Source organism: Streptomyces coelicoflavus, from assembly GCF_003112555.1.
Classification (GTDB): Bacteria; Actinomycetota; Actinomycetes; order Streptomycetales; family Streptomycetaceae; genus Streptomyces; species Streptomyces coelicoflavus.
Genome location: NZ_BEWB01000021.1, coordinates 1 through 112844, shown reverse-complemented (window position 1 = coordinate 112844; position 112844 = coordinate 1). Strand labels below are relative to the sequence as shown.

The 112844-nt window shown below is 71.4% G+C and carries 102 protein-coding genes, 5 tRNA genes, 2 pseudogenes and 2 riboswitches; of the genes and pseudogenes, 34 read left to right on the top strand and 75 right to left on the bottom strand.

The window, feature by feature from the left end; genetic code table 11:
• Window positions 1–126: 126 nt before the first annotated feature.
• Window positions 127–312, top strand: a complete 186-nt coding sequence (gene rpmB / locus Sco07f_RS37580) for a 50S ribosomal protein L28 (protein WP_003993230.1) — start codon at window positions 127–129, stop codon at window positions 310–312.
• Between the two features lie 106 nt (window positions 313–418).
• On the opposite strand, the gene thiD is transcribed toward rpmB, so the two are convergent.
• Both thiD and Sco07f_RS37570 read right to left on the bottom strand, forming a co-directional pair.
• A complete protein-coding gene (gene thiD, locus Sco07f_RS37575) occupies window positions 419–1216 on the bottom strand; it encodes a bifunctional hydroxymethylpyrimidine kinase/phosphomethylpyrimidine kinase (RefSeq protein WP_108990541.1) in 798 nt (265 codons plus the stop codon).
• A complete protein-coding gene (locus tag Sco07f_RS37570; protein ID WP_007444886.1) occupies window positions 1213–2181 on the bottom strand; it encodes a thiamine-phosphate kinase in 969 nt (322 codons plus the stop codon). Before Sco07f_RS37570 ends, thiD begins: the two co-directional genes overlap by 4 nt.
• A gap of 245 nt (window positions 2182–2426) precedes the next feature.
• On the opposite strand from Sco07f_RS37570, the gene Sco07f_RS37565 reads away from it, so the two are divergent.
• Window positions 2427–2660, top strand: a complete 234-nt coding sequence (locus Sco07f_RS37565) for an Lrp/AsnC family transcriptional regulator (protein ID WP_003973433.1) — start codon at window positions 2427–2429, stop codon at window positions 2658–2660.
• Window positions 2661–2838: 178 nt separating this feature from the next.
• Here Sco07f_RS37565 and Sco07f_RS37560 read toward each other — a convergent pair whose 3' ends face one another.
• The 3 genes from Sco07f_RS37560 to Sco07f_RS37550 form a co-directional block, all read right to left on the bottom strand.
• Complete coding sequence (locus tag Sco07f_RS37560; RefSeq protein WP_108990540.1) at window positions 2839–4008, bottom strand: D-alanine--D-alanine ligase family protein; 1170 nt, start codon at window positions 4006–4008, stop codon at window positions 2839–2841.
• Between the two features lie 92 nt (window positions 4009–4100).
• Window positions 4101–5111, bottom strand: a complete 1011-nt coding sequence (locus tag Sco07f_RS37555; RefSeq protein WP_007444884.1) for an NAD(P)H-dependent glycerol-3-phosphate dehydrogenase — start codon at window positions 5109–5111, stop codon at window positions 4101–4103.
• Complete coding sequence (locus Sco07f_RS37550) at window positions 5108–5902, bottom strand: lysophospholipid acyltransferase family protein (RefSeq protein WP_007444883.1); 795 nt, start codon at window positions 5900–5902, stop codon at window positions 5108–5110. Before Sco07f_RS37550 ends, Sco07f_RS37555 begins: the two co-directional genes overlap by 4 nt.
• 143 nt (window positions 5903–6045) lie before the next feature.
• Here Sco07f_RS37550 and cofC point away from each other — a divergent pair, with 143 nt between their 5' ends.
• Together cofC and Sco07f_RS37540 are read left to right on the top strand one after the other, a co-directional pair.
• Window positions 6046–6684, top strand: a complete 639-nt coding sequence (cofC, locus tag Sco07f_RS37545) for a 2-phospho-L-lactate guanylyltransferase (protein ID WP_108990539.1) — start codon at window positions 6046–6048, stop codon at window positions 6682–6684.
• A 9-nt stretch (window positions 6685–6693) separates the two neighbouring features.
• Entirely contained in the window at window positions 6694–6909 is a 216-nt protein-coding gene (locus Sco07f_RS37540) for a hypothetical protein (protein WP_087789434.1), read from the top strand.
• Window positions 6910–7024: 115 nt separating this feature from the next.
• Here Sco07f_RS37540 and Sco07f_RS37535 read toward each other — a convergent pair whose 3' ends face one another.
• The 4 genes from Sco07f_RS37535 to leuC all read right to left on the bottom strand — a co-directional run bounded on the left by Sco07f_RS37535 (window position 7025) and on the right by leuC (window position 10375).
• Entirely contained in the window at window positions 7025–7681 is a 657-nt protein-coding gene (locus tag Sco07f_RS37535) for an HU family DNA-binding protein (RefSeq protein WP_054100823.1), read from the bottom strand.
• Between the two features lie 136 nt (window positions 7682–7817).
• Window positions 7818–8048, bottom strand: a complete 231-nt coding sequence (locus Sco07f_RS37530) for an SCO5555 family protein (RefSeq protein ID WP_007444881.1) — start codon at window positions 8046–8048, stop codon at window positions 7818–7820.
• 297 nt (window positions 8049–8345) lie between these two features.
• Complete coding sequence (gene leuD / locus Sco07f_RS37525; protein WP_108990538.1) at window positions 8346–8939, bottom strand: 3-isopropylmalate dehydratase small subunit; 594 nt, start codon at window positions 8937–8939, stop codon at window positions 8346–8348.
• A gap of 5 nt (window positions 8940–8944) precedes the next feature.
• The gene (gene leuC / locus Sco07f_RS37520; protein ID WP_108990537.1) at window positions 8945–10375 is read right to left on the bottom strand and encodes a 3-isopropylmalate dehydratase large subunit; all 1431 of its coding nucleotides are present in this window, start codon (window positions 10373–10375) and stop codon (window positions 8945–8947) included.
• Window positions 10376–10572: 197 nt separating this feature from the next.
• Between leuC and ndgR the strand changes: the two genes are divergently transcribed.
• Complete coding sequence (gene ndgR / locus Sco07f_RS37515; RefSeq protein ID WP_003973443.1) at window positions 10573–11289, top strand: IclR family transcriptional regulator NdgR; 717 nt, start codon at window positions 10573–10575, stop codon at window positions 11287–11289.
• Between the two features lie 66 nt (window positions 11290–11355).
• On the opposite strand, the gene Sco07f_RS37510 is transcribed toward ndgR, so the two are convergent.
• Window positions 11356–11931 carry a DUF4188 domain-containing protein gene (locus tag Sco07f_RS37510; protein WP_007444876.1) on the bottom strand — a complete coding sequence of 192 codons (576 nt, stop codon included), beginning with the start codon at window positions 11929–11931 and terminating at the stop codon, window positions 11356–11358.
• Between the two features lie 81 nt (window positions 11932–12012).
• On the opposite strand from Sco07f_RS37510, the gene Sco07f_RS37505 reads away from it, so the two are divergent.
• Window positions 12013–12657: a MerR family transcriptional regulator gene (locus Sco07f_RS37505; RefSeq protein WP_007444864.1), complete on the top strand. Its 645-nt coding sequence runs from the start codon at window positions 12013–12015 to the stop codon at window positions 12655–12657.
• A 62-nt stretch (window positions 12658–12719) separates the two neighbouring features.
• Here Sco07f_RS37505 and Sco07f_RS37500 read toward each other — a convergent pair.
• From Sco07f_RS37500 to Sco07f_RS37455, 10 genes are all read right to left on the bottom strand, one after another.
• A tRNA-Glu gene (locus tag Sco07f_RS37500) sits at window positions 12720–12792 on the bottom strand.
• A gap of 44 nt (window positions 12793–12836) precedes the next feature.
• Window positions 12837–12908, bottom strand: a tRNA-Gln gene (locus Sco07f_RS37495).
• 20 nt (window positions 12909–12928) lie between these two features.
• Window positions 12929–13001, bottom strand: a tRNA-Glu gene (locus Sco07f_RS37490).
• A gap of 62 nt (window positions 13002–13063) precedes the next feature.
• A tRNA-Glu gene (locus Sco07f_RS37485) sits at window positions 13064–13136 on the bottom strand.
• A gap of 39 nt (window positions 13137–13175) precedes the next feature.
• Window positions 13176–13247 (bottom strand) — tRNA-Gln (locus tag Sco07f_RS37480).
• Between the two features lie 92 nt (window positions 13248–13339).
• A complete protein-coding gene (locus Sco07f_RS37475; protein ID WP_007444875.1) occupies window positions 13340–14074 on the bottom strand; it encodes an HAD family hydrolase in 735 nt (244 codons plus the stop codon).
• 39 nt (window positions 14075–14113) lie between these two features.
• Window positions 14114–14509: a RidA family protein gene (locus tag Sco07f_RS37470; protein WP_007444874.1), complete on the bottom strand. Its 396-nt coding sequence runs from the start codon at window positions 14507–14509 to the stop codon at window positions 14114–14116.
• 109 nt (window positions 14510–14618) lie between these two features.
• A complete protein-coding gene (gltX, locus tag Sco07f_RS37465) occupies window positions 14619–16103 on the bottom strand; it encodes a glutamate--tRNA ligase (protein ID WP_087789439.1) in 1485 nt (494 codons plus the stop codon).
• Window positions 16096–16881 (bottom strand): fumarylacetoacetate hydrolase family protein, encoded by a 786-nt coding sequence (locus Sco07f_RS37460; protein WP_054100817.1) that lies wholly within the window; start codon window positions 16879–16881, stop codon window positions 16096–16098. Before Sco07f_RS37460 ends, gltX begins: the two co-directional genes overlap by 8 nt.
• 101 nt (window positions 16882–16982) lie before the next feature.
• The gene (locus Sco07f_RS37455) at window positions 16983–17171 is read right to left on the bottom strand and encodes a hypothetical protein (RefSeq protein WP_167468331.1); all 189 of its coding nucleotides are present in this window, start codon (window positions 17169–17171) and stop codon (window positions 16983–16985) included.
• Between the two features lie 602 nt (window positions 17172–17773).
• Here Sco07f_RS37455 and Sco07f_RS37450 point away from each other — a divergent pair.
• The 8 genes from Sco07f_RS37450 (at window position 17774) to Sco07f_RS37415 (ending at window position 28465) form a co-directional block, all read left to right on the top strand.
• Window positions 17774–21679 (top strand): nitrate- and nitrite sensing domain-containing protein, encoded by a 3906-nt coding sequence (locus tag Sco07f_RS37450; protein ID WP_108990535.1) that lies wholly within the window; start codon window positions 17774–17776, stop codon window positions 21677–21679.
• 9 nt (window positions 21680–21688) lie between these two features.
• Window positions 21689–22102 (top strand): roadblock/LC7 domain-containing protein, encoded by a 414-nt coding sequence (locus Sco07f_RS37445; protein WP_003973453.1) that lies wholly within the window; start codon window positions 21689–21691, stop codon window positions 22100–22102.
• 111 nt (window positions 22103–22213) lie between these two features.
• Window positions 22214–22612, top strand: coding sequence for a DUF742 domain-containing protein (locus Sco07f_RS37440; RefSeq protein ID WP_007387727.1), 399 nt, complete (start codon window positions 22214–22216; stop codon window positions 22610–22612).
• Window positions 22593–23168, top strand: coding sequence for a GTP-binding protein (locus tag Sco07f_RS37435; RefSeq protein WP_003973455.1), 576 nt, complete (start codon window positions 22593–22595; stop codon window positions 23166–23168). The genes Sco07f_RS37440 and Sco07f_RS37435 overlap by 20 nt, the downstream gene beginning before the upstream one ends.
• 401 nt (window positions 23169–23569) lie before the next feature.
• Complete coding sequence (locus Sco07f_RS37430; protein ID WP_108990534.1) at window positions 23570–26812, top strand: nitrate- and nitrite sensing domain-containing protein; 3243 nt, start codon at window positions 23570–23572, stop codon at window positions 26810–26812.
• A gap of 10 nt (window positions 26813–26822) precedes the next feature.
• The gene (locus tag Sco07f_RS37425) at window positions 26823–27236 is read left to right on the top strand and encodes a roadblock/LC7 domain-containing protein (protein WP_004983065.1); all 414 of its coding nucleotides are present in this window, start codon (window positions 26823–26825) and stop codon (window positions 27234–27236) included.
• 94 nt (window positions 27237–27330) lie between these two features.
• Window positions 27331–27903, top strand: a complete 573-nt coding sequence (locus Sco07f_RS37420; RefSeq protein ID WP_007387725.1) for a DUF742 domain-containing protein — start codon at window positions 27331–27333, stop codon at window positions 27901–27903.
• Window positions 27884–28465, top strand: coding sequence for a GTP-binding protein (locus tag Sco07f_RS37415; RefSeq protein ID WP_030216560.1), 582 nt, complete (start codon window positions 27884–27886; stop codon window positions 28463–28465). Before Sco07f_RS37420 ends, Sco07f_RS37415 begins: the two co-directional genes overlap by 20 nt.
• A gap of 309 nt (window positions 28466–28774) precedes the next feature.
• Here the strand turns inward: Sco07f_RS37415 and Sco07f_RS37410 are convergent, their stop codons facing one another.
• The 3 genes from Sco07f_RS37410 to Sco07f_RS37400 form a co-directional block, all read right to left on the bottom strand.
• Window positions 28775–28972 carry an acyl-CoA carboxylase epsilon subunit gene (locus tag Sco07f_RS37410; protein ID WP_007387733.1) on the bottom strand — a complete coding sequence of 66 codons (198 nt, stop codon included), beginning with the start codon at window positions 28970–28972 and terminating at the stop codon, window positions 28775–28777.
• A gap of 17 nt (window positions 28973–28989) precedes the next feature.
• Window positions 28990–30573, bottom strand: a complete 1584-nt coding sequence (locus tag Sco07f_RS37405) for an acyl-CoA carboxylase subunit beta (protein ID WP_007387732.1) — start codon at window positions 30571–30573, stop codon at window positions 28990–28992.
• Window positions 30574–30727: 154 nt separating this feature from the next.
• Window positions 30728–33085 carry a polysaccharide lyase 8 family protein gene (locus Sco07f_RS37400; RefSeq protein ID WP_108990533.1) on the bottom strand — a complete coding sequence of 786 codons (2358 nt, stop codon included), beginning with the start codon at window positions 33083–33085 and terminating at the stop codon, window positions 30728–30730.
• A gap of 149 nt (window positions 33086–33234) precedes the next feature.
• Here Sco07f_RS37400 and Sco07f_RS37395 point away from each other — a divergent pair, with 149 nt between their 5' ends.
• Window positions 33235–33792, top strand: a complete 558-nt coding sequence (locus Sco07f_RS37395) for a YceI family protein (protein WP_007387724.1) — start codon at window positions 33235–33237, stop codon at window positions 33790–33792.
• Between the two features lie 13 nt (window positions 33793–33805).
• Here Sco07f_RS37395 and Sco07f_RS37390 read toward each other — a convergent pair whose 3' ends face one another.
• The gene (locus Sco07f_RS37390; protein ID WP_108990532.1) at window positions 33806–34357 is read right to left on the bottom strand and encodes a cysteine hydrolase family protein; all 552 of its coding nucleotides are present in this window, start codon (window positions 34355–34357) and stop codon (window positions 33806–33808) included.
• 42 nt (window positions 34358–34399) lie between these two features.
• On the bottom strand, window positions 34400–35014 hold the full coding sequence (locus tag Sco07f_RS37385; protein ID WP_439959710.1) for a TetR/AcrR family transcriptional regulator: 615 nt from the start codon (window positions 35012–35014) through the stop codon (window positions 34400–34402).
• A 76-nt stretch (window positions 35015–35090) separates the two neighbouring features.
• Between Sco07f_RS37385 and Sco07f_RS37380 the strand changes: the two genes are divergently transcribed.
• Window positions 35091–36065: a DMT family transporter gene (locus Sco07f_RS37380; RefSeq protein WP_108990530.1), complete on the top strand. Its 975-nt coding sequence runs from the start codon at window positions 35091–35093 to the stop codon at window positions 36063–36065.
• Window positions 36066–36082: 17 nt separating this feature from the next.
• On the opposite strand, the gene Sco07f_RS37375 is transcribed toward Sco07f_RS37380, so the two are convergent.
• The 6 genes from Sco07f_RS37375 to ureA all read right to left on the bottom strand — a co-directional run bounded on the left by Sco07f_RS37375 (window position 36083) and on the right by ureA (window position 43478).
• Window positions 36083–37444, bottom strand: coding sequence for a hypothetical protein (locus Sco07f_RS37375; RefSeq protein ID WP_054102010.1), 1362 nt, complete (start codon window positions 37442–37444; stop codon window positions 36083–36085).
• A gap of 80 nt (window positions 37445–37524) precedes the next feature.
• Entirely contained in the window at window positions 37525–39129 is a 1605-nt protein-coding gene (gene cimA, locus Sco07f_RS37370) for a citramalate synthase (RefSeq protein ID WP_054102011.1), read from the bottom strand.
• Between the two features lie 309 nt (window positions 39130–39438).
• Complete coding sequence (locus Sco07f_RS37365; RefSeq protein ID WP_007444780.1) at window positions 39439–40041, bottom strand: TetR/AcrR family transcriptional regulator; 603 nt, start codon at window positions 40039–40041, stop codon at window positions 39439–39441.
• 17 nt (window positions 40042–40058) lie between these two features.
• Complete coding sequence (locus Sco07f_RS37360; RefSeq protein ID WP_007444779.1) at window positions 40059–41078, bottom strand: agmatine deiminase family protein; 1020 nt, start codon at window positions 41076–41078, stop codon at window positions 40059–40061.
• A 37-nt stretch (window positions 41079–41115) separates the two neighbouring features.
• Entirely contained in the window at window positions 41116–42798 is a 1683-nt protein-coding gene (locus Sco07f_RS37355) for an urease subunit alpha (RefSeq protein ID WP_108990529.1), read from the bottom strand.
• Window positions 42795–43478: an urease subunit gamma gene (gene ureA, locus Sco07f_RS37350; protein WP_054102013.1), complete on the bottom strand. Its 684-nt coding sequence runs from the start codon at window positions 43476–43478 to the stop codon at window positions 42795–42797. Before ureA ends, Sco07f_RS37355 begins: the two co-directional genes overlap by 4 nt.
• Window positions 43479–43640: 162 nt before the next feature.
• Here ureA and Sco07f_RS37345 point away from each other — a divergent pair, with 162 nt between their 5' ends.
• Window positions 43641–45089, top strand: coding sequence for a cytosine permease (locus Sco07f_RS37345; RefSeq protein WP_108990528.1), 1449 nt, complete (start codon window positions 43641–43643; stop codon window positions 45087–45089).
• 54 nt (window positions 45090–45143) lie between these two features.
• Here Sco07f_RS37345 and Sco07f_RS37340 read toward each other — a convergent pair whose 3' ends face one another.
• The 5 genes from Sco07f_RS37340 to Sco07f_RS37320 all read right to left on the bottom strand — a co-directional run bounded on the left by Sco07f_RS37340 (window position 45144) and on the right by Sco07f_RS37320 (window position 50694).
• The gene (locus Sco07f_RS37340; RefSeq protein WP_108990527.1) at window positions 45144–46232 is read right to left on the bottom strand and encodes a branched-chain amino acid aminotransferase; all 1089 of its coding nucleotides are present in this window, start codon (window positions 46230–46232) and stop codon (window positions 45144–45146) included.
• Window positions 46233–46520: 288 nt separating this feature from the next.
• Window positions 46521–47564, bottom strand: a complete 1044-nt coding sequence (locus Sco07f_RS37335) for a 3-isopropylmalate dehydrogenase (protein WP_108990526.1) — start codon at window positions 47562–47564, stop codon at window positions 46521–46523.
• A gap of 75 nt (window positions 47565–47639) precedes the next feature.
• On the bottom strand, window positions 47640–47771 hold the full coding sequence (locus tag Sco07f_RS41180) for a hypothetical protein (RefSeq protein ID WP_007444772.1): 132 nt from the start codon (window positions 47769–47771) through the stop codon (window positions 47640–47642).
• A gap of 308 nt (window positions 47772–48079) precedes the next feature.
• A complete protein-coding gene (gene pruA / locus Sco07f_RS37325) occupies window positions 48080–49720 on the bottom strand; it encodes an L-glutamate gamma-semialdehyde dehydrogenase (RefSeq protein ID WP_087789451.1) in 1641 nt (546 codons plus the stop codon).
• A 47-nt stretch (window positions 49721–49767) separates the two neighbouring features.
• Window positions 49768–50694, bottom strand: coding sequence for a proline dehydrogenase family protein (locus Sco07f_RS37320; RefSeq protein ID WP_087789452.1), 927 nt, complete (start codon window positions 50692–50694; stop codon window positions 49768–49770).
• A 165-nt stretch (window positions 50695–50859) separates the two neighbouring features.
• On the opposite strand from Sco07f_RS37320, the gene Sco07f_RS37315 reads away from it, so the two are divergent.
• On the top strand, window positions 50860–52101 hold the full coding sequence (locus Sco07f_RS37315; RefSeq protein ID WP_054102016.1) for a PucR family transcriptional regulator: 1242 nt from the start codon (window positions 50860–50862) through the stop codon (window positions 52099–52101).
• Here Sco07f_RS37315 and Sco07f_RS37310 read toward each other — a convergent pair.
• A complete protein-coding gene (locus Sco07f_RS37310) occupies window positions 52082–52672 on the bottom strand; it encodes a TetR/AcrR family transcriptional regulator (protein ID WP_108990525.1) in 591 nt (196 codons plus the stop codon). The two genes, Sco07f_RS37315 and Sco07f_RS37310, sit on opposite strands and share 20 nt — an antisense overlap.
• 84 nt (window positions 52673–52756) lie before the next feature.
• Here Sco07f_RS37310 and Sco07f_RS37305 point away from each other — a divergent pair, with 84 nt between their 5' ends.
• Complete coding sequence (locus Sco07f_RS37305) at window positions 52757–54322, top strand: MFS transporter (RefSeq protein ID WP_174855476.1); 1566 nt, start codon at window positions 52757–52759, stop codon at window positions 54320–54322.
• A gap of 65 nt (window positions 54323–54387) precedes the next feature.
• Here the strand turns inward: Sco07f_RS37305 and serA are convergent, their stop codons facing one another.
• From serA to Sco07f_RS37275, 6 genes are all read right to left on the bottom strand, one after another.
• Window positions 54388–55977: a phosphoglycerate dehydrogenase gene (gene serA, locus Sco07f_RS37300; protein ID WP_007444764.1), complete on the bottom strand. Its 1590-nt coding sequence runs from the start codon at window positions 55975–55977 to the stop codon at window positions 54388–54390.
• 218 nt (window positions 55978–56195) lie between these two features.
• Window positions 56196–57194, bottom strand: coding sequence for a ketol-acid reductoisomerase (gene ilvC, locus Sco07f_RS37295; protein ID WP_007444763.1), 999 nt, complete (start codon window positions 57192–57194; stop codon window positions 56196–56198).
• 139 nt (window positions 57195–57333) lie between these two features.
• Complete coding sequence (ilvN, locus tag Sco07f_RS37290) at window positions 57334–57858, bottom strand: acetolactate synthase small subunit (RefSeq protein WP_003973483.1); 525 nt, start codon at window positions 57856–57858, stop codon at window positions 57334–57336.
• Between the two features lie 21 nt (window positions 57859–57879).
• Window positions 57880–59721 (bottom strand): acetolactate synthase large subunit, encoded by a 1842-nt coding sequence (locus Sco07f_RS37285; protein ID WP_007444762.1) that lies wholly within the window; start codon window positions 59719–59721, stop codon window positions 57880–57882.
• 241 nt (window positions 59722–59962) lie between these two features.
• Window positions 59963–63085, bottom strand: a complete 3123-nt coding sequence (locus Sco07f_RS37280; protein WP_167468333.1) for a putative bifunctional diguanylate cyclase/phosphodiesterase — start codon at window positions 63083–63085, stop codon at window positions 59963–59965.
• A gap of 404 nt (window positions 63086–63489) precedes the next feature.
• Window positions 63490–64434, bottom strand: a complete 945-nt coding sequence (locus tag Sco07f_RS37275; RefSeq protein ID WP_007444745.1) for a 2-hydroxyacid dehydrogenase — start codon at window positions 64432–64434, stop codon at window positions 63490–63492.
• Between the two features lie 74 nt (window positions 64435–64508).
• On the opposite strand from Sco07f_RS37275, the gene Sco07f_RS37270 reads away from it, so the two are divergent.
• Both Sco07f_RS37270 and Sco07f_RS37265 read left to right on the top strand, forming a co-directional pair.
• A complete protein-coding gene (locus Sco07f_RS37270) occupies window positions 64509–65507 on the top strand; it encodes an aldo/keto reductase (RefSeq protein ID WP_007444743.1) in 999 nt (332 codons plus the stop codon).
• Window positions 65508–65583: 76 nt separating this feature from the next.
• Window positions 65584–66798: a PQQ-dependent sugar dehydrogenase gene (locus Sco07f_RS37265; RefSeq protein WP_108990522.1), complete on the top strand. Its 1215-nt coding sequence runs from the start codon at window positions 65584–65586 to the stop codon at window positions 66796–66798.
• A gap of 8 nt (window positions 66799–66806) precedes the next feature.
• Here the strand turns inward: Sco07f_RS37265 and Sco07f_RS37260 are convergent, their stop codons facing one another.
• The 16 genes from Sco07f_RS37260 to Sco07f_RS37185 all read right to left on the bottom strand — a co-directional run bounded on the left by Sco07f_RS37260 (window position 66807) and on the right by Sco07f_RS37185 (window position 86054).
• Complete coding sequence (locus Sco07f_RS37260) at window positions 66807–67031, bottom strand: DUF6191 domain-containing protein (protein ID WP_108990521.1); 225 nt, start codon at window positions 67029–67031, stop codon at window positions 66807–66809.
• 38 nt (window positions 67032–67069) lie between these two features.
• On the bottom strand, window positions 67070–70225 hold the full coding sequence (locus Sco07f_RS37255) for a helix-turn-helix transcriptional regulator (protein ID WP_167468332.1): 3156 nt from the start codon (window positions 70223–70225) through the stop codon (window positions 67070–67072).
• 104 nt (window positions 70226–70329) lie between these two features.
• On the bottom strand, window positions 70330–70515 hold the full coding sequence (locus Sco07f_RS37250) for a hypothetical protein (RefSeq protein ID WP_054102023.1): 186 nt from the start codon (window positions 70513–70515) through the stop codon (window positions 70330–70332).
• Window positions 70516–70720: 205 nt separating this feature from the next.
• Entirely contained in the window at window positions 70721–71350 is a 630-nt protein-coding gene (locus Sco07f_RS37245) for a hypothetical protein (protein WP_108990519.1), read from the bottom strand.
• A gap of 35 nt (window positions 71351–71385) precedes the next feature.
• Window positions 71386–71970 (bottom strand): GNAT family N-acetyltransferase, encoded by a 585-nt coding sequence (locus tag Sco07f_RS37240; protein ID WP_054102025.1) that lies wholly within the window; start codon window positions 71968–71970, stop codon window positions 71386–71388.
• A complete protein-coding gene (locus Sco07f_RS37235) occupies window positions 71948–74194 on the bottom strand; it encodes an MMPL family transporter (RefSeq protein WP_087789461.1) in 2247 nt (748 codons plus the stop codon). The genes Sco07f_RS37240 and Sco07f_RS37235 overlap by 23 nt, the downstream gene beginning before the upstream one ends.
• Window positions 74195–74447: 253 nt before the next feature.
• Window positions 74448–75962 (bottom strand): Asp-tRNA(Asn)/Glu-tRNA(Gln) amidotransferase subunit GatB, encoded by a 1515-nt coding sequence (gene gatB / locus Sco07f_RS37230; RefSeq protein ID WP_007444752.1) that lies wholly within the window; start codon window positions 75960–75962, stop codon window positions 74448–74450.
• A 15-nt stretch (window positions 75963–75977) separates the two neighbouring features.
• Complete coding sequence (locus tag Sco07f_RS37225; protein ID WP_007444751.1) at window positions 75978–76217, bottom strand: hypothetical protein; 240 nt, start codon at window positions 76215–76217, stop codon at window positions 75978–75980.
• Window positions 76214–77707 (bottom strand): Asp-tRNA(Asn)/Glu-tRNA(Gln) amidotransferase subunit GatA, encoded by a 1494-nt coding sequence (gatA, locus tag Sco07f_RS37220; RefSeq protein ID WP_007444750.1) that lies wholly within the window; start codon window positions 77705–77707, stop codon window positions 76214–76216. Before gatA ends, Sco07f_RS37225 begins: the two co-directional genes overlap by 4 nt.
• A gap of 3 nt (window positions 77708–77710) precedes the next feature.
• Window positions 77711–78007 (bottom strand): Asp-tRNA(Asn)/Glu-tRNA(Gln) amidotransferase subunit GatC, encoded by a 297-nt coding sequence (gatC, locus tag Sco07f_RS37215; protein WP_003973500.1) that lies wholly within the window; start codon window positions 78005–78007, stop codon window positions 77711–77713.
• Window positions 78008–78125: 118 nt separating this feature from the next.
• Entirely contained in the window at window positions 78126–78647 is a 522-nt protein-coding gene (locus Sco07f_RS37210; RefSeq protein ID WP_087789462.1) for a cupin domain-containing protein, read from the bottom strand.
• Window positions 78648–79029: 382 nt separating this feature from the next.
• The gene (locus Sco07f_RS37205) at window positions 79030–81258 is read right to left on the bottom strand and encodes a putative bifunctional diguanylate cyclase/phosphodiesterase (protein WP_087789463.1); all 2229 of its coding nucleotides are present in this window, start codon (window positions 81256–81258) and stop codon (window positions 79030–79032) included.
• A 257-nt stretch (window positions 81259–81515) separates the two neighbouring features.
• A complete protein-coding gene (ligA, locus tag Sco07f_RS37200; RefSeq protein ID WP_087789464.1) occupies window positions 81516–83723 on the bottom strand; it encodes an NAD-dependent DNA ligase LigA in 2208 nt (735 codons plus the stop codon).
• 14 nt (window positions 83724–83737) lie between these two features.
• Window positions 83738–84733, bottom strand: coding sequence for a methionine synthase (locus Sco07f_RS37195; RefSeq protein ID WP_054102029.1), 996 nt, complete (start codon window positions 84731–84733; stop codon window positions 83738–83740).
• A 64-nt stretch (window positions 84734–84797) separates the two neighbouring features.
• The gene (locus Sco07f_RS37190; protein WP_007444829.1) at window positions 84798–85487 is read right to left on the bottom strand and encodes an SDR family oxidoreductase; all 690 of its coding nucleotides are present in this window, start codon (window positions 85485–85487) and stop codon (window positions 84798–84800) included.
• Window positions 85488–85514: 27 nt separating this feature from the next.
• Complete coding sequence (locus Sco07f_RS37185) at window positions 85515–86054, bottom strand: LOG family protein (RefSeq protein WP_054102030.1); 540 nt, start codon at window positions 86052–86054, stop codon at window positions 85515–85517.
• Between the two features lie 95 nt (window positions 86055–86149).
• On the opposite strand from Sco07f_RS37185, the gene Sco07f_RS37180 reads away from it, so the two are divergent.
• Complete coding sequence (locus tag Sco07f_RS37180) at window positions 86150–86482, top strand: DUF427 domain-containing protein (RefSeq protein WP_007444799.1); 333 nt, start codon at window positions 86150–86152, stop codon at window positions 86480–86482.
• A gap of 37 nt (window positions 86483–86519) precedes the next feature.
• Window positions 86520–87299, top strand: coding sequence for an alpha/beta fold hydrolase (locus Sco07f_RS37175; protein WP_108990518.1), 780 nt, complete (start codon window positions 86520–86522; stop codon window positions 87297–87299).
• Window positions 87300–87368: 69 nt separating this feature from the next.
• Here the strand turns inward: Sco07f_RS37175 and mnmA are convergent, their stop codons facing one another.
• On the bottom strand, window positions 87369–88499 hold the full coding sequence (gene mnmA / locus Sco07f_RS37170; RefSeq protein ID WP_087789466.1) for a tRNA 2-thiouridine(34) synthase MnmA: 1131 nt from the start codon (window positions 88497–88499) through the stop codon (window positions 87369–87371).
• Between the two features lie 61 nt (window positions 88500–88560).
• Here mnmA and Sco07f_RS37165 point away from each other — a divergent pair, with 61 nt between their 5' ends.
• On the top strand, window positions 88561–89274 hold the full coding sequence (locus Sco07f_RS37165; RefSeq protein WP_108990517.1) for an N-acetylmuramoyl-L-alanine amidase: 714 nt from the start codon (window positions 88561–88563) through the stop codon (window positions 89272–89274).
• 46 nt (window positions 89275–89320) lie between these two features.
• Here the strand turns inward: Sco07f_RS37165 and Sco07f_RS37160 are convergent, their stop codons facing one another.
• The 3 genes from Sco07f_RS37160 to Sco07f_RS37150 all read right to left on the bottom strand — a co-directional run bounded on the left by Sco07f_RS37160 (window position 89321) and on the right by Sco07f_RS37150 (window position 91075).
• Window positions 89321–90490, bottom strand: a complete 1170-nt coding sequence (locus Sco07f_RS37160) for a cysteine desulfurase family protein (protein ID WP_007444826.1) — start codon at window positions 90488–90490, stop codon at window positions 89321–89323.
• Window positions 90491–90570: 80 nt separating this feature from the next.
• A complete protein-coding gene (locus Sco07f_RS37155) occupies window positions 90571–90873 on the bottom strand; it encodes a hypothetical protein (protein WP_007444825.1) in 303 nt (100 codons plus the stop codon).
• A gap of 34 nt (window positions 90874–90907) precedes the next feature.
• Window positions 90908–91075 carry a hypothetical protein gene (locus Sco07f_RS37150; protein WP_007444824.1) on the bottom strand — a complete coding sequence of 56 codons (168 nt, stop codon included), beginning with the start codon at window positions 91073–91075 and terminating at the stop codon, window positions 90908–90910.
• Window positions 91076–91202: 127 nt separating this feature from the next.
• Here Sco07f_RS37150 and Sco07f_RS37145 point away from each other — a divergent pair, with 127 nt between their 5' ends.
• On the top strand, window positions 91203–91829 hold the full coding sequence (locus Sco07f_RS37145) for a TetR family transcriptional regulator (protein WP_108990516.1): 627 nt from the start codon (window positions 91203–91205) through the stop codon (window positions 91827–91829).
• A 92-nt stretch (window positions 91830–91921) separates the two neighbouring features.
• Here Sco07f_RS37145 and Sco07f_RS37140 read toward each other — a convergent pair whose 3' ends face one another.
• Window positions 91922–92782 (bottom strand): thioesterase family protein, encoded by an 861-nt coding sequence (locus Sco07f_RS37140; protein ID WP_108990515.1) that lies wholly within the window; start codon window positions 92780–92782, stop codon window positions 91922–91924.
• Window positions 92783–92873: 91 nt separating this feature from the next.
• Window positions 92874–93617 (bottom strand): TioE family transcriptional regulator, encoded by a 744-nt coding sequence (locus Sco07f_RS37135; protein ID WP_108990514.1) that lies wholly within the window; start codon window positions 93615–93617, stop codon window positions 92874–92876.
• Between the two features lie 58 nt (window positions 93618–93675).
• Here Sco07f_RS37135 and Sco07f_RS37130 point away from each other — a divergent pair, with 58 nt between their 5' ends.
• Window positions 93676–94878, top strand: coding sequence for an erythromycin esterase family protein (locus tag Sco07f_RS37130; protein WP_108990513.1), 1203 nt, complete (start codon window positions 93676–93678; stop codon window positions 94876–94878).
• Between the two features lie 10 nt (window positions 94879–94888).
• On the opposite strand, the gene Sco07f_RS37125 is transcribed toward Sco07f_RS37130, so the two are convergent.
• From Sco07f_RS37125 to Sco07f_RS37085, 9 genes are all read right to left on the bottom strand, one after another.
• Window positions 94889–95548, bottom strand: a complete 660-nt coding sequence (locus tag Sco07f_RS37125; RefSeq protein ID WP_087789472.1) for a trimeric intracellular cation channel family protein — start codon at window positions 95546–95548, stop codon at window positions 94889–94891.
• Window positions 95549–95625: 77 nt separating this feature from the next.
• Window positions 95626–97005: a dipeptide ABC transporter ATP-binding protein gene (locus Sco07f_RS37120; protein WP_167468334.1), complete on the bottom strand. Its 1380-nt coding sequence runs from the start codon at window positions 97003–97005 to the stop codon at window positions 95626–95628.
• A gap of 47 nt (window positions 97006–97052) precedes the next feature.
• A complete protein-coding gene (locus tag Sco07f_RS37115) occupies window positions 97053–98150 on the bottom strand; it encodes an ABC transporter ATP-binding protein (protein WP_007444819.1) in 1098 nt (365 codons plus the stop codon).
• Window positions 98147–99145: an ABC transporter permease gene (locus Sco07f_RS37110; RefSeq protein WP_007444817.1), complete on the bottom strand. Its 999-nt coding sequence runs from the start codon at window positions 99143–99145 to the stop codon at window positions 98147–98149. The genes Sco07f_RS37115 and Sco07f_RS37110 overlap by 4 nt, the downstream gene beginning before the upstream one ends.
• Window positions 99146–99285: 140 nt before the next feature.
• On the bottom strand, window positions 99286–101088 hold the full coding sequence (locus Sco07f_RS37105) for an ABC transporter substrate-binding protein (protein WP_007444816.1): 1803 nt from the start codon (window positions 101086–101088) through the stop codon (window positions 99286–99288).
• Between the two features lie 70 nt (window positions 101089–101158).
• Entirely contained in the window at window positions 101159–102166 is a 1008-nt protein-coding gene (locus tag Sco07f_RS37100) for an ABC transporter permease (protein ID WP_007444815.1), read from the bottom strand.
• Between the two features lie 312 nt (window positions 102167–102478).
• A complete protein-coding gene (locus Sco07f_RS37095) occupies window positions 102479–103276 on the bottom strand; it encodes an enhanced serine sensitivity protein SseB C-terminal domain-containing protein (RefSeq protein ID WP_087789474.1) in 798 nt (265 codons plus the stop codon).
• A gap of 192 nt (window positions 103277–103468) precedes the next feature.
• Window positions 103469–104236, bottom strand: coding sequence for an enhanced serine sensitivity protein SseB (locus Sco07f_RS37090; RefSeq protein ID WP_108990512.1), 768 nt, complete (start codon window positions 104234–104236; stop codon window positions 103469–103471).
• Window positions 104237–104337: 101 nt separating this feature from the next.
• A complete protein-coding gene (locus tag Sco07f_RS37085) occupies window positions 104338–105006 on the bottom strand; it encodes an AAA family ATPase (RefSeq protein ID WP_054102035.1) in 669 nt (222 codons plus the stop codon).
• 177 nt (window positions 105007–105183) lie between these two features.
• A riboswitch (glycine riboswitch) is annotated at window positions 105184–105277 on the top strand.
• Window positions 105278–105393, top strand: a riboswitch (glycine riboswitch). It abuts the riboswitch before it with no gap.
• Window positions 105394–105432: 39 nt separating this feature from the next.
• On the opposite strand from Sco07f_RS37085, the gene gcvT reads away from it, so the two are divergent.
• From gcvT to Sco07f_RS37050, 7 genes and pseudogenes are all read left to right on the top strand, one after another.
• A complete protein-coding gene (gene gcvT / locus Sco07f_RS37080; protein WP_108990511.1) occupies window positions 105433–106551 on the top strand; it encodes a glycine cleavage system aminomethyltransferase GcvT in 1119 nt (372 codons plus the stop codon).
• A 162-nt stretch (window positions 106552–106713) separates the two neighbouring features.
• Window positions 106714–107091, top strand: a complete 378-nt coding sequence (gene gcvH, locus Sco07f_RS37075) for a glycine cleavage system protein GcvH (protein ID WP_007444790.1) — start codon at window positions 106714–106716, stop codon at window positions 107089–107091.
• Window positions 107092–107105: 14 nt separating this feature from the next.
• A complete protein-coding gene (gene glyA / locus Sco07f_RS37070) occupies window positions 107106–108368 on the top strand; it encodes a serine hydroxymethyltransferase (protein ID WP_054102037.1) in 1263 nt (420 codons plus the stop codon).
• Between the two features lie 99 nt (window positions 108369–108467).
• Window positions 108468–109835 (top strand): L-serine ammonia-lyase, encoded by a 1368-nt coding sequence (locus tag Sco07f_RS37065; protein ID WP_108990510.1) that lies wholly within the window; start codon window positions 108468–108470, stop codon window positions 109833–109835.
• A gap of 198 nt (window positions 109836–110033) precedes the next feature.
• Window positions 110034–110531, top strand: coding sequence for an IS5 family transposase (locus Sco07f_RS37060; RefSeq protein WP_108990509.1), 498 nt, complete (start codon window positions 110034–110036; stop codon window positions 110529–110531).
• Window positions 110532–110534: 3 nt separating this feature from the next.
• Window positions 110535–111224, top strand: a pseudogene (locus tag Sco07f_RS37055) (SCO6881 family protein); the annotation flags it as partial.
• 362 nt (window positions 111225–111586) lie between these two features.
• Window positions 111587–111808, top strand: a complete 222-nt coding sequence (locus Sco07f_RS37050; RefSeq protein WP_063789656.1) for a hypothetical protein — start codon at window positions 111587–111589, stop codon at window positions 111806–111808.
• A gap of 14 nt (window positions 111809–111822) precedes the next feature.
• Here Sco07f_RS37050 and Sco07f_RS37045 read toward each other — a convergent pair.
• A pseudogene (locus Sco07f_RS37045) lies at window positions 111823–112686 on the bottom strand (IS5 family transposase).
• 42 nt (window positions 112687–112728) lie between these two features.
• Between Sco07f_RS37045 and Sco07f_RS41190 the strand changes: the two are divergent.
• Window positions 112729–112844: Rmf/CrpP family protein (locus tag Sco07f_RS41190; protein WP_305793848.1), on the top strand; the 116-nt coding region annotated here is incomplete at its 3' end.

Sequence of the window (112844 nt, the reverse complement as noted above, 5' to 3'; positions counted from 1 at the left end):
CCCGATCCCGATCGGGCCATCCCCCTGGCACCGCCACTCAGATCCCGGCCCGTTCGCGAGTCCGAGAGCTTGATCCCGGCATGCCGGGATCAACCGTAAGTGCATCTGAAGTCTTTGGAGTGACCCGTGGCTGCCAACTGCGACGTCTGTGGCAAGGGGCCGGGCTTCGGCAACAACATCTCGCACTCGCACCGCCGTACGTCCCGTCGCTGGAACCCGAACATCCAGCGTGTGCGTACCGTGGTGGGCGGGACGCCGAAGCGCGTGAACGCTTGCACCTCGTGCATCAAGGCCGGCAAGGTCTCGCGCTGACGCGTCTCAGCTGAGCGCGCGGCCACTGCCCGGTCCGCTGTAGGGAGCCGGTCCACCTCGTGTGGACCGGCTTTTTGCCGTGTCCCGGCGGCCACGGGCATCGAGCTCAGGGAGTGTCCGCTCCGAGCGCCCAGCCGTGGTCCACCGGGCCGATGCCGTCGCCCAGTGCGAAGCCTGCCGCGATCGCACCGGTGACGTACTCCTTGGCCGCCCTCACCGCCTCCGGCACCGGCTGCCCCTTCGCCAGTCCGCAGGCCACCGCCGAGGCGAGGGTGCACCCCGTGCCGTGCGTGTGGCGGTTGTCGAGGCGAGGGGCGCGCAGCCAGTGTTCCTCGGAGCCGTCGGTGAGCAGGTCGACGGCGTCACCGGCCAGGTGGCCGCCCTTGATCAGGGCCCAGCGCGGGCCGTACTCCAGCACGGCGGCCGCCGCCCGGCGCAGGTCAGTGTCGGACTCGACGCGTACGCCGGTGAGGTGGGCGACCTCGTCGAGGTTGGGGGTGGCGACGGTGGCGACCGGGAGGAGCCTGGTGCGCACCGATTCCAGTGCGGATGCGGCGAGCAGCGCGTCCCCGTGCTTGGAGACGCCGACCGGGTCCACGACGGCGGGGGCGTCGGTGCCGGCGAGCAAGTCGGCGACGGTCTCGACCAGTTCGGCGGAGGAGAGCATCCCGGTCTTGACCGCCTGGACGCCGATGTCGTCCACGACGCTGCGGTACTGGGCCCGCACCGCGTCCACGGGCAGCTCCCAGGCGCCCTGGACGCCGCGGGAGTTCTGGGCGGTGACCGCGGTGAGGACGCTCATGCCGTGGGTGCCGAGGGCGAGCATCGTCTTGAGGTCGGCCTGGATCCCGGCGCCGCCGCCGGAGTCGGAGCCGGCCACGGTGAGGACCAGCGGCGGCCTCACGACTCCACGTCCCCGGCGAAGTGGTCCCAGCCGCCCTTGGTGGTCCAGGGGGCGCCGTCGACCGTCACCTGGGGCAGCGCGGAGGGGTTGAGGACCTCGCCGATGACCTTCCAGCGGGCGGGCAGCTTCACGTCCGGCGGGAAGGTCGCCACGATGGCGTGGTCCTCGCCGCCGGTGAGCACCCACTGCATGGGGTCGACGCCGACGGCCTGCCCGATGTCGTTCATCTGGGACGGGATGTCGATCTGCCCGGAGCGCACGTCGATGCGGACCTTGCTGGCCTCCGCGATGTGCCCCAGGTCGGCGATCAGGCCGTCGCTCACGTCGCACATGGCGGTGGCGCCGAGCCCCGCGGCGGCCGGACCGGCGTGGTACGGCGGCTCGGGGCGGCGGTGGGCCTCGACGAAGGCGCGCGGCGAGCGGAAGCCGCGGGAGAGGACGGCGAACCCGGCGGCGGACCAGCCCAGCCAGCCGGTCACCGCGACGAGGTCGCCGGGCTGGGCGCCGGCCCGGGTGACGGGCTCCTGGTTGCGCAGGTCGCCGAGGGCGGTGATGGAGACGGTGATGGTGTCGCCGCCCACCACGTCGCCGCCGACCACGGAGGCGCCCGCGACCTGGCACTCGTCGCGCAGCCCGTCCATCAGCTCGGTCGGCCAGGTCACCGGCAGTTCGGCGGGCACGACCAGGCCGAGCAGCAGTGCGGTCGGCACGGCCCCCATGGCGGCGATGTCGGCCAGGTTCTGCGCCGCCGCCTTGCGGCCCACGTCGTACGCGGTGGACCAGTCCCGGCGGAAGTGCCGCCCCTCGACGAGGATGTCGGTGCTGGCCACCACCCTGCGGTCGGGCGCGGCGACCACCGCGGCGTCGTCGCCGGGTCCGACCCGGACCGCGGGGGTGGTGGTGAGACGGGAGGTGAGCTCCCTGATGAGCCCGAACTCCCCCAGCTCACCAACAGTGCCCTTCATCGCCTTGGCTCCCCTTCTGTCCCAGTCCCTGTCCGTGCCCGTGTCCGTGCCCGGTCGCGCGTCATCTCTGTCCTCGTTACGGTCGGAATGACCGTCGCCACGGTCGGCGTGATCGTCAACTCGTGTCCTACCGGCACCCCGACGCGCGAGGCCCGCGGCCCGCGGGTCTCCCCTCGGAGAGCGGCTACGCGATACCGTGGCGTTCCTTTTCCCCACATGATCCTCGTGGCCGCTCTGGAGGTTCCGTGGTACAGGCGTACATCCTGATCCAGACCGAGGTCGGCAAGGCGTCGACCGTCGCCGAGACGATCAGCAAGCTCCCTGGTGTGATCCAGGCCGAGGACGTGACAGGACCCTACGACGTCATCGTCCGCGCCCAGTCCGACACCGTCGACGAACTGGGTCGCATGGTGGTCGCCAAGGTCCAGCAGGTGGACGGCATCACCCGCACTCTGACCTGTCCGGTCGTCCATCTCTAGCTCCTGCCCCCTCACCGCCGCTCGGTCCCGTCCTGTTGATCGCCGCCGCGTGCTGTTCCTCAGCAGACGACGGCAAGCAGACGACGGTTCCCGGACCGGACAGGAAACCCGCTGATCATACTGCGAGAAGGCGACCCCCGAGGGAGTCGCCTTCTCTGTGGTCACGGCGCGAAACGCGTCAGCGCAGTCCCGTGGACCGCCGCAGCGCCGCCTGGACCAGCCGGTCCACCAGCTCCGGGTAGCTCACGCCGCTCGCCTGCCACATCTGCGGGTACATGGAGATCGGTGTGAAGCCGGGCATGGTGTTGATCTCGTTGATGACGAACTCGTCGTCATCGGTGAGGAAGAAGTCCGCGCGCACCAGCCCCTCGCAGGAGGCCGCGTCGAACGCCGCCACGGCCAGGCGCTGGACCTCGGCGGTCTCCTCGGCCGTCAGCGGGGCCGGCACGATGCCGGGCGTGGAGTCGATGTACTTGGCCTCGAAGTCGTAGTACGCGTGCTCCGAGGGCGGCGGGATCTCGGCCGGGACGGAGGCCCGGGGGCCGTCCTCGAACTCCAGCACCCCGCACTCGATCTCCCGGCCCCGCAGAGCCGCCTCGACCAGGATCTTCGGGTCGTGACGCCGGGCCTCCTCGATCGCCTCGTCGAGGCCGGAGAGGTCGTCGACCTTGGTGATGCCGATGGAGGAGCCCGCGCGGGCGGGCTTCACGAACAGCGGCCAGCCGTGCTCCCCGGCGAAGTCGACGATCTTCTTGCGGGCGCCGGAGCGGTCCTGCTCCCACTCGCGGGGCCGGATCACCGCGTACGGGCCGACCTTCAGCCCGTAGGAGGTGAAGACCGCCTTCATGTACTCCTTGTCCTGGCCGACGGCGGAGGCGAGGACGCCCGCGCCGACGTAGGGCACGCCGGACAGCTCCAGCAGGCCCTGGAGGGTGCCGTCCTCGCCGTAGGGGCCGTGCAGCACGGGGAAGACGACGTCGACCTCGCCGAGCGCCTTGGGCACCGAGCCCGGTTCGCTGTAGACGACCTCGCGGTTGGCGGGGTCGACGGGCAGCAGCACGCCGCCCTCGGTCGACTCGGCCAGTTCCTCGACGTCGGGCGTACGGCGTTCGGTGATCGCCATGCGTTCCGGTTCGTCGGCGGTGAGGGCCCAGCGGCCGTCGCGGGTGATGCCGATCGGCAGGACGTCGTAGCGCGTCCGGTCGATGGCCGCGAGGACGGCGCCGGCGGTGACCACGGAGATCCCGTGTTCGGAGCTGCGCCCGCCGAACACGACGGCCACCCGCGGCTTGCGGGGCGGCTGCTGAGGGCTCTGCTCAGGGCTCTGGGGGAGGTTCTCGGTGCTCATATCGCGTCGAGGGTACCCGCCCGCGGCGCCGTGAGTCAGCGTCTGCGGGGCCGCGTGGCGCCCGGTTTCCGCCGGGCGCCGGGCGGTGTCGCTCAGCGTCGTTCGGGCTTCGCGCTGCGCGACATCAGTTCCTTCACGGCGACCATCGGGGACTTGCCCTCGTGCACGATGGCGACGACCGTCTCGGTGATCGGCATGTCGACGCCGTGCCGGCGGGCCAGGTCCAGCACCGACTCGCAGGACTTGACGCCCTCGGCGGTCTGCTTGGTGACCGCGATGGTCTCCTCCAGGGTCATGCCCTTGCCGAGGTTGGTGCCGAAGGTGTGGTTGCGCGACAGCGGCGAGGAGCAGGTCGCCACCAGGTCGCCGAGCCCGGCCAGTCCGGAGAAGGTCAGCGGGTCGGCGCCGAGGGCGACCCCGAGGCGGGTGGTCTCGGCGAGGCCGCGGGTGATGAGGGAGCCCTTGGCGTTGTCGCCCAGGCCCATGCCGTCCGCGATGCCGACGGCGAGCCCGATCACGTTCTTCACGGCGCCGCCCAGCTCGCAGCCGACGACGTCGGTGTTGGTGTACGGGCGGAAGTAAGGCGTGTGGCAGGCGGCCTGGAGCCGCTGGGCGACGGATTCGTCGGGGCAGGCGACCACGGCGGCGGCCGGCATGCGGGCGGCGATCTCGCGGGCCAGGTTGGGGCCGGTGACCACGGCGATGCGCTCGGCACCGACCTTGGCGACGTCCCCGATCACCTCGCTCATCCGCATCGCGGAGCCGAGTTCGACGCCCTTCATGAGCGAGACCAGGACGGTGCCGGGCGCCAGCAGCGGTGTCCAGTCGGCGAGTCCGGCGCGCAACGTCTGGGAGGGGACGGCGAGGACGGTGAAGTCGGCGTCCCGCGCGGCCTCGGCGGCGTCGGTGGTGGCCCGCAGGTTCTCGGGGAGCTCCACGCCGGGCAGGTAGTCCGGGTTGGTGCGGGTGGAGTTGACGGCGTCGGCGAGTGCGGCGCGGCGTCCCCACAGGGTGACGTCGCACCCCGCGTCGGCGAGGACCGTGCCGAAGGCGGTGCCCCAGGATCCGGTGCCGAAGACGGCCGCCTTGACCGGCTTGCTCACGTGCTCTGCCCTTCTGCCTGCGGTCCTTGCGTCCTCGGCGGCGTCGGCTGCGACTTCGCCTGCCGCGTCCGGCGTCGCTGTTCGATCCGCTCGCGGCGCGGGTCGTAGGGGGTTTCGGGTGCCTTCTCGCCGCGGATCTCCTCCAGCTGGCGGGTGACGGCGGCCATGATGACCTCGGTGGCCTCCTTCAGCACCTCCGCGGTCATCTCCTTGCCGTAGAACCGCGACAGGTCGACCGGCGGGCCGGCGAGCACCTGATGGGTCTTGCGCGGCAGGAGGTTCGGCTTCTTCGTGTACGGCGGCAGCAGTTCGTTGCAGCCCCACTGGGCGACCGGGATCACCGGGCACTTGGTCTGAAGGGCGACGCGCGCGGCACCGGTCTTGGCGGTCATGGGCCAGCCGTCCGGGTCGCGGGTGAGGGTGCCCTCGGGGTAGAACGCCACGCACTCGCCGCGCTCCACGGCGTCGATCGCGGCGCGGAAGGCGCTCAGCGCGTCCGTGCTCTCGCGGTAGACGGGGATCTGCCCGGTCCCGCGCATCGCGGCGCCGACGAAGCCCTTCTTGAAAAGACCGCTCTTCGCCAGGAATCGCGGGACCCGTCCGGTGTTGTACTGGTAGTGCGCGTACGCGAAGGGGTCGACGTGCGAATTGTGGTTCACGGCGGTGATAAATCCACCCTCGGCCGGAATGTTCTCCATTCCCCGCCAGTCCCGCTTGATCAGAACCACCAGCGGCGGTTTGCAGATCACCGCGGCCAAGCGGTACCAGAAGCCGATTCTGCGGCGGGGCACGCTGACACCTTTCCTCCAGGGCCTGGGGCCGGACAAGTGTCGCCCCGGGCCGCCCGTCTGTCGAGAACACCGTACGCCCCGAAGAGTGAACCGCCAGGTCTCGCAGGTGACAATGACGGCGACGAGAGAAGGACGGAACGCTCGTGCAGTGGACCTTGGTCGTACCCGTGAAGACCCTCGCCCGGGCCAAGAGCAGGCTGTCGGACACCGCGGACGACGGGGTGCGGCCGGGGCTCGCGCTGGCGTTCGCACAGGACACCGTGGCAGCCGCGCTGGCCTGCCCGGCGGTCGGCGATGTGGCAGTCGTCACGGACGACGCGCGGGCCGGACGGGAGCTGGCGGCGCTCGGCGCGGGCGTCGTCGCGGACGAGCCCGGCGGCGGCCTGAACGCCGCGCTGGCGCACGGCGCGGCCGTGGTACGGGCGGCCCGGCCGGAAATCCCGGTGGCCGCGCTCAACGCCGACCTTCCCGCGCTGCGGCCGGCGGAATTGGCGCGGGTGCTGGCGGCGGCCGCGCAATTCCCGCGCTCTTTTCTCCCGGACGCGGCGGGAATCGGCACCACCTTGCTGGCCGTGGCCCCGGGCCGGGAATTGACCCCCGCATTCGGTGCGGATTCCCGGGCCCGCCACCGGGCGTCCGGTGCGGTGGAACTGTCTCCCGGCGGCGTGGATTCCGTACGGCAGGACGTCGACACCGGCGGTGATCTCCGCTCGGCGCTGGCGCTCGGCGTGGGACCCCGTACGGCCGCGGTGGCGGCGCGGTTGCTGATCGCCGGGCAGTAGGCTGCGCGCATGCAGGCGACCGCGTACACGTACGACCCCGAGAGCCGCAGCGGGCAGGTGCTGCTCGACGACGGCACGCCCGTGCCCTTCGACGCGGCGGCGTTCGACGCGGGGGGCCTCAGGCTGCTGCGGCCCGGGCAGCGGGTGCGGATCGAGACGGAGGCCGAAGGCGGAACCGAGGGCGCGGGACCCCGGATCACGCTGGTGACGTTGCAGACGTTCTGATCCGCGGGGCCGTCGCCCCGCCCCTGACACGCCGCGGGCCGGACTCCGAGAGGGAGTCCGGCCCGGCGCGTGAGTGCCCTGTGCCCGTTCGCCTGCTGCTGCTCGTTACTGCCTGTTACTTCTTGCGGGCGGTGGCCTTCTTGGCGGTGGTCTTGCGGGCCGTCGACTTCTTGGCCGGGGCCTTCTTGGCGGTCGCCTTCTTCGCGGGGGCCTTCTTGGCGGCGGACTTCTTCGCGGCCGCCGTGGTGCTCTTGGCGGCGGACTTCTTGGCGGTGGTCTTCTTCGCCGTCGTCTTCGCGGCCCCGGTGGTCTTCTTCGCGGTGGTCTTCTTCGCCGCCGCGGACGTCTTCTTGGCGGCACCCGTGGTCTTCTTCGCCGCACCCGTGGCCTTCTTGGCGGCGGCCTTCTTGCCCGCGGCCTTGGAGATGGTGGGCGGCGGGCCGGACAGGCTGCCCTTGGGGGCCTTCTTGACCGCGATGTCGTTCTTCGGAAGCTTCTTCGAGCCGCTCACCAGGTCCTTGAAGCCCTGGCCCGCGCGGAAGCGCGGCACGGAGGTCTTCTTGACCCGAACCCGCTCGCCCGTCTGGGGGTTGCGGGCGTAGCGGGCGGGGCGGTCGACCTTCTCGAAGGAGCCGAAGCCGGTGACCGAGACCCGGTCACCCGCGACGACGGCACGGACGAGGGCGTCCAGGACCGCGTCGACGGCGTCGGCGGCCTGCTGCCGGCCTCCCAGCTTGTCGGCAATCGCTTCTACGAGCTGCGCCTTGTTCACGTCTTCCCCTTCGGAGACCTCGCCAGAACGAAAGTGTTCAAGCTTTTTCGCACGTTAGGCAGATATATACCGCAAATCAAACACGAAACGGGCTAATCACCCTTGTGCCGCAACGGACTCGGGCTGTGCGGCCGGTTCAGCCTTCCTCTTCGGGGAATCGACCCGCGTCGAGGTCGGCGATGAACCGGTCCAGGCGCCCTGCCGCACCGGTGAGATCGTGTTTGGCCGCGGCCGTAATGACCAGCAGCTTCCGGGTCAGCGCCATCCGTACGCCCTCCGGGACTTGCAGTGCGCGCACTCTTGTGTGCGCTTCCTTGAGCCGGACCGCGACCGCCGTATAGAGCTCGAGTTGGCCGTCGTGTTCCATGCACAGATTGTGCCATCTGGGGCGAGTTGTCGCCTGCGCAGGGGGCAACTGCCGCCTCGAACGGCCTTCCTGGCACTGGCGGAATCCGGTCCTTGACGTCAGGAGTACCCCGGCAACAACGCCTCTAACGTGGGAAGTTGTGCATCACACCGGTGACGGGCGGTCCTGGGCGAAGCCGAAAACAGCCGTACCCCCGATCGGGCTGATCGGGGGTACGGCGGGGGTGTTGGGTGGCCGAAACTCGACCTTGCGGAGCCCCAGGGAGGGCCGTGGCGGGCCCGCGGGAACTCCGGGGGGTCAGACCTGGACGGTCCGCGGCTTGAACGACGGGCGCTTCGCCTCGTACGCGGCGATGTCGTCCTCGTTGCGGAGCGTGATCGAGATGTCGTCCAGCCCGTTCAGCAGCCGCCAGCGGGAGTTCTCGTCCAGCTCGAAGGAGGCGGTGACGCCCTCGGCGCGGACCTCGCGGGCCTCCAGGTCGACGGTGATCTCGGCCTGCGGGTCCTTCTCCACCAGCTCCCACAGCGCGTCGACGATCTTCTGGTCGAGGACGACGGTGAGCAGGCCGTTCTTCAGCGAGTTGCCCCGGAAGATGTCGGCGAAGCGGGAGGAGATCACGGTCTTGAAGCCGTAGTTCTGGAGGGCCCAGACGGCGTGCTCGCGGGAGGAGCCGGTGCCGAAGTCGGGACCGGCCACCAGCACGGTGGCACCCTCGCGCTCGGGCCGGTTGAGCACGAACTCGGGGTCCTTGCGCCAGGCCTCGAAGAGCCCGTCCTCGAACCCGTCCCGCGTCACCTTCTTGAGCCAGTGGGCGGGGATGATCTGGTCGGTGTCGACGTTGCTGCGGCGCAGCGGGACGGCCCGGCCGGTGTGCTTGGTGAACGCTTCCATGACTCTCAGACTCCAGCGGGCGTGGGGACGTCGGCGGCGGACAGGTCGGCCGGGGAGGCCAGGTGGCCCAGGACCGCCGTCGCGGCCGCCACCTGCGGCGACACCAGGTGGGTGCGGCCGCCCTTGCCCTGGCGCCCCTCGAAGTTGCGGTTGGACGTGGACGCGGAGCGCTCACCGGGGGCGAGCTGGTCCGGGTTCATGCCGAGGCACATCGAGCACCCCGCGTGCCGCCATTCGGCGCCGGCCTCCTTGAAGACCACGTCCAGGCCCTCGGAGACGGCCTGGAGACCGACCCGCGCGGAGCCCGGGACGACCAGCATGCGTACGCCGTCGGCGACTTTGCGGTCCCGGACGATCTCCGCGGCGGCGCGCAGGTCCTCGATGCGGCCGTTGGTGCAGGAGCCCACGAAGACCGTGTCCACGTTGATGGAGCGCAGCGGCTGACCGGCCTCCAAGCCCATGTACTCCAGGGCCTTTTCGGCGGCGAAGCGCTCCGAGGCGTCCTCGTACGAAGCCGGGTCGGGGACGGCGGCGGAAAGCGGTGCGCCCTGGCCGGGGTTGGTGCCCCAGGTGACGAACGGCGCCAGCTCGGCCGCCTCGACGACCACCTCGGCGTCGAACTGGGCGTCGTCGTCCGTGCGCAGCGTCTTCCAGTACGCGACGGCCGCGTCCCAGTCGGCGCCCTCGGGGGCGTGCGGGCGGCCCTGGAGGTAGGCGAAGGTGGTCTCGTCGGGGGCGATCATGCCCGCGCGGGCGCCGGCCTCGATGGACATGTTGCAGATGGTCATGCGGGCCTCCATCGAGAGCTTCTCGATGGCCTCGCCGCGGTACTCCAGGATGTAGCCCTGGCCGCCGCCGGTGCCGATCTTCGCGATGATCGCCAGGATCAGGTCCTTGGCCGTGACGCCGTCGGGCAGCTCGCCGTTGACGGTGATCGCCATGGTCTTCGGGCGGGCCATCGGCAGCGTCTGGGTGGCCAGCACGTGCTCGACCTGGGAGGTGCCGATGCCGAACGCCAGCGCGCCGAAGGCGCCGTGCGTCGAGGTGTGCGAGTCGCCGCAGACCACGGTGGTGCCGGGCTGGGTCAGGCCCAGCTGCGGGCCGACGACGTGCACGACGCCCTGCTCGACGTCGCCCAGCGGGTGCAGCCGGACGCCGAACTCCGCGCAGTTCTTGCGCAGGGTCTCCAGCTGGGCCCGGGAGACCGGGTCCGCGATGGGCTTGTCGATGTCGAGCGTGGGGGTGTTGTGGTCCTCGGTGGCGATGGTCAGGTCGAGCCGCCGCACCGGGCGGCCGCTCTTGCGGAGGCCGTCGAAGGCCTGCGGGCTGGTCACCTCGTGCAGCAGGTGCAGATCGATGAAGAGGAGGTCGGGCTCGCCCTCGGCGCGCCGGACGACGTGGTCGTCCCAGACCTTCTCCGCGAGTGTCCTACCCATCGCTTTCCCTTCGGTCGGCGACGAAGCGCCGACCCAACTAGAGATCTTGGGGAAGCGGTGCCCGCACCCCTGTGTTTCCGGGCAACCGCCACCAGGCCCTTTCGTCACGGGCCGTTGTGACTTCCTGCCGTCCAGGGTGGCGCGTTCCATGGAAAATTGAACTTGCGTTTCACAGAGTGAGACGGGAGTATCGTGTCATGGACAACAGTAGCGGCGTCGGCGTTCTGGACAAGGCGGCCCTCGTCCTGAGCGCTCTGGAGTCCGGCCCGGCCACCCTCGCGGGGTTGGTCGGTGCGACCGGACTGGCACGACCCACGGCCCACCGCCTGGCCGTGGCGCTGGAACACCACCGTATGGTGGCGCGCGACATGCAGGGCCGTTTCATCCTCGGCCCGCGCCTGGCCGAACTGGCCGCGGCGGCCGGCGAGGACCGCCTGCTCGCCACGGCGGGCCCGGTCCTCACCCACCTGCGCGACGTCACGGGCGAGAGCGCCCAGCTCTACCGCCGCCAGGGCGACATGCGCATCTGCGTGGCCGCGGCCGAGCGTCTGTCGGGCCTCAGGGACACGGTCCCGGTCGGCTCCACGCTCACCATGAAGGCCGGCTCCTCCGCGCAGATCCTCATGGCCTGGGAGGAGCCCGAGCGCCTCCACCGCGGCCTCCAGGGCGCCCGCTTCACGGCGACGGCACTGTCCGGCGTGCGGCGCCGCGGCTGGGCCCAGTCCATCGGCGAGCGCGAGCCCGGCGTCGCGTCCGTCTCCGCGCCGGTGCGCGGCCCCTCCAACCGCGTGGTGGCCGCCGTGTCCGTCTCCGGCCCCATCGAGCGCCTCAGCCGTCACCCCGGCCGCATGCACGCGCAGGCCATCATCGACGCCGCCGGCCGCCTCTCCGAGGCACTGCGCCGCAACGGCTGACCATCCCCCGGACGCTCCGACCGGTCACGGGCCCGCCTCAACGCCGCGGCGGGCCCGGCGCCGTTCTCAGACCCCGTCCGCGGCCTTCTCCGGGGCGACGACCCGCTTCTCCGCCCTTCTCCCGGCGGCTTTCTCGGCGGTCTTCTCCGACCGGTACGCGAAGCGGTCCCGTGCACGCTTGCCGCGCCGCTCGAGCGGCACCTGTCCGTGCGCCGCCGCGAGCCCGAACGCGGGCATGTCGGCGTAGATCGACTCGTACGATCCCTCGGGCACGACGTACGCCTCGTGCCACAGGCCCACGTGACCGCGCACCTGCCCCTTGCGCTCCTTGCGGTTGATGATCGCCCAGGCCCGGTGGTGGAACGTGTCGGGCGAGTGGGCGTACTTGTAGAGCTTCTCCTTGGACTCCCAGTACTGGACGACGTAGTACGTCCGCGGCGAGGCCGTCAGCAGGACGTGGTTCAGGAGCCCGCGCTCCGGGTCCTTGGCCAGCTCGCGGAGCATGCGCGGCATGGCGAGGAAGACCGGCAGCCAGTGGTGCACGGCCCAGAAGTGGTTGATCCGCATGCCGATGAGCAGGACGGTCACGTCCCCCTCGGCGGCGGCGGTGGTGCGGGTCGCGGTCGCGTTCTTGCCCGGCATGACGCCTCCCCCTGTTGGCGAGCAGCACTGTCCAAGTGATGCTGCTTAGATAGTGGCGCTATCCGAGGAAGGGTGCAAGGGATGCGACTGGCCGACCTGAGCAAGCGCAGCGGGGTGTCCACGGCGACGATCAAGTACTACCTGCGGGAGGGGCTGTTGCCCCCGGGCCGGCAGATCAACGCGACCACCGCCGAGTACGACGACGGTCATCTGCGCCGGCTGCGGCTGGTGCGGGCGCTGATCCAGGTCGGCAAGGTGCCGGTGGCGACGGCCCGGGAGGTACTGGGGCACGTCGACGACGAGTCGCTGGGCCGCACCATCCGGCTGGGGGCGGCCCTGTGGGCGCTGCCGCAGGACGCCGAGCCGGACGAGGCGGACCCGGCGGTGACCGCCGCGCGGACCGAGGTGGACCGGCTCCTCGAACTGCTGGGCTGGGAGACCTCCCGGGAGTTGGCGCCGCTCTCCCCCGTGCACCGCTCCCTGGTGGTGGCGGTGGCCGCGCTGCGCCGCCTCGACTATCCGTGGGACGCGGAACTGATGGCGCCCTACGGCGAGTTGATGATGCAGGTCGCCCGGCGGGACCTGGACTTCATGGAGACCCACGCCTCGGAGGCGGAGAAGGTCGAAATGGCGGTCGCGGCGGCGGTGCTCTTCCAGCCGGTGCTGCGGGCCCTGCACCGGCTGGCGCAGGAGGAGGAGTCGGCGCGGCGGTACGGCATCGAGTAGGCGTCGCGGGAACGCCGAAGGGGGGCTCCCGCCTCGGCGGAAGCCCCCCTTCGGACTTCGAGTACCCCCGACCGGATTCGAACCGGCGCTACCGCCTTGAGAGGGCGGCGTGCTAGGCCGCTACACAACGGGGGCGTGGATCTTGCAGGCGTTTCATACTGCATCGCCGCAGATCCGAGCTGGTCTACCAGGACTCGAACCTAGACTAACTGAACCAGAATCAGTCGTGCTGCCAATTACACCATAGACCAATGTGGTTTAGACCAGTTCGTACCCCCGACCGGATTCGAACCGGCGCTACCGCCTTGAGAGGGCGGCGTGCTAGGCCGCTACACAACGGGGGCCCTAGCGATCCTGCATCGACAACAGTGGGAGCGACCCGAGCTGTCCTCGCGGGAAGGATCTGTACCCCCGACCGGATTCGAACCGGCGCTACCGCCTTGAGAGGGCGGCGTGCTAGGCCGCTACACAACGGGGGCCTTGCGGATGTGCTCCGCGGCGCAGATAAGCTCTGCGAGCTGGCCTACCAGGACTCGAACCTAGACTAACTGAACCAGAATCAGTCGTGCTGCCAATTACACCATAGGCCACTGGAACGCAAGCCCCGGAGGGTTCTTGTTCTAGCGTTGCGCTTCCGGTTTTCCGGCCCTTCGGCCCGCTCTCCGGCGGCGCAGGAAGAACATTACCTGAAGGTGGACGGGGCTCCAAAACGGGTATCGGCGCCGAGGAGCGCGGGAAGTTCGGAGAGCGAGGCGATACGGCGCGGTCCGGCCGGCGGGTCGACGGTCGCGTAGACGCCGCCCCGGTCGATCCACACGGAGAGCAGCCCGGCGTCGGCGGCGCCGCGTCCGTCGATCTCCGGGTGGTCGCCGACGTAGGCGACCTCGGCGGGGGCGAGGCCGAGGGCGTCGCAGGCCGCGAGGAAGGCACCGGCCTCCGGCTTGGAGACGCCCAGCTCGGCGGCGCACAGGATGGCCTCGAAGCGGTCGTGCACGCCGAGGACGCGCAGCTTGCGGTCCTGGACGGTGAGGCTGGAGTTGGAGAGCACGGCGTGCCGGTGGCTGTCGGCCAGGGCGTCCAGGACCGGCATCACGTCCGGGAAGAGGGACCATGCGGCCTCGTAGTGGGTGACGTACCGCTGGAACCAGTCGTCGGCCTCGGCGTCCGTCAGCTCGGGCCGGCCCAGGAAGACCCGGGTGCGGTCGCGCCGCTGTGTGACGAAGTCCACCTCGCCCGCGGAGAAGCGCGCCCACTGCTGGTCGGTGATCTCCCGCCAGCGCACGAGGGCCTCGTCGGCCGACCCGTACCCGGCGAGGAGCCCCTCGGCGACCAGGTGGGCGTGCATGCCCTCGCGGTCGGCGGTGGTGTAGTCGAAGAGGGTGTCGTCGACGTCCCAGACCACGGCTTTGATCGGCATGGGACCCAGCGTAGGCGCACGGGGCGGCCGTGGCTCCGTCTACTGCGCGGCGAGACCCTCGATCTCGACCAGCATCCGCGGGTCGGACAGGGCCCGGACCTCGGCCAGCAGGCTGGCGGGGCGGCAGTCGGCGGCGGCCAGCTCGTCCAGTACGGCGTCGTAGTGGGCCGTCACGGCCTCGATGTCGACGGTGAGGATCCTGATCTGGACGAGATCGCTCAGGGTGAAGCCGGCCTTCTCCAGGGTCTCCCCCATGCGCCGGAAGGTCAGCCGGAGCTGGCCGCGGACGTCGCCCACGGCGGCGATGCCGCCCTCGTCGTCGCGCGCCTCGTGACCGGCGACCACGAGCCAGCGCCGGGGCTGTTCGACGAGTACGGCGCGGTTGTAGGCGAGCCGGTCTCCGAAGAAGCGTGGGTCGATGTCCTCGCGGCGCATGCCGTCAGTCTGCGGGCGCCGGGTCGACGACGCCGGTCGAGGGACCCGGGCGGGGTAACGGGAAAGGGCGGCGCCCCGTGCGGACGCCGCCCTTCACACGTGCTGCCGGTTACGCGGTGAGCCGCGCCAGCGCCGCGTCGATCCTGGCCAGTGCCTTCTCCTTGCCCAGGACCTCCAGGGACTCGAAGAGGGGCAGGCCGACGGTGCGGCCGGTGACGGCGACGCGGACGGGGGCCTGGGCCTTGCCGAGCTTGAGGCCGTGGGCCTCGCCGGCCGCCAGGACGGCCTCCTTGAGGGCCTCCGGGGACGTCCAGTCGGCCGCGTCGAGCTTCTCGCGGGCCGTGGTCAGGAGGGCGTCCGAGCCCTCCTTCATCGCCTTCGTCCAGCTCGCCTCGTCGGAGACCGGCTCCGGCAGGAACAGGAAGTCGACGTTGTCGGTGATCTCGGAGAGGACCTTCAGGCGGGTCTGGGCGTGCGGCGCGATCGCCTGCCACTTGGCCTCGTCGAAGTCCTCCGGCGCCCAGGGGGCGACGGGGGCCTTCAGCCAGGGGCGGCAGCGCTCGGTGAAGTCCTTGGTCTCCAGCAGGCGGATGTGGTCGGCGTTGATCGCCTCGCACTTCTTCAGGTCGAAGCGCGCCGGGTTGGGCTGGACGTCGGAGACGTCGAAGGCCGCGACCATCTCCTCGATCGTGAAGATGTCCTGGTCGGCGGAGAGGGACCAGCCGAGGAGGGAGAGGTAGTTGAGCAGGCCCTCGGGGAGGAAGCCGCGCTCGCGGTAGAGGTTGAGGCTCGACTGCGGGTCGCGCTTGGAGAGCTTCTTGTTGCCCTCGCCCATGACGTAGGGCAGGTGGCCGAAGGCGGGGATCTCCTTGGCGACGCCCAACTCGATCAGCGCCTTGTACAGGGCGATCTGGCGCGGGGTGGAGGAGAGCAGGTCCTCGCCGCGCAGGACGTGGGTGATCTCCATCAGGGCGTCGTCGACCGGGTTGACCAGCGTGTAGAGCGGGGCGCCGTTGGCGCGGACGATGCCGTAGTCCGGGACGTTCTCGGGGAGATAGGTGATCTCGCCGCGGACCAGGTCCGTGAACGTGAGCGCCTCGTCGGGCATCCGGAAGCGGACGATGGGCTCGCGGCCCTGCGCCACGTACTCCTCGACCTGGGCGGCACTCAGGTCGCGGCAGTGGCCGTCGTAGCCGGAGGGCTTGCCGGCGGCGCGGGCGGCCTCACGCCGGGTGTCCAGCTCCTCCTGGGAGCAGTAGCAGCGGTAGGCGTGGCCGGCGTCCAGGAGCTTCTGGGCGACGTCCTTGTAGAGGTCCATGCGCTGCGACTGGCGGTACGGCGCGTGCGGGCCGCCGACCTCGGGGCCCTCGTCCCAGTCGAAGCCCAGCCAGCGCATCGAGTCCAGGAGCTGGTTGTACGACTCCTCGGAGTCGCGGGCCGCGTCGGTGTCCTCGATGCGGAAGACCAGCGTGCCCTGGTGGTGGCGCGCGAAGGCCCAGTTGAACAGGGCGGTGCGGACCAGGCCCACGTGGGGGTTGCCGGTGGGGGACGGACAGAAACGGACGCGTACGGGGGAGCCGGATGCGCTAGCCACGCTTGACAACCTTGTTGGTGAGAGTGCCGATGCCTTCGATGGTGACGGCGACCTCGTCGCCGACGTTGAGGGGGCCGACGCCGGCCGGGGTGCCCGTGAGGATCACGTCACCGGGGAGCAGCGTCATCGCCTCGGAGATGTTGACGATCAGATCCTCGATGGAGTGGATCATCTCGCTGGTGCGGCCGAGCTGGCGCTGGCCGCCGTTGACCGTGAGCTGGACGGTCAGGTCGCTCGCGGCCGCGATGTCGAGGTCCGTCTCCACCCAGGGGCCCAGCGGGCAGGAGGAGTCGAAGCCCTTGGCCCTGGCCCACTGCTTCTCGCGGCGCTGGACGTCGCGGGCGGTGACGTCGTTGGCGCAGGTGTAGCCGAAGATCACGTCCTGGACGCGCTCGCGCGGGACCTCGCGGCACATGCGGCCGATGACGACGGCCAGTTCGGCCTCGTGGTGCAGTTCCTCGGTGAAGGAGGGGTACTGGATGGCGTCGCCGGGGCCGATCACGGAGGTGGACGGCTTGAAGAAGGCGAACGGGGCGTCGGGCACCTCGTTGCCGAGCTCGCGGGCGTGCTCGGCGTAGTTGCGGCCGAAGGCGACGACCTTGTTGGGGAGTACCGGCGGCAGGAGCCGCACCTTGCTCAGGGGCACCTTGGTGCCGGAGAGCTCGTAGTCCGCGAACGGGATGCCCTTGATGATGTCGAGGACGAGCTGGTCCGGCTGGTCGCCCTCGACCGCGCCGAAGGCGACGTTCCCGTCGATGGAGAACCTGGCGATGCGCACGGGTTGCTTGGCCCCTTGACTGAGCTGGCTGGAGTCTGACGCTCCAGGCTAACGCGGCAAGAGGCCCCTGGCCGCTGAACGGTCGGCGGCCCGGTGTCGTACTACTCTGCGACCGTCGCCGCGGCCGGGGCCACCATGAGGATGGTGCGGCGGGGGTTGGCGGTCTGGGTGGGGAGCTCGACGGCGTGCTCCGGCTGCTCCGGCGTCTGCAGGTCGTCGGCGTCCTTGAGGTGCGCCAGCGTCGTGCGTCGCGGGTTGGCGATCTTGTGGAACATCGTCGTCGTCTTCACGGTTGTACGCGGCCCTGTCGTGTTCGGGCGCCCGAGAGGCGTGGATAGCCCCTGCGAGGGCGCGGGTTGTCGGTTTTGCCTTCTCTGTAAAGCGTCAGGCTAAACATGCGATTCCCCGCCAGCCGCGGGGGAGTCCAGGATCCGGGTGTGAGTTTCCTCACTTATCAAGGGTCAAACCGGTCAATTGCGACGCCGGGGTCACTACGACTAAAGCGACATTGCACACCTGAAGCCCTCATTCCGCTGCTGATCATGGCGACTGGGACACCCTCCCCACCTCGACGACTCGCGCACATACGTCCGGTTTGCGGGTGATCATCTTCTACGTCTGGTGACTCGGCCCTCACGTGCTGTCACGTATCTCACGGGCTGCCCCACGGGCCTTGTTGGAGATCCTGCACTGTGCTGGAATTCCACGGACCGCTGCGGGATCGAGCCGGCGCACAGGGGGCGCACACCAGCGCCGAGCGGCGGCGAGAAGGGGGAACCAGCGCCGGTCACTCACGACCAACACAGGGGCGTATTCAGGGCGCCCCGATGACGCCGACACCGTGTCCGTCCGTTCACGCGGAGGGACGCCTGGTCCAGAGGTTGCGACGCTAGTGCAGGGACGTTTCAAGAGGGATGGCAGCGCTTCGGCGGAGCCGGAGCCGCAGGGCGGGACTGGCCCCAAGGCCGTCAGCTCCTCGCCCCAGCACGCCCAGAACCCGGGCCAGACCCAGTCCGGCGACAACGGGGAGCGCGCCGGTCAGGCCGCGGACTCCGCCGCACCCGGCAAGCAGCAGCCCGCGAAGCCGGCCAAGGGCTCGACCGGCCCCGGCCCGCGAATAGCCCTGCGCAACTGGCGGATCTCCACCCGCCTGGTCTCGCTGCTGGCGCTTCCGGTGGTCGCGGCGACCTCGCTGGGCGCGTTGCGCATCAACCAGTCGATGGACGACATCCAGCAGCTCGAGAACATGAAGCTGCTGACCGAGATGACCAAGCAGGCCACCGAGCTGGCCGCCGCGCTCCAGGAGGAGCGGGACCAGTCCGCCGGTCCCCTGGCCCACGGCTCGAAGTCGAGCGCGATCTCCGTCAAGGGCGACCGCGAGCAGACCGACCGGGCGCTGAAGAACTTCCTCGACAAGTCGGAGCAGATCGACGCGGCGAGCAAGGACGGCAAGCTGGTCGGCGTCCGCGACAGCCTCGTCGGCATCGCCAGCGACCTGAACGACCTGACCAAGATCCGCAGCACGGCGTACACGGCGAAGGACAACTCGACCCAGACGGTCGAGTCCTACCACCGCCTGATCACCCACCTGCTCGACCTCTCGCAGGACATGGCGGAGGCGACCAGCAACCCCGACATGATCCAGCGCACGCGCGCCCTGTCGGCGTTCTCCTCGGCCAAGGAGTACGCGTCCATCCAGCGCGCGGTCCTCGCCGCGGCGCTTCCCGCGAACAACACGGCCAAGGGCAAGCTCGCCGAGAACGACCGGCTCTACGCCCAGTCCGCGCTCCAGAGCCAGACCTCCGAGATCCGCAGCTTCACCAGCATCTACGGCGACGGCGCCGAGGACCTGCTCAAGCCGATCACCGAGGGCAACCCGGTCATCGAGGCGTCCGACCAGTACGCGGGCCGCGCCCTCGGCAAGGAACACGGCCTGGAGAGCCTGAAGTCCCGGTCCTACCAGGACTGGCTGGACGACAGCTCCACCAAGATCCAGCAGATGAAGAACATCGAGCTGAAGCTGCTGGAGGACATGGAGCAGCAGGCCCGTGAGCTGCGCAACGAGTCCGAGCAAGAGGCCATCATCTCCGGTGTCCTCATCCTGCTCGTGCTCGGCGTCTCGCTGGTCGGCGCGTTCGTCGTGGCGCGGTCCATGATCCGCTCGCTGCGCCGCCTGGAGGACACCGCGACCAAGGTCGCCCAGGACCGGCTGCCCGAGCTGGTCAAGCAGCTCTCCGAGACCGACCCGCAGGACGTCGACACCTCGGTGGAGTCGGTCGGCGTGCACTCCCGGGACGAGATCGGCCGCGTGGCCGCGGCCTTCGACGACGTGCACCGCGAGGCGGTCCGCCTCGCCGCCGAGCAGGCCCTGCTGCGGGGCAACGTCAACGCGATGTTCACCAACCTCTCGCGCCGCTCCCAGGGCCTCATCCAGCGTCAGCTCTCGCTCATCTCCGAACTGGAGTCCCGCGAGGCCGACCCGGACCAGCTGTCCTCGCTCTTCAAGCTCGACCACCTCGCGACGCGCATGCGCCGTAACGGTGAGAACCTCCTCGTCCTCGCCGGTGAGGAGCCCGGCCGCCGGTGGACCCGCCCGGTCCCGCTGGTCGACGTGCTCCGTGCCGCCGCCTCCGAGGTGGAGCAGTACGAGCGCATCGAGCTGGCCTCCGTGCCGAGCACCGAGGTCGCCGGCCGCGTGGTCAACGACCTCGTGCACCTGCTCGCCGAGCTGCTGGAGAACGCGACCTCGTTCTCCTCGCCGCAGACCAAGGTCAAGGTCACCGGTCACGCGCTGCCCGACGGGCGGGTGCTGATCGAGATCCACGACACCGGTATCGGCCTCTCGCCGGAGGACCTCGCCGCGATCAACGAGCGGCTCGCCTCGCCGCCCACCGTGGACGTCTCCGTCTCCCGCCGCATGGGTCTGTTCGTGGTCGGCCGCCTCTCGCAGCGCCACGGCATCCGGATCCAGCTGCGCCCGTCCGACTCCGGCGGTACGACCGCGCTGGTCATGCTGCCCGTCGACGTCGCCCAGGGCGGCCGCAAGCCGCAGCCCAAGCCCGGCCAGCCCGGCGCGGGCAACGGCGGTCCGGTCGCCGCGCAGGCGTCCGCCGGTGTCGCCGCGGCCCGCCGCGGCGGCCAGGGTGGCGGTGCCCTCGGGGGCGGCGGTGCCTTCGGCGGCGGTGGCGGTGCCCTCGGCGCGGGTGCTCCGGGCGGCCGGCTCGGTGCCGGTCAGGGGCCGCGGGCCGCACTGCCCGGGCGCGACGCGGGCGGCCGCCCGGGTGCGCCGGGCGGACCGCGCGGGCCCCAGTCCCCGGCGGGTCCGGGCCAGCAGAACCGCCCGGCCCCGGCCGGTGCGGGCGCCGGTGCCGGTCAGGCGCCCGGTGCTCCGCAGGGCCTCCAGGCCGCGGGCATGAACGCACCGCAGGGCAACACGCCGGCGAACAACGCCGCGCCGGGCCAGGACATGTTCGGCGGCACCCGCACTCCCGCCGCGCCCCCGCAGCGGGGCAAGCGCGGTGGCAACGGCGATGCCGAGCAGGGCCGCCGTCCGCAGCTGCCGCCGCGCGGCGGTCCGCGGGCCGAGCTGCCCGGCGGCAACCCGCAGCCCCGCGTGCCCAGCTGGAGCGACGAGAACGCGCAGCCGCCCGTGCCGCGCGCCTCGCTGGACGCCCCGCGCGGCCACGACGAGCCGGACAGCTCACGTACCGACCGGACGCCGCGCCTCGACGAGCGGCAGGGTCCGGGCTCGACCGCGGAGATGCCCGCGGTGCCCCGCTTCGGTGAGCCCCAGTCGCCCGCCGCCACGGCCGAGTTCGCCCGCCCCGACTTCGACGCCCCGGCGCCGCGACGGGACGAGCCGCAGGACACGGGCCAGTTCGCCCAGCCCGGCGGAAACCAGTACGACGGTCGCGACGCGTACCAGGACCAGTTCGGGCAGGGCCAGTACGGCCAGGGTCAGTACGGCCAGGACGCCCCGCACAACGACCAGTTCGCGCGGCCCGAGCCGGCCGCCCCGCAGCAGGGCGGCGGAGCCTTCGTCCGCTCGGACGTCTTCGGCGGGCAGCCCGCCCCGGGCAACCAGGCCCCGGCGGACCCGTTCGCCGGCGCCCAGGGCTACGACAACGGCTCGACCGGACAGCACGACCTGCCGGGCCGTCAGAACCCGGCGGTCAACGGGCAGTTCGAGCGGCCCCAGGCGGGTGGCACGCAGGGCGGGAACGACTTCGGCGCCCCGCGTCCGCCGGCCCCGCAGCGTCCGGCGCAGCCGGAGCCCGCGGGCCAGAACGGCAACGGGACTCCCCCGCAGCGGCCCGGAGACGGCTGGGCCCTGCCCCCGGCCTCCGGTCCCGGTGACGGACGTACGCCGCTGTACGACACGCTGGAGACCAACTGGTTCCACGGGGACCACGAGGCGAGGGCGCCGCAGGCCGCCCCGGCCGCGTCCCCGGAGCCGCAGGCCGCCCAGCCCCAGACCCCGGCGGCCCCCCAGCGGCCCGCCACCTCGGCCTGGCGCAGCTCGCCGAACGACGACCTCGTCCGGCAGGCGGAGCGCGTGCGGCAGCCGGCCGCGGGCGGAGTCACCACCTCCGGCCTTCCGCGCCGGGTCCCCCGGGCCAACCTCGTCCCGGGCACGGCTCAGCAGCAGTCGCACCAGAGCGGTCCTGCGGTGTCGCGTGCGCCCGACGACGTGCGCGGCCGGCTGACCAATCTCCGTCGGGGAATCGCACAGGGCCGTCAGGCCGGTACCAACCAGACCGGCAGCTACCCGCGGCCCACTCACCAGCAGGAGCGTTAGTTGAGCCCGATGAGCCAGGCGGCACAGAACCTCAACTGGTTGATCACGAATTTCGTGGACAACACCCCAGGGGTGTCCCACACCGTCGTCGTGTCCGCCGACGGACTTCTCCTGGCGATGTCGGAGGGCTTCCCTCGCGACCGCGCCGACCAGCTCGCGGCCGTCGCCTCGGGGCTGACCTCGCTGACCGCCGGGGCGTCCCGGATCTTCGAGGGCGGCAATGTGGCGCAGACGGTCGTGGAGATGGAGCGGGGATTCCTCTTCCTCATGTCCGTCTCGGACGGCTCGTCCCTGGCCGTCCTCGCGCACCCGGAGTGCGACATCGGCCTCGTCGGCTACGAGATGGCGCTCCTGGTCGACCGTGCGGGCGCGGTCCTCACACCCGACCTGCGCGCCGAACTACAAGGAAGTCTGCTCCACTGATCGGCCCCGGCACCACCCGTGTTACCAAATCACCGTCCGGCCGCCACAATCCCCCCACCGGCCTCGTCAGACGGCTTGACTGACCGACTTGCTGTCCCGCCCGGAGGATTCATGACCCCGCCCACCGCCTCTCATGATCCGTACGCGGAGCCGTACGAGGACGAGGGCGACCAGCCGCTGGTCCGTCCCTACGCGATGACCGGTGGCCGGACCAGGCCGCGCTACCAGCTCGCCATCGAGGCGCTGATCAGTACGACGGCCGACCCGGCAGCGCTCATGGGGCTGCTCCCCGAGCACCAGCGGATCTGCCACTTGTGCCGCGAGGTGAAATCGGTGGCCGAGGTGTCGGCCCTGCTGGCGATGCCGCTCGGTGTGGCGCGGATCCTGGTCGCGGACCTCGCGGAGGCCGGGATGGTCGCGGTCCACCAGCCTGGCGGAGACGAGAACAACGGCGGTGCGCCGGACGTGACACTGCTCGAAAGGGTGCTCAGTGGACTTCGAAAGCTCTGACGGAGGGCGGGCGACCACCTCCGCGAAGATCGTGGTGGCCGGCGGCTTCGGCGTCGGCAAGACCACGTTCGTGGGCGCCGTCTCCGAGATCAACCCCCTGCGCACCGAGGCCGTGATGACCTCGGCCAGCGCCGGGATCGACGACCTCACGCACGCCGGGGACAAGACGACCACGACGGTCGCCATGGACTTCGGCCGCATCACGCTCGACCAGGACCTGATCCTGTACCTGTTCGGCACGCCCGGCCAGGACCGGTTCTGGTTCATGTGGGACGACCTGGTGCGCGGCGCCATCGGCGCGGTCGTGCTGTGCGACACCCGCCGGCTGGCCGACTGCTTCCCGGCCGTCGACTACTTCGAGAACAGCGGTCTGCCGTTCGTCGTCGCGCTCAACGGCTTCGACGGTCAGCAGCCCTACTCCCCCGACGAGGTCCGCGAGGCGCTTCAGATCGGACCGGACACCCCGATCATCACGACCGACGCCCGGCACCGCGCCGACGCGAAGTCGGCACTCATCACGCTGGTCGAGCACGCGCTGATGGCCCGCCTGCGGTAGATCCGCCGATCGCCGCAGCCAAGTCGGCAGGGGTCTACGGCACTTGTCGTAGACGGTTCGGAGCCGGCTGTGTCCTTTGACACGGTCGGCTCCGCTGTTCATAACGTTTCGGCAGAGGAATCGGGTGGTACCGACACGCGACGCGGTCAGCTGGTCTCGCTGCGCGCACGAACGCCCCGTCTTTTGACGGGCCTCGCTCTTTATGACCGTTTTACGTGGGGCTTACATCACGTGTAACCCCCGCGTTCCACTGTTTGGAAGAGCGCTGGTCGCCGTGCTGGAATGCCAGAACTGCCCAATGGTCAAAGACGTACTCAGCAGTAGCGCGTACTCGATGACGGACGGGTTCTGAGACACAGCGGCACGACACAGGTGCCGACCGCCGAGAGGTTGTTGGTCGAGTGAGGCGAAGCAAGAGCAGTCCCGAGCCATCGGCCCGGGGCAACTTCACCCCGCCGCCGCGCACAGCGGCTCCCGCCCCCGCCCCCGCTGCGGAACCCCAGGCCGAGCCCGCGCCGAGCGGTGGCCGTTTCACACCGCGGAACTGGCGGGTGACCACCCGGCTGAACGCGATCCTGCTCATACCCGTGCTGGTCGGCCTCGTCATGGGCGGCTTCCAGGTGAAGAGCTCGATCGACACCTGGCAGGACGCCGAGGACGCCGAGAGCACCGCGCGTCTGGTGCGTGCCTCCCTCGGCTACGCCAACGCCCTCTACAACGAGCGCGACCTCACCGCCGCCCCGCTGCTCCAGGGCAAGGGCGAGAAGGACGCCACCGTCGTCAAGGCCCGCGAGGCCACCGACGAGGCGGCCGACGCCTTCGACGCGGCGGCCCAGGACATGCCCGCCAAGGCGGGGCTCGAGCGCCGGCTGAAGGTGTTCCGCGAGCAGGAGCCCAAGCTCCAGACGCTGCGTGCGGCCGCGTACACCTCCAAGCTCAAGGGCGTGGAGACCGAGGAGGGCTACACCGGTGTCGCCCACCCCCTGATGGAGTTCGCCAACGAACTCGGTCTGGGCACCGGCAACATCACCTCCTACGGCCGTACCGTCTACGCGATCTCGCTGACCAAGGCGGCGCTCTCCCTGGAGCGCTCCATCGGCATGCACATGCTGGTCAAGCCCGGTCCGGAGCCCGGCCACCTCGCCAGCCAGCGCGTCGCGCTCTCCTCGTACGCCTACCTCGAGCGCATCGCGATCGAGGAGTACATCGGCGGCGGCACCGAGGCGGACGCGCAGAAGCTCGAGGACGCCGAGGCGAAGCTCAAGGAGGACGGCGCGGCCATGGCCAAGGAGGCCAAGGCCAAGGACCCGGACTACGTACCGCCGCCGTCCAACCCGACGACGATGATCTCGGAACTGGCCGGGCTGGAGTCCACCGACACCAGCGCGCGGGCCGACCTGGCCCAGCAGGGCATCACGCCGGAAAACTGGTGGGCGGTCAACACCCTCAAGTTCGACGCGTATCAGAAGATCGAGTCCGACCTCGCGGACAAGGCGGTGTCCGAGGCGTCCACGATCGCCGACGACGCCGAACGCGACGCCTACATCACGGGTGCCGCGGTCGTGATCGCGCTGCTCGCCGCGTTCATCCTGGCCGGCATGGTGGCCCGCGGGATGAGCCGCTCCATGCGCCAGCTGCGCAACGCTGCCTTCGGCATCGCCGAGCAGCGCCTGCCGATGCTGGTCGACCAGCTCTCCCGCACCGACCCCGGCCGGGTCGACACCCGGGTGCAGCCGATCCCGATCACCTCGACCGACGAGATCGGTGAGGTCGCCCGCGCCTTCGACCAGGTGCACCGCGAGGCGGTCCGGCTCGCCGCCGAGCAGGCCCTGCTGCGGGGCAACATCAACGCGATCTTCACCAACCTGTCGCGCCGCAACCAGTCGCTGATCGAGGGCCAGCTGAGCCTGATCACCGACCTGGAGAACAACGAGGCCGACCCCGACCAGCTGGAGAACCTCTTCCGGCTGGACCACCTGGCCACCCGCATGCGCCGCAACGGCGAGAACCTCCTGGTCCTCGCCGGCGAGGAGCCCGGCCGCCGCTGGGACCAGCCGGTGCCGCTGGTCGACGTGCTGCGCGCCGCCTCCTCCGAGGTGGAGCAGTACGAGCGCATCGAGCTGTCCGGCGTGCCGGAGGCCGAGATCCACGGCCGTGCCGTGACCGACCTCGTGCACCTGCTCGCCGAGCTGCTCGAGAACGCCACCACGTTCTCCTCGCCGCAGACCAAGGTCCGCGTCACCGCGACCCGGCTGCCCGACGGCCGTGTGATGGTCGAGATCCACGACAAGGGCATCGGCCTGACCGCCGAGGACTTCGCGGACATCAACCACAAGCTGGCCAACCCGCCGACCGTGGACGCCGCGATCTCGCAGCGCATGGGCCTGTTCGTGGTCGGCCGGCTGTCCGACCGGCACGGCATCCGCGTCCAGCTGCGCCCCTCCGGCGAGCAGGCGGGCACCACCTCGCTGGTCATGCTCCCGGACGCCATCACCCACGGTGGCGGCGGCGAGCAGCAGCAGCGCGACGAGTTCACCGTGTCGCAGATCATCCCGGAGCAGAACTTCCACGGCGAGAACTTCGGCCAGGTGGGCCAGGTCGGCCAGCCCATGCGCACCGCCGCCGAGCTGGGCTTCGACGACAGCCGGTACGCCGAGGTCCCCGACGACATCCGCGAGCTCGACCCGGTCGGCCGCTCGCTGATGCGCGAGGAGCGCCGCGCGGCACTGGAGTCGCAGTCGCACCCCGAGCTGCCGGGTCCGGCGGACGAGGCCGGCGACGCGAACGACGGGGCCACCGGCTTCCAGGACCGGTTCACCGGGCAGCAGCCGGGCTACGACCAGCCTCTCGACGGGTACCAGCAGCAGCCGGACGGCGCGTACCAGGAGTCGCCGAACGGCACCTACCAGGAGCCGGCGAACGGCGGGTACGACCAGCAGTCGGCGTACACCGGCCAGCAGCAGGCCTACCAGGAACCGCAGCAGGCGTCGTACGACGAGCAGTACTACGCGCCGAACGGCGGCCTGCCGGAGAACGGGAACTACTCCCCCTTCGAACAGCGGCGCCACCAGGACGACTGGCCGCAGCAGGACGGATACCAGAACGGATATCCGGACCAGTACTCCGCGAGTGCCCCCCAGGCGCAATCCGCCCAGGCCGCTGACGTGAACGAGGCGGACCGCGTAGGCTTCGACCGTCCGGGGCCGGCCCCCTCCGCCGCCCACGAGCTCACCGACGCCGGTCTTCCCCGCCGCGGATCCACCGCGAGCGGCGCGGGCGATGCGGGGCACGTGGGCCAGGAGACGCCGGCCGCCGCGCCGGGGGCGGGCGGCGAGGACACCTGGCGGTCGGCCAACGACGACCGCTGGCAGCAGGCTTCGGCGCTGCGCAAACCCAAGGCGGGCGGGGTGACCTCCTCGGGGCTGCCGCGCCGGGTGCCCAAGGCCAACCTGGTCGAGGGCGCGGCCGAGACCACCCCCCAGGGAGGCCCCCAGGTCTCCCGCGCTCCGGAGGACGTCCGGGGCAGGCTGAGCAACCTGCGGCGCGGCGTCGAGCGAGGCCGCAGCGCAGGCAGTGAAACGAACGGCCAGGACACAAGGAACGAACACCGTGGTCCTGACAGCACCTACAACCAGGAGCGTTAGTGTGAGCCCGATGAGCCAGGCGGCGCAGAACCTGAACTGGTTGATCACCAACTTCGTGGACAACACCCCGGGGGTGTCCCACACGGTGGTGGTCTCCGCCGACGGACTCCTTCTGGCGATGTCCGAAGGGTTCCCCCGCGACCGAGCCGATCAGCTCGCGGCCGTCGCCTCCGGCCTGACCTCGCTGACCGCGGGTGCCTCGCGCATCTTCGAGGGCGGCAGCGTGAACCAGACGGTTGTGGAGATGGAGCGCGGATTCCTCTTCATCATGTCCATCTCCGACGGCTCGTCCCTCGCGGTTCTCGCACACCCGGAGGCGGACATCGGTCTCATTGGGTACGAGATGGCCCTTCTGGTGGACCGTGCGGGCACGGTTCTGACCCCTGATCTGCGGGCGGAGCTCCAAGGGAGCCTTCTCAACTAAAGGACAGACGGTGCGTTTTGGCGTCCCGTGGCCGTAAAGTTTCGGGACGCGGCTCCACAGCGATGGGTGCCAGGCACAGTCGGAGGAGGAAAAAGTGGCAACACCCCCAGGCGGTCCGTCATCGGGCAACTGGTCGTACGGCCCTGGTCAGGGCCAGAACGACGGCTCGGCGAACGGGTACGGCTACCCCTCCGTGCCAGGCCACCGGCAGCCGTACGCGCCGCAGGGCCCCGGCCCTTCGCCGTACGACCAGCCGCAGGCTCCGCGCATCCAGCCCGTGCAGCCGCAGCGCCGCACCCCTGAGCCGGCGCCCGCCGGGGCGTCGAACAACCCCCTGGTGCGCCCGTACGCCATGACGGGCGGCCGCACCAGGCCCCGGTACCAGCTCGCCATCGAGGCGCTGGTGCACACCACCGCGCAGCCGCACCAGATGCAGGGCCAGCTGCCCGAGCATCAGCGGATCTGCAACCTCTGCCGGGAGATCAAGTCGGTGGCCGAGGTCTCGGCCCTCCTGACGATCCCTCTCGGCGTGGCCAGGATCCTCGTCGCCGACTTGGCGGAGGCGGGACTGGTCGCCATCCATCAGCCCGGCGGCGACGAGAGCGCCGGCGGCCAGCCAGACGTGACACTGCTCGAAAGGGTGCTCAGTGGACTTCGCAAGCTCTAGCGGCGGTCCTTCCCGCTCCACCACTTCCGCGAAGATCGTGGTGGCGGGCGGCTTCGGCGTGGGCAAGACCACGTTCGTCGGCGCTGTCTCGGAGATCAATCCGCTGCGCACCGAGGCCGTGATGACATCCGCTTCGGCGGGCATCGACGACCTCACCCACACGGGGGACAAGACGACCACGACGGTCGCCATGGACTTCGGCCGCATCACGCTCGACCAGGACCTGATCCTGTACCTGTTCGGCACGCCCGGCCAGGACCGGTTCTGGTTCATGTGGGACGACCTGGTGCGCGGCGCCATCGGCGCGATCGTCCTGGTCGACACGAGGCGTCTGGCCGACTGCTTCCCGGCCGTCGACTACTTCGAGAACAGCGGCCTGCCGTTCGTGATCGCGCTCAACGGCTTCGACGGTCAGCAGCCGTACCAGCCGGACGAGGTCCGCGAGGCCCTCCAGATCGGTCCCGACACGCCGATCATCACGACCGACGCGCGGCATCGGGCCGACGCGAAGTCGGCGCTCATCACTCTCGTGGAGCACGCGCTGATGGCGCGGTTGCGCTAGCACGCGGCTGAGCCCGCGGGCAGTCGTGCCACGCCCCCAGCCTGCGGGCAGTCGTGCCTCCCCCAGTGCCTCAAGGGCCTGGGAGGTGCCCCCAGGGCGGCACAGGTGGGCGCAGGCGGCACCTCGTCAGCGCCGGGTTGCGCGACGCCCCCTGCGGCCACCGGGCTGCGGGGGGCGGTTTCGTTGCCGGGTGCGGGTGTGTCGTGGCCGGTCGCGCAGTTCCCCGCGCCCCTGGGTGAGTTGCCCAGCCCCCTGTCATGCGTAGAGGCCCCTCTCCTTGGTGGAGAGAGGCCTCTACGTGAGCTGAGGTCAGCGCCAGCTGTGCGGGGCGCGGAAACCCGGCTCGCGTTCCAGGCGGCGCCAGCCCGCGCGGGCTCGGCCGCCGCCGTGGGCCGGGGCGATCTCGGCGGGGCGGGCGGCGGCACGGGCCAGGAGGAGCGCCGTGATGGCGGCGACCTCCTCGGGCTCGGCGTGGCCCTTCTCGACGCGGATGTCAGGAGTGGACATGGACGTGGCTCCTCGGGTCACTGCGGCGGGTTGCCGTGCTTGCGGGAGGGCAGGTCGGCGTGCTTGGTGTGGAGCATCGCCAGGGACTTGATCAGCACCTCGCGGGTCTCCGCGGGGTCGATGACGTCGTCGACCAGGCCGCGTTCGGCCGCGTAGTAGGGGTGCATCAGCTCGGACTTGTACTCCTTGACCATGCGCGCCCGCATGGCCTCGGGGTCCTCGGCGTCGGCGATCTGTCGGCGGAAGATGACGTTCGCGGCACCCTCCGCGCCCATGACGGCGATCTCGTTGGTCGGCCAGGCGTAGGTGAGGTCGGCGCCGATGGACTGGCTGTCCATGACGATGTAAGCACCCCCGTACGCCTTGCGCAGGATGAGCGAGATCCGGGGCACGGTCGCGTTGCAGTACGCGTAGAGGAGCTTGGCGCCGTGGCGGATGATGCCGCCGTGCTCCTGGTCCACACCCGGCAAGAACCCCGGTACGTCCAGAAGGGTGATGATCGGGATGTTGAAGGCGTCGCACATCTGCACGAAGCGCGCGGCCTTCTCCGACGCCTCGATGTCCAGGACGCCGGCCAGGGCCTGCGGCTGGTTGGCGACGATGCCGACGACCTGGCCGTCGAGGCGGGCCAGGGCGCAGATGATGTTGCGGGCCCAGCGCTCGTGGACCTCGAGGTACTCGCCGTCGTCGACCAGTTCCTCGATGACCTTGGTCATGTCGTAGGGACGGTTGCCGTCCGCCGGTACCAGGTCGAGGAGCATGTCCGAGCGGCGGTCCGCGGGGTCCGAGGACTCGGCGCGGGGCGGGTTCTCCCGGTTGTTCTGCGGGAGGAGGGAGAGGAGGTAGCGGACCTCGGCGAGGCAGGTCTCCTCGTCGTCGTAGGCGAAGTGGCTCACGCCGGAGGTCTCGGCGTGGACGTCGGCGCCGCCCAGGCCGTTCTGGGTGATCTCCTCGCCGGTGACGGCCTTGACGACGTCCGGGCCGGTGATGAACATCTGCGAGGTGTCGCGGACCATGAAGACGAAGTCGGTCAGGGCGGGGCTGTAGGCCGCGCCGCCCGCGCACGGGCCGAGCATCACGCTGATCTGCGGGATGACCCCGGACGCCCTCGTGTTGCGCTGGAAGATGCCGCCATAGCCGGCGAGCGCGGAGACGCCCTCCTGGATCCGGGCACCCGCGCCGTCGTTCAGCGAGACCAGCGGGGCACCGGCCGCGATGGCCATGTCCATGATCTTGTGGATCTTCGTCGCGTGCGCCTCGCCCAGCGCACCGCCGAAGATCCGGAAGTCGTGCGCGTAGACGAAGACCGTACGGCCCTCCACCGTCCCCCACCCGGTGATCACACCGTCGGTGTACGGCTTCTTCGCCTCCAGACCGAACCCGGTCGCCCGGTGCCGCCGCAACTGCTCGACCTCACGGAAGGAATCGGGGTCCAGAAGCAGCTCGATGCGCTCACGTGCCGTCAGCTTGCCCTTGGCGTGCTGCGCCGCCGTCGCCTTCTCGCTCGGCCCGGCCAGCGCCTGCGCACGGATCCCGTGCAACTCGGCCACTCGCCCGCGCGCGTCCGTCGGCTCACCCGGCGCCTCATCCAAAACGGTCATGTAGCGACTCTACGAAGCCGACCAAGGATTGCGAGCCGTCGACTCCGTACAGTCTCCGGCCCGTTTTCCTGGTAGCACTGAACAGAACCCCCACCCCATGCAGCCTTTTCGACTGCTCAGGGGGCCTCAGGCTTGTAGGGGTCACACAAAGCCGTCAGCTGAGAGTCACCTCACATTCATGGGTGGTACATACCACCCCTGGGGTGACGCGGAGGTGCAGTCGGCGGCCCGTCGCGAGAATCTCGACCGTCTCGTCGGCCCGCGGCACCGCGCTCACCGGGTGGTCCCAGATGATCTCCAAGGGCTGTCCGGTGCGCGGCGGTTCGCTCACGCAGAGCGTAGCCGAGCGCCCCCTGCGGCGGACCAGCACACTCGCCCCGGACGTCGCGGTGAGCGGGCCCGCGGTACCGGCCTGCCAGAAGTTGGCGGCCGTGACGCCGAGGGAGGGGACGGCCAGTGCCTGCCGCCGGGCGTCGTTGGCGAGGATCCTCAGCCAGCGGCGGTCGGCGGCCCGGCGGGCCACGGTGTCCCGCGAGGCACCCGGCAGTACGGCGTAGACGTAGTCGGCGTCGGCCGGGTCCGTGCCGTGGTCGAGCCAGAGGGTCTGCCAGCGCCGGGTGCGGCGCTCGGTCGTGCTGGTGGTGTTGATGTCGGACCAGGCGCCGGTGCGGTCCTCGCGCAGGGTCCGCAGGCCGCCCCCGGGCACGATCCAGCCGCCGTGGCCCTCCAGGTGGGCCCAGTCCCGGCCGCGTACGAGGGCCTGGGTGCCGCCCTCGCCCAGGTTGCGGTTGTCGACGACCGTCTCGACGGGGACGCCGTCGGCGCACGTGATGCCCGCCCCCAGGCAGACCACGGCGTCGTCGAGGAAGAACCAGGACTTGCGGGCCTCGAGGGTCGAGCCGAGCCCCTTGAGGTGCTGCCCCACGGCCGCGTACGTGCCGTCGGTCGTGCCGCCGACCCAGCGCACGTCGGGTTTGGGCTCGCCCCATTCGCCGCCCGCCCGGTCCGGCAGGCGCTTGGTGGAGACGGTGGTGCCGGGCAGCCGGTACCAGTCGACGGTGGGCCAGAACCAGTCTGTGTACTGATCGGACCGACCGGACCGATCGGACCGATCGGACCTGGTGCCGTTCCCCCACCAGGTGAGCATTCCCGCGCCGGTGTGCCAGCCGCGCGGGTTCTCGCCGTTGCCGCACTCGTAGTGGGCGATGCGGTCACTGGCCATGGCGAGGCCCGCGGTGAAGGCGGGGCGGCGGTGGACGGCGCGGTCCATCGCGGCGAAGAGGTGGTGGCCGGTGGGTTCGGGGGCGGTCTCGCCCGGGGCGTCGGCGATCGCGTGCAGCCGGGCCAGGTCGGCGACGGGGAACTCCGGCGCCGTGAGGACGGGGGTGACGGTGTCCCGTTCGATCCAGCCCTTGATCCGGGCGTACCAGCGCTCCCGCTCGGCGTCGCTCGCGCCGCCCGCGAGGACCGCCATGGCGGCGACGAGTTGCCGTCCGTGGAAGTGGTCGCCGCGCATGACGTGCAGGTCGTCGCTCTTGAGGTAACCCCGGCTGATGGCCCGGCCGTTGACGATGTCCATCACCAGGCCGTCGTGGATCAGGGGTGCGTAGGCGTGCTCGACGCTGTCGAGGACGATCTGCCTGGCCGGGTCCGTCACCGCCCACTCGGAGCCGGCGAGCAGGGTGAACAGCCGGCCCAGTCCGTCCAGCATGACCTGCCCGTACGTCCCCGAGTAGGCGACCCACGTGTGCTGGACGAAGGAGCCGTCGGCGTAGAGCCCGTCGCCCTCGGTGACGTACGGGAAGACCGGCGAGAGGGCGTCGCGGGCCAGGGCGATCTTGTCGGGGGCCCGGCCCAGGATGCCGCGCAGGGCGACGGAGCGGCACAGGTCGACGCGGTTGGCGCCGGTGGAGGTGCCGGAGTAGTCGCCGAGCATCGCGTCGGGGACGAAGTGGTCGACGGCGGCACACGCGGCGGCGACGCGGTCGGTGCCGAGGTGGTCGTGGAGGGCGGCCGTGATGTCCATCAGGAGGCGGGGGCTGCCGATCTGCCATTCCCACCAGTTGCCGTACCGGGTGGTGCCGGGGTGGTAGACGGTGGCCGTGAGGTGGTCGAGGCCCCGCAGGATGCCGGCGAGGAGTGCGGGGTCGCCGGTGGAGCCGGTGCCCTCCTGGACGTACGCCTCGGTCATCGTCCACAGGCGGCCGTAGGCGAAGGTGATGCCAGCGGGCGGGTCGAAGGGGTGGCCGGGCCACAGGGAGGTGGGGGTGGGGGCCATGGTGGCGCGGTGGTCGCGGGCGCGCCGGCCGGTCTCGGCGAGACGGGAGGCGTACGGCTCGGCGGCCGGGTCGTAGCCGGTGCCGAGGGCGATGTCGAGCCAGCGCCGGCGGAGGGCGTCGTAGGGGTCGGCCGCCGCCGACGCGGGGCGGGGAACGGACGTGAGGGCGGCGGCCGCGGCCGCCGCGAGCAGGACCGCGCGGCGGGTGGGGGCGGTGGGGCGCTGTGGGGTCATGCTCATGCCGTCTATCACGCGGGACGGCGGGAGGGGAACGGCGCCGCGACACGTATGGCGAAGCGGTTGATGACGCCATGGAATAGGTCTAGAGTCGAACCCGTTGGACTGGTTGAACATTCAACATCAAGGCTCCCCTGGAGGATCCCATGACCACGACCCCCGACCTCTCCACGCTGACCGGCGACTACACCGTCGACCCCGCCCACACGACGATCGGCTTCACGGCGCGCCACGCCATGGTCACCAACGTCAAGGGCAAGTTCCTGGACTTCACCGGCACGCTGCACCTGGACGGTGCCGAGCCGTCGCGCTCCACGGCGTCCCTCGACATCACCATGGACAGCATCGACACGGGCTCCCCCGACCGTGACGGCCACCTGAAGAGCTCGGACTTCTTCAACACGGGCGAGCACCCGACGATGACGTTCCGCTCCACCAAGGCGGAGTCCCTGGGCGGCGACGACTACCGCATCACCGGCGACCTGTCGATCCTCGGCACGACCAGGCCGATCAGCATCGACCTGGAGTTCAACGGCGCCGCCAAGGACCCGTTCGGCAACGAGCGCGTCGGTTTCGAGGGCAAGGCGGAGATCAAGCGCTCGGAGTGGGGCCTCACCTGGAACGCGGCCCTGGAGACGGGCGGCGTACTGGTGTCCGACAAGATCAAGCTGAACTTCGACATCTCGGCGATCCGGCAGGCCTGACGCCCCGCGCCCCCTAGGAGGCGGCGAAGTCCACGTCGGCGGCGGCCCGGACCCGGATACGGCGGCCGGGCCAGCCCATGATCCGGTAGACCGTGTTGCAGTGGGCGATCGAGTGGTCCGCCGGCACGAGGCCGTCGGTCTCCACCCCGGTCCGCACCGACGTGGTGTGCCCGTCGGCGACGACGACCAGGTCGTAGCCCCGGCTCAGCGCCTGCCGTGCCGTGGTGTCCACGCAGACCTCCGTGGCGAACCCGGTCACGATCACCTCGGTGACGCCCAGCGCCCTCAGCATCTCGTCCAGGCCGGTGCCCAGGAAGCTGTCCGGGGTCGTCTTGTCGACGACCGGTTCGCCTTCCCGAGGGGCCAGCTCGGGCACGACCCGCCAGCCCTCGGTCCCGGGCACCATGCCCGCGTCCTGCTGCCGCACGGTCACCACGGGGACCCCGGCCGCCCGGGCCCGCTCGCTCAGGCCGGCGATCGCGGCGACCGTCTCGGCGGCCCGGTGGGCCAGGGCGACCGTGGTGTTCTGCATGTCGATCACGAGGAGCGCGGCGGTGGGCGGCATGCGATCACCGTAGCGCGGCGGCTCGCCCGGGCGCCGCCCGTTTCACGTGTCCAACAACTCCCGCGCCTGGTCGAGGGCGGCACCGAAGGGGTCGGGGAGGACGCCGACCCCGTGGGAGACCAGTGCCCCCTCGTGCAGCAGCATGAGCGTCCGCGCCAGCCGGTCGGCACCGGCCGCGTCGACGTCGCGGGCCAGGGCGGTGAACAGGTCGAGCATCCACCGCTTCTGCCCGGTGATGACCGGGTACGCCGGATGGTCCGGATCACTGACCTCCGCGTGTGCGTTGATCATGCTGCACCCCTTGGCCCCGTACCGCGCCGACCACGCGCGCGACGCCTCGAAGACGGCCACCACGCGGGCGGCGGCCCCCTCCCCGGCCGCCTCCAGCCGCCCCGCGAGCAGTTCCCTCCAGCGCTCGTCGCGTCCGGCCAGGTACTCGACGACGATCTGCTCCTTCGAACCGAAGCGGTCGTACAGCGTCTTCTTGGTCACCCCGGCCTCGGCGGCGATGGTGTCCACGCCGACGGCGTGGATGCCGTGCTCGTAGAACAGCCGCTCGGCGGCCTCCAGCACCCGGCGCGCGCCGGGCGTCATCCGTACGCGGCGCGGTTTCTCGTCCGGACCCATGACCTCTACCCCCACGACCTCTGCACCCATGACGACCAGTATACCGGTCTGTATAGTGGGCACCCATGACGAGTAAACCGATCTGTCTACTCTGAATGGGGTCGACGTGAACGTCCTGCTCTCGGCCGCCTTCGTCCTGTGCTGGAGCTCCGGCTTCATCGGTGCCAAGCTCGGTGCCGAGACCGCGGCCGCACCCACCCTCCTGATGTGGCGCTTCCTGCCGCTCGCCGTGGCCCTGGCCGTCGCGGCCGCGGTTTCCCGGGCCGCCTGGCGGGGCCTGACACCGCGGGGCGCCGGCCGGCAGATCGCCATCGGCGCGCTGTCGCAGAGCGGCTACCTGCTCAGCGTCTACTACGCCATCGAGCTCGGCGTCTCCAGCGGCACCACCGCCCTGATCGACGGCGTCCAGCCACTCGTCGCCGGCGCGCTCGCCGGTCCCCTGCTGCGCCAGTACGTCTCGCGCGGGCAGTGGCTCGGACTGTGGCTCGGGCTGTCGGGCGTGGCCACCGTGACCGTCGCCGACGCCGCGGCGGCGGGCGCGGAGGTGGCCTGGTGGGCGTACCTCGTCCCGTTCCTCGGCATGCTGTCGCTGGTGGCGGCGACGTTCCTGGAGGGCCGCACACGGGTACCGGTCGCGCCCCGGGTCGCCCTGACGATCCACTGCGCGACCAGCGCCGTCCTCTTCTCCGGACTGGCGCTGGCCCTCGGGGCGGCGACACCGCCGGCCGGATCCCCGTTCTGGCTGGCGACCGCCTGGCTCGTGGTCCTGCCGACCTTCGGTGGCTACGGCCTGTACTGGCTGATCCTGCGGCGGTCCGGCATCACGGAGGTCAACACCCTCATGTTCCTCATGGCCCCGGTCACGGCCGTGTGGGGTGCCCTCATGTTCGGTGAGCCGTTCGGCGTCCAGACCGCCCTCGGCCTGGCGGTCGGCCTCGCGGCCGTGGTCGTCGTCCGGCGCGGGGGCGTCGCGCGGCGAAGGCGGGTGCCCGTGCGCTCCGGCGCGGACGGCCCGGCGGTCGGGAGGCCGACGGCGGACGGTCAGACGGCGATGGACGGGCGGACGGCGGCCGGGCGCTGACACCCGCCGCGCGCGCCTCAGAAGCCGCCGCCGAAGTCCCCGCCGCCCCCGAAGTCGCCGCCCCCGCCGAAGTCGCCGCCGCCGAAGCCGCCCCCGAAGTCGCCGGGATCGAAGTCGCCGCCCGAGACGTCGCCGCCCTCGTAGCCGCCGAAGTCGCCGTATCCGGTGCCGTAGCCGGCTCCGTAGGCGGGGCCGGCCATCATGCCGCCCAGCATGGTGCCGACCAGCAGGCCGGGCAGGATGCCGCCGCCGAAGTAGCCGCCCGCCCAGGGGCCGTAGGCCGGGCCCGCGTCCCAGTAGGGGCGGCGGCCGTACTCGGTGTCCACCTCGCGGATCATCGGGTCCCGTCCGTCGGACAACCGGGCCTGGTCGGCGGCGCAGACCGGGACCCGGCGGGTCGTGCCGCCCGGCGGGGTCCAGGTGGCGTCGGCGACCGACGGGCCGTGCCGCGGGTCGAAGAAGCAGGGCGGACGGCGTTCGGGCAGCGGCCTGCCCTCGCGGCGGGCGGCGAGCTGCGCGAGCGAGAAGCGGCCGTCCTCCACCGCCTGGGTGACGGCCCGCACGTCCTCCGGTTTGCGGGCGTCCGCCATGTACGCCTTCGCCTGCTCGTAGGCGTCGAGCGCGCGTTCGTAGTCCGCCCGCATGGCGTCGTCGGCGCCCGGTTCCGCCGGGTGGAAGTCCAGCCGGTCCAGTTCCTCGCCGAACGCCGTGATGTCCTCGTCGACCACCACCCGCAGCCGCTCCAGCGACTCCCGCTGCTCCGCCTCGCGGCGGTGGCGGTTGCGCCGGGACAGCGCGTAGACGCCCGCGCCGCCGATCACCACCACCGCGCCCGCGGTGATCAGGGCGCCCGTGGGGGCGGAGCCGCCGCCGGAGTCCCAGGAGGAGGGGGCGGAGCCGCGCACGCTGCGCAGCGCGTCGTCGACGAAGTCGTTCAGCTGGGCCTTGGGATCGCCCGCGCCCTGGACGGCGGTGACCAGGTTGTGCACGCCCTGGCGGCTCAGCACGCTGCTGTCGGCGCGGGCGTCGAAGCGGTCGCCGAGCCGGACGCCGTACAGACCGGTGATGCCGGTCTCGGTGCGGAGGTTCTGGAAGAGGTTCCCGGTCGGGTAGCCGGCCGGGAGCACCGCGACGAAGACCGGTTCGCCCGCGTCCTCGATCTTGTCGGCGAGCGCGTCCGCGTCCGACGCGGGCAGCAGGTCGGACGCGGCCGGGTCCACGTACACGGGGCTCTCGCGCAGGGCCGCGCCGATCTCGGAGACGTCGGTCTGCGTCTGGGCGCCGGACGTACCGGGCGCGCCGGCCAGCAGCACCGCCAGCGCGGCCACGACCGGCGCGACCAGGAGGCGTATGAGGAGTTGCACACGGACGCCACTCATACGGTCGGCGTACCCGAATGCGCCTCAATCAGACATAAAGGGCACCGGTATCGGCGGTGTCGGCGGTATCGGTGCCCCGCTCACTCGGCGGGTGCGACCCCCGCCCGCAGCAGCCCGTACGTGTAGGCGTCCTCCAGGGCCTGCCACGAGGCGGCGATGACGTTCTCCGCGACGCCCACCGTGGCCCACTCCCCCGTGCCGTCGGACGTGGAGATGAGGACCCTGGTGGTGGACTGGGTGCCGTGCACGCCCTCCAGGATGCGGACCTTGTAGTCGACCAGGTCGAGCTTGGCCAGCTCGGGGTAGATCTTCTCCAGGGCGACGCGCAGGGACCGGTCCAGGGCGTTGACCGGGCCGTTGCCCTCGGCGGTGGCGACGATGCGCTCGCCCTTGGCCCAGAGCTTGACCGTGGCCTCGTTGGCGTGGCTGCCGTCGGGGCGGTCCTCGGTGATCGCGCGCCAGGACTCGACCTCGAAGTACTTCAGCGGCCTGCGCTCGACCTCGGCGCGCAGGAGCAGCTCGAAGCTCGCGTCGGCGGCCTCGTACGTGTAGCCCGCCAGCTCGCGCTCCTTGACCCGCTCCACGACCCGGCCGACCAGCTCGCGGTCGCCGCCGAGGTCGATGCCGAGCTCCTTGCCCTTCAGCTCGATGGAGGCGCGGCCGGCCATGTCGGAGACCAGCATCCGCATGGTGTTGCCGACCAGCTCGGGGTCGATGTGCTGGTAGAGGTCCGGGTCGACCTTGATCGCGGACGCGTGCAGGCCGGCCTTGTGGGCGAAGGCGGAGACGCCCACGTAGGGCTGGTGGGTGGAGGGCGTGAGGTTGACGACCTCGGCGATGGCGTGGGAGATGCGGGTCGTCTCGCGCAGCCGGCCCTCGGGCAGCACCTTCTTGCCGTACTTCAGCTCCAGCGCGGCGACGACCGGGAACAGGTTGGCGTTGCCGACGCGCTCGCCGTAGCCGTTGGCGGTGCACTGGACGTGGGTCGCGCCCGCGTCGACGGCGGCGAGGGTGTTGGCGACGGCGCAGCCGGTGTCGTCCTGGGCGTGGATGCCGAGCCGGGCGCCGGTGTCGGCGAGCACCGTGGCGACGACGGCCTGGATCTGCGCGGGGAGCATGCCGCCGTTGGTGTCGCACAGGACGACGACGTCGGCGCCGGCCTCGGAGGCGGTGCGTACGACGGACTTCGCGTACTCGGGGTTGGCGCGGTAGCCGTCGAAGAAGTGCTCGCAGTCGACGAAGACCCGGCGGCCCTGCGCCTTGAGGTGGGAGACCGTGTCGGCGACCATCGCCAGGTTCTCGTCCAGCGTGGTGCGCAGAGCCAGTTCGACGTGCCGGTCGTGCGACTTGGCGACCAGCGTGATCACCTCGGCGCCGGACTCCAGCAGCGCCCTGACCTGGTGGTCCTCGGCGGCGGTGGCGCCCGCGCGGCGGGTGGAGCCGAAGGCGACCAGCTGGGCGTGCTTGAAGTCGATCTCCTGCCGGGCGCGGGCGAAGAACTCGGTGTCCCGCGGGTTGGCGCCGGGCCAGCCGCCCTCGATGAAGCCCACACCGAAGTCGTCCAGGTGCCGTGCGATGGCCAGCTTGTCCGCGACCGTGAGGTTGATGCCCTCGCGCTGCGCGCCGTCGCGCAGGGTGGTGTCGAAGACGTGGAACGAATCGTCGAGTTCGCTGGTTGCGGTCATGATCTGAAGGCTCCTGTTGGGGATCTCGGTCTACCGGAATGACCGGTTCCACCGTCCGTCTATGATCCCTCGCGCTCTCTTCCCGGCTCGGGTGGGGCCAGGAAAGCGAAAAACCTCTCGCGGGTGCGAGAGGTCTGCGCGCGGGTCGAGGACGACGGTGTCCACCCGTACCTGGTCGTACGTGGTGGTCACTGCGGACCGGCGCGCCTGCTGCCAATAATCATGGCGAACGAGAGCACGTGGGCAGTCTGGCACATTCCGTCCCCCTGTCCACCGCCTGTCTCAGAATGCGAGCGACGGTCGTCCGGATCAGGACCGCGCGAGGAGTCCGTCGGCGAGGAACTCCCGCGCGTGGTCGAGCACCTGCTCCCGGTCCGTGCCCCGCAGGCCGATCGCCACGTGGATCGCGAAGCCGTCCAGGAGGGCCCGCAGCCGGGAGGCGAAGCGGTCGGGGTCGACGGGGCGGAACTCACCGCGGGAGATGCCCTCGGCGAGCAGCGCGACCAGGTCGCGGTGCCAGGCGCCCTCGATGGCGGCCTGCCGGTCGCGGGCCTCCGCGGGGGCGTTCTGCGAGCGGTTCCACACCTCCAGCCACAGCGTCCAGTGCGGGTCGCGGTGGCCGTCGGGGACGTACAGGTCGACGTAGGCGCCGAGGCGTTCGCGGGCGGTGCCGGGCCGGGTGAGCAGCCGGCCGCGCTCGGCGCCGAGGCGGCCCTCGCTCCACTCCAGGGTGCGCAGCAGCAGTTCGTCCTTGGAGCCGAAGTAGTACAGGAGGTGGCCGCTGCTCATGCCGACCTCGCGGCCGAGCGCCGCCATGGTGAGCTTCTCCAGGCCGCGCTCGGCGATCATCTCCATGGCGGCGGCGAGGACGTCCTCGCGGGGCGGGGCCTGCCTGCGCCCACCACCGGCCATGTGCACTCCCGGGTCCTCTAGATCTTCGGCTGCTGCTGCGTGATGCAGTGGATGCCCCCGCCACCCGCGAAGATCGTACGCGCGTCCACCAGGGTCACCGTGCGGCCCGGGTGGAGGCGGCGGAAGATGCCCGCCGCGATCTCGTCGTGGGGGTCGCCGAAGGCGCACAGGACGACGCCGCCGTTGCACACGTAGTGGTTGATGTACGAGTAGTCGACCCAGTCGCCCTCCTCGTTCCTCAGCACCGTCGGGGCGGGAACCTCGACCACCTCCAGGCGGCGGCCCTTGGCGTCGGTTCGGCCGCGCAGGATGTCCAGGTAGAGCTGTGAGCGCTCGTGGTCGGGGTGCCGGGGGTCTCGCTGGCTGTGCACGACGACGGTGCCGGGCCGCGCGAAGGCGGCGACGATGTCGACGTGGCCCTGGGTGCCGTACCTGCCGTAGTCGCCGGCCAGGCCGTGCGGGAGCCAGATCGCCTTGCTGGTGCCGAGCTTGGCGTGGATCTCCGCCTCGACCTGCGCGCGGGTCCAGCCGGGATTGCGGCCGGAGCCGAGCTGGACGGTGTCGGTCAGCAGGACGGTGCCCTCGCCGTCGACGTGGATCGCGCCGCCCTCGTTGACCAGCGGGCTGCTCAGGGCGGGAACACCGGCGAGGTCCGCGACGTGGCGGGCGATCTTGGAGTCGTGCTCCCAGCGGGCCCACTCCTGGGCGCCCCAGCCGTTGAACACCCAGTCCACGGCGGCGAGCCCGCCCTGCCCGTCCGTCACGAAGGTCGGGCCGATGTCCCGCATCCAGGCGTCGTCCAGCTCCCGCTCCACCAGGTCGACGTCCGGGCCCAGCAGCTCGCGCGCGGTGTCGCCCTGACCGGGTCCGTGCACCATCGTCACCGGCTCGAAGCGGCGCACCGCGCGGGCCACGGACGCCCAGGCCGCACGGGCCCCGGCCAGTTCCGCGGGGTCGGTGAACGTCGGGTTGGGGCCGGGCCAGGCCATCCAGGTGCGTTCGTGCGGGGCCCACTCGGGCGGCATGCGGAAGGTCATCGAGGTGTCCCAGGTCGGAGAGTGGTCGAGAGAGTGGTCAGAGGAAGTAGAGGCGGTTGAGGGAGACCGACTCGGCGGGTCCGGAGCGCAGCGGGTCGCCGTCGAGGGTGACCAGGCCGGTGCGCTGGTCGACGTCGACCGCGCCGGTGCGGGAGTTCAGCCGCAGGTCGGCCGGCCCGATGCCGCGGGTGCCGCGCACGGCGACCCGGCGGCGGCGGGTCGGCATGGTGTCGCCGCCCTGGTCGAGGGCGGCCTGCGCGACGAAGGCCACCGATATCTCGGCGGGCGTGGCGCCGTGCGCGCCGAACTGGGGCCCGAGGACGAGGGGTTCGCAGGTGTCGGTGGCCGCGTTCGGGTCGCCGACCACGCCGTACGCCGGGAAGCCCGACTTGAGGACCAGCTGCGGCTTGGCGCCGAAGTGGTCCGGGCGCCACAGCACGATGTCGGCCAGCTTGCCCACCTCGATCGAGCCGACCTCGTGGGACAGGCCGTGGGCGATGGCGGGGTTGACGGTCAGCTTGGCCATGTAGCGCAGGACGCGCTCGTTGTCGTCGTCCCCCTCGGCGCCGAACTGGGCCTTCATCTTCCCGGCCATGGCGAAGGTGCGGCGGACGGTCTCGCCGGCCCGGCCCATGCCCTGCGCGTCGGAGGAGGTGATGCCGATGGCGCCCAGGTCGTGCAGCACGTCCTCGGCGCCCATGGTCCCGGCGCGGATGCGGTCGCGGGCCATGGCGGCGTCGCCCGGCAGCTCGGTCTTGAGGTCGTGGACGGAGACGATCATGCCGTAGTGCTCGGCGACCGCGTCCCGGCCGAAGGGCAGGGTGGGGTTGGTGGAGGACCCGATGACGTTGGGGACACCGGCCATCTTCAGCACGTTGGGGACGTGTCCCCCGCCGCAGCCCTCGATGTGGAAGGCGTGGATGGTGCGGCCCTCCAGGACCCGCAGGGTGTCCTCGACGGAGAGGCATTCGTTGAGGCCGTCGCTGTGCAGGGCGACCTGGACGTCGTGCTCCTCGGCGACGCGCAGCGCGGTGTCGAGGGCGCGGGTGTGGGCGCCCATGTCCTCGTGCACCTTGAAGCCGCTCGCGCCGCCCTCGGCCAGCGCCTCGATCAGCGGCGCGTCGTGGGACGAGGAACCCCGGCCCAGGAAGCCGATGTTGACGGGCCAGGCGTCGAACGCACCGAAGGCGTGCTTCAGCGCCCAGGGCGAGTTGACGCCGACGCCCCAGACGGGGCCGAACTCCTGCCCGATGACCGTCGTCACGCCGGAGGCGAGCGAGGCCTCCATGATGCGCGGGGAGAGCAGGTGGACGTGGGTGTCCACGGCCCCGGCGGTGGCGATGAGCCCCTCGCCGGACACGATCGAGGTGCCCGTGCCGACGACCACGTCGACACCGTCGAGGGTGTCGGGGTTGCCGGCCCGGCCGATGGCGTGGATGCGCCCCTCGCGGATGCCGATGGACACCTTCCGGATGCCCTGCACCGCGTCGATCACGACCACGTTGCTGATCACGACGTCGCAGGTCTCGCGGACGGCGGCGGCCCTGAGGTGCAGTCCGTCGCGGGCGGTCTTGCCGAAGCCGGCGAGGAACTCGTCGCCGTGGCGCTGCGCGTCGGACTCGACGCGGATCACCAGCCCCGAGTCGCCGAGGCGCAGCCGGTCCCCGGCGCGGGGGCCGTGGGTTGCGGCGTAGGCATACGGGTCGATGTCGGTGCTCATCGGTCTGCTCCCAGATATCCGCAGGCGGCGGCCCGGCGCAGGGCCTCTTCCCTGGCTCCCGGCGCGTCCAGCGGGCCGTCGACGAGACCGGCGAAGCCGATGGCCACGCGCGCACCGCCGATCGGCACGAGCCCCACCTCGACGCGTTCGCCGGGGCCGAAGCGGACCGAGGACCCGGCGGGGACGGCCAGGCGCATGCCGTAGGCCCGCTCGCGGTCGAAGTCCAGGCGCGGGTTGGCCTCGAAGAAGTGGAAGTGGGAGGTCACGGAGACCGGCACGGTCGCGGTGTTGGCGACCGGGAGACGCAGCGCGGCCTCGGGTTCGGCGTGTCCGGGCCCCGGCAGCAGGGCGCCGGGGGCCTCGGCGCCGAGTCCGCCGCCCCCGACGGGGTCGGAGACGACCGCGAGGCGGGAGCCGTCGTCGAAGACGGCCTCGACGTGCACCTCGGTGACCACGTCCGCGACGCCCGGCAGGACGTCGTCCGGTCCGAGTACGGACCGGGCGCGCTCGACGGCCTCGGCGAGCCGCGCGCCGTCGCGGGCCGCCTCGCACACGGTGTCCGCGATCAGCGCGGTCGCCTCCGGCACGTTCAGCCTGAGCCCGCGGGCGCGGCGGGCGCGGGCCAGCTCGGCCGCCCCGAAGAGCAGCAGCCGGTCACGTTCCGTGGGCGTCAGTCTCACGACGCGGCACCTCCTTGCCTTCCCAAGATTAGAGCACCACTCTAAACGCGAGCATCACACTAAACGCGGAATACATGCAACGGAACCGTTGACGAGCAGCCGGGGCAACCGTCACATTGAACGTCGCTCTAAACCTCAGGCGGCCGTCGAAGGAGACCAGCCATGCCGATAGAACAGCGCGGAGTCGACACCATCCCCGAAGCGGAACGCACCAGCGGGCCCCGGGACCTGGTCTCGATCCTGCTGGGGTCCAACCTCTGCCTGGGCGTGATCGTCTTCGGCTGGCTGCCGCCGTCCTTCGGCCTCGGCTGGTGGGCGTCGGTGAGTTCGGTGGTCGCGGGGACCGTCGTCGGCACGGTCTTCACGGCACCGCTGGCCCTGATCTCCCTGCGCACCGGGACCAACCTGTCGACGTCCTCGGGCGCCCAGTTCGGTGTGCGCGGACGGCTGGTCGGCTCGGTGGTCGGCCTGCTCCTCGCCCTCGGCTACACCGCGCTGACCGTGTGGATCGGCGGGGACGTGATGGCGGGCGTGCTGGGCCGGCTCTTCGGCCTGCCGCAGGGCGGTGCGACCTACGCCGTCGTCTACGGCCTGCTCGCCGCCGCGACCGTCGCGGGCGCCGTCTACGGCTACCGGGTGCTGCTCGCGATGTCCAAGGTGCTGGCCTACGGCATGACGGCTCTGCTGGTCCTCGGCGTGATCGCCTACGCCCCCGACTTCACCACCGCCGCGCTGCCGGAGGCGGGCGGACACCTGCTGGGCGGGTTCTGGCCGACGTGGCTGCTGGCCGCCGTCGCCGCGGGACTGTCCGGGCCGATCGCCTTCATCACACTGCTCGGCGACTACACCCGCTACATCTCCCCGGCCCGCTTCTCCTCCCGCCGGGTGCTGCACGCGACCTGGCTGGGGCTGACGCTGGGCCTGCTGGTCCCGCAGCTCTTCGGCACCTTCACGGCGTACGCCGCCCGGGCCGCACTGGACTACGCGGGCCCGCTGGTCGACGCCGCCCCCGACTGGTACCTGGTCCCGCTGCTGCTGGCCGCCTCGGCCGGCTCGGTCGGCAACGCGGGCCTGATGCTGTACTCGATGGGCCTGGACCTGGACGCGATCCTGCCGCGCGCCTCCCGCGCCCGCGCCACCTGCGCCGTCGCCGTCGTCGCCACGGCCTGTGTGTTCGCCGGGCACTACGCCTGGGAGGCGCAGTCGGCGATGACGTCCTTCGTGCTGCTGCTGACGGCGATCGGCACCCCGTGGGCGGTCGTCACGATGATCGGCTCGGTCCGCTGCCGGGGGGTGTACGACGCGGACGCCCTCCAGGTCTTCAACCGCCGGGCTCGGGGCGGGATCTACTGGTACCGCTCCGGCTGGAACGTCCCCGCGACGTTCGCCTGGGCGGTGGGCGCGGTGGTCGGCGTCCTCGCGGTGTCCCTGCCGTCGTACGAGGGTCCGCTGCTGTCCCTCACCGGCGGGGTGGACTGCAGCTTCCTGCTGTCGGGGCTGGTGGGCGGGGTGGTGTACGTGCTGTGCACGCCGGGGGCCGCTGTGGCGCCGGCGCCCGAGGAGGGGCTGCTCGCCTCTTGTCCGACCGAGTCCGGTGGCGGGCGGGCATAGGCCGGGGGTCCGGGGGCGGAGCCCCCGGCGAGGCCCGCCCCCACGGCGGCCGCGTCAGGCCAGCGTGTGCATCCAGCCGTGCACGTCCGCGACGGTCCCCCGCTGGATGTCCAGCAGCGCGTCCCGCAGCCGCTGCGTCACCTCGCCCGTCTCGCCCCCGCTCTGCTGCCACTCGGCGCCGGACCGCTTGACCGTGCCGACCGGGGTGATCACGGCCGCGGTACCACAGGCGAAGACCTCGGTGAGGGTGCCGTTCTCCGAGTCGCGCTGCCACTGGTCGACGGAGACGCGGCCCTCCTCCGCCTCGTAGCCCAGGTCACGGGCGACGGTGAGCAGGGAGTCGCGGGTGACGCCCTCCAGGATGGAGCCGGTGAGGGTAGGCGTGATGATCTTGTTGCCGTACACGAAGTACAGGTTCATGCCGCCCAGTTCCTCGACCCACTTGCGCTCGATGGCGTCGAGGTAGCACACCTGGTCGCAGCCCTTGGTCGCCGCTTCCGCCTGCGCGAGCAGCGACGCCGCGTAGTTGCCGCCGGTCTTGGCGTCGCCCATGCCGCCGGGGACGGCACGGACGCGGTCCTCGGAGACCCAGATGGAGACCGGCTTGACGCCGCCGGGGAAGTAGGCGCCGGCCGGGGAGGCGATGACGAGGAAGAGGTACTCGTTGGCCGGCTTGACGCCCAGGCCGACCTCGGTGGCGATCATGAAGGGGCGCAGGTAGAGGGACTCCTCGCCGCCGTGCGCCGGGACCCACTTCTCGTCCTGCTTCACCAGCGCGTCACAGGCCTCGATGAAGGTGTCGACCGGAAGCTCCGGCATGCCCAGGCGGCGCGAGGAGGCCTGGAAGCGGGCGCCGTTCTTCTCCGGGCGGAAGGTGGCCACGGAGCCGTCGGGCCGGCGGTAGGCCTTCAGGCCCTCGAAGATCTCCTGCGCGTAGTGCAGGACCATGGTGGCCGGGTCGAGGGAGAGCGGGGCGTACGGCACGAGCTGGCCGTCGTGCCAGCCGCGGCCCTCGGTCCACCTGATCGTCACCATGTGGTCGGTGAAGTGGCGGCCGAACCCGGGGTTGGCCAGGATCGCCGCGCGCTCGGAGTCCGAGAGCGGGTTGGCGGAGGGCTTGAGCTCGATCGTGGGCGTCGTCATGGGTGGCTGTCCTTCACCGGTTCGTATTGTGACGGGCCGCGATCACGCCCGTACGGCCGGTGGCCGGTGCTAGGACGTCCGAGCATTCCCTCACGTCGCGGCTTCGCGTTCGATTATCCCGCACGGACTGGCGTACGGACGGACGCGTGGGCGGCGACGGGTGAAACGGGGTGAATGCGGCCCAGGGTTCGATGGTCGCACCTGGCGGACGCAGGAGAAAGCCGCCGGGTGCCTTGTTTTGGGACCCGACGGCTTCGAAACGGATTCGATCGAGTGGCGCGGCGGGTGTCAGCCGGCTACTCGTACGGCGAGCGCGTCGCCGATCTCCGAGGTGGAACGGGCGGGCAGGCCGCCGCGCTCGCCGAGGTCGGTGGAGACCGCGTCCTCGATGCGGGCCGCCTCGGCCTCGTACCCGAGGTGACGCAGCAGCAGGGCGACGGACAGGACCGTGGCGGTCGGGTCGGCCTTGCCCTGGCCGGCGATGTCGGGCGCGGAGCCGTGCACCGGCTCGAACATCGAGGGGAAGGCACCGGAGGGGTTGATGTTCCCGCTGGCGGCGACGCCGATGCCGCCGGAGACGGCCGCGGCGAGGTCGGTGATGATGTCGCCGAACAGGTTGTCGGTGACGATCACGTCGAACCGGGCCGGGTCGGTGACCAGGTAGATGGTCGCGGCGTCGACGTGGATGTAGTCGGTGGTGACCTCGGGGAACTCCTCCGCCACCTTGTTGAAGATGTTGGTCCACAGGTGGCCCGCGAAGGTCAGCACGTTGTTCTTGTGGACCAGCGTGAGCTTCTTGCGGGGGCGGGCCTGGGCGCGGGCGAAGGCGTCCCGGACGACGCGCTCGACGCCGTAGGCCGTGTTGACGGAGACCTCGGTGGCGACCTCGTGCTCGGTGCCCTTGCGGATGGTGCCGCCGTTGCCCGTGTACGGGCCCTCGGTGCCCTCGCGGACGACGACGAAGTCGATCTCGGGCTGGCCGGCGAGCGGGGTGGCGACGCCGGGCAGGAGCTTGCTCGGGCGCAGATTGACGTGGTGGTCGAAGGCGAAGCGGAGCTTGAGCAGGAAGCCGCGCTCCAGGACGCCGGACGGCACCGAGGGGTCGCCGATCGCGCCGAGCAGGATGGCGTCGTGGCCCTTGAGGGCGTCGAGGTCGGCGTCGGTGAGGGTCTCACCGGTGGCGTGGTAGCGCCGGGCGCCGAAGTCGAACTCCTTGGTCTCCAGCTTCACATCCTGCGGAAGGACGGCGGAGAGGACCTTGAGACCCTCGGCCACGACCTCCTGGCCGATGCCGTCACCGGGAATCACTGCGAGATTGAGGCTGCGAGACATGACGGCACCCTATCGCTCGTCCCACGGGATGACATGAGGCGTCCGCCATGCGGACGCCACTGTCGTCCGCGCCGCTCAGTGACCGGTGGCGCCGCCGTTGTCCCGGCGGTCGAGGGCGCGCTGGAGGGCGGCCGCGGCGTTCTTGCGGTCGGAGTCGCTGGTACGGGAGAGGTGGCGGACTCGGCGGCGGACGGTGGTCTCGGCCATGGGAATCGACTCCTTCGGCACAGCACACGGAGGTGCGGAGAAAGGGGATTGCGTAGGGCCGGAAGGGGCGGGGAGCACGGTGCCGCAGGGGTTGCCTGCACGGGCCACGGGCTCACGGCCGCCCTCGCTCGATCGAGCGGAACGTTCGGCTTCTACAAAGTTAAGGGAGCCCGCCGCGTCTGTCTGCACAATTACTCGGACTTCCTACTATCTGAGACGGTGCCCTCGCTCACACCTCCCCGACCTGCCAAAACGCCCGGCGGGCCAGGTCGGTCGACCTGGCCCGCCGGGCGGTTCGCGCGCGGGTGTCAGCCCATGTGCGGGTACGAGTAGTCGGTCGGCGCGACCAGCGTCTCCTTGATGGCGCGGGTCAGCGTCCAGCGCATCAGGTTCTGCGGGGCGCCGGCCTTGTCGTTGGTGCCGGAGGCGCGGCCGCCGCCGAAGGGCTGCTGGCCGACGACGGCACCGGTCGACTTGTCGTTGATGTAGAAGTTGCCGGCCGCGTAGCGCAGCTTCTCCATCGTGTACGCCGCCGCCGCGCGGTCGTTGGAGATGACCGAGCCGGTGAGCGCGTAGTCCGACACCGACTCCATCTGGGTCAGCATCGCGTCGTACGCGTCGTCGGCGCTGTCGTCGTACACGTGCACGGCGAGGAAGGGGCCGAAGTACTCGGTCCGGAAGACCTCGTTCTCCGGGTCGGTGCACTCGACGACGGTCGGGCGGACGAAGTAGCCGACCGAGTCGTCGTAGGAGCCGCCCGCGACGATCGTGCAGGTCTCGTCCTCCTTGGCCCGGTCGATGGCGGCCTTGTTCTTGGCGAAGGACCGCTCGTCGATGACGGCGCCGATGAAGTTCGACAGGTCGGTGACGTCACCCATGGTGAGGTAGTCGACCTCGGCGGCGAACTCCTCCTTGAACCCGTCGTTCCAGATGGACGCCGGGATGTAGGCGCGGGAGGTGGCGCTGCACTTCTGGCCCTGGTACTCGAAGGCGCCACGGGTCAGCGCGGTCTTGAGCACGGCGCGGTCGGCGCTCGGGTGGGCGACGAGGAAGTCCTTGCCGCCGGTCTCGCCGACCAGGCGCGGGTAGGTGCGGTACTTCTCGATGTTGTTGCCGACCGTCTTCCACAGGTGCTGGAAGGTCTTGGTCGAGCCGGTGAAGTGGATGCCCGCGAGGTCCCGGTGCTCCAGGGCGACCTCGGAGACCGCGATGCCGTCGCCGGTGACCAGGTTGATGACGCCCTTGGGCAGCCCGGCCTCCTCCAGGAGCTGCATGAGCAGCACGGCGGCGTGGGTCTGCGTCGGGGACGGCTTCCAGACCACCACGTTGCCCATCAGGGCCGGGGCGGTGGGCAGGTTGGCCGCGATCGCGCTGAAGTTGAACGGCGTGATCGCGTAGACGAAGCCCTCCAGCGGGCGGTGGTCCATGCGGTTCCACACGCCCTGGGAGTTGGCCGGGGGCTGCTCGGCCAGGATGTTGCGGGCGTAGTGGACGTTGAAGCGCCAGAAGTCGATCAGCTCGCAGGGGCTGTCGATCTCGGCCTGCTGGGCGGTCTTGGACTGGCCGAGCATGGTGGAGGCGGCGATGGTCTCGCGCCAGGGACCCGACAGCAGCTCGGCGGCGCGCAGGATGATCGCCGCGCGGTCGTCGAAGGACATCGCGCGCCACGCGGGGGCGGCGGCCAGGGCGGCGTCGATCGCGTCCTGGGCGTCCGCCTGCGTGGCGTTGGCGTAGGTGCCCAGGCGGGACTTGTGGTTGTGCGGCTGCACGACGTCGAAGCGCTCGCCGCCGCCCATCCGCTTCACACCGCCGATGGTGCAGGGCAGGTCGACCGGATTGTCGGCCAGCTCCTTGAGCTTGGCCTCCAGGCGGGCACGCTCCGGGGAACCGGGCGCGTAGCCGTGCACCGGCTCGTTGACGGGGGTGGGGACCTGGGTCACAGCGTCCATGAGTTCGGTAACTCCTTACTGAGCGGGTTGTGCGAGCGGGTGCGGGCTCAGCCCTTGCTGACCATCGAGCGGGCGAAGAACCGGAGGTTGGCCGGCTTCTCCGCCAGACGGCGCATGAAGTAGCCGTACCAGTCGGTGCCGTAGGCGGTGTAGACGCGCATCCGGTGGCCCTCGGCGGCCAGGCGCAGGTGCTCGTCGCCGCGGATGCCGTACAGCATCTGGAACTCGTACTCGTCGAGCTTGCGTCCGGCCGTGCGGGCCAGCTCCTGGCCGATGGAGATCAGGCGCGGGTCGTGCGACCCGATCATCGGGTAGCCCTCGCCCTCCATCAGCGTGCGCAGGATGCGGACGTACGCCTTGTCGATCTCGTGGCGCTGCTGGTACGCGACCTCTGCGGGCTCCTTGTAGGCGCCCTTCACCAACCGTACGCGAGAGCCGCTGTCGGCGAGCCGGCGCGCGTCGGCCTCGGTGCGGAAGAGGTAGGCCTGGATGACGCAGCCGGTCTGCGGGAAGTCCTTCCGCAGCTCCTCGTGGATGGCGAACATCGAGTCGAGGGTGGTGTGGTCCTCGGCGTCGAGCGTGACCGTGGTGCCGATCTCGGCCGCGGCCTCGACGACCGGGCGGACGTTGCCCAGGGCCAGCTCGTGGCCGCCGTCCAGCGCCTGGCCGAACATCGAGAGCTTGACGGACATCTCGGCGCGGGTGCCCAGCTCGAGCGGCTTGAGCCGGTCGATCAGCTCCAGGTAGGCGTCGCGGGCGGCCTCGGCCTGCGCGGGGGTGGTGATGTCCTCGCCGACGACGTCCATCGTCAGTTCCAGGCCCTGATCGGTGAGCTCCCGGACGATCGGCACGATCTGGTCGACCGTCTCGCCGGGGATGAACCGGTCGACGACCGGCTTGGTCACGGGCGCGGCCGAGACGAGACGACGCATCCGGTCGCTGCGCGACGCGGCGAGAATCACGGGACCCAGCACGGGGCACCTCCACTTACCAACCAACACAGGGGCCGCTGCCCGACGTAAGGGGAACGGCACGGAGAACCACCGTGAAATCTAAGGATGACCCCGATCGTCGGCCATCGACAGCTGTCACGCATCCGTGCCGCGGATCTCAGACAGATGTATGAAGGCCGCGCGCAAATGCGGCAGAATGCCCGGGTGACGTCCGATTCCAGAGGTTCCACAGGCACCGGTGGGACCCGTGGTGACTACCAGGAGCTGGTCGACGAGCTCTCCGAGCTGCTGGGCGCGCCCGCGACGCTGGAGAACCGCGACTTCGAGCTGATCGCCTTCGGCGCCTACGACAGCGAGGGCGACCTGGACCCCTCCGTCCTGGACCCGGTGCGCACCCGCTCGATCCTCACCCGGCGCTCCACCGCCGCGGTCCGGGCCTGGTTCGAGAGCTTCGGCATCACCCGCGCGACCGGCCCGGTCCGCATCCCGCCGACCCCCGAGGCGGGGGTGTACCGGGGGCGCACCTGTCTGCCGGTACGCCATCGGGGTGTGGTCCTCGGCTATGTCTGGCTGCTGGACACCGACCCGGGGCCGACCGAGCGGCAGCTGGCGGCGGCCATGGAGGTGACGGCGCGGATCGGGGCGCTGCTCGCCGACGAGGCGCAGCACGGCGCGGACCTGAGCCGGGAGCTGCGGGCGGTACTGACGGCCGAGCGGGACTGGCAGCGGGACATGGCCGTGGCGGAGCTGCGCAGCGCGCTGGGCGCCCGGGCCGAGACCCCGCATGCGGTGGTGTGCGTGGCGCCCTGGCCCTCGGCCGATCCCGACGACGCGCCCTCGGTCCGTACGGTGCCGGGGGCCACGGCACTGTGCACGGTGCCGTGGGGGGTCTCGGCCGTGTCGCTCGCGCTCCTGGTCCGGCTGCGCTCGGCGGAGGTGCAGACCCCGGCGACGTCGGCGGCGGGGCGGCTGCTGGAGCGGGCGGGGACGGCCACGGGCCGGGGCGGCCCGGCGGGTGGCGCCGCGGCCGGTGTCTCCGCGCCGCGCACGGGTCTCGCCGACCTGGGGGCGGCCTGGTCGGAGGCGTCGGCGGCGGCCCGGGCGGCGCGGGCGGAGGAGCGGTTCGGGCCGGTCGCGCAGTGGACGTCGATCGGGGCGTTCCGCCTGCTGACCTCGCTGCCCCCGCGCTCCGCCGACGATCCCGCCGTACGCGCCCTGCTCTCCCCCGCCCACCGCGAACTCGCCCGCACCGCGGAGGTGTACCTGGACTGCGCGGGGCAGGCCGGCCGCACCGCCGCCGAGCTGGGCGTCCACCGCCAGACGCTGTACTACCGGCTGTCCCGCGTCGAACAGCTCACGGGCCTGGACCTGGACGACGGCGAGGACCGGCTGCTGCTGCACATGGTGCTCAAGGCGCGTCGCCTGTAGCGGCCCCGATCACCCGGCGCAGGCCCTCGGTCAGCGCGTCGGCGTCGGGTGCGCTCTGCGGGTCGAAGGTCCACTGGGCGATGAGACCGGTCATCAGGGTGACGTAGAACGTGCCCAGGGTGTCCGTCGTCTCGTCCGTGACGTCCTCCTCCCTGCCGCCCATGAGCAGGGGGATGATGCCGCGTCCGGCCTCGCGCTGGGCGCGGCCGAGGTGGTCGCGCAGCTCGGGCATCCGGTCGCCCATGACCAGCACTTCCATGCTGAGGCGCCAGATGGAGCCGGGCTCCCGCATGGTGCCGATGATGTTGGACCACACCTGCTGGAACCGCTCGACCGAGCCCGGTTCCGTGTCGTCCAGCGCGGGGCCCTCCCCCTCGAAGGCGCCCCCCATCGCCTCGATCAGCTCGATGTACGCCTGGGCGAGCAGGACGTCCTTCGACCCGTAGTGGTAGCCGATGGACGCCAGGTTGGTGCCCGACTCCTTGACGATGTCCCGCGCGGTCGTGCGCGCGAACCCCTTGTCCAGCAGGCAGCGCTTGGCGCCCTCGAGCAGATCCTCACGGTGTCCCATGCCGACACCTTACCCAGCCACCCATACGCATGTATTAAACGGCCGTTCTAGACAAGCGTTTAAGACGTGCGTACAGTCCCGGTCATGACAACGATCCCGTCCCGGGCCGGTCGCCGTGAGTGGACCGCGCTGGGCGTACTGATGCTTCCGCTGCTGCTGGTCTCGATGGACGTCTCCGTCCTCTACTTCGCGATCCCCCAGATCAGCGCCGACCTCGACCCCAGCGGCACCCAGCAGCTGTGGATCTTCGACATCTACGGCTTCGTCCTGGCCGGTCTGCTGATGACGATGGGCTCGCTGGGTGACCGCATCGGCCGGCGCAGGCTCCTCCTCATCGGCGCGGTGGCCTTCGGCGCCGCCTCCGTGCTCGCCGCCTACGCGCACACCGCCGAGACGCTGATCGCGGCCCGCGCGGTCCTCGGCATCGGCGGCGCCACCCTGATGCCGTCGACGATGGCGCTGGTCCGCACGATGTTCACCGACCCCGCCCAGCGGGCGAAGGCGATCGGACTGTGGTCCGGGGTGATGACGGCCGGGATCGCGCTCGGCTCGGTGATGAGCGGCGTCCTCGTGGAGCACTTCTGGTGGGGCTCGGTCTTCCTGGTCAACCTGCCCGCGATGGCCCTGCTGCTGGTCCTCGGCCCGGTGCTGCTCCCCGAGTCGAAGAGCCCGTCCCCCGGCCGCTTCGACTGGCTGAGCGTCCCGCTGTCGATGGCGGCGGTCCTCCCCGTGGTCTACGGCCTCAAGGAGCTGCCCTCGGAGGGCTGGAACGTCCGCTACGTCGTCTCGATCACCGTCGGTCTGCTCTTCGCGGCGCTGTTCGTGCACCGCCAGCGCACCTCGGCATCGCCGATGATCTCGCCCGCCCTCTTCCGCGGGCACGGTTTCACCCCGGCACTGGTCCTCAACACCCTGTCGGCCTTCGGGATGCTGGGCTCGGCGTACTTCACCACCCAGTACCTCCAGTCGGTCCTGGGCAAGAGCGCGCTGGAGGCCGCGCTGTGGAGCCTGCTGCCGTCGGTGCTCATCGGCGCCGCCGCACCGGTCGCCGCCCAACTGGCCCAGCGCGGTGTCGAGCGCGCGTACCTCGTGACGGCCGGATTCGCCGTCGCGGCGGGCGGCTACGGGCTCCTCGCCCTGGCCGGTACGGACTCGCTGTGGCTGGTGCTGGCCGCGTGCGGCGTCCTCGCCGCCGGCATCGTCGTGGTGATGTCCCAGCTCACCGACCTGGCCCTCGGCTCGGCGCCGGTCGAGAAGGCGGGCGCGGCCTCCTCACTGCTGGAGACCGGCACCGAGTTCGGCGGCGCCCTGGGCATGGCCACCCTCGGTTCCATCGGTACGGCCCTCTACCGCCACGGTGTTCCCTCGGACGCGCCCGAACCGGCGCAGGAGACGCTGGGCGGCGCGCTGTCCGTCGCCGCCGGACTTCCCGGGCGCGCGGGAGACGCCCTGGCCACGGCGGCACGCGAGGCGTTCACCGACGGAATGCGGGGCGCCGCTGCGGCGGGGGCGCTGCTGCTCCTCGGGGCGGCGGCGCTGGCGGCACTGGGGCTGCGCAACATCCGGGTGCGGCCGGAGGCGGAAACGGCAAACGCCGGAGAGGCTGACCGACTCAGCCCGCTTGGGGGTGCCCCCTCTGGGGGAGTTTGAGCACGAGGCCCGTTCAGGGCCGTGAGCGGGGGTCCCGGGGGCGGCAGCCCCCGGGCACGGCCGCCTCAGACGAGGTTGACGGACCGGGCGGACGTCGCGCCGATCTCCGCCGAGACCTCCGCCAGCACCCCGGCGGGCACCGTGTCGTCGACGGTCAGCACGGCCAGCGCCTCGCCGCCGACCGTCGCGCGGGCGACCTGCATGCCGGCGATGTTGAGACCCGCCTCGCCGATGATCCGGCCGACGGTGCCGACGACGCCGGGACGGTCCTCGTAGCGCAGGACGACCATGTGGTCGGCGAGGGCGAGGTCCACGTCGTACTCGCCGATGGCGACGATCTTCTGCAGGTGCTTCGGGCCGGCCAGCGTGCCGGAGACCGACACCTCCTCGCCGTCCGAGAGGGTGCCGCGCACGATGACGACGTTGCGGTGCTCCGGCGACTCCGAGCTGGTGGTCAGCCGGACCTCGACGCCGCGCTCCTGGGCGAACAGCGGGGCGTTGACGTACGACACCGTCTCGTCGACGACGTCCTCGAAGACGCCCTTGAGGGCGGACAGCTCCAGCACCTTCACGTCGTGCTGGGTGATCTCGCCGTAGACCTCGACGTCGAGGCGGACGGCGACCTCACCGGCGAGCGCGGTGAAGATGCGGCCGAGGCGCTCGGCGAGCGGCAGGCCCGGCTTGACGTCCTCGGCGATGACGCCGCCCTGGACGTTGACCGCGTCGGGGACCAGCTCACCGGCGAGGGCGAGGCGGACCGACTTGGCGACGGCGATGCCGGCCTTCTCCTGGGCCTCGTCGGTGGAGGCGCCGAGGTGCGGGGTGCAGACCACCTGGTCGAACTCGAACAGCGGCGAGTCGGTGCACGGCTCCTTGGCGTACACGTCGAGGCCGGCGCCGGCGACGCGGCCCTCCTTGAGCGCCGAGTACAGCGCCTCCTCGTCGACGATGCCGCCGCGCGCGGCGTTGACGATGCGGACGCTCGGCTTGACCTTGCGCAGCGCCTCGTCGCCGATCAGGCCGAGGGTCTCGGGGGTCTTGGGCAGGTGGACGGTGATGAAGTCGGAGACCTCGAGCAGCTCGTCGAGGGACAGCACCTTGACGCCCATCTGCGCGGCCCGCGCGGGCTGCACGTAGGGGTCGTAGGCGACGACCTTCATGCCGAAGGCCGACATGCGCTGCGCGACGAGCGCGCCGATGCGGCCGAGGCCGACGACGCCGAGGGTCTTCTCGGCCAGCTCGACGCCGGTGTACTTGCTGCGCTTCCACTCGCCGTTCTTGAGCGCGGCGTTGGCCTGCGGGATGTTGCGGGCGGTGGCGACGATCAGGCCGCAGGCCAGCTCGGCGGCGGTGACGATGTTGGAGGTCGGGGCGTTGACCACCATCACGCCGGCCTTGGTGGCGGCGGAGACGTCGACGTTGTCCAGGCCGACACCGGCGCGGGCGACGACCTTGAGCTTCTTGGCGGCGGCCACGGCCTCGGCGTCGACCTTGGTGGCGGAGCGGACCAGGATCGCGTCCACGTCGGCGATGGCGGGGAGCAGTTCGGCCCGGTCCGCGCCGTTGCACTGGCGGATCTCGAAGTCGGGGCCGAGCGCGTCCACGGTCGCGGGCGACAGCTCTTCGGCGATGAGTACGACGGGTTTCGAGCTCACGTGAGTCCTCACAAGTCCAATGCGGACGGCCGTCCCGACGGCCGCATGCGGAGGGTTGCTAGCCGCGTGGAAGACGCACGACGCTGTGGGCCTGACGCGTATGTGTTCAGCAGTCTAGTGGCGTGGCGGGCAGTGTCCTGCGCCTCTGCGGAAGCATCACCCGGAAGTGGATCCCGTGGGGGTGCCCGGCGCGCCGGGCACCCCCACGGGGCAAAGACCTATGCCTCTTCGTCGACCCAGCTCATGAGCTTGCGCAGCTCCTTGCCGGTGGTCTCCAGGAGGTGCTCGGAGTCCTGCTTCTTGTACTCGTTGTACTTCTTCAGACCGCCGTGGTACTCGTCCATCCAGTTCTTGGCGAAGGTGCCGTCCTGGATCTCGGCGAGGACCTTCTTCATCTCGGCCTTGGTGGCGTCGGTGATGATCCGCGGGCCGGTGACGTAGTCGCCCCACTCGGCGGTCTCGGAGATCGACCAGCGCATCTTCTCCAGGCCGCCCTCGTACATGAGGTCCACGATCAGCTTCAGCTCGTGCAGGCACTCGAAGTAGGCGATCTCCGGCTGGTAGCCGGCCTCGGTCAGGGTCTCGAAGCCCGCCTTGACCAGCGCGGCCGTGCCACCGCACAGGACGGCCTGCTCGCCGAAGAGGTCGGTCTCGGTCTCCTCGGTGAAGGTCGTCTTGATGACGCCGGCGCGGGTGCCGCCGATGCCCTTCGCGTACGACAGGGCCAGCGCGAAGCCGTTGCCCGTGGCGTCCTGCTCGACGGCGGCGATGCAGGGAACGCCGCGGCCCTCCTCGTACTGACGGCGCACCAGGTGGCCCGGGCCCTTGGGGGCGACCATGCAGACGTCCACGCCGGCCGGGGGCTTGATGAAGCCGTAGCGGATGTTCAGGCCGTGGCCGAAGAACAGCGCGTCGCCGTCCTTCAGGTTGTCCTTGATGTCCTTCTCGTAGACCTCGGCCTGGATCGGGTCCGGGACCAGGATCATGATGACGTCGGCCTCGGCGGCGGCCTCGGACGGGCTCACCACGCGCAGGCCCTGCTCCTCGGCCTTGGCCTTGGACTTGGAGCCCTCGTGCAGACCGACGCGCACGTCGACACCGGAGTCGCGCAGCGACAGGGCGTGGGCGTGGCCCTGGCTGCCGTACCCGATGACCGCGACCTTGCGGCCCTGGATGATGGACAGGTCGGCGTCGGCGTCGTAGAACAGCTCGGCCACTGGGTTATCTCCTTGTGTGCAGGTGTTGCGTCCCACCGTATGCCGGTGGGGGGAGGCGAAGTTTCGGGGTCTCGGAATGCGGGCGGCCGGCGGTGTACCCGGCCGCCCGTTTCCGTCGTGGTGCGGACCGTTTCCGTTGTTACGCGGACCGGTCGAGTGCGCGCAGCGAGCGGTCCGTGATCGAACGGGCGCCGCGGCCGATGGCGATCGTGCCGGACTGGACGAGCTCCTTGATGCCGTACGGTTCCAGCATCCGGAGCATGGCGGTCAGCTTGTCGCTGCTCCCGGTGGCCTCGATGGTGACGGCCTCCGGGGAGACGTCGACGGTCTTGGCACGGAACAGCTGGACGATCTCGACGATCTGGGAGCGCGTCTCGTTGTCGGAGCGCACCTTCACCAGAACGAGTTCGCGCTGGACGGCCTGGGTGGGCTCCAGCTCGACGATCTTGAGCACGTTGACCAGCTTGTTGAGCTGCTTGGTGACCTGCTCGAGCGGGAAGTCCTCGACGCTCACCACGATGGTGATGCGGGAGATGTCGGGGTGCTCGGTGACGCCGACGGCGAGCGAGTCGATGTTGAAGCCGCGGCGGGAGAAGAGGGCGGTGATCCGCGCCAGGACGCCGGGGGTGTTCTCCACCAGGACGGAGAGCGTGTGCTTGGACATGGTCTCTTCGGTCTCTCTCGCTCAGTCGTCTTCGTTGTCGCCGAAGTCGGGGCGGACGTCCCGGGCGGCCATGATCTCGTCGTTGGAGGTGCCGGCGGCGACCATCGGCCACACCATCGCGTCCTCGTGGACGATGAAGTCGACGACGACGGGGCGGTCGTTGATCGAGTTGGCCTCCTCGATCACCTTGTCGAGGTCGGCGGGGTCCTCGCAGCGGATGGCGTAGCAGCCCATGGCCTCCGACAGCTTCACGAAGTCGGGGACGCGGGTGCCGCGGGCCTGAGGGTTGACGTCGTCGGGGCCGGAGTGCAGCACCGTGTTGGAGTACCGCTGGTTGTAGAACAGGGTCTGCCACTGGCGGACCATCCCGAGGGCGCCGTTGTTGATGACGGCGACCTTGATGGGGATGTTGTTCAGGGCGCAGGTGGTCAGTTCCTGGTTGGTCATCTGGAAACAGCCGTCGCCGTCGATCGCCCAGACGGTGCGGTCGGGCATGCCGGCCTGGGCACCCATGGCGGCCGGGACGGCGTAGCCCATCGTTCCGGCGCCGCCGGAGTTCAGCCAGGTGGCGGGCTTGTCGTACTGCACGAAGTGCGCGGCCCACATCTGGTGCTGGCCGACGCCGGCCGCGAAGATCGTGCCCTCGGGCGCCAGCTGTCCGACGCGCTCGATGACCTGCTGCGGGGAGAGCGAGCCGTCCTCGGGCTGGTCGTAGCCCAGGGGGTAGGTGTCGCGCCAGCGGCTCAGGTCCTTCCACCAGGAGCCGTAGTCGCCCTTGTTGCCCTCGTCGTGCTCCTTCTGGACGGCCTGCACGAGGTCGGCGATGACCTCGCGGGCGTCGCCGACGATCGGCACGTCGGCGGCGCGGTTCTTGCCGATCTCGGCCGGGTCGATGTCGGCGTGGACGATCTTGGCGTGCGGGGCGAAGCTGTCCAGCTTGCCGGTGACGCGGTCGTCGAAACGGGCTCCGAGGGCGACGATCAGGTCGGCCTTCTGCAGCGCGGTGACGGCGGTGACCGCACCGTGCATGCCCGGCATTCCCACGTGCAGCGGGTGGCTGTCGGGGAACGCGCCGAGCGCCATCAGGGTGGTGGTGACGGGCGCTCCGGTGAGTTCGGCGAGGACCTTCAGCTCGGCGGTGGCCTTCGCCTTGAGGACACCTCCGCCGACGTAGAGCACGGGGCGCTTGGCGGCGGTGATGAGCTTGGCCGCCTCGCGGATCTGCTTGGCGTGCGGCTTGGTGACCGGGCGGTAGCCGGGCAGGTCCATGACCGGGGGCCAGGAGAAGGTGGTCTTCTTCTGGAGGATGTCCTTGGGGATGTCGACCAGGACGGGGCCGGGACGGCCGGTCGAGGCGATGTGGAACGCCTGCGCGATCACCCGGGGGATGTCCTCCGCCTTGGTGACCAGGAAGCTGTGCTTGGTGATCGGCATGGTGATGCCGACGATGTCCGCCTCCTGGAAGGCATCCGTGCCGATCGCGGAGGAGACCACCTGCCCGGTGATCGCGACCAGCGGCACGGAGTCCAGGTTGGCGTCGGCGATCGGGGTGACCAGGTTGGTGGCCCCGGGGCCCGAGGTCGCCATGCAGACGCCGACCTTGCCGGTGGCCTGGGCGTAGCCCGTGGCCGCGTGGCCGGCGCCCTGCTCGTGACGGACCAGGACGTGGCGCACCCTGGTGGAGTCCATCAGCGGGTCGTAGGCCGGAAGGATCGTGCCACCGGGGATGCCGAATACGGTGTCGGCGCCGACCTCCTCGAGAGAGCGAATGAGGGACTGCGCACCCGTGACGTGCTCGGGGGCGGACTGTCCTCCGGATCGGGGCCGGGGCTGCGGGTGAGCCCCGGTGGCCTGCTCGGTCATCGGCGTTCTCTTCTCGATGCTGAGGGTTTTTGCGAGGTTTGGGCGATCTGTGCTGCTGCTCGGCAGGTGCCTGTGCAACAAAAAACCCCTCGTGCCATAAGGCAAGCGAGGGGAGCGCGTCGGTGTGGGTCGCGGGGAGTCCGGGTCGGTCCGGACGTCACCAGCTTCAGCCGACGCGCTTTCCAAGTACGAGAATTCGGGTGCGCATGGCACTGACCTTCCCTCCGGCGCACACTCACTGTCAAGTGGGTGGGACGGGAGTCTCATTATGTGAGCGCAGCGCCGTGCCACCACTCAGGACGGCCGGCAGCCCGGAGGCCACACCGCCGGCCACCTGGCCCGCGCCGGGACCGCCGACGCCCTTGGTGAACACCCCGGCACCGCCGCCCGCGAAGGCCGGTTCGGCCGGGCCGTGCGGCACCGGGTAGTGGCCGGTTCCGAGCGCTCTGCGCAGCCGGTACTCGTCCAGCGCCCCGGAGAACGCCATGCCCTGTCCGTGCGTGCAGCCCATCGCGCGCAGGGCGACGATCTGCTCGGGCAGGTCGACGCCGTCGGCGACGGACTTCAGCCCGAGGTCGGTGGCGATGCGCAGCAGACCGCTGGTGATCTTGTGCAGCCGCGCGGACTCCACGACGCCCTCGATCAGACCGCGGTCCAGCTTGAGGACGTCCACCGGCAGCCGCCGCAGCGCGGTGATCGCCGCGTAGCCGCTGCCGAAGCCGTCCAGCGCGATCCGGACCCCGACCCTGCGCAGGGCGTTCAGCCGGCGGTCCAGCTCGTCGAGGCCGACCCGTGGGTCGATGTCCGACAGCTCGATCACAAGAGCGCCCGGGGGCAGCCCGTGCCGGGTCAGCAGGGCCTCGACGGAGCCCAGCGGCATGGAGCGGTCCAGCAGGCGGCGGGCGCCGATGCGTATGGCCACGGTCACGGAGAGCCCGGCCGCCGCGCGTTCGGCGGCCTGCTCGACGGCCTCGCGGAGTACCCAGCGGTCCAGTTCGGCGGTTCTGTCGCCGTCCTCGGACACCCGCAGGAACTCGGCGGGGGTGAACAGCACGCCCTGCGAGGAGCGCCACCGCGCCTGGGCGCAGACCGACGTGATCCGGCCGTCCGTCAGGGAGACCACCGGCTGGTGCAGCAGCGCGAACTCCCCGTCGTGCAGCGCGGCCCGCAGGCGCGTGGCCAGCTCGGCCTTGCGTACGACGTCCTGCTGCATCTGCGGCCGGTACAGCTCGACGCGTCCCTTGCCGCCCGCCTTGGCCCGGTACATGGCGAGGTCGGCGTTGCGCAGCAACTCACCGGCACCGAGGCCCGGTTCGGCGAAGGCGACGCCGATGGAGGCGTTGACCCGGACCTCGTTGCCGTCGATGAGGTAGGGCTGGGAGAGGGTCAGCCGGAGCCGGTCGGCCAGCTCCCGGATGTGGCCCTCGCGGGCGGCCCGGTCCCGGGCGCCGTCCCCGACGATCAGGGCCGCGAACTCGTCGCCGCCCAGTCTGGAGGCGGTGTCCCCCTTGCGGACGGCCTCGTGGAGTCTGCGGGCGGCCTGGACGAGCAGCTCGTCCCCGGCCTGGTGCCCGATGGTGTCGTTGACGCCCTTGAAGCCGTCGAGGTCGATGAAGAGCACCGCCGTGCCGCGCAGGGCGGCACCCCGGTCGGAGGCGCGGCGGCCGGAGAGGGCCTGCTGGACGCGCCGGGTGAACAGGGCGCGGTTGGGCAGGTCGGTGAGCGGGTCGTGTTCGGCGTTGTGCTGGAGCTGCGCCTGGAGGCGCACTCTTTCGGTGACGTCCCGGCTGTTGAAGATGAGGCCGCCGTGGTGCCGGTTGACCGTCGACTCGACGTTGAGCCAGCCTCCCTCGCCGGAGCGGAAGCGGCACTCGATGCGTGTGGTGGGTTCCTCGACCGGGCTGGCGGCGAGGAACCGGCGCACCTCGTGCACCACGCACCCGAGGTCCTCGGGGTGGATGAGCCCGGCCAGTTCGCTGCCCACCAGTTCCTCCGCCGGGCGTCCGTAGACACCGGCGGCGGCCGGGGAGACGTAGCGGAGGATGCCGTTGGGCGCGGCGATCATGATGACGTCGCTCGAACCCTGGACCAGGGAGCGGAAGTGGTTCTCCTTCTGGGCCAGTTCCTGGGTGAGGACGATGTTGTCGAGCAGCATGATGCCCTGCCGGACGACGAGCGCGAGCACCACGGTGCCGCCGGTCAGGAGCACGACGCGGTCGACGCTGCGGCCGTTGAGCACGTTGTAGAGGATACCCAGGGTGCAGACGGCGGCCGCGAGGTACGGCGTGAGCGCGGCCAGGGATCCGGCGATGGGCCGGGCGGCCGGGTAGCGGCCCCGCTCGCCGCCCTGTCCCGGTCCGGGCAGGGAAGGGGACGTGGAAGGGGACGTGGAAGGGGACGTGGCGGACGGTACGGAGGGCGGCGTGGGCTGATGGCCGGTGCCGCGCTGCCCGGGCACGTGTTCGCGCACCACGCGGGTGTGCCCGCCGGAGCCCTGCTCGTCCGGCGCCCGCCGTCCGTGCCGGGAGGCGGCCCAGGGTGCGTAGGCGAGCAGCAGGGAGCCGGCGAACCAGCCCGCGTCGAGCAACTGCCCGGAGCGGTAGCTGTTGTGCAGCAGCGGTGAGGTGAACAGGGCGTCGCACATCACCGTCAGGGCGAGCGCGCCGATGGCCGTGTTGACGGCGGACCTGCACACGGGCGACCGCCTGAAGTGCAGCGCGAGCACCATGCTGACCAGGGCGATGTCGAGCAGCGGGTACGCCACCGAGAGCGCGGCGTGCGCCACGCTGGATCCGCCCTCGGCCTTCGCCGCCTGGGCGAGCGCCAGACTCCAGGCCAGGGTCAGCAGCGAACCGCCGATCAGCCAGGCGTCCAGGCCCAGGCAGATCCAGCCGGCCTTGGTCACCGGCCGCTTGGCCAGCACGAGGAGTCCCACGATGGCGGGCGGGGCGAAGCACAGGAAGAACAGGTCCGCGTAGCTGGGGCTGGGCACCGGCACCCGCAGCACCACCTCGTACCACCCCCAGACCAGGTTGCCCAGGGACGCCATCGCCGAGGAGAGGGCGAAGAGCAGCCAGGCCGGTCGGAAGCGGACGCGGCGTCCGCGGGCGTAGAGGAAGCAGGAGACGGCGGCGGCGGCCGCGGCGGCGCTCAGCCCGAAGTCGCCCATGATCTTGGCGACGTACTCGGAGCCCCAGCCGAACGCGGCGCCGACGGCGTAGCCCGCGCAGACCAGGGCCAGCACGAGCTGGCGGACGAGGGGCGTCGGGCCGGCGGCGGCCGACGACCGGGGCAGCAGCGGTCCGGGCGGGGCCTGGCCACCGCGCAGCGCTCCGTCCAGCGTGGGCACGGGGGGCGGACTCACCGCGGCCTCCCGGTCCGCACCGCTCCCGCTTCCCGTGTGCACCGGCACCGGTGGGCCGGCCACTCCTGCCGTGCGCGCGCGCCCGGACGGCGCGGGTGGGGGCGGCGCCGGCCGGGGTGGCCGTGCCGGCCCCGTCCGCGCGCGGTCGTGGCGGTCGTGCGCCAGGGTCGCCGGCGGCGGCTCCGCCGCGTCGGATCGTTGGTCCATAGGCCGTGCATCGCCCGTCGCCCCCCTCACAGTCTGAGATGTCCATCCCCGGCGCCGAACGGTGCGCGGCGCGTCCCCTGTCGGACGATACACCAGTATCGTCACTCAGGGACATAGGTTCTCTACGCTCCGTGACGACCAGCGGATATGCGCGCACCCACCGCATCCGGGGGACTGCGGAGGGTGCCCGAAAAGACTTACGCGCCCGTCGTCAGGATCACGTTGCGCAGCGGCTCCCGGTTCACGAAACGGTTCAACTGGTCCACCAGCAGCCGCTTGGCGCGCGGCAGGAAGGCTGAGGTCGGACCCCCTGCGTGCGGGCTGACGACTATGCCGGGAGCATGCCACAGCGGATGGCCCTGCGGCAGCGGTTCGGGGTCGGTCACGTCGAGGGCCGCGGTGAGGCGTCCGCTCTCCAGTTCGGCGAGCAACGCCTTCGTGTCCACGACGGGTCCGCGCGCCACGTTGACGAGCAGGGCACCGTCCTTCATGCGCGCCAGGAACTCGGCGTCGACCAGGCCCCGGGTGGCTTCGGTGAGCGGTGTGGACAGGACGACGACATCGGCCTGCGGGAGCAGGTCGGGGAGTGCGGTGAGCGGGTGCACGGGGCCGCGCTCCGAGGCACGGGCGGAGCGCGCGACGCGCACGACCGGCGCGACCTCGAACGGCACGAGCCGGTCCTCGATCGCGGCGCCGATCGACCCGTACCCGACGATGAGCACCGTCCGGTCCGCGAGCGCGGGCCGGAACCCTCCGCCGAGCCACTCGCCGCGGTCCTGCGCCCGCACGAAGTCCGGGATCCCGCGCAGCGAGGCCAGGATCAGGGCCAGGGTCAGCTCCGCGGTGCTGGCCTCGTGCACGCCGCGCGCGTTGCACAGCCGTACGCCCGCGGGCAGGTGCTTCAGACCGGCCTCGACGTGGTCGATGCCCGCGGAGAGGGTCTGGACGACCTGGACGGAGCGCATCTCGGGCAGCGGACGCACCCCGATGCCGCTGGGTTTCATGTAGGGGACGACGTAGTACGCGCAGTCGGCCGGGTCGGCGGGATAGGTGTCCTCGCCGTCCCAGTGGCGGTAGGCGGGGCCCTCGGGAAGGCCCTCGATCTCGTCCGGGGGGATGGGCAGCCACACGTCAGCAGTCATGGTCAGGAGGCTATGTCAGGGGACGAAGAGGCAGAGGTTAGGTTGGGTGGCCTGACGAGGGAGGGTCACGACCGGTGGAGCGCAGGACGATCGGCGCGACGGCACTCGCGGTGGGGGCCGTCGGACTCGGGTGCATGCCGATGAACTGGGCGTACAGCGCCTCCCGGCAACGGGGCGACGAGTCGCTCAGGACCGTGCACCGGGCCCTCGACCTCGGCGTCTCCCTGCTGGACACGGCCGACATGTACGGCCCGTTCACCAACGAGCTGCTGCTGGGGCGGGTGTTGAGGGAGCGGCGGTCCGATGCCTTCGTGTCGACCAAGGTCGGTCTGCTGGTGGGTGAGCAGCACATCGTGGCCAACGGCCGCCCCGGCTATGTGAAACGTGCCTGCGACGCGTCCCTGCGCCGGCTCCAGACGGACGTCATCGACCTCTACCAACTGCACCGCGCCGACCCCGAGATACCCGTCGAGGAGACCTGGGGCGCGATGGCGGAGCTGGTGCGGGCCGGGAAGGTGCGGGCGCTCGGCCTCTGCGCCGTCGGCGCGCGCTCGGCCCGGCGGCCGGGGGCGCGGCTGCACGACGCGACCGTCCGCCAGCTGGAGCGGGTCCAGCAGGTCTTCCCGGTGAGCGCGGTCGAGGCCGAGCTGTCGGTGTGGTCGCCCGAGGCGCTGCGGACGCTGCTGCCTTGGTGCGTCTCGCGCGGCGTCGGATTCCTGGCCGCGATGCCGCTGGGCAACGGCTATCTGACCGGCACGCTGACGCCGGGCCAGGGCTTCGAACCGCAGGACCTGCGGGCCCGGCACCCCCGCTTCACCGCCGAGATGATGGCCGCCAACCAGCCGATCGTGGCCACGCTGCGCCGGATCGCGGCCCGGCACGGCGACGAGGTCACCGCGGCGCAGGTGGCGCTGGCCTGGGTGCTGGCGCAGGGACGGCACGTGGTGCCGGTGCCGGGGACCAAGCAGGAGCGCTGGGTGACGCAGAACGCGGGTGCGGTGCGGCTGCGGCTGACCGAGCGGGATCTGGCGGAGCTGCGGGTGCTGCCGCCGGCGCGGGGTTCGTGGGAGTGACGCGTGCGGCGGCCCGGGCCGGCCCGCGCCGGATTCGGGATTCGCCGATCGGGAACCTGGGGAGCTCCTGCGGTGTATGACAGGGAGAACCCGCCGCGTCGAAGGGACCAAGATCGTGCGACGTCGAGCCGTGCCGGCCTTGCTGGCCGCCGCTCTCCTGCTGACGGCCGGCTGCTCCTCCGACGGCGGGGACCCGTCCGGAGCGGACGGCAGCTCCTCCTCCCCGACCGGTACGGCGACGCGGTCCTCGCCCGCCGGATCGCCCAGCGGATCGCCCACCGAGGAGGCAGCGCCCGCGAAGGGCTCGGTGAAGGTGCTCCGCACGGTCGCCACGGGACTGGACAGCCCGTGGGGTCTGGCCCCGCTGCCGGGCGGTGACCTGCTGGTCTCCTCCCGCGACGAGGCCACGATCACCCGCGTCGACGCGAAGACGGGCGAGAAGACGGAGCTGGGCGAGGTACCCGGGGTCTCCCCGTCCGGCGAGGGCGGCCTCCTCGGCATCGCGCTCTCCCCCGACTACGCCTCGGACCACATGGTCTACGCGTACTTCACCTCCGCCTCGGACAACCGCATCGTGCGCATGCTGTACGACGACGAGAAGCCGTCGGGCGAGCAGCTGGGCGCGCCGGACACGGTCTTCCGGGGCATCCCCAAGGGCGTGATCCACAACGGCGGGCGGATCGCCTTCGGCCCCGACAAGATGCTCTACGCGGGCACCGGCGAGAGCGGCGACACCGGCCTGTCGCAGGACAAGAAGTCCCTCGGCGGCAAGATCCTCCGGATGACCCCGGACGGTGAACCGGCGCCCGGCAACCCCTTCCCCGACTCCCCCGTGTACTCGTACGGCCACCGGAACGTGCAGGGCCTGGCCTGGGACGACAGGCAGCGGCTGTTCGCCTCGGAGTTCGGCCAGGACACCTGGGACGAGCTGAACGCGATCAAGCCGGGTGACAACTACGGCTGGCCGGAGGCGGAGGGCGAGGGCGGCGGCTCCGGCTTCCACGACCCGGTCGCGCAGTGGAGCACCGACGAGGCCTCGCCCAGCGGCATCGCCTACGTCGAGGGCTCGGTGTGGATGGCGGGGCTGCGCGGTGAGCGGCTGTGGCGGATCCCGCTGAAGGGCACGGAGGCCGCGGCCGAACCGCAGGCGTTCCTGGAGGGCGAGTACGGCCGGCTGCGCACGGTGGCGCCGGCGGGCGGCGACAAGCTGTGGCTGGTCACCAGCAACACGGACGGCCGCGGCGACGCGAAGGGCGACGACGACCGGATCCTGGAGCTGGAGGTGAGGTAGGCGACCGGCTACTCGCCCTCCGGGGACGGGGCCGACGGTTCCTCCGCCGACGGGTCCTCCGCGTCCTCGCCGGGGCGCGGCCGGTGGACGACGACCTTGCCCGAGGTGAGGTCTATGGGACCGTGACCGGGGTCGCCGTCGCCCACGTCCTCGCGGGTCAGTTGGAGGCGGTTCTGCTCGTCCTGGGTGTGTTTGCGGCCGGGGGAGAACAGCTCCTCGAATGCGTTGAACATCGTGCCTCCGTCGCTCGGCGTCCCTTACAGCGTAAGCCTCACTCCGTCGAACCGGACGTGAGCCGTTCGGCGGGGAACAGCGCCAGCCGGTGGGCCACCGCGGCCGCCTCGCCGCGGCCGGAGACGCCCAGCTTGGCCAGGATGTTCGACACGTGGACGCTGGCCGTCTTGGGCGAGATGAAGAGTTCCTCGGCTATCTGGCGGTTGGTGCGGCCGTCGGAGACCAGCCGCAGCACGTCGCGCTCCCGGCCGGTGAGGCCCAGGGCGCCGGCCGGATCCGTGGGCCCGGACGCGCCGGCCGGTTCGGTGGCGTGGCCCAGCGTGAGCCGGGCGCGGCGGCCGAGCAGGGCGACCTCGTCGGACAGCGGGCGGGCGCCGAGGTGGTCGGCGACGGTGCGGGCCAGCCGCAGCAGCTCCGTGGCCCGCGCCCGTTCGTCCTCGCCGCCGGTCGCCAGGAGGGCGGCGGCCAGCCGGTGCCGGACGCGGGCGAGGTCGTAGGGACGCTCCAGGCGTTCGAAGGCGGTGACTGCCTCCGACCAGAGCCGCGGGGTGTCGCGCTCCCGCGCGCGGTGGAGTTCGGCGCGGACCCAGCACGCGTGGGCGTCCCAGACCGGCGCGCCCGTCGTGAGGTGCTTCGCGGCCCCGGCGAGGCGGCCGAGGACGGCGGCGCGGCCCTCCTCGGCGGCCGGCAGGGCGCGTGCGTCGGCCTCCGCCGCGGCGGCGGACAGCAGCAGGGGCCAGCCGTAGCGCTGGGTGCCGGGCGGGAAGCCGGCGTCCAGGGCGCGGAGGAGTTCGGCGCGGGCGTCCGGGAGGCGGCCCTCGGCCGCGGCGATGCCGACGGTGAGCGCGGCCAGCGGCAGCCGGTGCTGAGGCATGGGGTCGTGGGTGCCGTAGGCGGCGCGGGCCCCGGCGAGCAGCCGGGCGGCCTCGGACCGCTCGCCGCGGGCGAGGGCGACGGCGGCGCGTTTGAGTGCGGCGCCACCGCGGGGTGCGGGGCTGCGGCCCGGTGCTCCGGCCCGGTCCGCCGCTTCGAGGGCCTCGTCCCAGCGGCCCAGGGAGATGAGCGACTCGGCGAGGTTGCCCCAGACCCAGGCCTCGGACTCCAGCAGGCCCATCCGCCGGGTGAGGTCGACGCCCTCGCGCAGGATGCCGAGCGCGTCCCGGGAACGGCCGACGCTCTCCAGGGACGAGGGCAGGTTGACGTGGCTGCGGGCGACCACGGTGGACCGGTCTTGGGCCACCACCAGATCCCTGACCTGGAACATCTCGGCGAGTCCCGCGTCGATCTGCCCCGCGTCCACCATCAGGCCGCCGAGGGTGAGCCGGGCGTTGAGCTCGATCTCGTCGGCGCCCACCATGCGCGCGTACTCGACGGCCCGTTCGGCGGCCGTCATCGCGTCGGGGCCGGGCGAGTGGAGCATCGACCAGTTGGCCGCCATGGCCAGCACCTCGGCGTGCACCTGGGAGGGCGGCAGGCCTCGGACCAGTTCCTGGGCGATGCCCAGTTCGCGCCAGCCGTCGCCGCGGCCCTGCGCCTGGACGAGGAGCGAGCGCTGGGTCCAGAACCAGGCGGCGCGCTGCGGGTCCCGGCCGCTCGCGCCCGATCCGGTGCCGGTGTCCTGTTCGTCCTCCAGCAGGCGCAGCGCCCGCTTGGTGATCTTCATGGCGCGCTCGCGCTCCCCGCACAGCCGCCCGGCGACGGCCGCCTCGGCCATCAGGTCCAGGTAGCGCAGGGGGGTGGTGGCGGGGTCGCAGCCGCAGGGAGGGTAGACCTCGGCGCAGTCCACGGGGCGCAGGGTGGCGCGTACCTCGTCGGGGGCGGCGTCCCACAGCTCCATCGCGCGCTCGAGGAGGCGCAGTTGCTCGGAGTAGGCGTGCCGGCGGCGGGCCTCGACGGAGGCGTCCAGGACGGCGGGCAGGGCCTGGGCGGGCGCCTGAGCGTGGTACCAGTAGCTGGCCAGGCGCATCACGCGCTCGGCGGACGGCACCAGTGTGGGATCGGCGTCCAGGGCTTCGGCGTAGCGCCGGTTGAGGCGGGAGCGTTCGCCGGGGAGCAGGTCGTCGCCGACGGCCTCGCGGACCAGGGAGTGCCGGAAGCGGTAGCCGTCGCCGTCGGGCGCGGGGAGCAGGATGTGGGCGTTGACCGCGGAGCGCAGCGCCTCGATGAGGTCGTCCTCGGCGAGCCGGGCGACGGCGGCGAGCAGCCGGTACTCGACGGTGGAGCCGCCCTCGGCGACGATCCGGGCGACCCGCTGGGCGCTCTCCGGCAGGGCTTCGACGCGGACCAGGAGCAGGTCGCGCAGGGAGTCGGTGAGTCCGGTGCGGCTGCCCTCGTGGGCGGCGACGGCGAGTTCCTCGACGAAGAACGCGTTGCCGTCGGAGCGTTCGAAGATGGCGTCGACCTGGAGCGGGTCGGGTTCGTGGGCGAGGATCCCGGCGATCTGGCGGCCCACCTCGTCGCGGGTGAAGCGGCCGAGTTCGAGGCGGCGGACGGTGCGCAGCCGGTCCAGCTCGGCGAGCAGGGGGCGCAGCGGGTGGCGGCGGTGGATGTCGTCGGAGCGGTAGGTGGCGAGGACGACGAGGCGGCCGGTGCGCAGGGTGCGGAAGAGGTAGGCGATCAGGTGGCGGGTGGAGGCGTCGGCCCAGTGCAGGTCCTCCAGGACGAGGACGACGGTGTGCCGGGCGGCGACGCGCTCCAGCAGGCGGGCGGTGAGCTCGAAGAGCCGCGCCATGCCCTCCTCGTCGTGCCGGCCGCCGCCGGTGACCGGGGCGCCCTCGGCCAGCTCGGGCAGCAGCCGGGCCAGCTCCTCCTCCTGCCCGGCGGCCGCGGCGGCCAGCTCCTCGGGCAGGTGGCGGCGCAGGGCGCGCAGCGCGGTGGAGAAGGGGGCGAAGGGCAGCCCGTCGGCGCCGATCTCGACGCAGCCGCCCAGTGCGACGACGGCGCCCCGCCGGTCCGCCGCGGCGGCGAACTCCTCGACGAGGCGGGTCTTGCCGACGCCCGCCTCGCCGCCGAGCAGCAGCGCCTGCGGCTCTCCCCCGGAGGCGGACGCCCCGGTGGCGGACGCCCCGGTGGCGGACGCCCCGGCGGCGTCGCTGCCCGTGGCACGGGCGAGCGCGTCGTTCAACGTGTCCAGTTCGCCGGTGCGGCCGACGAACACGGGACTGACGGACCTGGTCTCCACGGACCCGAGCATCGCACGCGGGTCCGACAGTGGGGCACCGGTTTCCGGCGGGTGGACGGCGACGGGAACGACGGCGGGGAGGGAGGCCGTGCGGCCTCCCTCCCCGGCTCCCCCGTTCACGCGGCCCGGGCGAACCGGGGCCGGCGCTGCCGCGGCGTATGGCTCTCCGCCTCGGCGGCGCCGTGCCGGGCCTCCCGGCGGGCGGCGCGGCGGGCCCGGACCGCCTCGCGGGCCAGCCGGGCCTCGTCGGCGCGGCGGATCAGTTCGGCGGAGCGGTACTGCTGGATCTCGAACTCGTACATGGTGTGTCCCCTCGGTGAGAGCCGGTTCCGGCTTCGCTCGTTCGCGATGCCTCAACCTTCGTCTCCCAGGGGGGTGGGCCACATCGGGCAAGTTCCGCATCTTCGGCGCCGCCCGGGGCCTTAGACGCGCGTGAGGGGTCTTAGGGCGCGCGCCACTGGCGTGCGGTTGCCCTAAGACCCCTCAGAGAGGCGCGGAAATGCCTGGTCAGCCGGTGGAGGGCAGCCCCAGCAGGACGTCCGTGTACTTCAGTACGGCCAGGAGCAGGCCGATGACGCCGAGGGCGACGCCCGCCCAGGCGACCGACTTGATCCACGGGGCCTGCGGACGGCCGGGGGCACCGAACGCGGGGCGGGCCAGCACGACCACGCCGACGATCAGCGCGACCAGGGCGAAGACGCCGCCCCACATCGCGGTGGCCTGCCAGGCGTTGCCGTAGCCCTTCTCGATCAGTGTGCCGACGTTCGACGACGAGGAGGTCTGCAACTGGCCCATCAGCGACTCGCGCGCGGAGGCCACGGTGCCGACCCAGCTGCCGGTCAGGGAGACGATGCCGAGACCGGCGGAGACGACGGCGCCCGCGCCCTGGCCGACGCCGGTGGAGCCGGCCTCGGCCCCGTCGGCGCCGTCGGCCTTGCCCGTGACGTCGACGTCCTCCGGCGTGCCGGTGCCGTCGAGGGTGTCGGGGGTGCCGGTGCCGGCCTCGTCGGCGGACCCGGCCGCCTCAGTGGCTTCGGCGGCCTCGGTGGACCCGGCCGTCCCGGCCGCCTCGGCCGCCTCGTCCGTCTTGTGCTCGTCGGTCTTCACGCCGGTCTCGTCCACTGTCTTCGTTCCCATGCCTCGCACCGTACGGACGCTGTCTGAGAGGTCCCTTAATGATCCTTTTGAGCGGCACGCGCGCGTGCCTCACGTGCCGCACGCCACTCGGGTGCGAGCACCGCCCACACCTCCATGTCCTGGCGCGTGCCCCGGTAGGGGAAGCTTTCGCGCAGCACGCCCTCACGCATCATGCCGAGTCGCCGCGCGGCGTTGACACTCGGGGTGTTCGCCGACGAGGCGTGCCACTCCACGCGGTGCATGCCGCGCTCGTCGAAGGCCCAGTCGATGAGCACGCGTGCGCCGCGCGTGACCAGGCCGCGGCCCGTCCCGGCGGGCTCCAGCCAGCACCCGATCTCGCAGACGCCGGTGGCGGCGTCGAAGACCCGGTAGAGCAGGCCGCCGACGAGCGTGCCGTCCAGCCACAGCCCGTGCAGGAAGCCGCTGTCTGCGGCGTGCCGGTCGGCGTAGGCCTGGAGCACCTCGCGCGCGGAGTCGACGTCGGTGGCCTTGGCGCCGAAGGGGATGTGCTCGGTGATGAACTCCCGGCCCCGCTCGAGGTGGGCGAGGAACTCCTCGGCGTGCCAGGTCTCCAGGGGGCGCAGTTCGGCTCCGTCGTCACCCAGTGGTATCGCGTACATCCTGCTGCCGTTCCTCCTCCGCGAGGACGTCCGCCACGTCGGCGTCCGTCACCGCGGCCAGCCTCTCATGGGCGGCCCGGCACTCGGGCGGCTCGATGCTGATGCGCGGCAGGAGGGCGTCCAGGCGGCGCGGCAGCCACCAGTTGGCACGGCCGAGCAGGTGCATCAGGGCGGGCACCAGGAGGGTGCGCAGGACGAAGGCGTCCAGCGCGACGGCGGCGGCCAGCGCGATGCCGAACATGGCGATCACCCGGTCGCCGCTGAGGACGAAGGCGAGGAAGACCGAGATCATGATGACGGCGGCGGAGTTGATCACGCGGCCGGTCTCGGCGAGTCCGACCCGGACGGCCCGGCGGTTGTCGCCGGTCTCCAGCCACTCCTCGTACATCCGGCTGACCAGGAAGACCTGGTAGTCCATGGAGAGCCCGAAGAGCACCGAGACCATGATCACGGGCAGGAAGGGTTCGATCGGACCCGCGCTGCCGAGGCCGAGCAGTTCGCTCCCCCAGCCCCACTGGAAGATCGCGACGACCACACCGAACGCGGCGGCCACGGCGGCGACGTTCATGGCGGCGGCCTTGAGCGGGATGCCGACGGACCGGAAGGCCAGCAGGAGCAACAGGCAGCCCAGGCCGATGACGACGCCGACGAACAGGGGCAGCTTGCCGACGATGACGTCGGCGAAGTCGTCGTAGCCGGCCGTCACCCCGCCCACGTGCACGTCGAGCGCGGTGCCGGCCTCGGCGCGCGGCAGCACCTCGGAGCGCAGCCGCTCGACCAGGTCGCTGGTGTCCTCGGACTGCGGCGCCGATTCGGGTACGACGGTGAGGTACGCGGCGTCGCCGCCGGAGTTGTACATCACCGGGGTCACCGAGGAGACGCCCTCGGTGGTGCGCAGGGTGGCGTCGAGGTTGTCCAGGGCGAGCCGGTCCTCGGCGCCGCGGACCTCGGTGACCAGGGTGAGCGGGCCGTTGACGCCGGGGCCGAAGCCGTCGGCGAGGAGGTCGTAGGCCTGGCGGGTGGTGGTGCCCTTGGGGTCGTTGCCCTGGTCGGAGGTGCCGAGGCGGAGGCTCAGGGTGGGCAGGGCGATGACGGTGATGACGACGAGGGCGAGCGCCCCGAGCAGTTTCGGGTGGCGCTCGACGAAGGCCGACCACCGGGCGGCGAACCCGGTCGGCACCTCGGGCTCCGGACCGTGCTCGGCGAGCCGGCGCCGCTCGCGCCGGCTGAGCGCGCGCGGTCCGATGTACGACAGCAGGGCGGGCAGCAGCGTCACGGAGGCCGCGACGGTGAGGATCACGGTCAGCGAGGCGGCGACGGCGACGCCGTTGAGGAAGCTCAGCCGGAGGATCAGCATGCCGAGCAGGGCGATGCAAACGGTGGCACCCGCGAACACCACGGCTCGTCCGGTGGTCGCCACGGCCTCGGCGGCGGCGTCCGTCACGGATAGGCCGCGTTTCAGTCCGCGCCGGTGTCTGGTGACGATGAACAGGGCGTAGTCGATGCCGACGCCGAGTCCGACGAGGGTGCCCAGCATGGGCGCGAAGTCGGCGACGGTCATGGCGTGGCCGAGCAGGGTGATGCCGGCGTAGGCGGTGCCGACGGAGACCAGCGCGGTGGCGATGGGCAGCAGGGCCGCGGCGACGGAGCCGAAGGCGACGAAGAGGACGGCCGCGGCCACGGCCACGCCGACGGCCTCGGCGAGGTGGCTGCCGCCGGACTCGGTGAGCGCTATGGCGCCGCCGCCCAGTTCGATGTCGAGTCCGTCGGTTGCGGCGGCCTCGGCGGTGTCGACGACGGCCCGTGCCTGGCCCGGGTCGATGTCCTGGGAGGCGGCCTCGAAGGTGACGGTGGCGTACGCGGTGTCGGCGTTCTCGCTGATCATGGGCGAGTCGGCGTCGTGGTACGGGTTGGTGACCGCGGCCACCCCGGGCAGGTCCGCGATGCGGTCCAGCGTGCGGGTCATGGTCTGTTCGACGTCGGTGGCGCGGACGGTGCCGGACGTGGTGTGCCAGACGATCGTGTCGCTGTCGCCGCCGAGGTCGGGAAAGCGGGTCTCCAGCAGCCGGAAGGCGCGGTCGGAGCCGGTGTCGGGGATGCCGTAGTCGTTGGAGTACGCGGAGCCGGCGACCGTGGCGGCCGTGGCGACGCCGCCGAGGGCGAACAGCCAGAGCAGAACGGTGACGAGGCGACGTTGAACACACCAGCGTGCGAGGGCTGCCACGAACGTGCTCCCAGGGGTGTCTGATTGTCGATCTTTGACCGGGAACACCCGGAAAGCCGGGAACACCGGGAACGGGCGTCCATGGAGTGAACCGCCCGCAAAGAACGCATGAGCAATGCGGAATCACTCTTGCAGCCAGAAGTGATCCTTTGCGGACTTAGTGGCCTTATTCACAACAACGGCCCTGGGGGGACGCGCCGCGTGCGGCGCGTCCCCCCAGGGCTCGTGGTGTACCGGGTCACAGCCCTCGGGCTCAGCCCTCGGTGACGCCCAGCTTCTCCAGGATCAGCTCCTTGACGCGGGCCGCGTCCGCCTGACCCCGGGTCGCCTTCATGACCGCGCCGACCAGGGCGCCGGCCGCGGCCACCTTGCCGCCGCGGATCTTGTCCGCGATGCCCGGGTTGCCGGCGATGGCCTCCTCGACGGCGGTGGTCAGCGCGCCCTCGTCGGAGACGACCTTCAGGCCGCGCTTGTCGACGACCTCGTCCGGCGTGCCCTCACCGGCGAGGACGCCGAGGATCACCTGGCGGGCCAGCTTGTCGTTCAGCTCGCCCTTGGTCACCAGCTCGGCGACGCGGGCGACCTGGACCGGCGTGATGGCCAGCTCGTCGAGCGCCTTGCCCGACTCGTTGGCGCTGCGGGCCAGCTCGCCCATCCACCACTTGCGGGCGGAGGCCGCGTCGGCACCGGCGTCGATCGTGGCGACGATCGGGTCCAGCGCTCCGGCGTTGAGGATGGACTGCATGTCGTTGCCGGAGACGCCCCACTCCTCGCGGAGCCGGTTGCGGCGCACCAGCGGCAGCTCGGGCAGCCCCGACCGCAGCTCCTCGACCCATGCACGGGACGGGGCGACGGGCACCAGGTCGGGCTCCGGGAAGTACCGGTAGTCCTCGGCCTCCTCCTTCACGCGGCCCGAGGTGGTGGACCCCGTGTCCTCGTGGAAGTGGCGGGTCTCCTGGATGATCGTGCCGCCGTCGTTCAGCACGGCGGCGTGCCGCTGGATCTCGAAGCGGGCGGCACGCTCGACGGAGCGCAGCGAGTTGACGTTCTTGGTCTCGCTGCGGGTGCCGAACTTCTCCCGGCCGTGCGGGCGCAGCGACAGGTTCACGTCGCAGCGCATCTGGCCCATCTCCATGCGGGCCTCGGAGACACCGAGGGCACGGATGAGCTCGCGCAGCTCACGCACGTAGGCGCGGGCCACCTCGGGGGCGCGCTCGCCCGCTCCCTCGATCGGCTTGGTGACGATCTCGATGAGCGGGATGCCGGCGCGGTTGTAGTCGAGGAGGGAGTGCGAGGCGCCGTGGATGCGGCCGGTCGCGCCACCGACGTGCAGCGACTTGCCGGTGTCCTCCTCCATGTGGGCGCGCTCGATCTGGACGCGGAAGGTCTCCCCGTCCTCCAGCTGCACGTCGAGGTAGCCGTCGAAGGCGATCGGCTCGTCGTACTGGGAGGTCTGGAAGTTCTTCGGCATGTCCGGATAGAAGTAGTTCTTCCGGGCGAAGCGGCACCACTCGGCGATCTCGCAGTTCAGCGCGAGACCGATCTTGATCGCCGACTCGACGCCGGTCGCGTTGACGGCCGGGAGCGCGCCGGGCATGCCGAGGCAGACGGGGCAGGTCTGGGTGTTGGGGTCGGCACCGAGCGCGGTCGAACAGCCGCAGAACATCTTGGTGTGGGTGCCGAGTTCGACATGGACCTCGAGGCCCATGACGGGGTCGTACGACGCGAGTGCGTCCTCGTACGACACCAGGTCGGTCGTGGTGGTCACGGTGAAACTTCCCTCTCAGCCCAGCAGGACGTCGTCGTCGCCGAGACGCTTCAGCTCGCGGTACAGGATGGCGAGGTTGGTGACGACGGCGGCTCCGGTGACGACGGCGTCGAGCAGTCGCAGCGTGTCGCTCTCGCCACGGGCCTTCTTGATCTGCTTGTAGACCCCGACGGCGCCGAACGCCGACGTGGCCATCGAGACGTACAGACCGGACTTGGACTTCTTGAAGCCCTTGGCCTTGGTCAGTGCACTCACAGCGACGGAGCCTCCTCGATCAGCGGGTGGCCCCACTTTTCCACGAAGGCGGCCTCGACGGCGGCGCCGACCTTGTAGAGCCGGTCGTCCTTCATGGCGGGGGCGATGATCTGCAGACCCACCGGCAGGTTGTCCTCGGGGGCGAGGCCGCAGGGCAGCGACATGGCCGCGTTGCCCGCCAGGTTGGTGGGGATGGTGCACAGGTCGGCCAGGTACATCGCCATCGGGTCGTCGGCGCGCTCGCCGATCGCGAAGGCGGTGGTCGGGGTCGTCGGCGAGACGATCACGTCGACCTGCTCGAAGGCCCGCTCGAACTCCTGCTTGATGAGGGTGCGGACCTTCTGGGCGCTGCCGTAGTACGCGTCGTAGTACCCGCTCGACAGGGCGTACGTGCCGAGCATGATGCGGCGCTTGACCTCGGGGCCGAAGCCGGCCTCGCGGGTCAGGGAGGTGACCTCCTCGGCGGAGTGCGTGCCGTCGTCGCCGACGCGCGCGCCGTAGCGCAGGCCGTCGAAGCGGGCGAGGTTGGAGGAGCACTCGGACGGGGCGATCAGGTAGTACGCGGAGAGCGCGAGGTCGAAGGACGGGCAGTCCAGCTCGACGATCTCGGCGCCCAGCGACTTCAGCAGCTCGACGGACTCGTCGAAGCGCTGGACGACACCGGCCTGGTAGCCCTCGCCGCGGAACTGCTTGACGACGCCGACGCGCATGCCGTCGACGCTGCCGTTGCGGGCGGCCTCGACGACCGCGGGGACCGGGGCGTCGATGGAGGTGGAGTCCATCGGGTCGTGTCCGGCGATTGCCTCGTGCAGCAGGGCCGCGTCCAGGACCGTGCGGGCGCAGGGGCCGCCCTGGTCGAGGGAGGAGGAGAAGGCCACCATGCCGTAGCGGGAGACGCCACCGTAGGTCGGCTTGACGCCGACGGTGCCGGTGACGGACGCGGGCTGGCGGATGGAGCCGCCGGTGTCGGTGCCGATGGCGAGCGGGGCCTGGAAGGCGGCGAGGGCCGCGGAGGAGCCGCCGCCGGAGCCGCCGGGGATCTTGGTGAGGTCCCAGGGGTTGCCGGTCGGGCCGTAGGCGCTGTTCTCGGTGGAGGAGCCCATGGCGAACTCGTCCATGTTGGTCTTGCCGAGGATGACGACGTCGGCGGCCTTGAGGCGCTTGGTGACGGTCGCGTCGTACGGCGGGATCCAGCCCTCGAGGATCTTGGAGCCGACGGTGGTGGGGATGCCCTCGGTGGTGAAGATGTCCTTGAGGGCGAGCGGGACGCCGGCCAGCGGGCCGAGCTTCTCGCCGCGCTCGCGCTTCTCGTCGACGGCGCGGGCCTGGGCCAGCGCACCCTCGCGGTCCACGTGCAGGAAGGCGTGCACCTTCTCGTCGACGGCCTCGATGCGGGCCAGGTGGGCCTCGGTGACCTGGACGGCGGTCAGCTCGCCGGAGGCGATCTTCGCGGCGATCTCGGCCGCGGTGAGCTTGATGATGTCGCTCATGGCTTACTCCTCCCCCAGGATCTGCGGCACCTTGAAACGCTGCTGCTCCTGGGCCGGGGCGCCGGACAGCGCCTGCTCGGGCGTGAGCGACGGACGGACCTCGTCCGGCCGCATGACGTTCGTCAGCGGGAGCGGGTGCGAGGTCGGCGGTACGTCTTGGTCGGCGACCTCGCTGACGCGGGCGACCGCGCCGATGATGTCGTCCAGCTGTCCCGCGAAGTGCTCGAGCTCTTCGGGCTTCAGCTCCAGACGCGCCAGCCGGGCGAGGTGGGCGACCTCCTCGCGCGTGATGCCAGGCATGCAGCGTTCCTCTGGGTGAGTGTGTGGTCGGGGCACTTCGGCCGGGGCAAGGCGCTTGCTCCGGTCGGTTCGGCCCAGTCGGTTTGGCCCAATCCTATGGGTCCGGGCACCGTGGCCGTTAAACGGTTTCCCCCGGGTCCTCCGCTTCCCGGCGCCGCGCGTCCCAGGCGGCGCTGCGCAGGAAGTGGTTGTCGTACAGCTCCTGGACCTCCAGCAGGCTCTCCCGGGTGGCCTCGCCGAGCGCGATGCGCCGGAGGTGGCGGAAGTACTCGAAGCGCTCGACGCCCGGGGTGAGGACGATGAGCAGGTCGGCGTCGGCGCCCGGCACGGCGGCGAAGGCGTGCGGCTTGCCCGGCGGGACGACCACGAGGTCGCCGGGGCCCGCGGTGAGGACGTCGCCGCCGGAGAGGATGTCGGCGGCGCCGTCGAGGAGGAAGAACATCTCGGCGGAGTTGTCGTGCCAGTGCGGCGCGGCGCCGTCGGCACCGGCGGTGAGGGTGACGCGCTGGGTGGACAGGGCGCCGCCGGTGGCGCTGCTGTCGGCCAGCAGGCGCACGGTGGTGGGCGCGCGGCCCACGACCTCGGCCTCCGCCTCGCGGACGACCACGGACTCGTCGAACTTCGGAACGAACAGCGACATCCTCGAACCCCTTGGGACGGACGGCGGACGGACGGACACGACCACTCTTTGTCAGCAATGCCAGGGACGAGAGCGAAGCTAACAGATCACTGACAGAATTGCTAGCGCTGCTAGCATCACGTCATGGCGATGTACGAAGCGGGGCGGGTACGAAGCGGGCCGGGACAGGCCGGGGGTCGTGGGAGTGGCGTCGGCGGCGATCCGCCGGGGGGGCCGCCGGTCGGCGGCGTTGGCGCGCCACCGCGGGCCAGCGGGCGGGTCGTGGCGCGCCACCTCGGGCGGGCGGGCGGCCGGCGCGTGGCGCGCCACCGCGGGCGGGCGGCCGGGGCGTGGCGCGCCACCGCGGGCCGGCGGTCGCGCGCCACGGTCGGCAGGGCTCAGGTCACTCGTCGGACGCCGCCGCGGGCAGTGCGGCGGCGGCCCGCACCCAGCCCCTCGAACCCCGGGCCAGCAGCCAGGCCGTGGTTTCCTCCGGCGGCATCGCGGCCGCGACCAGCCAGCCCTGGACGGCGTCGCAGCCGAGGTCCCGCAGGCGCTCCCAGGTCTCGTCGTCCTCCACGCCCTCGGCGACGACGAGCAGACCGAGGGAGTGGGCGAGGTCGACGGTGCAGCGCACGATCTCGGCGTCCTCGTTGTCGATGGCCAGCCGGGCCACGAAGGAACGGTCGATCTTCAGCTCGCTGACGGGGAGCCTGCGCAGGTGGACGAGGGAGGAGTAGCCGGTGCCGAAGTCGTCGAGGGACATCTTGACGCCGTGCCCGGTCAGCGCGTTGAGGGTGTCGGCCGCGCGCTGCGGGTCCTCGAGCAGGACGTGCTCGGTGATCTCGAGTTGGAGCGCTCCCGCCGGGACGCCGTGCCGGGCGAGCCGGGCGGCCACCGAGCCCGCGAACCCGGGGGTGTGGACGTCGCGCGGGGAGACGTTGACCGCGACCGGCACGAACAGGCCCTGGGAGCGCCAGTGGGCGACCTGAGCGAGCGCCGTCTCCAGGACGTACTCGGTGAGGTGGGGCATCAGCCCGGAGGACTCGGCGATGGCTATGAACTCGTCCGGCGGCACCTTGCCGCGCTCGGGGTGCACCCAGCGCACCAGGGCCTCCAGGCCCGCCACCTGTCCGTCGAAGCGGACCTTGGGCTGGTAGTGCAGCTCGACCTCGTGGGCGTCCAGGGCCCGGCGCAGGTCGCCGAGGAGGCCGAGCCGGTCCGGGGTGTTGGAGTCCCGCTTGGACTCGTAGACCTCCACCCCGGTGCGGTCCCGCTTCGCCTGGTACATCGCCACGTCCGCGCGGCGCAGCAGCCCCTCGGCGTCCAGCGCGTGGTCGGGGAAGACGGCGACCCCGGCGCTGGCCTCCAGGACCAGCGTGAGCCCGTCCAGGTCCATGGGTGAACTGAGCGCGGACACCAGGCCGCGGGCGATCCGGGTCGCCGACGTGGTGGAGTCGGCGACGGGCAGTAAGACGGCGAACTCGTCGCCGCCGAGCCGCGCGGCCTCCGCACCGCGCGGCAGGGCCTGCCGCAGCCGGTCGGCGGTCTGCAGCAGCAGCCGGTCCCCGGCGAGGTGTCCGAGCGTGTCGTTGACCGACCGGAAACGGTCGAGGTCGATCAGCATCAGGGCGGCGCGGGCGCCGATGCGCTCGGCGTCGTCCAGCGCGCTCCAGGTGCGCTCCAGGAGCCACTGCCGGTTGGGCAGGCCGGTGAGCGGGTCGCGCAACTGCTCCTCGGCGCGGGCGCGGGCGATCCACAGCGTGGAGTCGAGGGCGATGAGCGGGATGGCGAACAGCGGCAGCAGCATCGGCTTGGCGACGGCGACGACGCACACCAGCGGGGCGATGCCGAGCAGGGCGACGGCGACCAGGCCCTGTCTGACCAGGGCGGTGCGGGCGACGGTGGGAAGCCCGGGGCGCGGGGTCTGGAGGTACCACAGCAGGGCGCGGGTGACGGCGAGGTAGGCGACGGCGACGAGCACCACCTTGGGCGCCGCGTACATGCCCCAGGTGTCGGGGTCCCAGGGGTGCTCGACGGACGGTACGGAGCCGCAGGCGCCGAGGAGCAGGGCACCCGCGGCGATGCCGAGGATGTCCACCGCGCCGTGCAGGACGCCCTGCCGCCAGCGGCCCCGGCGGGCTATGCCGACCAGGACGACGACGGTGAGGCTGACCATGCCGGCCGGAATCCAGCCGTACAGCAGCAGGACGGCGAGGGTGAGGGCGGCGCCCGAGCCGGTGCCGCCCCACCAGCGGGAGCGGCCGAGCATGACCAGGTGGCCGACCACGATGCCGGCCAGCACGGCCAGGGCCCAGCCGACGGTGCCGGACGGGAAGAGGGCGTGGCCGTCGCTGAAGGCCCGGTAGAAGCCGGCACCCAGGACGAAGGCGGCGGTCGTGACGATCGCCGCGGGCAACGCGGGCCAGGACAGGTGCCGTTCGGCGTCCGGGTCGGCGGGGCCGTGGAGGTGTCCGGTCGTGTGGCCGGTGGCCTGCGGCACGCGGGCGCCCGCCACGGGACGCGGGACGCCACCCTCGCGTTGCCCGTGCCGCCGGCTCACGTGCCACGCGCCCACCATGCGACGCAGGCTCAGCCGTGAGCCCGCGGCGGCGCTCTCGGTCGGTTCCATTCCCGTCCCTCTCACAGCCGGCGGTGCCCACGCCACGCGGCCCCCGCCTCGACCACCTTCAACGGCTCCGCGTGGGAGACCCCTTCCCCTGTCACTCGGGGCAGGGGGGTGCCCCGACCGCGGCTGGCCACGGCGGGCGCACACCTCAACAGTAGGCCGCGGAAGGCTTTCAGGGGCACTGGTCGTCGACGGTTGCCCGAATGCCACCCGGCCACCCGTATGCATCTGATATGCGCCGATCGGGTGCCCTTCAACCGCTATTCCTCAGCCGAAAGCGTGACAGCCTCCGCCGCTTCGGCCCCTTGTTCGAGCAGAACGGCGAAACCCTCCTCGTTCAGAACCGGCACTTTCAGCTGCATCGCCTTGTCGTACTTCGACCCGGGGTTGTCACCGACCACGACGAACGACGTCTTTTTGGACACCGAACCGGTCACCTTGGCGCCCCTGTTCTGGAGTGCCTCCTTGGCGCCGTCCCGGGTGAAGTTCTCCAGGGTGCCGGTGACGACGACGGTGAGTCCCTCGAGCGGGCGCGGCCCCTCATCCTCCCCCGTCGAGTGGTCCTCCAGCGCAACCCCGGCCGCCTTCCACTTGCGGACGATCTCGCGGTGCCAGTCCACGGCGAACCACTCCTTGACGGCGGTGGCGATGGTGCCGCCCACGCCGTCCGTGCTCGCCAGCTCCTCCTCGGTGGCCTGCTCGATGCGGTCGATGGAGCGGAACTCCCGCGCCAGTGCCTGGGCGGCGACCGGTCCGACGTACCTGATGGAGAGGCCGTTGATGAACCGGGCCAGCGGGCGGGCCTTGGCGTCCTCGATGTGCTTCAGCAGCGCGAGGGTGTTCTTCTTCGGCTCGCCCGCCTTGTTGGCGAAGACCATGGCGGTCTTCTCCTCGCCGGTCTCCGGGTCGCGCTTGGGCAGCCCGCTGTCCGGGTCGAGGACGTACGCCTTGATGGGCAGCAGCTTCTCGACGGTGAGGTCGAAGAGGTCGCCCTCGTCCACCAGCGGCGGCTCGGACGGCTCCAGCGGCCCGGTCAGCGCGGCGGCCACGACCCCGCCGAAGTGCTCGATGTCCAGGCACTCCCGGCCAGCGAGATAGGCGACCCGCTCGCGCAACTGGGCCGGGCAGGCACGGGCGTTGGGGCAGCGGAGGTCGATGTCGCCCTCCTTCATGGCCTTCAGCGGCGTCCCGCACTCGGGACACTCGGCCGGCATCACGAACTCCCGCTCGCTGCCGTCCCTCAGGTCGGCGACCGGCCCGAGGATCTCGGGGATCACGTCACCGGCCTTGCGCAGCACCACGGTGTCGCCGATGAGCACGCCCTTGGCCTTGACGACCTCCTGGTTGTGCAGCGTGGCGAACTCCACCTCGCTGCCCGCCACCGTGACCGGCTCGACCTGCGCGTACGGCGTGACGCGGCCGGTGCGGCCGACGCCCACCTTGATGTCGACCAGCTTGGTGTTGACCTCCTCCGGCGCGTACTTGTAGGCGATGGCCCAGCGGGGCGCTCGGGCGGTGGAGCCGAGCCGGCCCTGGAGGCGGATCTCGTCGAGCTTGACGACGACGCCGTCGATCTCGTGCGCGACGGAGTGCCGGTTCTCGCCGTAGTACGCGATGAACTCCCGTACGCCGTCCAGGCCGTCGACCACCCTGTTGTGCGGGGACGTCGGCAGCCCCCAGGCCTTGAGCAGGTCGTACGCCTGGGAGAGGCGGGTCAGGCCCGAGTAGCCCTCCAGTGTGCCGATGCCGTGGACGACCATGTGCAGCGGGCGGGAGGCGGTGACGCGCGGATCCTTCTGGCGCAGCGAACCGGCCGCCGCGTTGCGCGCGTTGGCGAAGGGCTTGTCCCCCGCCTCGTTCAACCGGGCGTTGAGTTCCTGGAACTTCTCCATCGGGAAGTACACCTCGCCGCGGATCTCCACGCGGTCGGGAACCCTGTCGCCCGCCAGGCGCTCGGGGATCTCGGCGATGGTGCGGACGTTGGGGGTGATGTCCTCGCCGGTGCGGCCGTCGCCGCGGGTGGCGGCGCGGACGAGGCGCCCGTGCTCGTAGGTGAGGTTGACGGCGAGTCCGTCGACCTTCAGCTCGCACAGGAAGTGGTACTCCTGCTCGCCCAGCTCCTTCGCGATGCGGTCGAACCAGGCGGCCAGCTCGTCGTCGTTGAACGTGTTGTCCAGGGAGAGCATCCGCGTGGGGTGCTGGACGGCCGTGAACTCGGTCGCGTAGGCACCGGCGACCTTCTGGGTCGGGGACTCGGGGGTGCGCAGCTCCGGGTGCCGCTCCTCCAGCTCCTCCAGGGTGCGCAGCAGCCGGTCGAACTCCGCGTCGCTGACGACGGGCGCGTCGTTCACGTAGTACCGGAAGCGGTGCTCCTCGATCTGCTCGGCGAGCCGCATGTGCCGCTCCCGCGCCTCGGCGGGCACGCTGGTCGTCTCCGCCTGCTCGTCGCCCTGCTTGTCGCCGGCCACCGTATGTCCTCCCGTTACTCTGGGTTGTCCGCGAGGGAACTCGCCGCCCGGACGCAGTGGGCGAGCGCGCGCCGGGCGTACTCCGGGGAGGCACCCGCGAGTCCGCACGCCGGAGTGACGGTGACCGCCTCCGCGAGCAGCTCCGGACGCAGCCCCAGCCTGCGCCACAGCGTTCTGACACCCATGACGCTACCGGCAGGGTCTGACAATGCGGTGTCCGTGCCCGGGACGACACCGGCGAACAGCCGGGTGCCGCCCTCGACGGCCTCGCCGATCGCGTCGTCGTCACGCTCGGTGAGCAGCGAGAAGTCGAACGAGACGCCCGCGACGCCCGCCCGGCGCAGCAGGGCGAACGGCACGTCCGGTGCGCAGGAGTGGACCACGACCGGGCCGCCGTCGTGCACCCCGGCGACCTCGCGCAGCGTCGCCTCCACGGCCTGGCGGTCGACGGCGCGGTGGGTGCGGTAGCCGCTGGCGGTGCGGATCTGCCCCCGCAGGACGGCGGTGAGGGAGGGTTCGTCGAGCTGGAGCACGGGGCGGGCGCCGGGGACCCGGCGCCGGATCTCCGCCAGGTGCAGGCGCAGGCCCTCGGCGAGCGAGGCGGCGAGGTCGCGGCAGGCGCCGGGGTCGGAGAGGACCGCCTCTCCGTTGCGCAGCTCCAGGGCGGCGGCGAGGGTCCACGGGCCGACGGCCTGGACCTTCAGCGGACCCTCGTAGCCCTGGGTGAACTCCTCCAGGGCGTCGAGGTCCTCGCCCAGCCAGGCGCGGGCGCGCTTGGTGTCCCGGCCCGGCCGGTCGCCGAGCCGCCAGCCGCTGGGCTCCACGCGCGCGTAGAGCTCGACGAGCATCCCGGCGGTGCGGCCGATCATGTCGGCGCCGGGACCGCGGGCGGGCAGTTCGGCGAGGAAGGGGAAGTCCTCGAAGCTGCCGGTGGCGGTTCTGGCGGCCTCGCGGGCGTCGTGGCCCGGGAGGCTGCCGATGCCGGTGGCGGGGGCGAAGGTGTCGTTCACGGGAGAAGCGTACGCAGGGGCGCGGGGCCGGTTTTCGCCCCCGCCGCCCCATGCGAGGGGGCGCTCACCGTCCCGGGCGCACCGTCAGGTCGTTGACCTCCGCGTCCCTCGGGAGGTCGAGGGCCATCAGGATGGTCGTGGCGACGGACTCGGGGTCCATCCACTTGGCCGGGTCGTACTCCTTCCCCTCCTGCTGGTGGACCTTGGCCTGCATGGGGCTGGCGGTGCGGCCGGGGTAGACCGAGGTGACGCGGACGCCGTTCGCGTGCTCCTCCTGGCGCAGGGCGTCGGCGAGGGCCTTCAGGCCGTGCTTGGAGGCGCTGTACGCGGCCCAGCCGGCGTGGGCGTTGAGCCCGGAGCCGGAGTTGACGAAGATCACCTGACCCTGCGCGACGCGGAGCTGGGGCAGCAGGAGGCGGGTCAGCTCGGCGGGGGCGACCAGGTTGACGTTGAGCTGGTTGGTCCAGGTCTTCGGGGTCAGGTCACCGACCGGGCCGAGGTCGACGACCCCGGCGATGTGCAGCAGCGAGTCCACCCGGTCGGGCAGCGTCTGGTGGGAGAGGGCCCAGGACAGCTTGCCGGGGTCGGACAGATCGCCGACCAGCGTCTTCGCGCCGGGGAGCGCGGCGGCGAGTTCCTTCGCGCGGCCCGCGTCGCGCGCGTGCAGCACGACCTCGTCGCCGCGTGCGTGCAGGCGGCGGGCGACGGCCGCGCCGATGCCGGAGCCCGCTCCGGTGATCACATGTGTAGCCATGCCCGCCATGCTCGCACCACCGGCGTCCTACTCGATGCCCTGGCTCTCCTCCAGGTAGGCGAGCGCGCCCACCGGCTCCTCGGCGAAGAAGACCAGCTCGGTGAGGGGGCGGGGCAGGAAGCCCTCGTCCTCCATGCGGCGGAACTGCTCCTTGAGGCCGTCGTAGAAGCCCGCGGTGTTGAGCAGGACGACCGGCTTGTCGGTGTGCCCGTGCTTCTTCAGCTCCAGGATCTCGGTGGCCTCGTCGAGGGTGCCGGTGCCGCCCACCATGATGACCACGGCGTCGGCCTGCTCCAGCAGCAGCCGCTTGCGCTCGGCGAGGTCCTTCGCGATCACCATCTCGTCGGCGCCCTCGCGCGCCTTGGCCGCCAGGAAGTCCACCGAGACCCCGAGCAGCCGCCCTCCGGACTCCTGCACGCCGTCGGCCACGACCTTCATCAGACCGACGTCCGAGCCGCCCCAGACGAGGGTGTGGCCGCCCTTGCCGAGCAGTTCGGCGAACTCCTTGGCGGGGCGCGTGTAGCGCTCGTCGAGGTCGGCGGCGGAGAGGAAGACGCAGATGTTCATGGCCTCCACCGTACGGCCCGGTCCGGAGGGGAAGAACCCGGCCTACGGGGACGCTGTAGTACGTGACGCAGACCACTGCCACCAGGAGGACGACCGTGACCAAGGGACTCAAGGGACACGTCATCACCGTCGAGCCGAGCGACCGGCACGTGCGCGTGGTGCACGACGGGCAGGTGCTGGCGGAGAGCGACGGCGCGCTGGTGCTGCACGAGACGGGCTGTCCCGACCGGTACTACATCCCGCCGCAGGACGTGCGCCTCGACCGGCTGACGCCGTCCGGGACGACCACCCACTGCCCCTTCAAGGGCGACGCCTCCTACTGGTCGCTGCCGGACGCGGCGGACCTGGTGTGGGCCTACCCGGACCCGAAGCCTGAGGTCGCGGAGATCAAGGACCACCTCTGTTTCTACGAAGTCGAGGTGTCCTGAGCGATGAATCACCTGCCGTAGGGCAGTCTGCACAGGCATGGAGATGACGACTGTTTCGCGTGACGGCACCCGCATCGCCTACGAGCGCTCCGGGCGGGGACCGGCGGTCGTGCTCGTCAGCGGCGCCATGTCGACCGGTGCGACGATGGCGCCGCTGGCCGCCGAGCTGTCGGGCGGTTTCGACGTCACCGTGTACGACCGCCGGGGGCGCGGCGAGAGCGGCGAAGCGGCGCCCTACTCGGTGGAGCGCGAGATCGAGGACCTGGCGGCGCTGATCGAGGCGGTGGGCGGCGAGGCGTCGCTGTACGGCATGTCGTCGGGCGGCGCGCTGGTGCTCCGGGCGGCGGCGAGCGGTCTGCCGCTGCGCCGGGCCGCCGTGTACGAGGTGCCGTACGCCATGGACGACGCCGCCGCGCGGGCCGCGGCCGAGTACACCGAACGCCTGGGCGAGGCGCTCGGGCAGGGCAGGCGCGGGGATGCCGTGGAGCTGTTCCTGCGCCACAGCGGGCTGGGCGAGGAGATGATCCGGGGTGCCCGGCAGTCCCCCATGTGGGCGGGGATGGAGTCGGTGGCGCCGAGCCTGGCGTACGACGACGCCGTGCTGGGCGACGGCCGGGTGCCCCGTTCCGAGATCGCCGGGATCACCGTCCCCCTGCTGGTGCTCGCGGGCGGCGCGAGCGACGCGTGGTGGCACGAGGCCGCCCGTGCGGTCGCGGAGGCGGCTCCCGACGGCAGGTACGGCACCGTGGACCGGCAGACCCACATGGTGGAGCCGGGCGTACTGGCGCCGGTGCTGGCGGAGTTCCTCGCCGGATGAGCCGGCGCGGTCGTGCGCCTCAGGACGGCCCGGCGGCGGCTCGGGGACGGTCCGGCGACGGCTCAGGGCTCAGGCCGCGCCCGCCGTGGCCCGCGTCGTCGACGCGATCGTCGCCGAGCCCACCACGCGCGTGCCGTCGTACAGCACGATCGCCTGGCCGGGGGCGACGCCCCGCACCGGCTCGGTGAAGCTGACCTCCAGGGTGCCGTCGACGAGTTCGGCGCGGACCTCGGTCTCGCCGCCGTGGGCGCGGAGCTGGGCGGTGTAGGTGCCGGGGCCGGTGGGGGCGGCGCCGCACCAGCGGGGCTTGATGGCGCGGAGGGCGTCGACGTCGAGGGCCTCGGCGGGGCCGACCGTCACGGTGTTGTCCACCGGGGAGATGTCCAGGACGTAGCGCGGCTTGCCGTCGGGGGCCGGGGTGCCGATGCGCAGGCCCTTGCGCTGGCCGATGGTGTAGCCGTAGGCGCCCTCGTGGGTGCCGAGCCGGTTGCCCGCCTCGTCGACGATGTCGCCCTCGGCCCTGCCCAGCCGGCCCGCCAGGAAGCCCTGGGTGTCGCCGTCGGCGATGAAGCAGATGTCGTGCGAGTCGGGCTTCTTGGCCACCGCGAGGCCCCGGCGCTCGGCCTCCGCGCGGATCTCGTCCTTGGTGGTGACCGTGTCGCCGAGCGGGAACATGGCGTGGGCGAGCTGGCGGTCGTCGAGGACGCCGAGGACGTAGCTCTGGTCCTTGGCCATGTCGGAGGCGCGGTGCAGCTCGCGGACGCCGTCCTCACGCAGGATCACCTGGGCGTAGTGGCCGGTGCAGACGGCGTCGAAGCCCAGCGCGAGGGCCTTGTCGAGGAGGGCCGCGAACTTGATCTTCTCGTTGCAGCGCAGGCACGGGTTCGGGGTGCGCCCCGCCTCGTACTCGGCGACGAAGTCCTCGACCACGTCCTCCCGGAAGCGGTCGGCGAGGTCCCACACGTAGAACGGGATACCGATGACGTCGGCGGCACGGCGGGCGTCCCGCGAGTCCTCGATGGTGCAACAGCCCCGGGCGCCCGTGCGGAAGGACTGCGGGTTCGCGGAGAGCGCCAGGTGGACGCCGGTCACGTCGTGCCCCGCCTCGGCCGCGCGGGCGGCGGCGACGGCGGAGTCGACTCCGCCCGACATGGCGGCGAGGACGCGGAGGGGACGGGTGCGCTGCGGGGTCTCAGTCATAACTCCTCCAGAGTACGGGGGAAGCGGGAACCGGAGCGCGCGAGTATGCGTTGAAGATCGTATGGGGGCGAAGCAGGGATCCGCGGGTGGGTCCGCGAGCGGCGGGTCCGGGGACGGCGACCGGCGCATCGGCCGCCGCGCGCTGATCGTCGGCGGTGCGGCGGCTGCCGTGGGCACGGGTGTGCTGGCCCGCGACGAGTTGTCCCGGCTGTGGTGGCGGATGCCGGGCGTCGAGCGGCCCCGCGAGGACGGCGTGGTCGACTACGCGGGCGCGCGCTGGGTGGCGGCGTCGGACGCGAACTGGCGGCGGGCGGACCGGCCGGACGACTTCGGCATCGACATGGTGATCGTCCATGTCACGCAGGGCAGCTTCGACAGCGCGGTGCGGGCCTTCCAGGACCCGGGGCACAAGGCGGCCGCGCACTACATCGTCGGGCAGGACGGGCGGATCACCCAGATGATCCGCGAGCTGGACGTGGCGTACCACGCGGGCAACCGCGACTACAACGAACGCAGTGTCGGCATCGAGCACGAGGGCTTCGTGGACCGCCCGCGGGACTTCACCGACGCGATGTACGCCGCCTCCGCGCGGCTGACGGCGGGGATCTGCGCGCGGTACGGCATACCCGTGGACCGGAAGCACATCCTCGGCCACGTGGAGGTGCCGGGCACCGACCACACCGACCCGGGGCCGCACTGGGACTGGGACCGGTATCTGAAGCTGGTGCGGCGGGCGGCCGCGAGCGCGCCGTCGAAGCCGCCCACCAAGGCCTGAGCCCCGGCGGGCCCGGCCCTCGGCAAGGCGGCCTGAGCCCTGCGCCTTACGACAGCCCCGCCGCCCGGGCGCGTTCCACCGCGGGGCCGATCGCCTCGGCGAGCGCCTCCACGTCGGCCTCGGTCGAGGTGTGGCCCAGGGAGAAGCGCAGGGTGCCGCGGGCCAGGTCGGGATCGGTCCCGGTGGCCAGCAGGACGTGGCTGGGCTGGGCGACGCCCGCGGTGCAGGCGGAGCCGGTGGAGCACTCGATGCCCTGGGCGTCGAGCAGCAGGAGGAGGGAGTCGCCCTCGCAGCCCGGGAAGGTGAAGTGGGCGTTGGCCGGAAGGCGCCCCTCCGGTGCCGGGTCGCCGCCGAGGATCGCGTCCGGGACGGCCGTGCGGACGGCGTCGACCAGGTCGTCGCGCAGGGTGCCGATCTCGCGGGCGAACCACTCGCGCTGCTCGGCGGCGAGGCGCCCGGCGACCGCGAAGGAGGCGACGGCGGGGACGTCGAGGGTGCCGGAGCGCACGTGGCGTTCCTGGCCGCCGCCGTGCAGGACGGGCACCGGGGTGTACTCCCGGCCGAGCAGGAGCGCGCCGATGCCGTAGGGGCCGCCGATCTTGTGGCCGGAGACGGTCATGGCGGCGAGCCCGGAGGCGGCGAAGTCCACCGGGAGCTGACCGAAGGCCTGCACCGCGTCGGCGTGCAGCGGCACGTCGAACTCGGCGGCCACGTCGGCGAGTTCCCGGACCGGCATGATGGTGCCGATCTCGTTGTTGGCCCACATCACGGTGGCGAGGGCGACGTCGCCGGGGTCGCGGGCGATGGCCTCGCGCAGCGCCTCGGGGAGGACGCGCCCGTGGGCGTCGACCGGGAGGTACTCGACGGTGGCGCCCTCGTGCTCGCCCAGCCAGTGGACGGCGTCGAGGACGGCGTGGTGCTCGACGGGGCTGGCCAGGACCCGGGTGCGGGCCGGGTCGGCGTCGCGTCGGGCCCAGTACAGGCCCTTGACGGCGAGGTTGTCGGCCTCGGTGCCGCCGGAGGTGAGGACCACCTCGCTGGGGCGGGCGCCGAGCGCCTCGGCGAGGGTCTCGCGGGCCTCCTCGACGGTGCGCCGCGCGCGGCGGCCGGACGCGTGGAGGGAGGAGGCGTTGCCGGTGACGCTCAGGTGCGCGGTGAGTGCCTCGACTGCCTCGGGGAGCATCGGGGTGGTCGCGGCGTGGTCGAGGTAAGCCATGGTGGGGCCGATTCTACGGGCGGGCTCCGCCGGGCCTGGACCGAGGCCGCCCTCGTCCGCCCCCTGACGTTCTCTTCCGGTCAGAGACTCCAGGACATCGTGTTGTCCGCGGACATGAACACCGCCAGGACCAGCAGGTCGGCGACGCCCAGGCCGAGACCGAGGAGGGCCCGGCCGCGGCGGGCGGTGCCGCGCCACAGGGCGACGCTCGCGAGGGCGATGGCGATCGGGCCCAGGAAGACGTTGAGGACGAGCAGGCCGAGCAGGCCGAGGACGAAGGCGGCGACGGCCATGCCGTCGGTGTCGTGGATGCCGGTGCGGCGGGCGGTGCGGGTGGTGCCGTTGGCGTCGGTGGTGCGGCGGGCCGGTGCGGTGAGCTGCATGACGTTCTCCCTGCCGTGTGTCGGTGGAGGCGGGTCAGTGGGCGGAGGTGCTCCGCCGGCGGCCGTGCCGCTCGCGGAGGGCGAAGACGCCGAGCCAGACGGCGATGACCAGGCCGGCCGCGACCGAGAAGGTGAGCGGTGCGTGGGCGACGGTGCCCATGACCACCCCGAGGAGCAGGAGTGCGACGACGAGAAACAGCATGGCGCGGATCCCCCAACCTTGCGTAGACACTTCGGTGAACATTTGTGGTTACAGTTGTTCACTGACTCCTCAGTCTAGCGTGCCGTACGGCTTTTCAATTCCGGAGAACAGTTGTTAACTGCATGGCATGAGTCACACCCCCGGCGTTCGGCAGGCGCAGAAGCGGAAGACCCGGCAGGCGCTCCTGGACGCGGCGCTCAGCCTGCTGGAGGAGCAGAGCCTGAGCAGCCTGGGACTGCGTGAGGTCACGCGCGCCGTGGGGGTGGCACCGACCGCCTTCTACCGGCACTTCCACTCCACGGCGGATCTCGGGGTGGCGCTGGTCGAGGAGGCGCTGGGCAGCCTCCACCCGATGATCCGGACCACGATGTCACCGGCCGAGGACGACGACGAACGCATCGACCGCGCGGTCGAGCTGATCGCCGGACACGTGGCCGCGCACCCGGCCCACGTCCGTTTCATCGCGCGGGAGCGGCACGGCGGGGTGCAGCCGGTGCGCCGGGCGATACGGGAGCAACTGGCGCGGTTCGCCGAGGAGGTGAGGGCGGAGCTGGCCACGGACGCGTCGGCGGCGGGCTGGAGCGAGACCGACCTGCGCATGCTGGCGGGCCTCTACGTCGACCAGATGCTGATCACGGCGTCCCTCTTCCTGGAGACGCTGGACGCCCCGGACGACGAGCGCCGCCGCGCCGTCGAGACGGCACGGCGGCAACTGCGGCTGATCAGCGTCGGCCGCACGCACTGGCTGGACTGAGTACTGGCTGGACTGAGTACTGGCCGGACTGAGCACCGGCTGGACTGAGCACCGGCCGGTCCGATCCCTGACCGGACCGAGGTGCCCCCGGGTCAGCCGAGCCGGACCCGGGCCAGCTGGCGGGACTGCGCGACCAGGCGGTCGGCGCTGTCCCAGACCTCGGCGTCCTCCTCCAGGAAGCCGCCGGCGAGGTTGCGGGTGGTGATGGAGACCCGCAGCGGGCCCGGCGCGGGGCGGCAGCGCACGTGCGCGGTCAGCTCGACCGTCGGCACCCAGCCCTTGAGCCCCAGCTCGAAGGCGGTCGGCGGCAGCGCGTCCACCGCGAGGAGCAGCGAGAGGGGGTCCGCGTCGCGGCCGTCGGCGAGGCCGAACCAGGCCCGCATCTCGCCCCGGCCCGAGGGCTGCCCCAGCGCCCAGCCCAGCGTGCCGGGGTCCAGCTTGAGCATCAGCCGGTCGGCGATGGCCGAGCTGCCGTCGACGGGGGCCGGGCCGTCCTCCGGGCCGAAGCACTGGTCCGGCGGCGGGATCGCGGGCGGCTTCGCCGAGGTGCGGACGTCGTCGGGCAGCGCGTCGAGGTCGCCGTAGGAGGCGAGGACGCGGATGCGCTCGACCTCGTTGCCCTCGTCGTCGTACTGGAGGAGGGAGGCCTGGCCGGTCGAGAGGGAGCGTCCGGTGCGGACGGTCTCGGTGCGCACGACCGCCGGTCCCGGCTGGGAGGCGGTGAGGTAGTGCGCCGAGATGGTGAAGGGGTCGGGGTGCGGGAGCGCGTCGCCGAGGGCCCGGCCCAGGACGGCCAGCAGGTAGCCGCCGTTGACGGCGTTGATGATCGTCCAGCCGGCCGACAGGTCGATGTCGTAGACGCCGGGGGCGCGTCGGGTGACGGCGGTGTCCCGGTCGAACTCGCTGTCGCCGATGGTGGCCCGTGTGGCCGCTGCGGAGGCTGCTTCTGGCATGACTGCACGGTACAACAGGAAACTACTAAGCGGTAGCTTTCTGCTTTGGTTCCCAGCCCCGCGCGGCCACCGACCCCACTCCCCTTCCCCGCTACCGTCCCGTCTCCCGTTCCCGTTCCCGTGCGCGCAGATACGCCTCCAGCTCCGCCGCCCCGGTCACCATCGCCCGGCCCCGCGCGGACACCCGGTCGCGCCACTCGCGCAGGGCGGCCTCCAGCGGTTCCACTCCCCCGGCCGACCGCACCCGGTCGAGGACGGACGCGATCCGCTCCAGCGGATACCCGCCCCGCCTGAGCTGGTGGGCGAGACGGACGTCCCGTACGTCCGCCTCGCCGTAGCGGCGGTACCCGGTCACCGGGTCGCGCCGGGGGCGCACCAGTCCGGCGCGCTCCCACTTGCGCAGGGTCGCGGGCCGGATGCCCAGCTCCGCCGCGAGCGCGCCGATGAACCCGCCGGCCGCCGCGGGAACGTCCCCGGCGGCCTCGGGCACCAGGTCCCGCAGTGCCGCCTCCACGGCCTCCAGCGTCCGCCGGTCGTCGAGCAGCCGGGCGTGGCTCTCGTCGATCAGCCGGAGCGCCTCGTCCACGGCGTCCTCGTTCACGCCCCGCAGCACCGAGGCCGCCGTCCCGTGGCCGTGACCCGCCGCCAGGGCGAGGAACGCGTCCAGGGCGCGGGCGTGCAGCGCGGTGTAGACGCGGTAGCCGTGGGCGGTGCGCCCGGCGGCCGGGAGGATGCCGGCCGCCTCGTAGTTCCTGACCGCCTGCGCCGACAGACCGTGGGCGCGGGCCAGGTCGACCGGCCTGAGCCGACCCCCGCTTTGAGGGTTGACGACCAAAAGTCCCACTCCCCCGCTCCAGAGTTTCAACCGAGGGTTCAACGATACCGTTGAAGCCATGGCCGAACGCATCCAGGACATCGCCCATCCCCTCGACGCGGCCGCCCTCGTGCGGCTGCTGCCGGCCCCGCCCCGGCTGCTCGCCCTGGGCGAGCCCACCCACGGCGAGGACGCTCTCCTCGACGTGCGCAACGACCTCTTCCGGCAACTCGTCGAGCAGCACGGCTACCGGACGATCACGATCGAGAGCGACTGCCTGAGGGGCCTGGTCGTGGACGACTACGTCACCTGGGGCACCGGCACCCTCGACGAGGTCGTGGAGCGCGGGTTCAGCCATCCCTGGGGCCCGAGCGCGCCCAACCGGGAACTGGTGCGCTGGATGCGCGCGTACAACGAGGACCGGCCCGCGCACGAGCGGGTCCGCTTCGCCGGTTTCGACGGGCCCTTGGAGATCACCGGGGCCGCGAGCCCGCGGCAGGCGCTCACCGCGCTCCACGACTGCCTCTCGGCCCTGGTGGACCCGGCCCTCCTTCCCTGCGACGCGGACACCCTGGACCGGCTGCTCGGCTCCGACGACCGGTGGACGGATCCCGGGGCGATGACGGACGCCGCGCGGTCCGTGGGGCGGTCGGCCGAGGCCGGGGAGCTGCGGACGCTCGCCGCCGACCTGGTGTCGCTGCTGGACGAGCAGACGCCGCACCTGCTCGCCTCCGCCGCACGGGACGGCTGGGAGCGGGCGCGGCTGTACGGACGTACCGCCACCGGACTGCTGACGTACCACTACTGGATGGCCGAAGCCTCCCCGGCCCGCATGACCCGGATGCTGGGTGTGCGCGACCGGATGATGGCCGCCAACCTCCTCGCGCTCGCCGAGCGGGGGCCGGCCTTCGTGCACGCCCACAACTCCCACCTCCAGCGTGAGAAGAGCTCGATGCGGATGTGGCAGGGCCGGCTGGAGTGGTGGAGCGCGGGCGCCCTGGTCGGCGCCCGGCTCGGCGGGGAGTACGCCTTCGTGGCCACGGCGCTCGGCACGATCCGGCACGAGGGGGTGGACACGCCGCCGCCGGACACCGTCGAGGGGCTGCTGTACGCCCTCCCGGACGGCCCCCGCGTCCTCGACCCCGCGCTGCTGGCCGGCGCCCTGGGCGATCCGCGGCCCGCACCCCGCGTCTCGGCCTGGTTCGGTTACGCCCCGCTCGACCCCGGCCACCTGGACACGGTCGACGGTGTCGTCTTCGTCAAGGACATGCCGCGCCCCTGAGCGCGCCGCCTCAGTCTCCCTCGACCACCGTCGACCGGCGGTTCCAGGCGCGCGGTGCCCGCCAGTGGTAGCGCAGGGCGAGCAGCCGCAGGACGAAGGCCGTGACGACCGCCAGTCCGCTGGTGAAGGGGGTGAGCGCCTCGTAGCGGATGCACAGGGCGACCATCGTGGAACCGACGATGGCGGGGACGGCGTACAGGTCGCGGTCCCAGCGCAGCAGTGACGGCACCTCGTTGGCCAGCACGTCGCGCAGGACGCCGCCGCCCACCGCGGTGGTCAGGCCCAGGCAGGCCGAGGCGGTGAGGCCGAGACCGTAGTCGTACGCCTTGGTGGTGCCGGCGACGCAGAACAGGCCGAGGCCCGCCGCGTCGAAGATGTTCACGCCGGTCTGGAGACGCTCGACGTGGGGGTGGAGGAAGAAGACCAGCAGCGTCGCGAGCAGCGGGGTGAGGAAGTACCCGAGGTCGGTGAAGGCGGCGGGCGGCACCGCGCCGATCACCAGGTCCCGGAACAGTCCGCCGCCCAGCGCGGTGACCTCGGCGAGGACGGCGATGCCGAAGACGTCGAAGTTCTTGCGTACGGCCAGCAGCGCGCCCGAGATGGCGAAGACGAAGATCCCGACCAGGTCGAGCGTGTGCTGGACGGTGGGGCTGAAGAGTTGCTCGTACACCTTCCATTCTTACCTGCCAGTGAGCCCCTGCCTTACAAATGAAGGCAGGGGCTCACTGGCAGTGCGGGTGAGTGAGGTCACTTCCCCTTGGCGGGAGGCTCCTCGTCGGCACTCCCGGAGTCGCTCCCGTCGGCACTCCCGGAGTCGCTCTCCTCGGCGTTCCCGGAGTCGCTCTCCTCGGCGTTCCCGGCGCCGTCGCCGGCGTTCTCGCCGTCGTCGGCACCCTCGGCGGCGGGCTCGTCGCCGCCGTCCGACGCGGTGTCCGCGGGGGACTCGGCCTCGACCTCCGCGGCCACCGCCGCCGAGGTCGCCGCCGACTCCGCCAGGGCGTCCTCCGACACCAGCTCCGCCGCCTCCTTGGCGGCGGTGAGCAGGACGACGTCCTGCGGGGCCTGGTCCTCGAAGTTCTCCGGGTGGTGGCAGGCGACCTGCTGGCCCGGCCGCAGCTCCTTGAGCGGCGGCTCGGTGGTGGTGCAGATCTGCGTCGCCTTCCAGCACCGGGTGTGGAAGCGGCAGCCGCTCGGCGGGGAGATCGGCGAGGGCACGTCGCCCTTGAGCAGAATGCGCTCGCTCTTGGCACCGCGCCGCGCCGGGTCCGGGATCGGGACGGCCGACATCAGCGCCTTGGTGTACGGGTGCATCGGCGACTTGTAGAGCAGGTCGCGGTCGGCCAGCTCCATGATCTTGCCGAGGTACATCACCGCGATGCGGTCCGAGACGTGCCGCACGACGGACAGGTCGTGCGCGATGATCACGTACGTGAGGCCCAGCTCGTCCTGGAGGTCGTCGAGCAGGTTGACGACCTGGGCCTGGATGGACACGTCGAGCGCGGAGACCGGCTCGTCGGCCACGACCAGCCTCGGGTTGAGCGCGAGCGCGCGGGCGATGCCGATGCGCTGGCGCTGACCGCCGGAGAACTCGTGCGGGTAGCGGTTGTAGTGCTCGGGGTTGAGGCCGACCACCGACAGCAGCCGCTGGACCTCCTTCTTGACCCCGCCCTCGGGCTGGACGCCCTGGAGCTTGAAGGGGGCGCTGACGATCGTGCCGATGGTGTGGCGCGGGTTCAGCGAGGAGTACGGGTCCTGGAAGATCATCTGCACGTCGCGGCGCAGCGGACGCATGCCGCCGACCCCGAGGTGGGTGATGTCCTTGCCCTGGAACTCGACCTTGCCGGCGGTCGGCTCCAGGAGCCGGGTGATGAGCCGGCCCATGGTCGACTTGCCGCAGCCGGACTCTCCCACGACGCCCAGCGTCTCGCCGGAGCGGACCTCGAAGTCGATGCCGTCGACGGCGCGGACCGCGCCGACCTGACGCTGCAGCAGGCCCTTCTTGATCGGGAAGTGCTTCTGCAGCCCGGTCACCTTGAGCAGGGTCTCGCCGGGGGCCGCACCCTTGGTGAGGGTGGCGGTCCCGCCGGCCTTCTCCTGCGTGCCGTCGCTCTGCGCGGGGATGGCCACAGCTTCGTCCTTGGCCTTGCCCTTGGTTTCGTCCTTGGCTTCGTCGCTCACAGCTTCGGCGCAATCTCTTCGGTCCAGATACGCTCCCGCTGCTCCTGCGACATGTGGCAGGCGGCCCAGTGCTTGCTGCCGACCTCGGTCAGCTCGGGGCGGACCGTGCGGGTGACGTCGTCCTTGGGCACGTCGGCGTACGGGCAGCGCGGGTTGAAGGCGCAGCCGGACGGGAGGTTGATGAGGGAGGGCGGCGAGCCCTTGACCGGGATGAGGCGTTCCTGCTGGTCGCGGTCGAGCCGCGGCATCGAGCCGAGCAGACCCCAGGTGTAGGGGTGCCGCGGCTCGTAGAACACCTTCTCGGCCGGGCCGCGCTCCACGCACCGGCCGCCGTACATCACCAGGAGGTCGTCGGCCAGCTCGGCGACGACGCCCAGGTCGTGGGTGATGACGATGACCGCGGAGCCGAACTCCTTCTGCAGGTCCCGGATGAGGTCGAGGATCTGCGCCTGGACGGTGACGTCCAGGGCGGTGGTCGGCTCGTCCGCGATGAGCAGCTCGGGGTTGTTGACCAGCGACATCGCGATCATCGCGCGCTGGCGCATACCGCCGGAGAACTCGTGCGGGTAACTGTCCACCCGCTTGTCCGGCTGCGGGATGCCGACGCGGTCGAGCATCTCCACCGCGCGGCGCTTGGCGGTCTTCTTGTCCACCTTGTGGTGGATGCGGTACGCCTCCACGATCTGCTGGCCGATCGTGTAGTACGGGTGCAGCGCGGACAGCGGGTCCTGGAAGATCATCGCCATCTCCCGGCCGCGCAGCTTGCGCACGTGGTCGGGGTCGGCGGACAGCAGCTCGGTGCCGTCCAGCCAGATCTCGCCGGAGATCCGCGCCTTGCGCTTGCCGTACTGGCCGGCGGTGTGCAGGCCCATGATGCCGAGCGAGGTCACCGACTTGCCGGAGCCGGACTCGCCCACGATGCCGAGGGTCTTGCCCTTCTCCAGCTGGAAGGAGAGCCCGTCGACGGACTTGACGAGACCGTCGTCGGTCGGGAAGTGGACCTTGAGGTCGCGTACTTCCAGGAAGGCGGTCGGCGCGGGCGAGGTGCCGGTGGGCTCGCCCACCGCTGCCCCGCTCTTGCTCAGTTCGGTCATGCGAGCCTCACTCGGGGGTCGATCACGGCGTACAGGATGTCCACCACGAGGTTGGCGATCAGCACCGCGAGAGAAGTGATCAGGACGACGCCCAGGATGAAGGGCAGGTCGTGGTTCTTGATCGCGTCCAGCACCTTCTGGCCGAGGCCGGGGAGACTGAACGTGGTCTCGGTCAGGATGGCGCCGCCCATCAGGGCGCCGAGGTCCATGCCGAGCATGGTGAGCAGGGGGGTCAGGGTCGACCGCATCGCGTGCTTGCTGATGACGACCTGTTCCTTGAGGCCCTTGGCCCGCGCGGTGCGGATGTAGTCCTCGCCGAGGATCTCCAGCATGGTGGCGCGGGTGATCCGGGCGTACATCGCGGCGTACAGGAAGGCCAGCGTGATCCACGGCAGGATCATGCCGCCGATCCAGCCGCTGAAGCTGTCCTCGAGCGGTACGAACTCACCGTCGATCCAGCCGAGGCCGTAGGAGAAGATCGCCAGGCTGAGCAGACCGGTGAAGTAGATGGGGAGGGAGACACCCGCCAGGGCGACGACCATCGCACCGCGGTCCCACAGCGTGCCGCGCTTGAGGGCGGAGAGCACACCGGCGGCCACGCCGAAGATCAGCCACAGCACTGCGGCGCCGAGCGCGAGAGCCAGGGTCACCGGGAAACGCTCGGTCAGCACCGGCCACACGGACTGCTCGGTCTTGAAGGAGTAACCGAAGCAGGGCGCGGCGCAGTGGGTCACGTCGCCGCCGGCCGCGTAGGTACGGCCCGCGAAGATTCCCTTGAAGAACTCCCAGGCCTGCACGAGCACCGGGTCGCCCAGACCCAGCTTCTCCCGCACACCCTCGACGGCGGCAGGGTCCGCCTGCTTGCCGACGAAGTTCAGGGCGATGTCGACCCCGGCCCACTTGGGGACGAGGAAGAAGATGCAGAAGACCACCAGGATGATGACCACGAGCATCACTGCGGCGGCGAACAGCCGCCTGATGAGGTAAGCGAGCACGGGTTGCGGCCCGCTGCGTCCCGCGGGCCGCCGGAGATTTCCCCCACTGCCTTAAAGGCGTGGGAGGTACCCCCAGGCGGCCCGCGGTCACGCCGCGCCGGCCTTCACCTGCCTTTCGTGCCGTACGGCGGGTGTACCGGTTACTTCTTGGGGTTCTTCAGGCCGATGTTCACGAAGTCGTACATACCGCTGTAGGCGTCGGTGGTGTACACGTTCGCGATGTTGCTGGAACGCCAGTTGATGAACTTCTCGAAGACGAAGGGCAGGTAGTACGCGCCCTCCATCACCTTGTGGTTGATCTCCGTGGCGATCTTCTCCTTGCCCGCGTCGTCCTTCGCGGTCAGGTAGTCGGCGAAGAGACCGTCGATCTTCGGGTCGTCGATCATCGCGAAGTTGTTGTTCGCGCTGTCGAGGATGTACTCGCTGTGCCACAGCGGCAGACCGTAGCCCTGCACGGACGGGAAGTCCGGGCCCCAGCCCATGATGATGATGCCGTAGCCCTTCTTCTTCACGTTCGTGGGGCTACCGATGACGCTGGCGTACTGCGAGCCGTCGTACTGGTCGATCTCGACGTTGATGCCGACCTTCTTCAGCGAGGCCTGGAGGGACTCGGCGGTGGCGACCTCGACCGGCTTGTTGTTGCGGACCGCGATGGTGGTCTTGAAGCCGTTCGGCTTGCCGCAGGCCTTCAGCTCTTCCTTGGCCTTCTCGACGTTGCCCTTCTTGTTGGCACCGGCCATCTCGTACGGGTCGTACTTCTGACCCTCGGAGCCCGGGACGGCGGGCGGCAGCATGTTGGTGCCGATGTCACCGCCGGCGACCGGGCCGCCGCGCGCGGTCTGCAGGGAGACGTGGTCGGCCCCGTAGAGCACGGCCTTGCGGCAGTGGATGTTGTTGAACGGCGCCACGTTCTGCGGGAACGCTGCGTACCGGATGTAACCCGAGACCGGGTTGTCCAGGTTCTCCTTGTGCTCCTTCAGCGCCGTGGTACGACCCTGCGGGGACAGACCGGTCTGGGCCAGGTCGATGTCGTAGTCGCCGGCGATGAGGCGGGCGTCCAGGTCGTTGGCGTTGGTGAAGAACTTGATCGTGATCTTGTCCGGGTACGCCTTGCGGATCGGGTCCGAGCTCTGCTTCCACTCGGTGTTGCGGACCAGGGTCAGGTCCTTGCCCGGGTTGTAGGACTCGAACTTGTACGGGCCCGAGGAGAACGGGTGCAGGCCGTACTTGGACTTGGTGTCCTTGTCCTGGCGGACCGGGGACGCCGAGGTCAGCGCGAGCATCTCCTCGAAGTCCGAGTTGGCCTGCGGCAGGTGGAAGACGATCGTCTTGTCGTCCGGCGTCTCGATCGCCTTCAGACCCAGCTTGTCCGCGGACTTGTCCTTGTACGGGCCCTTGTACTCGTCCTTGGGGTCGAGCACCTCCTTGAGGTACGTCGGACCGCCGGACAGCACGTCCTGCGCCCAGACGCGCTCGATGCCGTACTTGACGTCCTTGGAGGTGATCGGCTTGCCGTCCTCCCAGGTGATGCCGTCACGCAGGGTGTACGTGTAGGTCTTGCCGTCGTCCGAGACCTTGGCGACGTCGGTCGCGAGGTCGGGGGTGACCTCGGCGCCCGTCTTGCCCGGCTCCGTCTTGTTCGTGACGAGCTGGCGGCTGTAGTAGCGGGAGAAGTTCCACATGAAGCCGTAGTAGCCACGCGTGGTGTCCCACGAGTCGGCGTCCTGCGTGCTGGCGAACTTCAGCGTGCCGCCCTTCTTGGCCTCGGAGGCCTGGGCGACCTTGTTGTTGGCGGCGTTGAAGCCGGCCGCGCCGTTCTTCGAACCGCTGCCGCCGTCGTCGTCGCCGCCGCCGCCGCACGCCGCCGTGGTCAGCAGCGCGGCGACCACTGCGGCAGCGGCCAAAGCCTGCTTGCGCCGCCCTGAGGTGCGTTGGGTAGTCACGATCTCGGATCCTCCGGATTAGATGAGAGACCCCGTGCAGGTGCCACGGGTCGCCTTGCGGTACGGCAGGTCAGCGGGAGCCCTTCGGGTCCAACGCGTCGCGCACGCCGTCACCGAAGAGGTTGAAGGCAAGAACGGTGATGAAGATCGCCACACCGGGAACCACCATGTACATGGGGTCCGACTTGTAGTAGTCGATCGCGCTCGAGAGCATCTGCCCCCAGGACGACGTGGGCGGCTTGACGCCCACGCCCAGGAAGCTGAGCGCCGCCTCGGTGAGGATGTTGGTGGGGATCATCATCGTCGTGTAGACGATGATCGGCGCCACCAGGTTGGGCAGCAGTTCCTTGAACAGGATGTAGAACCGTCCGGCCCCCAGCGACCTGGCCGCCTCGACGTACTCCCGTTCACGCATCGAGAGGGTCTGGCCGCGGACCACGCGACCGATGTAGGGCCAGCCGAAGAAGCCGATGACCACGATCATCATGAGCAGGCGCACGCCCGTGCCGCTCAGTCCGAGCATGTTGTCCGGCATGACCGAGACCAGGGCGATGATGAAGAGCAGCTGCGGGAAGGCCAGCAGGCCGTCCATGATCCGGCAGATGAGGGAGTCGACCCAGCCGCCGAAGAAACCCGCGAGGACACCGAGGACGGTGCCGAGGATCACGGCGACCATGGCGGACAGGAAGCCCACCAGCAGGGAGATCCGTGCGCCGTGGACGATGCGGGCGAAGATGTCGCGGCCGTTGACCGGCTCCACACCGAGCCAGTGGTCGCCGCTGACACCGCCCAGGGAACCCGTGGGGGTGCCGAACAGCGGGTCGATCATGTCCTCGTTGTACGCGTTGGGCTCCTGCCCGTACAGCGAGGTGATCAGGGGAGCCAGTACGGCGACCACGATGAGGACCAGCACCACGATGCCGCCCGCGAGGGCCAGCCTGTCCCTCTTCAGGCGTTCCCAGGCGATCCGGCCCAGGGAGCGCCCTTGTACCGACTTGGCCTCGGCGCCGGCGACCGCCGCTTCCTCTGCCGCACTCGGGGCCGCTTCCGCGGTCGGCTCGTGCAATGGTGCCGTCATCTGGCAGGGACCCCTCTCAACCGGCGGTAGCCGGCCCGCACTTGCCGCTGTAGCGGCGTGATCAGTCCGTCGTACACAGGGGCGAGCATCCACCCCTTGTTGCGGGAGTCTTCAACGCTTTGGCGATCTGTAGCCAGAGCTGACGGGGAATGGATGCGCAACCGTGATGCTGTTTGAGGTGTTCCGTTATCCGGACAGTGGGTAACGGGGGCCGGACGCGGGCGAGTTGGGACATCCGGGACACGGGGGTGCTTTGCGCCGTCATCTACGCGCGAAGATGGCCTCTGTCGGCCCTGCCGGGCGGCTCGGCCGTCAGTACCGGCTACCGGCCGGAGGGTATCCGTACCCGCCCGCCGGCGCCTGGGCGGGGGCGGCCGCGTGGGCCTCGCGGTCGTAGAACGGGCGGGCGCCGGCGCGCAGCCACAGGGCGACCGGGTCGTGCGTGTCGGTCATCGCCACGGTCGACACCGGCAGCCCGTCGGGCACCGCGCCGATGGACTGCTGCATCATCGCGCGCACCGCGTCGACGGCCGGCGGGGAGGTGTCGTACACGTCCAGGCCGATGGCGAGATACGGCGCCCCGAGCGCCGGCTGCACCCAGGCGCGGCGCAGCGCGCGGACCGCAGGGGTGCGGTGGGCGTTCTGCGCGAGCAGGGCGTAGAACTGGGGGATCTCGATGGCCGGTTCGGACAGGCGCAGGGGCCCGGCGGGCTGGCGGTCCAGGCCGGAGGCGATGCGGCGCAGGTCGAGCCAGGGGATGCCGACGCCGCCGCCGGGGGCGTGCGGGTTGAGCCACAGGCCGTAGTGGTCCGGGTAGAGCGCGCGGGCCACCTCCAGGCCGTCGACCACCTCGTACGACCGGTTCCAGCCGCTGGCGGACAGCTCCTGGGCGGAGGTCACGCAGGGCGCGTAGCCGTAGCCCTCGACCTCCATGTTCCCGTACTGGGCGTCCGGGGAGCCGGCCTGTCCGTGCCACAACAGCATCCAGACCTGGCCGGAAGTGGGGGTGGCGAGGGCGCGCAGCAGGGCCTCGTAGGCGTCGTAGCGCCCGGGCGTCACCTGGCGCAGCATGTGCTCGACCTGTCCGGTCGTGGTGCCGCTGACGCTCACGCGTATCGCCCCTTCGAGAAGTTCCCCCGGTGTCGGGACCAGCTTAAGGCTCCGCCGGGTGCGGGGGGCCTTCCAGCTCGGGGTGTGCTGCCGTCTTGCGGGTGCGGGTTCGTCGTGGCTGGTCGCGCCCACGCGGCGGAGCCGCACATGTCACGGCCCCGCGCCCCTTCACGGCATCTCCCTCACCGGCGCTTACAGGTTGCCGTCGTAGAAGGGCCTGACCCGCTCCCGCATCCAGTCGCAGACCGGGTCCTGGGCCGCCTCCAGGAGGATCAGGTTGACCGGGTAGTGCAGGGGGGACTTGGCCAGCGCGCGGCCGAGGGCTTCCAGGGGGAGGGCTCGGGCGTCGCCCTCCCAGTGGGTCAGCTCGACACCGACGTACAGGACCGGGTCGGCGGTCTCGACGGCGGCCAGGCAGCGGCGCGCGCTGCGGACCACGCCGGTGGCGGCGAACTCGGCGGAGGCGGCGGCCAGGAAGTCCACCGGGTCGTCCTGCCAGTCCGGCTCGAAGAGGCGGACCCGGCCGCCGGACGCGGGACCGTCCAGCGGGGTGCGTCCGGCCCGGCACAGTTCGGCCACGGCGGGCGGCGGCAGCGGGATGCCCACCACGCCCTCCGGGTTCACCGCAAGGCCGACCTGTGGCGGCAGGCCGCGGGCGAACTCCACGGCGGGGGCGACGGTGTACGCCATCTGCGCCCCGGCGACCTGGCGGAACTGCTCCTCGGAGCTGAACACCGGTACGTAGGCCTGGCCGTCGATCTCCAGCGTCGGCAGGTCGAGGGGGCCGCTGTGCGGGCCGCCGCCGCCCGGCAGGGGTATCCACAGGAAGCTGCGGCCGAGGACCTCGACGATCCGGCCGCCCGCCGCCGGGACGCCGAGGGAGGCGGACAGCACCTCCTCCAGCTCGTTGCCGGGCCACCCGCCGTGCGGATGGGGGTGTGCCTGTGCCGGGAAGTCCATCTGCCTACCTACCGCCTGCCTGGTACCGCCGTTCACGGCCGCTTCGTGGCCGCTTCGTGGCTGAAAGGCTAACCCGTTCGGCCCCGCGGCCCTACCGTGCGTCACCCCGTGAAGGCGATCCGGCGGAGGGTGTCGGCCGCCGCCCGGTCGAGGACGACCGCCGAGGCGCAGCCGGCGGGCAGGGTGCCCCCGGTCACCGCGCGCAGCAGTCGGGAGTTGGCCGCGCGGTGCCGCAGGAACGCGTACCGCGACACGCCCCGGCCGCGCTCGCGCTGGCCGGCCAGGGCGGCGTCGGGAGCGACGTCGAGGAGCAGCAGGTGCAGGGTGCCGCCCCGGCGGCGGGCCTCGCGGGCCAGCCAGCCGCGCACCCAGGCCTGGGTGCCGCAGTCGTGCACGACGACGCCCTCGCCGGAGCGCACCGCGCGGCGCAGTCCGGCGTAGTGGGCGAGGCGGACCAGGGGACGGTAGAGCGCGTACGGCAGCGGCCCCGGCATGCGGCGGTCCCAGCGGTCGCGGGTGTCCTGGGAGTCGACGCGCGCGCCGCGCACGGTACGCCGCATCAGCGTGGACTTGCCGCTGCCGGGCAGGCCGGTGATCACCACCAGGTCCCGGGGTCCGAAGAGCAGGGCGTGCGGGCTGTGGCCGTCGCGGTCCCTGAGGTCGCGGACGACGGGTGCGGTCAGTGGGGCGCAGGCCTCCGGGGCCGGGGCGGCGGGCTGCTTGGGCAGCGCGAGTCCCGAGGTCGTGGCGTACGCCGTGGTCCTGTTCACCGTGATCGTCCTCCCCTGGGGCGGTACACGAGTACCTCCCCGTCGAGTGTAAAGAGAAGGTAATGCGCAGGTCTCGCGTTTTCGTTCGCTTACTGCCACAAGCCGGTTACAGATCACGGTCTGCCATGGATCGACCCGGCGTGCAATGATGGCGGCGCCAACTGCATACCGGCCGTTTGAATCCGCGCGGGAGAGTCCCCGGCCGCGCCGGGGCGCCGAAGGAGCAAGTCCCTCCCTTGAATCTCTCAGGCCCCGTTACCGCGCGGGCGAGGCACATCTGAAAAGCGGACCGCCCCCGACGGCGGTCCCACCCAAGGTGCAAGCCCTGATCGCCGTACTCCGGTGGCCGTGGCGAACCTCTCAGGTTCCGATGACAGATGGGGAGGACCGACCTCGCCACGTCCTGTCATGGGAGACGACCGACCGATGAGCAGTACCGAACCGCGCCGTACCGCGCTCGACGCCACGCATCGCGCGCTGGGCGCGACGATGACCGACTTCGCCGGCTGGGACATGCCGCTGCGCTACGGCTCCGAGCGCGAGGAGCACGTCGCGGTGCGCACCCGCGCCGGTCTCTTCGACCTCTCGCACATGGGCGAGATCACCGTCACCGGCCCGCAGGCGGCCGAGCTGCTGAACTTCGCGCTGGTCGGCAACATCGGCACCGTGAAGCCGGGCCGGGCCCGCTACACCATGATCTGCCGCGAGGACGGCGGCATCCTGGACGACCTGATCGTCTACCGGCTCGACGACACCGCGTACATGGTGGTCGCCAACGCCTCCAACGCCCAGGTCGTGCTGGACGCGCTGACCAGGCGGGCGGCCGGCTTCGACGCCGAGGTGCGCGACGACCGCGACGCCTACGCGCTGCTCGCCGTGCAGGGCCCGGAGTCCCCGGGCATCCTCGCGTCGCTCACCGACGCCGACCTGGACGGCCTGAAGTACTACGCCGGTCTGCCCGGCACCGTCGCCGGCGTCCCGGCGCTGATCGCGCGTACCGGCTACACCGGCGAGGACGGCTTCGAGCTGTTCGTGAAGCCGGAGCACGCCGTCGAACTGTGGCAGGCGCTCACCAAGGCGGGCGAGGGCGCCGGGCTGGTCCCGTGCGGCCTGTCCTGCCGGGACACGCTCCGCCTGGAGGCGGGCATGCCGCTGTACGGCAACGAGCTGTCGACCGCGCTGACGCCGTTCGACGCCGGTCTGGGCCGGGTCGTGAAGTTCGAGAAGGAGGGCGACTTCGTCGGGCGCGCCGCGCTGACCGAGGCCGCCGAGCGCGCCGCTTCGGAGCCTCCCCGCGTCCTGGTCGGCCTGGTCGCCGAGGGCCGCCGGGTCCCGCGCTCCGGGTACCCGGTCGTCGCGGGCGGCGAGGTGATCGGCGAGGTCACCTCGGGCGCTCCGTCCCCGACGCTGGGCAAGCCGATCGCCATGGCGTACGTCGACGCCGCGCACGCGGCCCCGGGCACCGAGGGCGTCGGCGTGGACATCCGGGGCAGTCACGAGCCGTACGAGGTCGTGGCGCTGCCGTTCTACAAGCGCCAGAAGTAGACACTGGGCGGCACCGGCCCCCGGTGTCCCCGGCGGCACCGGCCGCCTGTGTCCCCCGGCGGCACCGGCCGCCTGTGTCCCCGGGCGGCGTCGGCCCGTGTGACGTACCGCCCCACCACCCCCTTCACCAGCCACTTCCTCGCGTACAGGAGAATTCAGGTCATGAGCAACCCCCAGCAGCTGCGCTACAGCAAGGAGCACGAGTGGCTGTCGGGCGCCGAGGACGGCGTCTCGACGGTCGGCATCACGGAGCACGCGGCCAACGCGCTCGGTGACGTCGTCTTCGTGCAGCTTCCCGAGGTCGGCGACGCGGTGACCGCGGGCGAGACCTGCGGCGAACTGGAGTCCACCAAGTCGGTCTCCGACCTGTACTCCCCCGTCTCCGGTGAGATCGCCGAGGTCAACGAGGACGTCGTCAACGACCCGTCGCTGGTGAACAGCGCCCCCTTCGAGGGCGGCTGGCTGTTCAAGGTGCGGATCACGGACGAGCCGGCCGACCTGCTCTCCGCCGACGAGTACACCGCCTTCACCGCCGGCTGAGGAGTCCCGACCGCATGTCGCTTCTGAACACACCCCTGCACGAGCTGGACCCGGACGTCGCCGCCGCCGTCGACGCCGAGCTGGACCGCCAGCAGTCCACCCTCGAGATGATCGCCTCGGAGAACTTCGCCCCGGTCGCGGTCATGGAGGCCCAGGGCTCGGTCCTCACCAACAAGTACGCCGAGGGCTACCCCGGCCGCCGCTACTACGGCGGCTGCGAGCACGTCGACGTGGTCGAGCAGATCGCCATCGACCGGGTCAAGGCGCTCTTCGGCGCCGAGCACGCCAACGTGCAGCCGCACTCGGGCGCCCAGGCCAACGCGGCCGCGATGTTCGCGCTGCTCAAGCCCGGCGACACGATCATGGGTCTGAACCTCGCCCACGGCGGGCACCTGACCCACGGCATGAAGATCAACTTCTCCGGCAAGCTCTACAACGTCGTCCCCTACCACGTCGGCGACGACGGCCAGGTGGACATGGCCGAGGTGGAGCGCCTGGCCAAGGAGACCAAGCCGAAGCTGATCGTGGCGGGCTGGTCGGCCTACCCGCGTCAGCTGGACTTCGCCGCGTTCCGCAAGGTCGCGGACGAGGTCGGCGCCTACCTGATGGTCGACATGGCGCACTTCGCCGGTCTGGTCGCGGCGGGCCTGCACCCGAACCCGGTCCCGCACGCGCACGTGGTGACGACCACCACCCACAAGACGCTGGGCGGCCCGCGCGGCGGTGTGATCCTCTCCACGGCCGAGCTGGCCAAGAAGATCAACTCCGCCGTCTTCCCCGGTCAGCAGGGTGGCCCGCTGGAGCACGTGGTGGCCGCCAAGGCCGTCGCCTTCAAGGTCGCCGCGAGCGAGGACTTCAAGGAGCGCCAGGGCCGTACGCTGGAGGGTGCCCGCATCCTGGCCGAGCGCCTGGTGCGGGACGACGCGAAGGCGGCGGGCGTCTCCGTCCTGACCGGCGGCACGGACGTCCACCTGGTCCTGGTGGACCTGCGCGACTCCGAGCTGGACGGCCAGCAGGCCGAGGACCGTCTCCACGAGGTCGGCATCACGGTCAACCGCAACGCCGTCCCGAACGACCCGCGTCCGCCGATGGTGACCTCCGGTCTGCGCATCGGTACGCCGGCCCTGGCGACCCGCGGCTTCACCGCCGAGGACTTCGCCGAGGTCGCGGACGTGATCGCCGAGGCGCTGAAGCCGTCCTACGACGCGGAGGCCCTCAAGGCCCGGGTGAAGGCCCTGGCCGACAAGCACCCGCTGTACCCGGGTCTGAACAAGTAGACACCGCTCCCGGGGGTGGGGCGCCGCATCCGCCACAAGCGGCCGGGCGCCCCGCCCCTCGGCACCCCCTCCGCACCACCCCCGTTCTGAGGAGTCCCCGTGGCCATCTCGGTCTTCGACCTGTTCTCGATCGGCATCGGCCCGTCGAGCTCGCACACGGTCGGCCCGATGCGCGCGGCCCGCATGTTCGCCCGCCGCCTGCGCAACGAGGAGCTGCTGGACTCCGTCGCCTCGGTCCGCGCCGAGCTGTACGGCTCCCTCGGCGCCACCGGCCACGGCCACGGCACCCCCAAGGCGGTGCTGCTCGGCCTGGAGGGCGATTCGCCGCGCACGGTGAACGTCGAGACGGCCGACACCCGCGTCGAGACGATCCGGTCCTCCGGCCGCATCAGCCTCCTCGGCGACCACGAGATCGCCTTCTCCTACGACGACGACATGGTCCTGCACCGCCGCAAGGCCCTCCCCTACCACGCCAACGGCATGACGCTGTGGGCGTACGACGCCGAGGGCGCCGAGGTGCTGACCAAGACGTACTACTCGGTCGGCGGTGGCTTCGTCGTCGACGAGGACGCGGTCGGCGCCGACCGCATAGTCCTCGACGACACCGTCCTGAAGTACCCCTTCCGCACCGGCGACGAGCTGCTGCGCCTGACCCGCGAGACGGGTCTGTCCATCTCCGCCCTGATGCTGGAGAACGAGCGTGCCTGGCGCGACGAGGACGAGATCCGCGAGGGCCTGCTGGAGATCTGGCGGGTGATGCAGGCGTGCGTCGAGCGCGGCATGACCCGCGAGGGCATCCTGCCGGGCGGCCTGAAGGTCCGCCGCCGCGCCGCGAACACCGCGCGCAAGCTGCGCTCCGAGGGCGATCCGCAGGCCCTGGCCATGGAGTGGATCACGCTCTACGCGATGGCCGTGAACGAGGAGAACGCGGCCGGCGGCCGGGTCGTCACCGCCCCGACCAACGGCGCGGCCGGCATCATCCCGGCGGTCCTGCACTACTACGTGAACTTCGTCCCCGGCGCCGACGAGGACGGCGTGGTCCGCTTCCTCCTCGCCGCCGGCGCCATCGGCATGCTCTTCAAGGAGAACGCCTCCATCTCCGGCGCAGAGGTCGGCTGCCAGGGCGAGGTCGGCTCCGCCTGCTCGATGGCGGCCGGCGCCCTCGCCGAGGTCCTGGGCGGCTCCCCGGAGCAGGTGGAGAACGCCGCCGAGATCGGCATGGAGCACAACCTCGGCCTCACCTGCGACCCGGTCGGCGGCCTCGTCCAGATCCCCTGCATCGAGCGCAACGGCATGGCCGCGGTCAAGGCCGTCACGGCGGCCCGGATGGCGATGCGCGGCGACGGCTCCCACAAGGTCTCCCTCGACAAGGTCATCAAGACCATGAAGGAGACCGGCGCCGACATGTCGGTCAAGTACAAGGAGACGGCGCGGGGCGGGCTCGCGGTGAACATCATCGAGTGTTAGGTGGATGGGCCCTGACCAGCGTGTTCGTCTCTTTCAGCGCTGTCAGGGCCTTCCCTGTTTACGCGGCGGAAAGTCCCTGGGACCTCCCTGGGACAGACGTGAAAGTCCCTGAAAAATCCCTGTCGCGCCCCCATCTCGAAGCGGGGCGCGACACCCGAAGCCAGCCGTGCCGCCTAAAGCGTTGCTAGTAGCTGGCGTGTGCAGCCGGGTCATGAGACCCCCGCATCACAGGGGCCAGCGATCTTCTGCCCGGTAGGCCCGGGATGGGCAGCATTGTCCGGACCTAGGCCGCTTCCTTCTGATCATCTGATTGTTGGACCGGTCGTGTCGTTAACGGATGCCCAGTGGGCGCGGATCGAGCCGTTACTGCCGGGTCGGACGCCGAGACGTGGTGGTCGGTGGCGTGATCACCGGCAGGTGATCGATGCCATCGCGTGGAAATTCCGGACCGGTTCTCCGTGGACGGACATGGCGGCCACGCTCGGCTCGTGGAAAGGCGCCCACAATCGGCTGCGGATGTGGGCTGCCAACGGCACTTGGGTGAAGGTGTTCACCGCGCTGCTGGCCCGTGCCGACGCCGAGGGCGATCTCGACTGGATCATCTCGGTCGACTCCACAATCGTGCGCGCGCACCAGCACGCCGCCGGGGCCCGTCAAAAGGGCCTCCGGCTGGCGAGCCGCACGACCAAGGTATGAGCCATGGGAGTCTGCGACTTCCCGCTCATGGACAAGGTCTGCGGCGCCGTCGACTTCGCCACCAATCCAGTCGGCACCGTCACCGACGGCCTCGGGGCGTGGATCGCGAAGTCAGCGGGTGAACTGGCGGCCAGCGCGGCTGACCTGGCGACCAAGGCCGTCAACAAGACGACGGCCATCGACCTCAACGCCGGGTGGTTCCGGGACAACTATGAGCTGCTGCTGCCCATCGGGCTGGCGCTGACCGTCGGCATCTTCTGCATCCAGCTCATGACCGCGGCCTGGCGCCGTGACGAACGCGCGCTCGCCAAGGCGGCGTTCGGCACCACGACCGGTGTCCTGTTCAGCTTCTCCGCCATCGCGTTCACCACCGTCGCCATCACCGTGGTCGACGCGTTGTCCGACGGGCTGTTCCAAGCGGCCAACACCTCGATCGACGACGCGATCCGCCGCGTGGTCAAGGTCGACCAGATGGGAGCGATGTACGGCCTCGGCTGGTGCGTCTCCGCACTGGTCGCCTTCGGGTGTGCGATCGGTGCGTTTCTCTACTGCGGGGTGATGGTCGCCCGCAAGGTCGGCGTTCTGATCATGGTCGCGCTCGCCGTGTTCGCCGGGGCCGACGGCAGCTGGGAGGTCGCCAAGCGGTGGCGGCGCGGCTGGATCGAGGCCACCGGCACCCTGATCGTCTCCAAGCCGCCCCGGCAGCGGACTTGTCGGCCGAGGGCTGATCCTCGTCGGCACCCAATCAGTCACTACACCTTCGCCTAGAGCCTGTCCGGCGGGTGCGTGACCGCTCTGGTGGTCGGTATGGGCCCGGCCACCTCTCCAGCCTTGGGTGGTGGTGATCTTCACCGCCCGCCGCTAGGCTCCGTGTTGCTCATTCAAGAGCCACAGAGCACTGGCGACGTGTCCGATGGGGGACAGTACTCCGATCTCAACAGCAGTGAGCACCATGAGTCTCTAATCGTCGCAGAGCCTCAGCAGGCCATCGCAAGCGGTGGTCGAGCTGAGGCTGCCCGCCGACTGGTCGACCACCTTCGTGAAGGGATCGACTGGTGAGGCTGACTTTTTCCGTTCAGGTACTTCTCGCGCTCTTGTCATTCGTGTCATCGCTACTGGTAGCGGTGGTGGCGGGGGTACTTTCGCATGTGGCTGGGGCTCCGGTAGCCGGTGCAGTGCTGTACGGCGGCGGCGCACTCATCGGCTGGATGACGCTCTGTGTCACTGTGCTGACGGCTCTCGGCCTGCTCGGGCATCACAGCCATCCCGGCGAGTGAGGATCACCCGGCGATCAGGAGCGTAACCAGAGTCGCATCGCAGCGAGGGTGACGGTGCCGTGGAAGACACAGGCCCGTTTGTCGTGCCTGGTTGCCACAGCCCGCGACGCCTTGAGAACGTCCACGGTCCGCTCGACTTCGTTCCTGCGTTTGTAGAGCGACTTGTCGAAGCCGGTGGGTCGACCGCCTTGGCTACCGCGGTGCTGCCAGTTGGCACGCTGGTTCCTCGGTTCGGGGATGGTGTGCTTGATCTGGCGCCGGCGAAGGTTGCGACGGGAGGAGATCGCCTTGTCGCCGCTGACGTGATCAGGCCGGGTGCGCGGGCGACCGCCGCCCGGCCGCGGTACGCGCACACGCTCCAGGACCGGGATCATCCGAGGTACATCGCCACACTGCCTGGGCGTGATCAGCATCGCCAAGGGCAAGCAGCCGTCGTCTGCGGCCAGATGGATCTCCGTGGTCAGGCCGTCCCTGGACCGGCCGAGCGCCTCGTCGCGGCGGTGTTGAACAGGCCAGGTAAGTTTCCTCGGTATCCGTGACGTACCACTTCGAGCCCCGGCGGCATGCTGATGGCCTGCAGGTCGTCGAGTCGATACCGACCATGCTCCAGTCGACACGGACCTCCGCTTCTGCGTCGGTCTGAACGGCGTGCAGGACCTTCTCCCAAGTGCCATCCGCCGACCAGCGTCGATGCGGGTCGTGACACGTCTTCCACTCCCCGAAGCGCGTCCGCAGATCCCGCCAGGGGATGCCCGAGCCCTGGCGAAGAGAATGCCGTTGATCACCTTGCGATGGCGCTTCCACCGGCCACCCCGTCCCACGTTCTTCGGGAGATGCGGCTCTAGTACTCCAGTCTGGTTTCGCGATCCATCTGGCAGGTTCGTCGGCGGATCGCCGTTGGTAGTCGCTGCGTCGGGCGGTTGCCTGGTGGCGTCAGCGCCAGGTGGACCAGTGCAGGAATCCTACAGGGCACCGCGGCCGGGCGCCGCGGCGACGACGTACGGACGTGCCCGTACCCGAGCGATTCCGTACTCTG

What these genes read in the sequence shown, in the direction of transcription:
- Sco07f_RS37570 (WP_007444886.1), bottom strand. Translation starts at nt 2,181, where the DNA reads ATGAAGGGCACTGTTGGTGAGCTGGGGGAGTTCGGGCTCATCAGGGAG.
- Sco07f_RS37560 (WP_108990540.1), bottom strand. Translation starts at nt 4,008, where the DNA reads ATGAGCACCGAGAACCTCCCCCAGAGCCCTGAGCAGAGCCCTCAGCAG.
- Sco07f_RS37540 (WP_087789434.1), top strand. Translation starts at nt 6,694, where the DNA reads ATGCAGGCGACCGCGTACACGTACGACCCCGAGAGCCGCAGCGGGCAG.
- Sco07f_RS37530 (WP_007444881.1), bottom strand. Translation starts at nt 8,048, where the DNA reads ATGGAACACGACGGCCAACTCGAGCTCTATACGGCGGTCGCGGTCCGG.
- leuD (WP_108990538.1), bottom strand. Translation starts at nt 8,939, where the DNA reads ATGGAAGCGTTCACCAAGCACACCGGCCGGGCCGTCCCGCTGCGCCGC.
- leuC (WP_108990537.1), bottom strand. Translation starts at nt 10,375, where the DNA reads ATGGGTAGGACACTCGCGGAGAAGGTCTGGGACGACCACGTCGTCCGG.
- ndgR (WP_003973443.1), top strand. Translation starts at nt 10,573, where the DNA reads ATGGACAACAGTAGCGGCGTCGGCGTTCTGGACAAGGCGGCCCTCGTC.
- Sco07f_RS37510 (WP_007444876.1), bottom strand. Translation starts at nt 11,931, where the DNA reads ATGCCGGGCAAGAACGCGACCGCGACCCGCACCACCGCCGCCGCCGAG.
- Sco07f_RS37505 (WP_007444864.1), top strand. Translation starts at nt 12,013, where the DNA reads ATGCGACTGGCCGACCTGAGCAAGCGCAGCGGGGTGTCCACGGCGACG.
- Sco07f_RS37475 (WP_007444875.1), bottom strand. Translation starts at nt 14,074, where the DNA reads ATGCCGATCAAAGCCGTGGTCTGGGACGTCGACGACACCCTCTTCGAC.
- Sco07f_RS37470 (WP_007444874.1), bottom strand. Translation starts at nt 14,509, where the DNA reads ATGCGCCGCGAGGACATCGACCCACGCTTCTTCGGAGACCGGCTCGCC.
- Sco07f_RS37445 (WP_003973453.1), top strand. Translation starts at nt 21,689, where the DNA reads ATGAGCCAGGCGGCACAGAACCTCAACTGGTTGATCACGAATTTCGTG.
- Sco07f_RS37440 (WP_007387727.1), top strand. Translation starts at nt 22,214, where the DNA reads ATGACCCCGCCCACCGCCTCTCATGATCCGTACGCGGAGCCGTACGAG.
- Sco07f_RS37425 (WP_004983065.1), top strand. Translation starts at nt 26,823, where the DNA reads ATGAGCCAGGCGGCGCAGAACCTGAACTGGTTGATCACCAACTTCGTG.
- Sco07f_RS37410 (WP_007387733.1), bottom strand. Translation starts at nt 28,972, where the DNA reads ATGTCCACTCCTGACATCCGCGTCGAGAAGGGCCACGCCGAGCCCGAG.
- Sco07f_RS37405 (WP_007387732.1), bottom strand. Translation starts at nt 30,573, where the DNA reads ATGACCGTTTTGGATGAGGCGCCGGGTGAGCCGACGGACGCGCGCGGG.
- Sco07f_RS37400 (WP_108990533.1), bottom strand. Translation starts at nt 33,085, where the DNA reads ATGACCCCACAGCGCCCCACCGCCCCCACCCGCCGCGCGGTCCTGCTC.
- Sco07f_RS37395 (WP_007387724.1), top strand. Translation starts at nt 33,235, where the DNA reads ATGACCACGACCCCCGACCTCTCCACGCTGACCGGCGACTACACCGTC.
- Sco07f_RS37390 (WP_108990532.1), bottom strand. Translation starts at nt 34,357, where the DNA reads ATGCCGCCCACCGCCGCGCTCCTCGTGATCGACATGCAGAACACCACG.
- Sco07f_RS37385 (WP_439959710.1), bottom strand. Translation starts at nt 35,014, where the DNA reads ATGGGTGCAGAGGTCGTGGGGGTAGAGGTCATGGGTCCGGACGAGAAA.
- Sco07f_RS37375 (WP_054102010.1), bottom strand. Translation starts at nt 37,444, where the DNA reads ATGAGTGGCGTCCGTGTGCAACTCCTCATACGCCTCCTGGTCGCGCCG.
- cimA (WP_054102011.1), bottom strand. Translation starts at nt 39,129, where the DNA reads ATGACCGCAACCAGCGAACTCGACGATTCGTTCCACGTCTTCGACACC.
- Sco07f_RS37365 (WP_007444780.1), bottom strand. Translation starts at nt 40,041, where the DNA reads ATGGCCGGTGGTGGGCGCAGGCAGGCCCCGCCCCGCGAGGACGTCCTC.
- Sco07f_RS37360 (WP_007444779.1), bottom strand. Translation starts at nt 41,078, where the DNA reads ATGACCTTCCGCATGCCGCCCGAGTGGGCCCCGCACGAACGCACCTGG.
- Sco07f_RS37355 (WP_108990529.1), bottom strand. Translation starts at nt 42,798, where the DNA reads ATGAGCACCGACATCGACCCGTATGCCTACGCCGCAACCCACGGCCCC.
- Sco07f_RS37345 (WP_108990528.1), top strand. Translation starts at nt 43,641, where the DNA reads ATGCCGATAGAACAGCGCGGAGTCGACACCATCCCCGAAGCGGAACGC.
- Sco07f_RS37340 (WP_108990527.1), bottom strand. Translation starts at nt 46,232, where the DNA reads ATGACGACGCCCACGATCGAGCTCAAGCCCTCCGCCAACCCGCTCTCG.
- Sco07f_RS37335 (WP_108990526.1), bottom strand. Translation starts at nt 47,564, where the DNA reads ATGTCTCGCAGCCTCAATCTCGCAGTGATTCCCGGTGACGGCATCGGC.
- Sco07f_RS41180 (WP_007444772.1), bottom strand. Translation starts at nt 47,771, where the DNA reads ATGGCCGAGACCACCGTCCGCCGCCGAGTCCGCCACCTCTCCCGTACC.
- pruA (WP_087789451.1), bottom strand. Translation starts at nt 49,720, where the DNA reads ATGGACGCTGTGACCCAGGTCCCCACCCCCGTCAACGAGCCGGTGCAC.
- Sco07f_RS37315 (WP_054102016.1), top strand. Translation starts at nt 50,860, where the DNA reads ATGCGGCAGAATGCCCGGGTGACGTCCGATTCCAGAGGTTCCACAGGC.
- Sco07f_RS37310 (WP_108990525.1), bottom strand. Translation starts at nt 52,672, where the DNA reads ATGGGACACCGTGAGGATCTGCTCGAGGGCGCCAAGCGCTGCCTGCTG.
- Sco07f_RS37305 (WP_174855476.1), top strand. Translation starts at nt 52,757, where the DNA reads ATGACAACGATCCCGTCCCGGGCCGGTCGCCGTGAGTGGACCGCGCTG.
- ilvN (WP_003973483.1), bottom strand. Translation starts at nt 57,858, where the DNA reads ATGTCCAAGCACACGCTCTCCGTCCTGGTGGAGAACACCCCCGGCGTC.
- Sco07f_RS37285 (WP_007444762.1), bottom strand. Translation starts at nt 59,721, where the DNA reads ATGACCGAGCAGGCCACCGGGGCTCACCCGCAGCCCCGGCCCCGATCC.
- Sco07f_RS37275 (WP_007444745.1), bottom strand. Translation starts at nt 64,434, where the DNA reads ATGACTGCTGACGTGTGGCTGCCCATCCCCCCGGACGAGATCGAGGGC.
- Sco07f_RS37265 (WP_108990522.1), top strand. Translation starts at nt 65,584, where the DNA reads ATGACAGGGAGAACCCGCCGCGTCGAAGGGACCAAGATCGTGCGACGT.
- Sco07f_RS37260 (WP_108990521.1), bottom strand. Translation starts at nt 67,031, where the DNA reads ATGTTCAACGCATTCGAGGAGCTGTTCTCCCCCGGCCGCAAACACACC.
- Sco07f_RS37255 (WP_167468332.1), bottom strand. Translation starts at nt 70,225, where the DNA reads ATGCTCGGGTCCGTGGAGACCAGGTCCGTCAGTCCCGTGTTCGTCGGC.
- Sco07f_RS37250 (WP_054102023.1), bottom strand. Translation starts at nt 70,515, where the DNA reads ATGTACGAGTTCGAGATCCAGCAGTACCGCTCCGCCGAACTGATCCGC.
- Sco07f_RS37245 (WP_108990519.1), bottom strand. Translation starts at nt 71,350, where the DNA reads ATGGGAACGAAGACAGTGGACGAGACCGGCGTGAAGACCGACGAGCAC.
- Sco07f_RS37240 (WP_054102025.1), bottom strand. Translation starts at nt 71,970, where the DNA reads ATGTACGCGATACCACTGGGTGACGACGGAGCCGAACTGCGCCCCCTG.
- gatA (WP_007444750.1), bottom strand. Translation starts at nt 77,707, where the DNA reads ATGAGCGACATCATCAAGCTCACCGCGGCCGAGATCGCCGCGAAGATC.
- gatC (WP_003973500.1), bottom strand. Translation starts at nt 78,007, where the DNA reads ATGCCTGGCATCACGCGCGAGGAGGTCGCCCACCTCGCCCGGCTGGCG.
- Sco07f_RS37210 (WP_087789462.1), bottom strand. Translation starts at nt 78,647, where the DNA reads ATGTCGCTGTTCGTTCCGAAGTTCGACGAGTCCGTGGTCGTCCGCGAG.
- Sco07f_RS37205 (WP_087789463.1), bottom strand. Translation starts at nt 81,258, where the DNA reads ATGGAACCGACCGAGAGCGCCGCCGCGGGCTCACGGCTGAGCCTGCGT.
- Sco07f_RS37190 (WP_007444829.1), bottom strand. Translation starts at nt 85,487, where the DNA reads ATGGCTACACATGTGATCACCGGAGCGGGCTCCGGCATCGGCGCGGCC.
- Sco07f_RS37185 (WP_054102030.1), bottom strand. Translation starts at nt 86,054, where the DNA reads ATGAACATCTGCGTCTTCCTCTCCGCCGCCGACCTCGACGAGCGCTAC.
- Sco07f_RS37175 (WP_108990518.1), top strand. Translation starts at nt 86,520, where the DNA reads ATGGAGATGACGACTGTTTCGCGTGACGGCACCCGCATCGCCTACGAG.
- mnmA (WP_087789466.1), bottom strand. Translation starts at nt 88,499, where the DNA reads ATGACTGAGACCCCGCAGCGCACCCGTCCCCTCCGCGTCCTCGCCGCC.
- Sco07f_RS37165 (WP_108990517.1), top strand. Translation starts at nt 88,561, where the DNA reads ATGGGGGCGAAGCAGGGATCCGCGGGTGGGTCCGCGAGCGGCGGGTCC.
- Sco07f_RS37160 (WP_007444826.1), bottom strand. Translation starts at nt 90,490, where the DNA reads ATGGCTTACCTCGACCACGCCGCGACCACCCCGATGCTCCCCGAGGCA.
- Sco07f_RS37155 (WP_007444825.1), bottom strand. Translation starts at nt 90,873, where the DNA reads ATGCAGCTCACCGCACCGGCCCGCCGCACCACCGACGCCAACGGCACC.
- Sco07f_RS37150 (WP_007444824.1), bottom strand. Translation starts at nt 91,075, where the DNA reads ATGCTGTTTCTCGTCGTCGCACTCCTGCTCCTCGGGGTGGTCATGGGC.
- Sco07f_RS37145 (WP_108990516.1), top strand. Translation starts at nt 91,203, where the DNA reads ATGAGTCACACCCCCGGCGTTCGGCAGGCGCAGAAGCGGAAGACCCGG.
- Sco07f_RS37140 (WP_108990515.1), bottom strand. Translation starts at nt 92,782, where the DNA reads ATGCCAGAAGCAGCCTCCGCAGCGGCCACACGGGCCACCATCGGCGAC.
- Sco07f_RS37130 (WP_108990513.1), top strand. Translation starts at nt 93,676, where the DNA reads ATGGCCGAACGCATCCAGGACATCGCCCATCCCCTCGACGCGGCCGCC.
- Sco07f_RS37115 (WP_007444819.1), bottom strand. Translation starts at nt 98,150, where the DNA reads ATGACCGAACTGAGCAAGAGCGGGGCAGCGGTGGGCGAGCCCACCGGC.
- Sco07f_RS37100 (WP_007444815.1), bottom strand. Translation starts at nt 102,166, where the DNA reads ATGACGGCACCATTGCACGAGCCGACCGCGGAAGCGGCCCCGAGTGCG.
- Sco07f_RS37090 (WP_108990512.1), bottom strand. Translation starts at nt 104,236, where the DNA reads ATGGACTTCCCGGCACAGGCACACCCCCATCCGCACGGCGGGTGGCCC.
- gcvT (WP_108990511.1), top strand. Translation starts at nt 105,433, where the DNA reads ATGAGCAGTACCGAACCGCGCCGTACCGCGCTCGACGCCACGCATCGC.
- gcvH (WP_007444790.1), top strand. Translation starts at nt 106,714, where the DNA reads ATGAGCAACCCCCAGCAGCTGCGCTACAGCAAGGAGCACGAGTGGCTG.
- glyA (WP_054102037.1), top strand. Translation starts at nt 107,106, where the DNA reads ATGTCGCTTCTGAACACACCCCTGCACGAGCTGGACCCGGACGTCGCC.